This window comes from Pannonibacter sp. XCT-53 (assembly GCF_009915765.1).
Classification (GTDB): domain Bacteria; phylum Pseudomonadota; class Alphaproteobacteria; order Rhizobiales; family Stappiaceae; genus Pannonibacter; species Pannonibacter tanglangensis.
This window is the reverse complement of sequence record NZ_JAABLQ010000001.1, coordinates 842,177-955,417: the sequence shown is the minus strand read 5'-3', so window position 1 is coordinate 955,417 and position 113,241 is coordinate 842,177. Positions and strand designations below refer to the sequence as shown.

Sequence of the window (113,241 nt, the reverse complement as noted above, 5' to 3'; positions counted from 1 at the left end):
GAGAATGGGGTCGCTTAACATATGAAAAAATGGACATTTTGAAAAAGAAATTGTATTTTTGATCAGATTTTGCCCACATACCCTCGTAACAACCCGTAGGTGCCCCCGGAGACAGCCCCCTGGCGCCCGGACGCCCCTCCCCGAGACACGGGACCAAGCCGTGAGCCTCACCGACAGCCTTGTCCGCCAACCCGCCGTCGAAAGCTTCCCGCAGCCGATCGAGGTGCTGCCCGACACGGAAGCCACGGTCATCCGCACCGCCCTCTCGCCCATGGGCTGGACGCTGCGCGGCGCGCGCAACCGAGGCTTTGTCCTGGTGTCGGGAACGGGCCAGCTCGACCTGGGTGCTGCCACCATGCCGATGACCGGCCCCTGCGCGCTCTGGCTGCCGGCCGGGAGAAAGGCACGGCTGACGCTGCACCCCGGCTCGCGCGGCGCGGCGCTGACCGTCTCCGAGCTGGCGCTGGGGCGCGCCGTTCCCTCCGGCCCGGTCGGGCGCCAGGTGAAGGAAGCGCTGTTCCACCCGATCATCGGCGTGCGCCTGGTCCCCGCCCAGGCGCTCGACCTCAGCCGCGCCATCGAGCAGGTCGGGGTCGAGCTGAAGAGCAGCCTGCCGGGCGCGCAGGAAGCGGCCCGGCACCATCTCGTGCTGGCGCTGATGAGCTTCTGGCGCATTTCCAGTCCGGTGCCGCAAAAGGTGCAGGCCGCGCCCCGCGCCATCGTCCGCAACTTCCTGCATCTGATGGAGCTGCACCTGCGTGATCACTGGACGGTGGCCGACTATGCGGATTTCCTGTCCGTGTCGCGCGCCCGCCTGACCAGCGCCGTGAAACGCGTGACCGGCCGCACGCCGCTGGCCCTGATGCACGAGCGGCTGGTGATCGAGGCCGAGACGCTGCTGTCGGATTCCAACCTGCAGGTCAGCGAGATCGCCGATACGCTGGGTTTCAAGGACGCAGGCTATTTCAACCGCTTTTTCAAGCGCGAGACCGGCCGGCCACCGGGGCGCGTCCGCCGGGCGGATGTTCGCGATGCAAGGCGTCATCCGAACTTCGCAGAATGGCCATGACGCGAAGACCGGATTTTTTGGAAAGGTTTTGCCACCTGCCTGCACGTCATGCGGGTGATCATGCGTTGCCCGCCGGATGCGGCTGTGAGACAGTCCAGCCAGACTGATGCAACCGGTTTCAATTTCCGGGTCGTGCTCCTCCCGTCCAACGAAAGGATTTGCCATGCGCCGTTTTGCAAAGCTTCCAGCCCTTGCCCTAGCTGCTGCCACCCTGACCAGTGGCCTTGCCTTTGCCACGTCCGCCTCGGCCGAGCCGGTCACCTGGCGCTTCAACAACAATTACGCGCCGACCCGGCCGGAGTCCGAGCACATCCGCAACTTCGCCAAGGACGTCGAGGCGCGGTCGGGCGGCGAGCTGAAGATCAATGTGATCGAAGGCGGCGGCATGAATCTCAAGGACGCCGATGCGCTGCGCTGGATGCAGACCGGCACGCCGGAAATCGCCTTCATCTGGCCGACCTTCATCGGCCGCGACGCGCCGGATCTCGCCAGCCTCTATGTCTATGGCTCCGTCTCCACCGCCGAAGAGCACCTGAAGGCGCTGCCGGCCGTGAAGGGCGCCCTGAAGGAAGGCTTCGAGGAGCGCGGCATTCCGGTCGTCGGCTACATGGCGCTGCCGATCATCGATGCATCGCTGTTCTGCCGCGAGCCGGTGAAGACGCTGGACGAGCTGAAGACCAGGAAGGTGCGCGTGGGCTCGCGCGAGCAGGTGGAGACCTTCACCGCGCTGGGCGTTGCCGCGCAGATCATCCCTCAGAACGAGCTCTACTCCGCCCTGCAGACCGGCGTGGTCGACTGCGCCCTCTATGCCGCGCGCTTTGCCAAGTCCGTGTCGCTGCAGGAAGTCGCCAAGCATGCGGTCTACACCGGCTTCCCCTTCCCGCCGGTCCCCTATGCCATCGTTGCCCACAAGGGCAGCCTCGACAAGCTGACGGATGCCCAGCGCAAGGCGCTGGACGAGGCCGTGGTCGCCCTTGAAACCGCGTCGTCCGACTTCTCCAAGGACGCGGCGGCCGAAAAGACCGCCCGCGCGGCACTGGCCGAAGCCGGCGTCACCTACCACGCCGACTTCAGCGACGCGGACAAGGAAGCGATCCGCGCCGCCGCCGCCAAGACCTGGGAAAAGCTGACAACGGAAGCCGGCGACAAGGCTGTCGCCCACCGCGCCGCCATCAGCGACCTCCTGAAGAAGTGAGCCGACCGGCGTGACGACCGAGCAAGACAAGTCCCCGGGCGCAGCACCTGCGCCCGGGCCCGTGATGGAACACCCCGGACGGATCCTCGCCGGGGTGCTTCTGTTGACGCGGACGCTCGCAGCCATCGGGGCGGCCTGCGTTGCCGTTCTGGCCGTGCTGACGGTGGCCGCCGTGGTGATGCGCTACGGGCTTGGTGCGCCGTTCCGCTTCACCGAGGAACTGGGTGGCCTGCTGCTGGTCACCTCGGTGTTCCTGAGCCTGCCGCATGTGCTGGCCACCCATGCCAACATCCGCGTGACGCTGCTGAGCGACAAGGTGACCGGGGCGCCAGGACGCGGCGTCTGGATCGTCGGCCAGCTGATCCTCGTCGCCTTCGCGGCCATCTTCCTGCGCGATGCGCTCGGCGAGGCGCAGTTCACGCAGAAACTGAACCTCAAGAGCGAAGTGGCGCGCATTCCGCTCAGCCCCTTCGTCTGGCTGATGGTGGCCGGCATGGGGCTCGTAGCCTTCCTCGGCGCATTCCAGGCGCTTGGACCCAGGCCAGGCAAAACGCCTTCCTCCGCACCGGAACCCCATCCATGATCTGGACCCTTCTTGGCGGCATGACGCTGGCGACGGTGATGACCGGCGCGGTGCTGGGCGCCGCCCTCGGCCTGACCGGCTTTGCCATCCTCTATTTCTTTTCCGGCGGAGCCACGAACCTCGGCGTCCAGGCGGTCTGGAACACGTTCAACAGCTACACGCTGACGGCGATCCCGCTGTTCATCCTGCTGGGCGAGATCCTGGTGGCAAGCGGCCTTGCCCGCAACGTCTACCGGGCGATGTCGCCCCTGTTCGCGCGCCTGCCCGGCGGGCTGCTGCACACCAACATCGCCGTCTGCACCCTGTTCGGCGCGGTCAGCGGCTCGTCCATGGCGGTGGCGGCCGCAGTCGGCTCGGTTGCCTATCCCGAGCTGACCCGGCGCGGTTATGACCGCAACTCGGTGGTGGGTTCCCTTGCCGGCGGCGGCACGCTTGGTCTCCTGATCCCGCCAAGCCTCAGCCTGCTGATCTATGGCGCCTTCACCGAGACCTCGATCGGCAAGCTGTTCCTCGCTGGCATCGTGCCGGGGCTGATCGCGGCCGCCGGCTTCATGGTCTGGATCACGATCCACAGCCTGCGCCGGCCCGAGCTTGCGCCGCGCAATCTTGAGCCGGCTGTCGGTCTCGGTCAGGCGCTGAAGGGACTTGTCGAGATCTGGCCGCTGCTGGCGCTGATCGGTGCCGTCCTCGGCAGCCTCTTTGCCGGACTGGCGACCCCGACCGAATCCGCCGGCATGGGCGTGGCCGCAGCCATCATTTTGGGCTTTGCGGTGGGCGACCTGACGCTTGCCGGCATTGGCCGGGCGCTGATGTCGACGGTGACGACCTTTGCCGTCATCGCCATGGTGTTCATGGGCGCGGTGATCCTGGCCCAGTCGATCAGCGTCCTTGGCCTGCCACAGCAGCTGCTCGGCCAGATGGCGGAGCTTGGACTGTCGCCGCTGATGGTGCTGCTGGCGATCATCGTGATCTACATCCTGCTCGGCATGGTGTTCGACGGGCTGTCGATGATGATCATGACCCTGCCCATCGTCTTCCCGCTGCTGACCGGGCTTGGCTACGATCCGATCTGGCTCGGCGTGCTGATCACGCTGCTGATCGAGATCGGCATGCTGACGCCGCCGGTCGGCATGAACCTCTTTGTCCTCGTCGGCATGAGCAACAACCAGGTGACGCTGGGCGACGCGGCCAGGGCCGCCCTGCCCTACTGGCTCGTCCTGCTCGGCGTCATTGCCCTGATGACGCTCGTCCCCACCCTTGCCACGGGGCTGCCCTCCCTCGTCAAGCTGTAACGGAGCGCCCCGATGCCGGCCCTCGACCGTACCCGCGCAGAACGGCTGATGGCTGCCGAAGGCCTTGAGGCCCTCGTGCTGCTGTCGCCGGAAAGCTTCCGCCATGCGACCGGTGCCCCCGCTGGCGTCGGCACGATGTGGCGCCGGGCTGGCGCCGTCGCCGTGCTGATCCCCTGTGACGCGAGCCTGCCGGAAATGGCGGTGGCGAGCGACCTCTTCGCCCCGGCCTTTCGCAAGGCGAGCCCGATCCGCGACCTGAGGACCACGCCGCTCTGGGTCGAGACGACCGATCTCGCCGACACCGACCCTGCCGGCGCCGCCGGGCCGGGATCACCTGCCGAGGGCGAAGACCTTGCCGGGCGGATCGCCGCAGCCAATCGCCGCGACGGACGGCCGGCCGGCTTCACCCGCCCCACCACCTTCCGCGCGGACCTTTGCTATGCGCATCTGGGTGAGGCCCTGCGTGAACGCGGACTTGGACCGGGCAGCCGCATCGGGGTCGAACTCGCGGCCGTCTCCGGCGCCGACATGGCAGAGCTGCTGCAGGGGCTGGCCGGCTTCGACATCCGTGACGGCAGCGCCATCGCCGCCCGTCTGAAGATGGTGAAGACGGCCGAGGAGATCGGCTGGCTGCGCGAGGCGGTCACCCTGGCGGAGCTTGGCATCGCGGCGCTCAGGGATCAGGCAAGGGTGGGCATGAGCCGGCGCGACATCGCGCGGCTCTGGGTCGACGCCGTGACGGCCGCAAGCCCTGGTCCCCGGCTCACCGGCACCTGGGACTATGTCTCGGTCGGCCCCGATCCCTGGGGCGGCGAGGCCACCGCTGCTCCGGGCGACATCGTCAAGGTCGATGTCGGCTGCCTGATCCATGGCTACACGTCCGACACCGGGCGGACTTTCGTCTTCGGACAAGCCAGCCCGGATGCCGGGCGCATCCATGCAGCCCTGGCGTCCGGCTTTGCCGCCGGCGAGCGTCTGCTGGCCCCGGGCACGCCCCTGTCGGAGATCCACCGTGCCGCCACGGCGGCGATCCGTGCCGCCGGCTTCCCCGAGTTCAGCCGCGGCCACTTCGGTCATGGCCTCGGCTCCAGTCTCGGCAGCGAGGAATGGCCCTTCATCGCCGCCGACAGCGATGTCATCGCGGAACCGGGCATGGTTCTGGCCTTTGAATGCCCCTGGTATCTGACCGGTCTCGGCGGCTTCATCCTGGAAAACCAGTATCTCATCACCGACAGCGGCGCCGAATGCATGAACCGGCTGCCGACGGATCTCGTTCGCCTCTAGGACGTGCCGCCGGTGCCAGCATGTGGAACCGGTGTTGAAGGCCCCGTCGCCGCAGCCCCGGCAAACCGGTAGCCCGCAGCGTCGCGAAGCAGATAAGCTGCGACCAGGACACGGGCGCGGCGGCCGGTCAGCCTGACATGCCAGGCCAACCGCAGGAGCTGCGCCCGTCCAGAGCACCGGTGCCTTGATGATCGACAAGCTGGAAATGTTCATTGCGCTCGCCAACGAGAAGCATTTCGGCCGCGCGGCCGAGGTGATCGGCGTCACGCAGCCCACCCTGTCCTCGGCCATGAAGCAGCTCGAGGAACATCTCGGCGTGCAGCTCATTCATCGCGGTTCGCGCTATCAGGGCCTGACGCCGGAAGGCGAGCGCGCGCTCGACTGGGCGCTGCGCATCGTGGCCGACGCCCGCGCGCTCAAGGCCGAGATGCGCCGGGCCCGCTCCGGCCTGTCCGGCAACCTCAGGCTCGGCGTCATTCCCACCGCGCTGCCGATGGTGGTGGATCTTGTCGCGCCCTTCACCGACAAGCATCCGCAGGTGCGGGTGTCGATCCTGTCGCGCACCTCGGCGGAAATCCTGGAACAGATCGACCGGCTGGAACTGGACGCAGGCATCACCTATCTCGATCCGGCCCCGGCCCGGCGCGTCGAGGTGAGGCCTTTGTACCTCGAGACCTACTGCCTCCTGATGCGGGCCGACGCGCCGCTGGCCCAGCTGCCCGCCCTGACCTGGGGCGAGGTCGGCCGGCAGGCCCTCTGCCTCCTGTCGAGCGACATGCAGAACCGCCGCATCATCGACCGGCATCTCGCCGCCGCCGGCGTCCCCTCGTCCCCGATGGTGGAATCGAATTCCATCGTCGTGCTGGTCTCGCATGTGCTGACCGGGCGCTGGATGTCGGTGGTCCCCGCCAAGTTCGCAGGCCATGTCGTCACGCGCGGCGAACTTGTCGCCGTGCCGGTCGTCGCCGACGTGCCCGAGGCCGGACAGCAGGTGGGCCTGGTCGTCGCCCAGCGGGATCCGCACACGCCGATGCTGCAGGCCCTCATCGACGTCGCCGAGGCCAGCTCCCGCCGCCGCCCCGGCCAGACCGGGCAAGCCTGAGCGGACGGACACGCGAGGTCTTGATAGATCAAGCCAATCACCCAACGATTTCAGGAAATTGAACCGGCGCGAACAACCGCTAAGAGTGGATCCTGGAGAGGAGACGCTCATGTCGGTACCGTTTTCAGCCGATGCGGTTCGTGCGACCACGCATGACATCGTGACGGCCCATGCATCCCTCGAAGGCCCGCTGCTTCCGATCCTGCACGCCGTGCAGGAGGCCTTCGGTTTCGTCCCGCAGGACGCCCTTCCCGTGATCGCGCAAGGCCTCAACCTGTCGCGGGCCGAAGTGCACGGGGTGATGAGCTTCTATCACGACTTCCGGACCGAACCGGCCGGCCGGCACGTGCTCAAGGTCTGCCGCGCCGAGGCCTGCCAGGCCATGGGAACGAACGCGCTGGCCGACAAGCTGAAGCGCCGGCTCGGGATCGACTGGCACGGCACCACCAGCGATGGCGCGGTGACGCTGGAGCCTGTCTACTGCCTCGGCCTTTGCGCCCAGTCGCCGGCCGCCATGCTGGACGGCGAGCTGTTCGCCCGGCTGGATGACGACGGCGTCGACGAGATGCTGGGAGGGATCGGCAAATGAGCGTGACCGTCTTCGTTCCCCGCGACGCGGCAGCCCTGGCCGTCGGCGCGGACAAGGTGGCGGCGGCCATCGAGCGCGAGGCAGCCGCCCGCAATCTCGATGTGACCATCATCCGCAACGGCTCGCGCGGCATGCTCTGGCTGGAAACGCTGGTCGAGGTGCGCACCGACAAGGGCCGCGTCGCCTATGGCCCGGTGAAGGCCTCCGACGTGCCGTCCCTGTTCGACGCAGGCTTCCTGAGCGGCGGTGACCACAGGCTCGCCCACGGCGTGACCGCCGAGATCCCCTTCCTGAAGGGCCAGACCCGGCTGACCTTTGCCCGTTGCGGCGTCACCGATCCGCTGTCGCTCGAGGACTACCGCTACTACAAGGGCCTGAAGGGCCTGGAAGCTGCCGTCGCCATGGCCCCGGCCGAGATCGTGAAACAGGTCACCGACAGCGGCCTGCGTGGCCGCGGCGGTGCAGGCTTCCCGACCGGCATCAAGTGGAAGACCGTGGCGGACGCCAGGGCCGACCAGAAATACATCGTCTGCAACGCCGACGAAGGCGACAGCGGCACCTTCGCCGACCGGATGATCATGGAAGGCGATCCCTTCGTGCTGATCGAGGGCATGGCGATTGCCGCCATCGCGGTCGGCGCGACCAGGGGCTACATCTACACCCGCTCCGAATATCCGCATGCCATCGCCATCATGCAGGAGGCGATCGCCATCGCCCGGCGCGCGGGCATCCTGGGCGCGTCCGTGCTGGGCTCCTCCCATGCCTTCGACATGGAAGTCCGCGTCGGCGCGGGCGCCTATGTCTGCGGTGAGGAAACCTCGCTGCTCAACAGCCTGGAAGGCAAGCGCGGCATCGTCCGCGCCAAGCCGCCGCTGCCTGCGCTGGAGGGCCTGTTCGGCAAGCCGACGGTCGTCAACAACGTCATGTCGCTGGCCTCCGTCCCGGTCATCCTGGACCGGGGCGCGCAGTTCTACCGCGACTTCGGCGTTGGCCGCTCGCATGGCACGATCCCGATCCAGCTGGCCGGCAACCTGAAGCACGGCGGCCTTTACGAGACCGCCTTCGGCCTGACGCTGGGCGAACTCGTCAACGACATTGGCGGCGGCACGCTCTCCGGCCGCCCGGTGAAGGCGGTGCAGGTCGGCGGGCCGCTCGGGGCCTATTTCCCCCCGGCCCTCTTCGACACGGTCTTCGACTACGAGGCCTTTGCCGCCGCCGGCGGTCTCATCGGCCATGCGGGCGTTGTCGTCTTCGATGACACGGTGGACATGCTGGCCCAGGCCCGCTTCGCCATGGAGTTCTGCGCCATCGAATCCTGCGGCAAGTGCACGCCTTGCCGCATCGGCGCCGTGCGCGGCGTGGAGACGGTGGACCGGATCGCCCGCGGTGACGCCGCTGCCATCCCGCTGCTCGAAAGCCTCTGCGACACCATGAAATCCGGCTCGCTCTGTGCGCTGGGGGGCTTCACGCCCTACCCCGTCATGAGCGCCCTCACCCACTTCCCCGCTGACTTTGACAGGATGAAGGAGGCCGCGGAATGAAGGACTCCCGTTTGCTTGACCGCGACTTCGGCACCCCGGCCGCCCGGTCCGAAAAGATGATCACCCTGACCGTCGACGGCTTCGAGGTCAGCGTGCCGGAAGGCACCTCGGTGATGCGCGCGGCCGCAGAGGCCGGCATCTCGGTGCCCAAGCTCTGCGCCACCGACATGCTGGATGCCTTCGGCTCCTGCCGCCTCTGCCTTGTCGAGATCGAGGGCCGCGCGGGCACGCCCGCCTCCTGCACCACGCCGGTCGCCCCCGGCATGGTCGTCCACACCCAGACCGGTCGTCTGAAGGACCTGCGCAAGGGCGTGATGGAGCTCTACATCTCCGATCACCCGCTCGACTGCCTGACCTGCGCGGCCAATGGCGACTGCGAGCTGCAGGATATGGCCGGGGCCGTCGGCCTGCGCGAGGTGCGCTATGAGGCCGTGGACACCCATTTCCGCGCCCGCAATGCCGGCGGCGACGTCAATCCGCAGTGGCTGGCCAAGGACGAGAGCAACCCGTATTTCACCTATGACCCGTCGAAATGCATCGTCTGCTCGCGCTGCGTGCGCGCCTGTGAGGAAGTCCAGGGCACCTTCGCCCTGACCATCGAGGGCCGCGGCTTCGACAGCCGGGTTTCGGCCGGCATGATGGGCGACACGTTCCTCTCTTCCGACTGCGTGTCCTGCGGCGCCTGCGTGCAGGCCTGCCCGACGGCGACGCTGCAGGAAAAGAGCGTGATCGAGATCGGCACGCCGGAGCGGGCCGTGGTCACCACCTGCGCCTATTGCGGCGTCGGCTGCTCGTTCAAGGCGGAAATGCGCGGCGACGAGCTGGTGCGCATGGTGCCCTACAAGGACGGCAAGGCCAATCGCGGCCACAGCTGCGTCAAGGGCCGCTTCGCCTGGGGCTATGCCCAGCACAAGGACCGGATCCTGATGCCGATGATCCGCGAGGCGATCACCGATCCCTGGCGCGAGGTCTCCTGGGACGAGGCACTGAGCTTTGCCGCCGGCCGGATGAAGGCGATCCAGGCCAGACATGGCCGCCAGTCGGTCGGCGTCATCACCTCCTCCCGTTGCACCAACGAGGAAACCTACCTCGTCCAGAAGCTGACGCGCGCGGTCTTCCGCAACAACAACACGGACACCTGCGCCCGCGTCTGCCATTCGCCGACCGGCTATGGCCTCGGCCAGACCTTCGGCACCTCGGCCGGCACGCAGGACTTCGACAGCGTCGAGCACACCGACGTGGTCATCGTCATGGGCGCCAACCCGACGGATGGGCACCCGGTGTTCGCCAGCCGCCTGAAGAAGCGTCTGCGCAAGGGGGCCAAGCTGATCGTCATCGATCCGCGCCGGATCGACCTGGTGCAGTCGCCGCATGTCAAGGCCGCGCATCACCTGCAGCTGAAGCCGGGCACCAATGTCGCGGTCATCTCGGCGATGGCGCACACGATCGTCACCGAGGGCCTCTTCGACGAGGCCTTCATCCGCGAGCGCTGCGACTGGGACGAGTTCCAGGACTATGCCGAGTTCATCACCGACCCGCGCCACAGCCCGGAAGCCACGGCCGACCTTACCGGCGTGCCGGCCGAGGAGCTGCGGGCAGCCGCAAGGCTCTATGCCCGTGGCGGCAACGGGGCGATCTATTACGGCCTTGGCGTCACCGAGCATTCGCAAGGGTCCACCACGGTCATCGGCATTGCCAACCTTGCCATGATGACCGGCAACATCGGCCGCAAGGGTGTCGGCGTGAACCCGCTGCGCGGCCAGAACAACGTGCAGGGCTCCTGCGACATGGGCTCGTTCCCGCACGAGCTGCCCGGCTACCGCCATGTGAAGCATGATCATGTGCGCGCGGTCTTCGAGAGCCTGTGGGGCGTGGAGCTGGACAAGGAGCCGGGCCTGCGCATCCCCAACATGCTGGATGCGGCCGTCGAGGGCACATTCAAGGGCCTCTACTGCCAGGGCGAGGACATTCTCCAGTCCGATCCCGACACCAGGCACGTTGCCGCAGGTCTTGCCGCCATGGACTGCGTCATCGTGCATGACCTGTTCCTGAACGAGACCGCCAACTACGCCCATGTATTCCTGCCCGGCTCGACCTTCCTGGAAAAGGACGGCACCTTCACCAACGCCGAACGCCGCATCAACCGCGTGCGCAAGGTGATGGCGCCGAAGAACGGCTATGCCGACTGGGAGATCACCCAGATGCTGGCCAATGCCATGGGGGCCAACTGGACCTATCGGCATCCCTCGGAGATCATGGCGGAAATCTCGCTGACGACCCCGTCCTTCGCCGGCGTCACCTACGAGAGGCTGGACGAGCTGGGCTCTGTCCAGTGGCCCTGCAACGCGGACGCTCCCGAAGGCACGCCGCTGATGCATGTCGACGGGTTCATGCGGGGCAAGGGCAAGTTCATCCGCACGGAATACGTGGCAACGGACGAGCGCACCGGCCCGCGCTTCCCGCTGTTGCTCACCACCGGCCGCATTCTCAGCCAGTACAATGTGGGGGCGCAGACGCGGCGCACGGCCAACACCGTCTGGCACGAGGAAGACGTGCTGGAGATCCACCCGCATGACGCGGAAAACCGGGGTCTCAAGGACGGCGACTGGGTGCGGCTGGCCAGCCGCTCCGGCGAGACGACCTTGCGCGCGAAGATAACGGACCGGGTGTCGCCGGGCGTGGTCTACACCACCTTCCACCACCCCACGACCCAGGCCAACGTCATCACCACCGACTTCTCGGACTGGGCGACCAACTGCCCCGAGTACAAGGTGACGGCCGTGCAGGTGTCTCCGTCCAACGGCCCGAGCATCTGGCAGCAGGACTATGCCGCGCAGGCCGAACTGTCCCGCCGCATCCTGCCGGCCGCAGAGTGAGCGGCCTGCGCGCATGGACCAGGACCGGGCCATGATCCAGCGGACGGCAGCGCCCCGCATGCGCTTGCGCGTGCGGGCCGGAACAGCCCGGCAGGAGGACGCCCTCCTGCCGGCGGAAGTGCCCGTGGCCCTCAGCTACAACGGCACGACGCAGGCCGTGATGATGGCAACGCCCGCCAACCTCACCGATTTCGCCCTCGGCTTCTCGCTGAGCGAAGGCATCGCCCGCCCCGACGACATCCGCGACATCGAGGCGGTGACCGGCGAGGACGGGATTGACCTCAGGATCTGGCTGAAGGACGAGGCCGGAAACCGTCTGCTGGCGCGCCGCCGCACGATGACCGGGCCCGTCGGCTGCGGCCTCTGCGGGCTCGACAGCCTCGCCGAGGCCCGGCGGCCGCTGGCCCCTGTGCCCGCCAGCCCGCTGCGTCTGGGCCACCACGACATTGCCGGGGCGATGGCGGCGCTGACACAACACCAGCCGCTGCATGACGCAACCCGCGCGGTGCATGCGGCCGGCTTCTGGCAGCAGGGCAAGGGGCTCATCTGCGTGCGCGAGGATGTCGGACGCCACAACGCGCTCGACAAGCTCATTGGCGCGCTGGTCGGGGCCGGGACCGTGACGCCTGGCGCGCCGGTCACGGGCGCGGTCGTCCTCACCTCGCGGATCTCGCTCGACATGGTGCAGAAATGCGCGGCCCTTGGGGCGCCCGCCATCCTGGCCGTTTCGGCGCCGACGCTGGCAGCCGTCGAGGCGGCGGAGGCTGCAGACATCACGCTCGTTGCCCTTGCCCGCAGCGAGGGCTTCGATCTTTACACCCACCCCGGGCGGATCAGCATCGACGCCGCCCTTCCCCCCGATGCAGAGGCATCCGATGTCCGCTGACAAGCTCGTCTACATGGCCAACCAGATCGCCCGCTTCATGGCCTCCAAGCCCCACGCCGAGGGCGTTGCGGGCGTCGCGGCCCATATCAACGACTACTGGGAACCGCGCATGCGCCGGCAGCTGTTCGAGATCCTCGACGGCGGCAGCGAGGGCCTGCATCCGCTGGTCGTGGAAGCCGCGCCCCAGATCCGCCGGCCGGTCGAGGCCTGAGCGCCTCGCTCCGATGATGAAAAAAGCCCCGGAAGCCTGGGCTCCCGGGGCAGCTGTGAACGGAGAATGGCCTCTTGAGGGTGGGCAGAGGCCGGCCGCGCACAGAAATCCGGCGCCGGCAGACCGCCTCAGACGAAGCTGCGGATGGTCTGGAGCGCGCCGTCGAGCGCCTTGCCTTCCTCGTCCTTCAGCGCTGCCTCGCGCAGACGCCGCGTCCAGTCGGCCGCGTCCGGCCGGCCCTCGACCATCCGGGCCCCGTCCAGCACCTTGTCGAACTTGCTGAGACCGCGCGCGTGCGTGTCGGAGTAGCCCTTCACCAGCCGGCGGCAGCGGATCACCTCCACGGCAAGGTCATAGTCGCGCGGGGTAAGCGCCAGGGCCCGGTCAAGCCAGGCCGCCAGATGCGCCATCTCCTGCGCATGGCGCAGGGTGCGCCGGCGCCAGCCTTTAAGGCCGCCGAGGATGTAGAGCTGCAGGAAGGCGGTGAGACTGTCGGAGCGGAGCCGCTTGCCCTTGTCGAACAGCCGGCCGAGCAGCGCCATCCGGTCGGGATTGGCGGCCCAGCGGGCGCCCAGGCGCGCGGGAAACAGCGAGACGATCTCCTCCGCGCGCGGATGCAGGAACTCGGTCACCTGCAGCAGGTTGCCGGCCTTGGCCCCCATCTCCCTCGCGATACGGTCATGACGTCCGGCCTTGGTCTTGGCATCCGCAACGCGGATGATGTCGTCATAGGCCATGGCATTGGCGACGTATTTCGCAGCCTCCCGGGTGAGGTCATGCGGCGGCCGGTCAACCGCAGCAACGCGGTCGAGCCGGTCGAGATATTCGGCCCCGTAGGCGATGTCCTGGAAATCGACGACCTTGCGCAGGCCAGCTTCGGCCATCTCCCGGGCAGCCTCGGGCAGGCGACGGACACGGTCGAGCAGCGCCTGATAGGCCTCGACCTGACGCTTCGGGCCGCGGAGGCCGGGTGCGGCTGCGGGAGGGGGAACCACCTCGTCGGGCAAGGTGCCCTGTGCTGCGGCAAAGCCGGCGTTGAAGGCGCGAAGCGAGCCCTCGACGCCCTTGCCGCTGCGCCGGATCGCGTCCTCAAAGGCCTCGCGCGGGAACGGCAGCGCGCCGCTGCCGGCCAGCGCCCCGAACAGGCTCGCCGAGATGACCGATCCGTTCTTGACCGCGAGCGCGTCGAAGTCCGCATGGATGAAACGCTGCGCCGCGATATCGGCCGCCGCCATCACCTCCTCGCTGGAGGCGATGCCGTCACCCGGCACCATCTTCTCGCTGACGGCCAGCGCGCGGTGGGTGGAGGCAATGAGGGTGGTGCGGTCCGGCGTGACGAAGCCGCGCTGGATCGACCGGCCGGCCTCCATCATCTCGGCCGCGATCATGATGTCGACATCACCCGCCGCCGGCATGAGCGAGAAGACCGGCGTGCCCTCGCCGCGCGGCGCCATCTCGACATAATAGACCGTGGCGCCGGTGCGCTGCGCCACGCCGGCAACACTGGTCGCCTGCGCGTCATAGCCGTTCGAGCGGGCGACATCCTCGATCCAGCTGGTGAGCACGCCACCGCCCTGCCCGCCGACGGCAAGCGCCGCCAGCTTGATGATGCCGCCGAGGCGCGGATCGGCCGCGCGCCGTTCGAGAAGACCGGCCATGGTCATGATTGCACCCCTCCAAAATCAAGCCGCCGCGCCGTGCGCCGACGGATCAGCCAGCCGATGACGGCCGAGCGGACGCCGGCCCACCAGGCCTCGAAGCCACCCGGGTTGTGCACCACGTCGGCGCGGTAGAAGCTCGGACAGAGAATGGCGGCATCCGCCACCTCGCCGCAGTTGCCGCAGCCGACACAGCTCTGGTCGATCGAGGCCACCGGATCATCGCGCAAGGGATCGTCCAGCCGCTTCAAGGACAGCGACGGACAGCCCGACAGACGGATGCAGGCGTGATCGCCGGTGCAGACCTCCTCGTCGACACCGAACTTCGGGGCCTCGACACGCCGGCCGGCCTTGATCGCCTTGGCGACCAGCGGCTTCTCGCGCCTCTGCCGGTTCAGCATGCATTCCGACGAGGCGACGATGACCTTCGGCCCCGTCTCCGGCGTGGTCAGGGCCTCGCGGATCGTGTCGCGCATGCGCGCCACGTCATAGGTCCGGTCGATCTCGCGCACCCAGCTGATGCCGATGCCCTTCAGGGCGCGGGAGATCGGGTTTTTCGTCGACTTGGTGTCGTTGTCGGCGCGCGAGGACATGATGTCCTGCCCGCCGGTGGCCGCCGAATAGAAATTGTCGACAACGATGGCAACGCCATCCGACTTGTTGAAGGCCATGTTGGTGAAGGACGAGGACAGGCCATTGTGCCAGAAGCCGCCGTCGCCGATGATCGCTACGGGGCGCTTGGCCCCCCCACCATCAAAGGCGCCGTTGGCCGCAGGTCCAAGGCCATAGCCCATGGTCGCGCCACCGATCTCGAAGGGCGGCAGCGAGGCGAACAGATGGCAGCCGATGTCGGCGGCGATCTGGTGCTTGCCGAGCTCCTTCTCCACAAGCTTCATCGCGGCAAAGATCGGCCGCTCCGGGCAGCCGGTGCAGAAGCCGGGCGGGCGGATCGGCACGGTCTTCGACAGGTCCGGGATCTCGGGGCGTTCCTGGTTGGGCGCGCGCACGGCCGCCGGCAGGGTCTGCGGCGCAACCTTGCGCAGGAAGGCCTCGATGGCGTCAAGCATGACGGTGCCGTTGTATTCCCCCGCCAGCGGAAACAGCCCCTTGCCATGCAGCGTCACCGATGCGCCGGCCCGGTAGAGATAGGATCCGAGCTGCGTCTCGATGAACTCCGGCTGGCCCTCCTCCACGACAAGGACGTGATCCTTGCCGGCGCAGAACTCCAGGAACTCGCCGGAGAGCAGCGGATAGGTAACGTTGAGCACATAGATCGGGATGTCCGAATGGCCGTAGATGTCGGCCAGTCCAAGCCGCTGCAACGCGCGAATGACGCCGTTGAACATGCCGCCCTGCACGACGATGCCGAGGCGCGGGCCATCCTGCCCCGGTGCCGGGCCGAAGAACTCGTTCAGCTTGCGCTCGCGGATGAAGCGCTCGGCCGCCGGCCAGCGGTTCTTCACCTTGTCCTGCTCATGGGCAAAGGACATTGGCGGAAGCACGACGCGGGCGAAGTCGGAGCGCGGACTGGCCACCGCGTCCTTGACCGTGAAGGCCGGCGGGCGATTGTCACGGCAGGTGAAGCTGCCGGTCACATGGCACGAGCGGATGCGCACCATGAGCATGACGGGCGTGTTGGATGCTTCTGATAAATCAAAGCCATCCGATACCATCTTTACAATTGAAGTGAGGTTCGGACGCGGATCCAGCAGCCAGAACTGCGACTTCATGGCAAAGGCGTGGCTGCGCTCCTGCATGATGCTGGAGCCCTCGCCATAGTCCTCGCCGACGATGATCATCGCCCCGCCGGTGACGCCGGACGAGGCGAGGTTCGCCAGGGCGTCCGAGGCGACGTTGACACCGACGGAGCCCTTGAAGGTCACGGCTCCCCGGATCGGGTAATGCACCGAGGCAGCCAGCATCGCCCCGGCGGCGGCCTCGTTGGCATTGGCCTCGAAGCGCACGCCGAGCTCCGAGAGCAGCTCCTCCGCGTCAGCCAGCACGTCCATCAGATGCGAGATCGGCGCTCCCTGGTAGCCGCCGACATAGCCGACGCCGGACTCCAGCAGGGCCTTGGTGATGGCCAGGATGCCCTCCCCGGTAAAGACCTCGCCCTCGCCCAGGCGCAGATGCTCGACTTCGGCCTTGAAACTGCGTTCGGCCATGGTTCTTCTCCCTCCTCGCGGTCCCCCCGATCCGGACAGCCCTGACGAAAGACAAAGGGTCTCCCGTTCCCGCAAGACAGGGTCTGCGGGCCAAGGCCACGGCCGGGGCATGAGCCGGTCTAGATCTCGTGTTTCCGGATGTTGGTCAGCATCTTCTGCAAGGTCGCCACGAAGGCGCGCTGCTCCTCCTCCGGTATTCCCTGAAACAGCCGGGCCGCCGAAGCGGCCATGTGCGGCCACAGTGTCTCGAAGGCCGCGCGTCCGGTCTCCGTCAGGAACACCCGCACCGCACGGCTGTCATTCATGTCCGCCTCGCGCCGGATCAGTCCCTCGCCATGCAGCTGGTCGAGCGCCCGGCTGAGCGTGGACTGTTCGACCACCGTGTAGACGGCAAGCTCGCGGATCAGCGGTCCCTCCACCACGGACAGCACGGCCAGCGCACGCATTTTCGGGGTGGTCAGGCCCAGGTCCGCCATTTCCTCGCGGATCATGGCGTTGTATCGGCCCATGATGCGGTTCATCAGATAGGGCGCGAAATTGGTCAGGCCGATCTCGCCGAGCCGGGCGTAGGTCTGGGTCGTTTCTGTCATGCACCGAGCCTTCTTGCCGCATTGAAGCCGGACCCTCCGCCAAGTCCCGGCCCCGGATGTGTCGATGCACCGATATGGATGAGACCTTTCACGCTGCCAAGACCATTGGTGGAATGAGGCAGCGGCCGCCAGATGAAAAACTGGTCAAGGCCGCAGTGCCCGCCGTAGGGATCCCCGCCGACGAGGTTGATGTTCATCGCCTCGAGATCGCGCGGCGAGTAGGCCCGCCGCGCCAGCCTGATCGCCGCGAAATCGCGGATGTGGCGGGCCAGGATCGCCTCGATCCGGTCGGCGAAGGCCTCGCGCGTGGCCTCGTCCCAGGTCCGGCCGGTGATCTCGCCCGCCGCATCGCCCTTGATCAGCCGCGGCGCATCCGGGACCTGCAGCCACAGGACCGCCTTGCCTTCGGGCGCCCGGGTCGGGTCAAGCGCCGACGGCTGGCCGACGCAGATTGTCGGTTCCGCCGGAAAGAGCCCGCGCTCGGCCTCGCTGGCCGACCGGGACACCGCGTCGATCCCGTCCGTCAGATGGATCAGGGCCACATCCGCCAGACCGTCGGCGATCCACTCGGGCCGCCGGTCCAGCGCATAGTGAAGCTGGAAGTTGCCGCGGCCATGGCGGAAACTGCGCGCGGCCTCCGCATCCCGGGCCGGAGCATCCCGACCGAGAAGCCGGTCGTAAAGCTGGCCGGGCGCAACGCTGGCCAGCACGGACGGCGCCGCAATTTCCTCACCGCCTGCCAGCCGCACACCGGTGACACGGCCGTCGCGGACCAGGATCCGCTCCACGTCCGCGCCGGTGCGCAGCACCCCGCCGCGCGCCTCGATCAGTCGACGGAAGGCATGGACCGCAGCCCCTGCCCCGCCCCGCACCACAGGCGCCCCTGCAGCCTCGAGCGCAAAGGCAATCACCTGCCCCATCTTCGCCGAATAGGCGCTCTCCGGTGTCAGGCCACAGTGCAGCACCCAGGGCGCCCACAGCGCCTGCACCAGCGGGCTCCGGTAGCGGGTTTCAAGCCAGCCACGCGCCGGGGCCAGCGCCTCGCCCATCCAGGCGGCAAGCCCGCGCAGGCCCCGCCGGCGAACCTGACCGAACAGCAGGCGGGCGGTGGCAAAGGACCACAGGTCGCCCCCCAGCAGCGCGAACAGGAACGGCGCCTCGGCACCAATCCCGCCGACGTCGCGGCCATGCTGATCGCCGTCACCGGCGGCCAGGGCGTTGAAGGCGGCGATGTTGCGGGCCTGATCGGTGGACAGCACCAGGGACGAGCCATCCGGCCGCAGCACGGCGGTCGGATGCGGCGTGTGGCAATAGTCCATGCCATGGCGGGCAAGCTCCGGCCCCAGCAGGGACCCGGCCGGGGATGTCATGAACAGCACGAAAGTGGCCGCCATCACATCATGGGTGAAGCCCGGGAGGGTCACCTCGGCCGTGCGCATGCAGCCGCCTGGCTCCGCCTCGCGCTCGAGAACGAGCACGCGGCGGCCCCGTGCGGACAGCATCGCGGCGGCGACCAGGCCATTGATGCCCGAACCGATGATGATGTGGTCGACGGCCGCCATCACACTGTCACCCCCGCGCGACAAGCGCCAGGGCGCGGATCGGGGAGCCGGTGCCGTTCTTGATCTTCAGAGGGGCGGCGATCAGGATCGCGCCCTTCGACGGCAGCTTGTCGAGGTTGGCAAGGCTCGCCAGACCGTAGCGGTTGTGCTTGTGCAGGAGATTGTGCGCCGGGAACGGGGGCGTCATGCCGCCGGCCTGACCGGCATCCGTGCCGATGCACTGGCTGCCCCAGCCGACGATGCCCTTGCCGATCAGATACTCGATGGCCTCGGCAGTGGGTCCGGGCGTGTGCGGGCCGGTGGCATCGGCGTTGAGGAACAGCGCCTCGTCATGCGCCCGTGCGTCCCAGTCGGACCGCAGCACCACCCATTCCCCGGCGCCGATGGCCCCGTGGCGGGCTTCCCAGGCCTTGATGTGGTCGACCGTCAGCAGGAAATCCGGATCAGCCCGGCATTCGGCGGAGAAGTCCAGCACGTTGACGGGAGCGACGACCTTCTGCACCGGCAGCGTGTCGGTGTAGCCGTCGGAATAGTCCTTGCCGGTGATCCAGTGATGCGGCGCGTCGAAATGCGTGCCCGAATGCTCGCCCAGCTCCAGCCAGTTCCAGGCCCAGAACGGACCGTCCTTGTCATATTCGCTGATGCGGTGGATGCGCACCGGCGGCGTGTCCTTGGCAAGCTCCGGCGGCAGCTTGATCAGCGGCGTCTCCGGTCCCAGCACGCCCGTGCAGTCAACGACCTCAACCCCTCCCGAGGCGAGCAAATTCCCAAGCTCCGCAAGCACAGCCGCTGCAGTCATGTCTCTCTCCCTTAACTGGAGGTGTCCCCTCACCTCCGAAATCAGCCTAGACAGATTTAAATGCAAATGCAAATATAGAACTGTCATGGGGAGGTGACATTATGGCTGAAAGTTTCGACGCCGTCGTGATCGGTGCAGGACACAATGCACTGGCTGCGGCGCTGCACCTGACGCGGCGCGGCTGGCGCGTCGGCGTCTTCGAGCAGGCCCCGGTGGCCGGTGGCGCCGTCAAGACGCTGGAGCTGACCCTTCCGGGCTTCCGCCATGACTGGGCGGCCATGAATCTCTCGCTTTTCGCGGGCAGCCCGTTTTTCAAGCGCTACGGCGCGGAGCTTGCGGCCCATGGCGCGGCCTTCGTGCCGGTCAACCGCCCCTTTGCCTCGGCCTTCCCGGATGGACGCTGGTGCGGCGTCTCGACTGACCCAGCGGAAACAACGGCCAACATCGCCCGGTTCTCCGAGGCCGATGCAGAAACCTGGACACGACTGAGCCAGGGCTTCGGCGCCGAGGCCCCGCACCTGTTCGGTCTGCTGGGCAGCCCGATGCAATTGCGTGCATTTGCATCTTTTTCGATCAAGACGATTCGGGCCAAGGGCATTGGTGGCACCCTTGATCTCGCCCGCTTCCTGGCCCAGACGCCCCGCGCCTTCCTGACCGAGACCTTCGAGACGGAAGAGGTCCGCGCCATGCTCGGCGCCTGGGGCATGCATCTGGACTTCGCACCGGACATCGCCGGCGGCGCGCTGTTTCCCTATCTGGAGGGCATGGCCGGCCAGGCCTTCGGAATGGCACTGGGTCAGGGCGGGGCCGACACGATCATCAGGGCCCTGTGCAAGGCGATCGTCGCCGGCGGCGGACAGGTGGAGACCGGTGTCGGCGTCAGCGCGATCCTGCGCGACGGGGACCGGGCGACCGGCATCGCGCTTGCGGACGGGCGGCGGATCAGCGCGCGCCAGGTGATTGCGGGTGTCGCCCCGGCCGCCCTCGGCCGCCTCGCCGGCCCGCTCACGCCGGCCTTCGACGGTGCCATGGCCCGTTTCGGCCATGCGCCCGGCACGATGATGATCCATCTGGCGACGGACGGCCTGCCGGACTGGGCCGCAGGTGCTGCGCTGAAGTCCTATGCCTATGTGCATCTGGCACCAAGCCTCGACCAGATGGCCCGGACCTATCAGGAAGCCCAGGCGGGGCTGCTGCCGGCCGAGCCCGTCCTCGTCGTCGGCCAGCCCACGGCCTTCGACCCGTCACGGGCACCGGACGGCAAGCATGTGATCTGGCTGCAGGTGCGCATGGCACCCGGCACGATCCGGGGCGATGCGGCCGGCACGATTGCCGCAACGGACTGGGCGGAGGCGGCCGAGCCCTTCGCCGAGCGCGCCCTGGCGATCCTGGAGCGCTATGCGCCGGGGTTCCGCGCCCGCATTCTCGCCCGCCACGTGGTCAGCCCGGCCGCGCTGGAGCGCGACAATCCGAACCTTGTCGGCGGCGACCAGATCTGCGGGTCGCACCACATGGCCCAGCACTTCCTCTTTCGTCCCGCCCGCGGTCACGCGGACGGGTCGACACCAATCAAGAACCTCCACCTGACTGGGGCAGCCGTCTGGCCCGGCGCAGGAACGGGGGCCGGGTCCGGCTTCCTGCTGGCCCAGAAACTCGCTGGAAAATAAAGATAATTCAGAGGGAACAGGAACATGGAACTGACACGCCGTACTCTCCTGCAAGGGGCCGCCGCCGGCGCGTTCCTTGCCGCTTCCGGCCTGCCCGTGCGGGCCGCGATCGACGAACTCGTCATTGCCTACAACGTCAACCTGCCGAGCTGGGACCCGACCGTCGGCCCCTCGGCCGTCAACCCGACCATCCAGGGCCTGTACCAGTCGGTGTTCGACCAGTTCATCCTGCAGCAGCCCGACCTGAAGCCGGCGCCGGGCCTGCTGACAGACTGGGGCTGGAACGAGGACAAGACCCAGGTCTGGATGATGGTGCGCGAGGGCGTCACCTGGCATGACGGCTCGCCGCTCACCGCCGAGGATGTGGCCTGGTCGCTGGCCCGCGCGGCCAATCCGGACACCGGCAACCCGATCAACTTCATCTGGAGCACGCTGACCAACCACCGGACGGAGGGCAACATCGTCACGGCCGACGTGAAGCAGTTCGACCCGACGATCTTCAAGTGGATGTACTTCCTCACCGGCTACGTCCTGCCGAAGGCCTATTTCGAGAAGGTCGGCGCGGCCGGCTTCGAGGCTGCTCCCATCGGCAGCGGCCCCTACATGGTCGAGAAGTTCGAGCGCAACGCCTTCGTCCGGCTGAAGGCCTATCCGGGCTACTGGGGCGCCAAGCCCGAGTTCGAGACCGTGACCGTCAAGTTCGTCACCGATGCGGCTGCGCGCGTGGCCGAGGTCGAATCCGGCTCGTCCCATGTCACGCTGGAAGTGCCCTACGAGGAGTACGACCGCCTCAAGGCGAAGCTGAACGGCGTGGCCGCGCCCGTGTCGGACATCGGCATGATCTTCCTCAACGACATCGACGTGATGAAGGATCCGAACGTCCGCAAGGCAGCCGCCCATGCCATCGACAAGCAGACGATCATCGACCGGCTGCTGTCGGGCTACGGCGTCAGGATCGACACGCTGCAGACGCCGCAATACGACGCCTTCGATCCGTCGATCACGGTGGAGTACAGCCCGGAAAAGGCCATCGAGCTGCTCGCTGCCTCCGGCTATTCCAAGGACAAGCCGGTCCGGTTCAAGATCCAGACGACCAAGGGCTTCAAGCCCAAGGACTACGAGGTCATCCAGGCCATCGTCGGCCTCTGGCGCCGCGTCGGCATCGAGGCCGAGATCGAGGTCTACGAGATCGCCAAGCATTTCGAGCTGCGTGCGGCCGATGCGCTCGCTCCGGCCGCCTTCTACAACTGGGGCAACTCGGTCGGCGATCCGACCACCTCGACCGGTTTCGCCATGTTCGGGCCCTCGCCCCATTCGGTCTGGGACGGCGAGGACCTCACCGGAATGATCGCCCCGCTCTGGGGCGAGCAGGACGAGGCCAAGCGTATCCTCGGCTGGCAGGCCGTTGACCGCTACATCGCCGACAATGCCCTCGTCATCCCGCTGCTGCAGTACGTCCAGCCGATCCTGTCGGCTCAGGGCGTGACGGTGACCCCGCATGCCTCGGGGGCCTTGCTGCCGCATCTGATGAAGCGCGCCTGACACGCCGGCGGAGGGGCCACCCCTCCGCCCTTCCCCCCGCGTCGCGGGCCAGACCCGCCGCGTTGCAGTCCGGGCAGCGCCCGGACGCCTGACCGGCAGGATCCTCGCGTCCGGCTGCGGATCGTCCGCGGCCGCGCGACGTCCTGCGGTGAGCCTGCAGGGATTGGAAAAGCGCATGCAGATCTTAAGGACGCTCCTGCTCCGTCTGGCCACCACGGCCGTGACGCTGGCCGGGGCCGCGATCATCGTCTTCGTTGTCATCCGCGTCGTGCCGGGCAATCCGATTGCCATGATGCTGCCGCCGGGCGCGACCGAGGAGGACATTCGCCGCCTGACCGCCCTCTACGGGCTCGACCGGTCGATCCCCGAACAGTTCCTCATCTGGGTCGGCGGCGTGCTCCAGGGCGACTTCGGCACCTCCATCACCGCCCGCCAGCCGGTGCTGGAGCTGGTGCTCGGCCGGCTGCCGGCGACGCTGGAACTGGCCCTGATGGCGCTTGTCCTCGCGGTGCTGATCGGCGGGGCGACGGCGCTCGCCGGAACCCGGGAACGCGGCACACGGGTCGAGGCCGCCGTCGATGTCTCCAACGGCATGGCGCTGTCGATCCCCGATTTCCTCTGGGGACTGATCCTTGTGCTCCTGTTCGGGGTGCTCTGGCCGGTGTTCCACATTTCCGGCCGCATCACGCCGTCGCTGGACCTGCCCTTCACCACCGACTTCTACCTCATCGAGAGCGTGCTGCGGCTGCGCTTCGACCTGTGGCTCGATCTGGTCAGCCACATGCTGCTGCCCGCGCTGGCGCTGGCGATCCCGCTGGCGGCGATCATCAGCCAGCTGCTCAAGCAGAGCCTCAAGGAAACCATGCATCTGGACTACGTCACCCTGGCCCGGACGAAGGGCTATGGGGAAACGCGCGTGATCACGCGCGAGGCCCTGCCCAATGCCATCCTGCCGACCCTGACGCTGGTCGGCGTCCAGTTCACCTTCCTCATCGGCGGGACCGTGATCATCGAGCGCCTGTTCTCCTATGAAGGGCTCGGCAACATGGCCATCGACGCGGTGATCAACCGCGACCTGCCGCTGATCCAGGGCATCGTGCTGCTGTTCGCCCTGATCTTCACGGCGGTCAATCTGGCCGTCGATCTCCTCTACGCCGTTCTGAACCCGAGGCTTCGCCATGCTTGACGGTCGCTCTGCAGTCAAACGCCGCGCCGGCCTGCGTCTCTGGCTCCCCGGTCTCTGGCTCGGAGGCCTGTTCCTTGCCGCGATGGCAGCCCCGCTCATCGCCCCGCACGACCCGCTGGCGCAGGACCTCTTTCTCGGCCGCATGCCGCCGTTCTGGATGGCAGGCGCCGAGCCCGGCTACTATCTCGGCACGGACAGCCTCGGCCGCTGCGTGCTCTCGCGCATTCTCCACGGCGCCCGCGTCGCCTTTCTCGTTGCCCTCGTTGCCGGCTCGCTGACCTGCCTGATCGGCGCGACCCTCGGGCTTGCGGCCGGCTTCCTGCGCGGCTGGGTCGATCTCGTCGTCTCCCGGCTCATCGACATCTGGATGGCCTTCCCGCCGGTGCTCTTCTCGATCCTGCTGATTGCGGTTCTCGGCCCCGGGCTTGTCTCGATCATTCTCGCCATCGTCGTCATCGACTGGACCCGCTTTGCCCGCGTCGTGCGCGCCGAGGCCATGGCCCAGGGTGCCATGGACTACGTGGCCTCGGCCGAGGTCGCCGGCCGCAGCCGCCTGTCGACGATGGTGGTCGAGATCCTGCCCAACGTGCTGCCGACCATTGTCGTGCTGCTGACGCTGGAAATGGGCATCGCGGTCATCATCGAGGCGATCCTGTCCTTCGTGAACCTCTCGGTCTCCACTGACGACCCGACCTGGGGCGGCATGATCGCCGAGGGCCGCACGTCGATCCACCAGGCCTGGTGGGTCATTGTCTTTCCCCTGATCACCCTGTTTCTCACCGTCCTGTCCTTCTCCCAGCTGGGAGAAGGCCTCAAGGACCGTTTCGATCCGGTGCTGCGATGAGCTACCTCCAGATTTCCGGCCTGACCGCCTGCCTCAAGGGCACGCCCCACAGGCTGCTGCGCAGCGTGTCGCTGTCCGTGGGGGCGGGGGAAGTCCGCGGCCTCGTCGGCGAGAGCGGGGCCGGCAAGTCGATGATCGGCAAGGCGATCCTCGGCATCCTGCCGCGCTCTGTCGAGATCGTTGCCGGCTCGATCGTGCTGGAGGGGGTGGACCTTCAGGCGCTCTCCCCGCGCGACCGGCGCAGGCTGATCGGCGCAAGCTGCGCGCTGATCCCGCAGGACCCGCTGACAGCGCTCAATCCCTCGCGCCGGATCGCGCCGCAGATCACGGACCGGCTGGTCGACATTCTCGGCTGGGAGCGCCGGCGCGCCGAGGACCGGGCGCTGGAGTTGCTCGGCGAGGTGCACATCACCGATCCGGAGCGGGTCCTGCGCTGCTATCCGCACGAGCTTTCCGGCGGCATGCGCCAGCGCATCCTCATCGCCTCCGCCTTTGCCGCGGAGCCGCGGCTCATCATCGCCGACGAGCCGACCACCGCCCTCGATGTGACCGTGCAGAAACAGATCCTGCGGCTCATCCGCGAGATGCAGCAGCGCCACAACACGGCCCTCGTCTTCGTCACCCATGACCTCGGGGTCGTGTCCAAGGTCTGCCAGACCCTGACCGTGCTCTATGGCGGCCTCGTGATCGAGGACACGGACGTGCGCTCGTTCTTTGCCCGTCCCGCCCACCCCTACTCGCAGGCGCTTCTTGCCGCCACGCCCAGGTACACCGATCCGGACGGCAGCCTGACCCCTGTTCCCGACGCGGTGATCCGGGCAGTCCAGGCCGAAGTCGAAACCGCAGACAGGACGCTCGCCCATGGCTGACCTCTACCAGATCCGGGACCTGCGCCTGTCCTTGCCCGACATGACCCGGAAGCCCCTCCTGGGGCCGGCGCCACGCAACGAGATCCTGAAGGGCCTGAGCTTCAGCATTGGCCGGGGCGAGATCCTCGGCATCGTCGGCGGGTCGGGGTCCGGCAAGTCGACGCTCGGGCGCTGCCTCGTGCGCCTGCTGGAGCCGACGGGCGGGACGGTCCTGTTCGACGGGACCGACATCACGCATCTCGAGGCGGCGCGGCTGCGCCCGCTGCGGCGGCGCTTCCAGATGATCTTCCAGGATCCGATGTCGTCGCTGAACCCGCGCCACCGCGTCGGCCAGCTCATCGCAGCACCGCTGCAGCTCCAGGGGATCGAGAACGCCCCTGCGGCGGCACGGCACGCACTGGAGCAGGTCGGACTGCCCGCGGGCTTTGCCGCCCGCTACCCGCATGAACTGTCGGGCGGGCAGCGCCAGCGGGTGGGCATCGCGCGGGCCATCGCGCTCAAGCCGGATTTCATTCTCGCCGACGAGATCGTGTCGGGGCTGGACGTATCGTCACAGGCCCAGGTGCTCAATCTGCTGGAGGGTCTGGTGCGGGATCTCGGCCTGACACTCGCCTTCATCAGCCACGATCTCTCGGTGATCCGGCGCCTGTGCAGCCGGATCCTCGTCCTCTACAAGGGGGAAATCGTGGAGAACGCGGACACGGCAGAGCTGTTTCGGAACCCGCAGGCGGCCTATACCCGCGAGCTGCTCGACGCCATCCCGCTGCCGGACCCCGATCAGGCCTGGGCCTGATCGGGCACGTCGGCGGGCGGACCGCTGGCAGACCCGCCGCGGGCCACGGCCTCGCTGCGCCGGTTGGCTGCCGCGATCTCGCGCTGCCATTCGCGCCACATGGCAACGACCAGCGCCATCAGCACCGGGCCAACGAACAGACCGACGATCCCCATCGTCTTGACGCCACCGATCAGACCGAAGAACGTCGGCAGGAACGGCAGCTTGACCGGTCCGCCGACGAGCAGCGGGCGGATGGTCTTGTCGACGATGAAGAGCTCGATCGAGCCCCACAGGAACAGCGCCACGCCGGCAAAGGCCGAGCCGCTCGCCACAAGATAGATCGACACCAGCGTGAAGCAGAGCGGCGCGCCGCCGGGGATCAGCGCCATGAAGCCGGTGATCACGCCGAGGGTGACCGGTGACGGCACGCCGGCGATGGCATAGGCGACCCCGAGGATGATGCCCTCGCCGATGGCGATCAGGGTCATGCCGGTCACGGTCGAGCTGATCGTGGTCGGCACCACGCGCGACAGCCGGTCCCAGCGTTCCGGCAGGATGCGCTGGCCGACCCGGTCGATCTGCGCCGCAATCTTCTCGCCATCGCGGTAGAAGATGAAGAGGGCGATCAGCATGAAGACCAGCGTCAGCGCCAGATGGAACACCAGCGTGCCGGCCGTGAGGATGCCGCGATAGATCGACCCGAAGTTCGCGCCGGAGATGATCTGCACCAGCTCGCCGATCGCGCCCGGATGACCGATATGCTGGTCCCACTGCTGCGTCAGCCAGTCGCCGATCCGGGGCAGTCCGGCAATCCAGGCCGGCACCGGCTCGCCGTTCTGGTTCGTGGCGAAGGCCCAGTCGATCCAGATCTGCAGCTCGGCAAAGGCATAGAGCAGCGCATACATGATCGGCAGCACGATGAAGCCGACGATCAGCGCGACCATGAGCGAGGCAACGCCGATGCGGCCGATCGGCAGGATGCGCTCGATTCGCACCAGCAGCGGCCAGCTGGCGAAGGCGATGATCGTGGCCGCAAGCACCGGAACGATGAAGCCGTGGAAGAACCAGACCGAGGCGGCCAGAATGATCAGAAGCAGCCAGCGCGCCGCGGCATGATCGGTGATCAGCGGGCGTCTCGGGCGGGTTGCGGTGAGTTCGATCTCAGACTGGCGTTCCGTTACCTTCTGTTCCATCCATTGCCCCTGACGCTGGCAAACCGGCGCTGACTCGCGGTCTCCTCCGGTCCGACCTTAACAGACTGCGGCGGACATTGCCTCGGGGTGGTGTCTGAATCATGACGGCAAAAGCAGAAAAAACGCCGCAATCTGAATGATCTGTCACCCGCGTCGGGCACCGGCCGGGGCCCGCCTCCCCTCCAGCATGTGGACCCGCTCGCTTTTGTCGGGCAAGAGCCGAAAAAGCGGCTAATCTCACCTCGCCTGCGCGAGGCCAGGCCCCGACCGCACAGCGGTTCGCAGGATGGCCCCGCCCGCCCGACCACTGGACCTGACGATGACCGATTACTACGCCCCCCTCGGCGGCCTTCCGCCGCAGACCGCCCTCCACACCGGCCGCGCCGTGTTCACGGAAAGCTACGCCGTCATCCCGCGCGGCGTGTTCTCCGACATCGTCACCTCGCTCCTGCCGGGCTGGGCCGGCATGCGCTGCTGGATCATTGCCCGCCCGATGACCGGCTTTTCCGAAACCTTCAGCCAGTATGTCGTCGAGCTCAGGGCCGGCGGCGGATCGGAACAGCCGGAGACGGATCCGGAGGCCCAGGCGGTCCTCTTCGTGACCCATGGCAGCCTCACCCTTGTCGTCGACGGCGCCAGGCACAGCCTGACCTCCGGCGGTTATGCCTATCTCCCGCCCTCGAGCGACTGGAAGCTCTACAACGAGGGCGAGGAGACGGCCCGCTTCCATTGGGTGCGCAAGCGCTACGAGCCGGCGCCCGGCGTCGAACGCCCCGCAGCCTTCGTGACCAACGAGCGCGACATCCCGCCGACGCCGATGCCGGACACGGGCGGCGCCTGGGCGACGACCCGCTTCGTCGATCCGTCCGACCTCAGACACGACATGCATGTCAACATCGTCACCTTCCAGCCGGGCGGCCTCATTCCCTTCGAGGAAACCCATGTGATGGAGCACGGGCTCTACGTGCTGGAGGGCAAGGCCGTCTACCGGCTCAACCGCGACTGGGTCGAGGTGGAAGCAGGCGACTTCATGTGGCTGCGGGCCTATTGCCCGCAGGCCTGCTATGCGGGCGGACCAGGCCGGTTCCGCTATCTGCTTTACAAGGATGTCAACCGGCACGCCCGCCTCGGCGGCGTCTTCGGGCGCTGACCATGCGCAGGATCACGATCGAACCGCTGACGGCCGAGGCATTCGCGCCCTTCGGTGACGTGCTGGCGACCGACGGCGCCCCGGACCGGATCATCAACCAGGGGCTCTGCGGACGCTACCACGACCGCGCCCGTCTCGACTTCGGGCCGCAGGGCCGCGCAGGCCTGTCGCTGTTCAAGGCAGAACCCCGCGCCCTGCCCTATCGCCTCGACATGGTCGAGCGCCACCCGGACGGCAGCCAGGCCTTCATCCCGATGAGCCTGACGTCCTTTCTGGTCATTGTCGCGGCCGATGACGGCGGCGTGCCGGCGCCCCCCCGCGCCTTCCTGACCGCCGCGGGTCAGGCCATCAACCTGCACCGGAACACCTGGCACGGCGTGCTGACACCGCTGGAAGCGCCGGGCCTCTTTGCCGTGGTGGACCGGATCGGCACCACGCCCAACCTGCAGGAACACTGGTTCGACGCGCCCTGGACCGTTGTCAGCTCCACCTGACCGCCCTGTCTGATGGCCCTGCCTGATTTTGCGGCCGCGCCGTGATGCAGGCGGCCGGCGCTCGCGGCGACCGGACCTCACGCGGCATGCGTTGAAAACATGGTTACGGTTGTCTTTCCGCCAGCACGAACAGTTGAAGCATCTCCCCTTGAAGCAAAAGCCGTTTCACCGACGTCTTGCTTACCGAAACATCAACTTCACGAGGCTTTAAACTCTTGTTTGAATTGCATTAAGTTAAAGTTTTAACGGGCTTTTCAACCGACGGGGCGAGTATTTCCCTCAGGAAGCGCGGCATATCAGAAGGAAAGGCGCTTCGGGGATGCAGATCCGGGGGGATCTGCAAGTCAAATGGGGAGAGCACCGATGGCTCGCTTTGAAATGCATTCGGCCGACATGGCCATCATGGGGGAAACCCCCGCAACTGCCGACATCCTGTTCCAGATGGGTCTGGACAGCGCCTCCGGCCGCTCCGGCAAGGCGGATCTGGTCGCCGCCCACATGTGGTTCAACCTGGCCGCCATGAAGGGCAACGCCGAAGCCGCCCGCTACCGCAAGGAAATCTCCGGCGAAATGTCCTCCGCCGACATCGCCGAGGCCCAGCGCTCCGCCCGCGAATGGCTGAAGCTGCATTGATTGCCGCCGTGGACCGCGTCCAGGACGCTGATCTTCGCGCAATCCATCCTCCCTGCTGCCGGCGCTGACCCCGTTCCGGGTTGCCGGCAGCTCAGGTTCCTCCGGTCCCGGCCGCTCCGCTGCGCCTCCTCAGGTGCGCGCAACCCGCCAGTCTGACCCGCCAGTCTGACCCGCCGACCGACACCGCCAGTGGCCTGCTTGCCCAGACACTTGCTTGGCCAGACACGCGCTTGGCAAGACACCTGCCCGGCCAGCCGCCTGATCGCAGGATCGCATAACGGCACGAGCCGCTTGTGCCCCTTGCGCCACCGCCCGTGCCAGGTCGCAGGGCGCGCCGCCTCGGCAAGACCAGAGGTCTCGGGCCGCCTGCACCGGTCTCCAGCGCATCTCCGCCACATCGCCCGCACCCGTGTCCCGGACACGCTGAGGCACCAGCGCCTCAGACGCTGCGGCTGCCGCAAGGCCATCTGCCGCCCGTTTTTCTGCCCCGCGCGAGACACGAACGCCCAGACCTCTCCCTTACCAAGGGAGTTTACAAGGGCCGTTTGCCTGACCCGCGCGCGAGACGCGCGAGCAATCCGGGGGTATGGCCATGCGCCCGCACGAAATGGCGGGTGAAATGGGCCTGATCGGCAAAGCCGGCCGCGGCGGCCGCCTCGCTGAGCGGCAGGCCGGCCAGCACCATCCGTCGCGCGGCCTGCAACCGCTTCTGGATGCGGAAGGCATGCGGCGGCAAGCCTGTGGCCGCGCGAAAGGCGCGCAGGAAGTGGAAGCGGCTGAGCCCGCACATGCGCGCAAGCTCCGCCAGGTCGCGGTCGGCCGCCGGATCATCCTCGATCGCCTGCCGCGCCGGCCAGACCGGATCTGCCGGCCCGATCCGCAAGGGCTCGTCGCGGTCCAGCAGATGGGCGACAGCCTCGACGAGGAGGCCGTCGATCGCCAGCGTGTCGGGGACCGGCTCCAGCAAGGCCTGCTGCAGGGACAGGACGGTGTGCCGCGCCAGGGGGCGGGGCAGGACCGGAAAGGCGAGCTCGGTGCCGGCCGACACCCCGTTGCCGGCAAAGGCCTGCGCCAGGGCCTCGGGATCAAGGAAGATCATCCGCCAGTGACGCGGGCCGTCGCCGAGCGGGGCGCCGTCATGCACCTCACCCGGATTGAGCGAGATGACATGCCCGGCCTCGGCCCGCACCAGACCGCGACCGCTGGCTGACTCCTGTGCCCCGCCAAGGACAACACCGATGCCGAACACATCGTGCGTGTGGCGGGAGAAACTGCGGCGCGAGCAGGCATCAACGAGGATCGCGCCGCGCAAGGCCGTGGCCCGGGCCTCGACACGGTCGCTGGCGCGCCATCGCAGCGCCTCGTCCGTCATGCCGACCTCCTTCCCTGCCGGCGCTCGTACAAGAGACCGTCCCCTTGCGGGAGCAACGTCCTGTCGGCCCGTCTTGCCAGCATACCTGGCCAGCGTGTCTTGCCAGCGTGGTTGGCCGGCGTGTCTGGCCGGCGTGGTTGGTCGGCCTGTCTTCTCGGCGGGTCTGGCAAGACTTGACCGCCCCCGCCGCCCCGGCCGCGTCTTTCGCAATTTCGTTCAAGACCGTCCCCGGCGCAAGCGGCAAGCTGGGTCGGACACCAGCCGGTCCGACCGCGGACGACCGGCGTCACGCGCCCCCGGCGCTTCCCGAAAGACAAGAGCCAAGGCCCTGCCATGCAGCACTTTTCACACGACCCTGCCCTGCTGGACCGGTTTCCCGATCTTCGCGTCGGGGCCAGGATCCTGACGCTGACATCAGCTCTTTTCCCCGAGGCGCTGGACCCGACCCCGCACCTCGACCGGGCGCGGGCGCGGCTGGACCGGGCCCCGGAAAGCGAGTTCACCTCGATCCGCGCCTGGCGCGCCGCCTATGCCGCCATGGGCTTCAAGCCGACCCAGTACCGGTCCGCTGCCGAAGCGCTGCTTCGCCGGCTGCGGATCGACGGTGCTCTGCCGAACCTGCATCCTGTGATCGACTTCGGCAATGCCGTGTCCGCCGCCCACGGCATTCCGCTGGCAATCTTCGATCTCGGCAGAATCACCGGAAACCTCACCGTGACCTTTGCCCGGGGCGACGAGGCCTTCGAGAGCTTTGGCGGCGCACAGGAGCCGCCGGAGGCCGGCGAGGTGATCTACCGCGATGACACCGGCGAGGCCCACGCGCGGCGCTGGGTGCATCGCCAGGGGCAGCGTTCCGCCTTCAGTCCCGCAACGCGGCAGGCGCTGCTGGTGGCCGAGGCCCTTCACCCGGGCGCAGACGCTGACGTCGACGCGATGATGTCCGAGCTGGAGCGCGCCTTCACGGCCGCCGGCGCCAGCTTGCGTCAGGAGCTCCGCTGGGACGGGACATGCCCTGCGCCCTGATCCGCCTCGTCCGCTTCGCCCGAGAACCGAGCGCTGCCTCCTTGCTTCTGGCCCGGCATCTGGGACAGCCCAGGCAACAAGTGTCCGCAGCCGGTCGCCGCAGCGGTCGTGCGCGTCGCGGCGCTACCTGTGCGATGCTGCCTGTACGATGCTGCGGGCACGCTCGTCGAACGGGCGCCGCCCCCAGGGCCATGGCAGGTCGAGGATGCGGACGGGTTTCGCCCATTGGGCAGGATCCCAAGCCGATGGCTGTCCCACTGTCGCGGCGTTTGACCGCTAACGCGGCCACAATCGCCTCAGGCGGGCACCGCCAGCGCAGAGACGAGCCGGTCGTTTGGGCCTGCCCAGCCGACTTCGGCACGCGCGATCCGGTTGTCGAACACCTGCGGAACCGAAAGGGCTGGCCCCAGGAATCCCCAGCGGTCCATCGCCTCGGCCGGGTCCACCGCCTTCGTCGGCAGCCCGAGCGCCGCACCCAGGAGGGTCGCAATTTCGGCCATCGACCGGTCAGGCCCGCCGGCCACATAGGCCCGCCCGCCGGCCGGCACCTTCGCGACCGCCGCGACGATCAGGTCTGCCCAGTCCTCCACATGCACCGTGCTCCATCGGGCGGCGCCATCGCCCGGGTAGAGGGACGCTCCTGCCAGACGCGCTGCGTCGGTCAGGGCTGCCGGAAGGGCCGCGCCAACCCCGCCATACACGAAGGAAGCGTGAATGACAGCCGTTCGCAGGTCACGCCGGGCACCTGCCTCGCGCACCATACGATCCGTTGCCGCCCGGCTCTCAAGCCCGGGCGGCGGAGCATAGGCGCCGGACCCGTCGAGCCCGGGCGCAGCATTCGGCGTCGGGCCGAAGACAAGGCTGCCGGCATGGCAGACGAACGCAGCGCCAGGCCGCAGGGCCTCCAGCATGGCCGCAACAACGGCTGCATTCACCGGCTGGAAGGACGGCGCATCGCTTGCGGCGCAATGCACCACGCCGTCTGCCCTTGCAGCTTCGCTCGCAAGCCGGTCAAGATCGGTAAGATCGGCATGCACCGGCCGAGCGCCGAGCTGCGCCGCACGGTCAAGATCAGCGGCCTTGCGCACCAGGACGCTGAGCCTGTGCCCGGCACGTGCGAGGCCGGTGCTGACATGTCGCCCCACGAAACCATTGATCCCCGTGACGAGCAGATCGGCCATTGCATGTCTCCCGCAGGTTCGAGCCGGCACGAGACCCGTCGGATGTCCAGGCCGGGGAGACGTGCGCCATCGGGAAAGACTAACGACCGCCACCCGGGCACGTCTATCGGGGGACAGCCCCTCCTGTCGAAAGCCTGCGGCGCAGCCCCGCAGTTCCGAATGCGGGAGGCCACCAGCGCGACACAGCTCCGGCGCCGGGCCGCGCGGATCTCGACATCGACGCACGACCTGCGAAAGACCGTCGGCCATTTCGGCGCGATGCTCGGCCTCGTCAGTGTCCCGTCTGAACCGGAGAGGTCTCGATGCCCACCGCCGTAGCTGCCCCTGGCCAGTCCCTGCTGTCGCCGGGCGACCATACGCTTGTCCTGATCGATCATCAGTCGCAGATGGCCTTTGCCACCAAGTCGATCGATGCGATCGAACTGCGCAACAATGCCGGCCTCGTTGCCTCGGCGGCGGCCGCCTTCCACGTCCCGACGGTCCTCACGACCGTTGCGGAGAAGAGCTTCTCCGGCCCCATGTTCGAGGAGATTACCGCCGCATTTCCGGGGCAGGCCGCGATTGACCGCACCACCATGAACACCTGGGAAGATCCGCGCATTGCGGTGGAGATCAACCGCATCGGACGCGGCCGGATCGTTCTGGCGGGGCTCTGGACGAGCGTGTGCATTGTCGGCCCGGCCCTGTCGGCGCTCGCCCAGGGCTTCGAGGTCTATGTCATCGCGGATGCCTGCGGCGACGTCTCGGCCGAGGCGCATGGTCGCGCGATGGAGCGGATGCAGCAGGCCGGAGCGCGGCCGATGACTGCCCTGCAGTACCTGCTTGAACTGCAGCGGGACTGGGCCCGTGGCGACACCTACGACACGACGGTCTCGATCGCGAAACGCTACGGCGGCGCCTACGGCATCGGGCTGGTCTACGCCAAGACCATGCTCGGCGAGCACGCCTCGGAAGCCGGTTAGGCCGGGATGCCTGCCGTCCCCCCGGCAGGTCCTCTCGCCTGCGGCGCGCGCCGTTCCCCCCGCCGACTTGCCCGATCTGCGGGCAGGCGCGCGCCGCCTTTTTTGCCCGACCAGGCCAGGAGAGCCCGATGAATGCCTATCTCGTCACCCTCGGCCTCGGTCTGGTGGTCGGGGTCATCTACGGACTGTCCGGGGTCCGGTCGCCGGCGCCGCCGGTGATCGCGCTCATCGGCCTGTTCGGCATTCTGGCCGGGGAGCAGGCCGTTTCGGCCGGCAAGCGCTATCTCGCCGGCCATGCCTTTACGGCAGACTGGTTGCGCCAGCATGCGGCTCCGCATGTGATGGGCCATCTGCCGCCGCAACCCGACCCCCATGCAGCGCCCGAGCCGAAGGACAGACGCGCATGACCTCCTCCCTTCTCCTCCTCGGCGGCCGCATCGCCACCATGGATCCCGCCCGCCCAGATGCGGAGGCCGTGCTGATCCGAGACGGGCTGTTTGCTGCGGTCGGACCCACGAGGGATCTCGTGCAGCAGCATCCCGATGCGCCACGCATCGACCTGCAGGGCGCAACCGTGGTCCCCGGGCTGATCGACAGCCACACGCACATCATCCGTCAGGGCAACAACTTTGCGATGGAGCTGCGCTGGGACGAGGTGCCCTCGCTCGCCGACGGGCTCCGGCTGTTGCGGGAACAGGCCCGGCGCACGCCGCCCGGCGCCTGGGTCCGTGTCGTCGGCGGCTGGTCGGCGGACCAGTTTGCAGAGCGCCGCCTGCCGACGCTTGCCGAAATCAACGCGGTGTCCCCAGACGTCCCCGTGTATGTGCTCCACCTCTACGACAGAGCCTGGATGAACGCTGCTGCACTGCGCGCACTCGGCATCGACGAGCATTTCTACGAGCCCTTCGTGTCAGGGCGCCTGGAGCGGGATGACAGCGGACGCCCGACGGGCCTGGCGCTCGCCCGCCCCAATGCGCAACCGCTCTATGCCCTGCTGGACCGGGCGCCGAAACTGTCCTTCGACGAGCAGATCACCTCGACACGGCATTACTTCCGGGCGCTGAACGGGCTGGGACTGACTTCCGCGCTGGACTGCGCCGGCGGTTTCCTGAACTATCCCGATGACTACGGCGTCATCAGCGAGCTGCATCGCCGCGGACAGCAGACCGTGCGTATCGGCTATCACCTGTTTGCGCAGAAGCCCGGCCGCGAGCTGGCAGATTTCCAGCGCTGGCTGGAAATGGTCGCTCCGGATCAGGGCGATGACATGCTGCGCTGCCTCGGCGCGGGCGAAATGCTCGTCGCTTCTGCCTATGATTTCGAGGATTTCAGCTTTCCGAGGCCCACGCTCGCGCCGCAGATGGAAGCAGAGCTCGAACCGGTGCTGGACCTGCTGCTGGCCCACCGCTGGCCGTTTCGCTTCCACTGCACCTACGAGGAAAGCGCCGCGCGCATCCTCGATGTGGTCGAACGGGTGGGTGGCCGGCATGGGCTCGAGGGACTGAACTGGATCTTCGACCACGGCGAGACGATCTCACCCCGCACGATGGACAGGATCGCCAGTCTCGGCGGCGGTATCAGCTACCAGAACCGGATCGCCTTCCAGGTGCGGGAGTACCAGCGCCGCTATGGCGAGGCGGCCTTGCGCGCGGTGATGCCGGTGCGCCGAATGGTTCAGTCCGGTGTCCCCCTTGCCGCCGGCACGGACGCCACGCGCGTCTCGTCCTACAATCCCTGGCTTGCCATCCATTGGGCTGTGTCCGGTCGGGGGCGTGGGGGCGACGAGATCTGGACGGAAGCAGATCGCCTCGACCGCACGGCGGCGCTGCGTCACTGGACGGCGAATGCCGCCTGGTTCAGCCGCGAGACGGGCCGGAAGGGCCAGATCGCGGAGGGCCAGCTGGCGGATCTCGCGGTTCTCGACCGCGACTATTTCACCTGCCCGGAAGCTGAAATCGCGGCAATCAGCTCCGACCTGACGCTGGTCGGCGGTCATGTGGTTCATGCCGGTGGCCGCTTCGGGCATCTGGCACCGGACGCCCTGCCGCCGCTGCCGGACTGGTCCCCAGTGCCGCTGTTCGGGGCGCCCGGACATGGCGGCAGGCCCCTCGTCCGGCCTGTCCCATGACCACCGGATCCCGGGCTGCCGGTTCTCAGCCCGCAGAGGAACCGACCTCGACCCCGACCGGGTCTCCCGGCGATCCCCTGCCCCCCTCGCCCTGGAGCCCGTTCCGGTCGACGGCCTTCGCTGTCATCTGGACGGCCGTACTCGTCTCCAACGCCGGGCTCTGGATGCGCGACGTCGCCTCAGGCTGGCTGATGACCGGACTTGCGGCCTCGCCTCTGATGGTCGCGCTGGTCCAGGCGGCCCTGCTGGTGCCCGTCTTCCTGTTCGCGTTGCCCGCCGGTGCCCTCGCCGACCTCGTAGACCGCCGGCGCCTGCTGATTGCGGTTCAGTCCGGGCTGGCGGTGCTCTCGCTGATCATGGCAGGCCTCGTCGCAGCCGAGATGATGACGCCGGCCCTGCTGCTCGCCTGCACGTTCGCCGCCGGCACGGGAGCAGCGCTGGCGGCGCCGGCCTTCCAGTCGATCGTTCCTGCACTCGTGCCAAAACGGGATCTCAGGGCAGCCCTGGCGCTCAACTCGATGGGGATCAACATTGCGCGGGCGCTCGGTCCAGCCCTTGGCGGCCTGGTCCTGGCAACGGCGGGCGTTGCCCTCGCCTATGCCCTCGACGCGCTGTCGACCCTGGTTGCCGTGGCGGCCTTCCTGTGGTGGCGGCCGCCGCCACCGACCTCGACGCGGCAGCCCGAGCGCTTCGTTCCGGCCATGATTGCGGGGCTCGGCTATGTCCTGCGGGCCCCGGCGATGCACCGTGTGGTCCTGCGTGCCGCTGCCTTCTTCTTCTGCGCTTCGGCCTACTGGGCTCTGCTTCCTTTGCTGGCGCGAGATGTCCTGCAGGTCGAGGCGGCCATTTACGGCCTCATGCTCGCCGCCGTCGGTGCGGGGGCCGTCGCCGGCGCAGTACTGTTGCCGCGCCTTGCCCGACAGCTGTCGGCCTCTCACCTGGTCCTCGCTGGAAGCCTGCTGACAGCGGTCGCCATGGCCGGTCTCACGCTGGTGCCGCATCCTGGCCTCGCCCTGGCCTGGCTCGCACTTGCGGGCCTCGCCTGGATCACGGTGCTGACACAGCTCAATGTCGCTGCCCAGACGAGCCTTGCCGACTGGGTGCGCGCCCGAGGACTTGCGGTCTATCTGATGGTGTTTTACGGCGCGATGGCCGGCGGATCGGCGGTCTGGGGGCAGATTGCCGGGGTGGCCGGCGTCGATGCTGCTCTCCTTTCGGCGGCTGGTCTCCTCGCACTCTCGGCGCTGGTAGTCGCCCGCGTCCTGTTGCCCGATGGCTCCGCCGACCTGACACCGTCGCGCCATTGGCCGCAGCCGGTCACAGCCGGCACACCAGATCCCGCAGCCGGACCCGTCCTTGTCACGCTGACCTGGCAGGTCGCGGCCGACAAGCGGGACGAGTTCCTCGCTGCCGCGCACGCCTTCGCGCAGCGCCGACGCCGCGACGGGGCATTCGGCTGGCAGATCTGGGAGGACGTTGCCCGGCCTGGCCAGCATGTCGAGGCATTCCTTGCAAGCACCTGGGCCGATCACCTGCGCCAGCACGAGCGCATGACGCAAGAGGACGCAGCAGCACAGGCCAATCTCGTCGCACTTGCCGAAGCGCCACCTGAGGTCCGGCATCACCTCGCATCGCGGCAACAGACAGAAGCCGGGACCGCTTGTGGCTGATCCGTGCCGAGGGCCATTCAGCCCGTCCGCCGCCGGTCGCGCGTGCTTCATCCAACGGACAGGATCATGTCGGATTATTGCTCTGGCGCACGGTAAGCGTCTGTCGCACCAGTGACTGCATGTTAGAATTGCCAAGTGGTTTGGGGCTCCGGTCGGGTGAGCATCACGCGTTCGGCAGGAGGAAAGGATGGGGGGCAGCTACCGGCTCGGCTCTGGTCTGGCCACGCTGGACACAGCCGGATACTCGGCCCCGACGGTTCCGCCGGAGCACGTGCGGCTGCTTGGCCACGGCCTGGGCCTCGCCATCATCCCGCCCCAGCCCGAAGCGGAGGTCGTGTCGGCCGAGGGTGTTGCCGCAGATGTTGTGGTCTATCTGCTGTCGCCAATCGTCGGATTGACTCGGCAGCCGGCAGACGACTTGCCGCTCCCTACCGGTGCCGGGATGCGTCCCGGAACAGGCCCGGGATCTGGCCCAGGATCTGGACACTTGTCCGGTTGGCGCCGCGGCGCCAGCATCCGCGCCCGGACCTTCATCACCATCCCCCGCGGCATGGGGACCGAATGGCATCTGCCCACGGGACAGCCGCGCGTGCTGCACCTCCACATCGGGACGGAACTGCAGGACATGCTGGCCGAGGACTGCGGCAGGGGCCGCGCGGGATCGACCCTGACGCCGCGCATCGGCTGGGAGATTGCAAGAACCGCCGCCCTGTTCGACCGTCTGGCGATTCTCGCCAGCCGCACCGACGAGATCGACCGCCTCGAGTTGCAAGGTCTCGGACTGGTGGCAGCCGCCCACGTCCTGAAGGCTTCCAGCACGCTCGGCCCGGGGAGTCCCGGCCAGACCATGACCCCGGCGCGCATGCGTCGCGTGCGCGCCTATGTCGAGGAAAATCTCGGTCGCGGTATCTGCCTTGAAGACATGGCCGGCTGCATCGGCCTGTCGCCCAGCCACTTCAGCCGCTCCTTCCGCCTGGAAACCGGACTGAGCCCCTATGCCTGGGTCCTGCAAGCCCGGATCACGCGGGTGAAGGATCTGTTGTTGCGTGGCCGCCTGACCCTTGCTGAAATCGCAATCGAATGCGGCTTTGCCACGCAGAGCCACATGACGGAGGCCTTCCGTCGGGCAACAGGTGTTCCGCCGGCCCGCTGGCTGCGCGAACAGGGGTCGGACAGGGGGGAGGCATTGCGATGAGACATCACGGACCGATCAAGCGAGAGGCGCTGGCGGTGCTGCCCCATGTCGGCGTGCGCGAGCTGTTTCCCGGCCTGTCCGTCGCCACGATGCCGCGGGCATCCGGCGTGCAGGAAGTTGTCGTCGAACCGCAGGATTTCTCGCTCGCCATGTATGCCCGCCGCGGCCGTGACCTTATGGAGCCCGTCGCGCCGGGACAGACCGACTGCCGCGTCCAGTCGCGCTCGGTGAGCCTTCTCCCGGCCGGGATCCGCACGCGCTGGCTCTATGCCACCCCATTGCACGACACGAGCCCGAGGCTGCAGACGTTGCACCTGCGCCTGACGGATGACTTCGCAGCAGTACTGGAGCGCGCACGGCTGCCGCAGACACTTCAGCTCGGTCTAAACGTCCAGGTGCCCGGCCTGATGCAGCGGATGGAGCGGGCCCTCGCGGCCTTTGAATCGCCCGACGCCTTTAGGGCCCTCGCCGTTCAGAGCGCGGCGCTATCGGCCGCATCGCTCCTGCTCGATCCGCAGGCAGCCCTGACCGCCGCCCGCGCCTCCTGCCTGACCCTGCGTCGCCGCAGGGCGCTCGCCGCCTATGTCGAGGCGCATCTGACGGGCGACCTGACGGTCAACGGCATGGCCGAATCCGTCGGCCTGTCTCCCTATCACTTCATCCGTGTCTTCAAGGCCGCAACCGGCATCACGCCCTATGCCTGGGTCGTCGGCAAGCGCCTCGAGCGCATCAAGGCCGCCCTCATCGACACCGAAGGAACACTCGCCGACATCGCCCGCCGCTGCGGCTTTGCCACGCAGAGCCACATGACCGAGGTGTTCCGCCGCGCGGTCGGGACGACGCCCGGGCGTTGGCGACAGGAGCACCGGGGCTCGGTCACCGCTCCGGAGCTTGACGAGGACCTGATCCCGGAACTTGAAACCGGTCGATAAGGGGCATTCGGCCGCCTGTCGCTTCTTTCCAGACCGAAGCGGCGCTTCCCTGCCGCGTCTTGGCAGGGAGCACCTGTCGGCCCGACGGCGCGGCCGGTGACGCGGAGCTGGCCCCGTGTCGGGTTTCGATCCTCTTGTCAGCCTCCTGCTGCCATCTGCGCAGGCGTCATTGTCCTGCAGGGCAGCCCGCCCAATGTCGATCTGCATTGAGCCCTCCATGGAGACGACGATGACCCCCTTCACCCCCGCAGACACTGCCTTTGTCCTCATCGACCACCAGGTCGGCACCATGCAGCTGATCCGCAACATCGACATGGCCCACGCCGGCCGCATGGCCCTGGCGCTGGCCAAGGCCGCCCGGATCATGAACCTGCCCGTCGTGTTGACCTCCAGCCAGGAAGACCGGATCCAGGGACCGCTTATGCCGGTGCTCGCCGAAATCCTGCCTGAGGCCTTTGCCGGACGCGTGCGGCGCGAGGGCATCGTCAACGCCTGGAAGGATGAAGCCTTCCGCGCCGCCGTGCTGGCGACCGGGCGCCGCAATCTGGTCATGGCCGGCGTCACGACGGACGTCTGTCTTGTCTTCCCCTCCATCGATGCCGTCGAGGAAGGCTTCCGGGTCCAGGCGGTGATGGACGCGTCCGGTTCCCCCTTCGAGCTGTCGGAGGACATGTCACGGCGCCGGATGCAGGACGCGGGCGTCGTCCTGACCGCCACCAACACGATCATCGCCGAAATGGCGCAGAACTGGTCGACGGCGAACGGTTCGGAGCTGATCCGGTTGCTCTTCACCGACGTCCTGCCGCCCGTGACGCCGCACGCTGCCTGACCTGCCCGCACGGCGTGAATGCCGGTGCCGATCCTCTTGCCCCTGAACGGAGACCATCTCCATGTCCGAGCAGACACGCCCCGATGCGCAGACGCCCGCTCCCGTCCCGCTGATTTCCCACCTCCACGAGCGACCGGCCTGGTGGGTGGTGGGCGACCGCTACACCTCGCTTTTGGCGGCCGAGGAGACAGGCGGCAGCTTCAGCCTCTTTGAATTCATCGTTCCCGCCGGACGCGGCTCACCGCCCCACATCCATCACGCCGAGCACGAGACTTTCGTGATCATCAGCGGCGAGGTGGAGTTCACCGTCGCCGGCACGGCCAGCCGCGTGGGACCCGGCGGCGTCGTGTTCGGAGCCCGCGGCGTGGCGCACAATTTCCGCAACGTCGGCGAGTCGGAAGCCCGGATGATCGTCATCTGCACGCCCGGCGGCCTGGAGCGCTTCTTTGCCGCCGCCGGCGTGCCAACGACCGACCGCACCGCAACGCCGCCTGCCCCGACCCAGGATGACAAGGCACGGATGATCGCGCACGCCCCCGCCTTCCAAGTCGAGCTGCTGCTGCCCGGGTCGCACTGAACGGTCCCACACGCCAGCCCTGAAGCCCGCGCTGCCAGCCCCAATCCGGCAGGGCGGCCAGCCCCTCGACGGACCAGACCGGTCCGCCCGAGCATCGGCGCGCAGCTGTGCCGATGAACACTTCCCCCTTGCCCGAAGGACATCGCCATGGCCCTGCCCTCTTCCGAGCTGACGCCCGACAACTGCGTCTTCCTCATGATCGACCATCAGGTCGGTCTCATGCAGTTTCTCACCTCGATCGACCCGATGCAGCTCAAGCACAACATCCTGGGACATGCGAAGACGGCCAAGGCCTTCTCAATCCCGGTCATCATGGGCACGAGCTGGCCTCAGGGTCCGAACGGCCCGACCATGCCGGAGCTGAAGGCGCTCTTCCCGGACGTTCAGGTCATTGATCGGCCCTATGTCAACTTCTGGAACGATCCGGCGTCCCGCGCGGCGGTCGAGGCGACGGGACGGCGAAAGCTCGTGATCTCGGGACTGGCAACCGAGGTCTGCGCTGCGTTTCCTGCACTGTCGGCCCTGCGCGAAGGCTATGAGGTCTACGTCGTTGTCGACGCCTGCTCCGACTTCAATCCTCTGATCACCGACGTGACGGTCCGCCGGCTCGCGGCCGCCGGCGTCATCGTGACCACCTGGGTCTCGGTACTGGCAGAGCTTTCTGCAAACACACAGGTCAATGGCCGTCACATCGGCACGCTGCTGGCCGAGCACATGGGACAGTACTACGCCGCCATGAACGCCTGGCTGGGCTCCGCCGGCAATGCCGACGAGGTGAAGGGACAGCTGGGGCTCACCGGACATCCTCCGATCCCCCAGGCCGGCCTCTGACAGCCTGCCCCGCGTCCCCCTGCAGCCAGGCCGCAGTCAGGCTGCCGTCACGATGCCGACACGATGCCGCCAAGCTGCCGTCAGGCGGCGCGGCTGGCAAAACTATCCGTCGCTGTCTCCCCCGGCGGCGACGGACCGCAGCACCGGCGAGGTGCGACGCGGACGCGAGCTGACCCAAAGCTCGACGGAATCACGGTCACCGAGCACCCGGGAATAGTGCAGCGTCCGGGTGTCGTGATGGATGCTGTCCCCGGGGCCCATGAGGAAGACCTGATCGCCGAGGTGATACTCCAGCTGCCCCTCCAGCAGGTACAGGAAGGCCTCTCCCTCATGCGACATCCTTTCCGAGACATGCCCCGGAACGCGGTGAATGATGCTCGGATAGTTCAGCGCTCCCTGGAAGCCCGGCCCAAGTTTCTCGTAGAGCTTGCCGGCCTCGCCGAGACGATAGGTCGACCGGCCCTCGCGGGGGGAAAACACCGAAAAGGGCTCGGGCAGGCTCAGAAGCTCTTCCATGGTCGTCTGGAGCGCTGCCGCGATCCGCATGAAGGATGACAGCGACGGGCTGCTGACCCCCCGCTCGACCTGCGACAGGAAGCCGATCGTCAACTGGGTTTCCTGGGCGACCGCCTCCAGCGTCTTCCCCAGAGCCTTTCGGCGCTTGCGGATGGCCTTGCCGAAGGCAGGCCCTGCCCCCGGCTGCGGCGCGGTCTGGTCGGGATGCTGAGGGGGCCGTTTCATCATGTCCTCTTGAGCAATCAGGCAAGGGTCGTGCAGCTGCTGACCGATATAGGCGGATCAGCCGGGCACCGCAAACCGCGCCGTCCTGCACCCGGAGCGAAAGCCGTCCGGAACGCAGGCTTCAAGGCCGCAGTCCGCGGGGGCCGGGGCCGTGGCCAGGGCGAGACCGGACGACATAATTTTGTAGTCTGACTAAAATTTTTACTTCAATTTTGAACGGGCGTCACCTATGGTCACGCTGTCTCGAACGAGACGCTCTGGGAGGAGACTTCATGAAAAAGACCTTTTTGGCGGCTGCCTTTGCCGCAACGGTTGCGCTTGCCCTGTCCGGGCCTGCAGCCGCGCAGGATCGTGGCGGAACGCTGAAGTTCGCGCGCTACGACGGCTCGAAGCTGATTGATCCGATCTATGCCGAGCGCAATCCGGACATCTGGATGGTCGGCAGCCTGTTCAGCACGCTGCTCGAGCGCAAGGGAGAGGGCGCCGCCCTGACGGGCGCGCTGGCCTCGACCTACACGCAATCCGCCGACGGCAAGACGATCGAGCTGACGCTGCGCGACGGGATCCGGTTCTCCGATGGCAGCCCCCTGACGGCGCAGGATGTGGTGTTCTCGCTGGACCGGGCGCGCAACAAGGATCTCTCGCCCTGGGCCGGTCTCCTGGCGTCGATTGCCACGGTCACCGGCGAGGGCGCGAAGGTCACCATCACCCTGTCGCGGCCGGATCCGACCATCCTGTCGATGCTGGCCACCTTCAACACCGCCATCGTCTCGCGCGCGGCCTTTGAAAAGGCACCGGGCGCGACCGATCAGGAGAAGTCGGCCGCCCTGTTTGCAGCCGGCGGACCGGGCGCCGGAACCGGGCCCTTCTACCTCAGCGGCTTCGAGCAGGGCGCCTCGATGTCGTTCAAGGCCAATCCCTACTACTGGAAGTCCGGTGCGGACGGAAAGCCGCTGCCCTACCTTGATGGCGTCGAGTTCCAGATCATCCCGGATGACGCCACCCGCATCCTCAAGCTTCAGGCCGGTGAAGTGGACATCGCGGAGTTCATCCCCTTCGCCCGCATTGCCGAGCTTGGCACCGATCCCGACCTGAAGATGGAGCTGTTCCCCTCCACCCGCATCATCTACGCACCGATCAACACCCGGGCCACGCGGGCTGACGGGACGCCCAATCCGCTGGCCGACAAGCGGGTACGGCAGGCACTCAACTACGCCACCAACAAGGAAGCGCTGGTCAGTCTCGTCCTGCATGGCGCAGGCGCGCCGATGACGTCGCCGCTGATGTCCTCCTCAACCCCCATGGCCGTCAGGACCGACCCGCTCTACGGCTATGACCCGGTCAAGGCGATGGAGCTGATGCAGGCGGCCGGCTTTGCCGCCGGCACCAAGATCAAGCTCACCACGCTGGCCGGCTCGGCGGATGATGCCACCGTGTTCGCCGCCCTGCAGCAGATGTGGACCGCCGTTGGCGTCGAGCTTGTTGCCGAACAGGTCGACAGCCCGACGCGTGGTGCAAAGAACCGCTCCGGCGAGTTCGACATCCACACCTACGGCTGGGTGGATGACATCGCCGACCCGAGCCAGGTCGTTGGCTGGCTTGGCCATACGCCCACGGCAAAGGCGGTCGGCACGGGCTGGGAAAACAAGGAGTTCAACGAACTCTATGACACGGCGGCCGCCGAGATGGATCCCGAACGCCGCGCCGCCCAGTTCCGCCGCATGCAGGAAATCTATGCGGAAGAGGCACCGCTCCTGTTCATGTACGAGACGCCCTTTGCCGTCGCCCTGTCGGCGAAAGTGACCGGCTACGTGCAGACGCCGCTCGGGGCCAATGTCTTCGAGGAAGCATCCCTGCAGCGCTGAGGGTCCGGCTTGCCCCCGGCCGGTCCCGGTCCGCCGGTCCCGGCCGGGGGCTCCTCGTCCGACCCCATCCATGGAACGTCAATGGCTCCCCTTCGATATCTCCTGAACCGGCTTCTGCTGCTGGTGCCGACCTTCCTTCTGGTCATGGTCATCATTTTCCTGCTGGTCCGGCTCTTGCCGGGCGATCCGGCGATTGCCCTGCTTGGCGACAAGGCTTCCGATGCCGAGCTTGCCGCTTTCCGGGAACGGCTCGGCCTCAACGCGCCGCTGGCCACCCAGTTCATGCTGTTCGTGCGATCCATCCTCGGCGGGGATCTCGGGACATCGGTGATGCTGCGGGCGCCGGTCTGGGACGTGATCCTGTCGCGCCTTCCGGCAACGATCTTTCTCACGGTCTATTCCGTCTCCCTGGCCATCCTGATTGCCGGACCGCTCGCCTTCGTCGCCGCCCTCAATCGCGGCCGCTGGCCAGACACCGTCATTCGCGCCGTGTTCCAGGTCGGCCTGTCGATGCCGGTGTTCTACATCGGCCTGTTGCTGCTGACGTTTCTGGCCGCGCAACTGCGGCTCTTTCCGGTCGGTGGCTATGGCAAGGGGCTGGCCGACAACCTCTATCACCTGTTCCTGCCAGCCATGACCGTGGCGCTCTACACCTCCGCCATCCTGATGCGGAACCTGCGCGCCGCCATCATCGAGGTGCTCGATGCGGAATACGTGCAGTTCGCTCGTGCCAAGGGCCTGCCGCTGCGTCTTGTCCTCGGGCGTCACGTGCTGCGCAACGCCCTCATCTCCACGATCACGCTGCTGGGCCTGTCCATCGGCAACCTGATGAGCGGAACGCTAGTCACGGAGACCGTCTTCGGCGTCCCGGGCGTCGGGCGGCTGATGCTCGATGCCATCTTTGGCCGCGACTATGCCCTGATCCAGGGCCTCACCCTCACCTTCGCCGTGCTGGTCACACTGGTCTTCCTGATGACCGACCTGATCCAGAGCTGGCTTGATCCGAGACTGCGCCTGTCATGACACCGGCTTCCCCTGTTTCCGCTCCCCTCCCGCCGACACGGACAGGCCGCAGCCGCGAGCTTCTGCGCGCTGCCCTCGCCAAGCCCGGGCTGATGGTCGGCGTCGGCATCATTGCCCTGTCGACGCTGCTGGCCCTCTTCCCCGGCTTCTTTGCCCCGCATGATCCCAACGCGATCAATGTGGCGGCCATGCGCCAGCCGCCGAGCCTCGCGCATCCCTTCGGCACCGACATGCTCGGCCGTGATGCCTTCTCGCGCGTCATCTGGGCCTATTCGGTCAACATGCAGATGGCGGTGCTCGCCACCGTCTTTGCCCTCGTCATCGGCGTCGTGGTCGGGGCGCTGGTCGGCTATTACCGCGGCCTGGCCGACATCATTTTCGGCCGGTTCGTCGATGCGATCATCACCTTCCCGTTCCTCGTCCTTGTCATTGCCGTGGTCGCGGTGCTCGGGCCCGGCCTCGTCAACATGTACATCGCCATCACGCTGGTCGGCTGGGTCTACTATGCCCGGCTGATGCGGGCCGAGATCATCTCGCAGAAGGCCAGCGACTACGCCGCAGCCGGCATCGTCATGGGCTATTCCGACCTGCGCATCATCTTCCGCCACCTCCTGCCCAACGCGATCACCCCTGTCATCGTCTACTGGATGACCGACATGGCGCTTGCCATCCTGCTTGGCAGCTCTCTCGGCTATCTCGGGCTTGGCGCCCAGCCGCCGCAGGCGGAATGGGGCGTGCTGATTGCCGAGGGGCGCAACTTCGTCACCACCGCCTGGTGGCTCAGCCTGATGCCGGGCATTGCCATCGTGCTGACGGGCCTGGGCTTTTCGCTCATCGGCGATGGCCTTGCCGATCTCCTGCGGCCGAGAGGATGATCATGTCCGGCACCACCTCCCCTCATCTCGAGGTCAGCAACCTCTCCGTCACCTTCCCCGTTGGCGCCGCCGCGCTGCCGGCCGTGCGCGATGTCAGCTTCACCCTCGCCCCCGGCGAGGTGCTCGGGCTGGTCGGCGAAAGCGGCTCGGGCAAGAGCGTGACGCTGCGCTCGATCCTCGGTCTCACCCGTCGCTATGGCCGGATCGACGGTGCGGTCCGCTGGAAGGGACAGGATCTCCTGGCGCTCAATGAGCCGGCCCTGCGCCAGATCCGTGGCAAGGACATTGCCATGATCTTCCAGGAGCCGATGACCGCGCTCAACCCGCTGCTGCCGGTCGGCCTGCAGATCACGGAGAGCCTCAAGGCCCACACGTCCCTGTCGCGCAGCGAGCGCAAGGCGCGGGCCATCGAGATGCTCGATATGGTCGGCATCCCGGCCGCCGCCTCCCGGCTGGACAGCTATCCGCATCAGTTTTCCGGCGGCATGCGGCAGCGGGTGATGATCGCGATTGCGCTGGCCGTGCGGCCCCGCCTGCTGCTCGCCGACGAGCCGACGACCGCGCTTGATGTGACCATTCAGGCCCAGATCCTCGACCTGATCCTGGCACTCGCCCGCGACTTCGACATGGGCGTCATCCTCGTCACCCATGATCTCGGCGTGGTGGCGCAGACCTGCGACCGGGTCGCGGTCATGTATGCCGGCCGGGTGGTGGAGGAAGGCAATGTCCGTGATGTGCTGCGGGCGCCGCTCCATCCCTACACCATCGGCCTGATGCGCTCGGTGCCGCAGGACGTCGCGCCGCGCAGCCCGCTCTACACGATCCCGGGAACCCCGCCCGGTCTGACACATCTGCCGCCGGGCTGTGCCTATCAACCACGTTGTCCCGTCAGCGATCCGGCCTGCACCACGGCCCGCCCCGCCCTCGCCCCCGCCGCCGACGGCCGCAAGGCCGCCTGCTTCCGCTGCGACCTCCAGCCTGCCGAGGGACCGGTTGCCCCATGAGTGACCCCGTGCTTGAAATCCGCGACCTGCGCCTGTCCTTTCCGGTCGGCCGCAGCCTGCCTGACCTGATCCGGCGCGCGCCCGTCCGGCAGGTCAACGCCCTCAACGGCGTCACGCTGACCCTGCAGCGCGGGGAAACGCTTGGCGTCGTGGGCGAATCCGGCTGTGGCAAGTCGACACTCGCCCGCTGCATCGTCCGGCTCAATACGCCCACCGGCGGCTCGATCCATTTTCACGGCAAGGACATCTTCGCCCCGGACCAGCGCCGCGACCGCAGCTTCAACCGCCGCGTCCAGATGATGTTCCAGGACCCGTATTCGTCCCTGAACCCGCGCATGACCACGGGCGAGATCCTGGCCGAAGCGCTCAGGGTGCACCGGATCTGCCCGGCAGGCGATGTCCCCGCCCGCGTGGCCGAGCTTCTCGATCTCGTCCGCCTGCCGCAGGATGCCGCCCACAAGCTGCCGCATGCGTTTTCCGGCGGCCAGCGCCAGCGGATCGCCATTGCCCGCGCCCTTGCCGTCGAACCCGAGATCCTGATCGCCGACGAACTCGTCTCGGCGCTGGATGTCTCGGTCCAGGCGCAGATCGTCAACCTGCTTCTGGACCTGCAGGCGCGGCTCGATCTGACGATCCTGTTCGTGGCGCATGACCTGCGTCTGGTGCGCCACATCTCGCACCGGGTGGCGGTGATCTATCTCGGCCGGATCGTCGAGATCGGCGACAGCGAGACGCTGTTCAGGGATCCGGTGCATCCCTATTCCCGCGCGCTGCTGTCGGCGGCCCCGTCGCTCGATCCGGCCGAGCGCGGCAACCGCACCCACCTGGAAGGCGAGCTTCCCTCGCCCCTGGACGTGCCCGGTGGTTGCGCCTTCCACGTCCGCTGCCCGCACCGCTCGCCCCGCTGTTCGGCCGAAGTGCCGGCGCTGCGGCCGCTCGCCACCGGCGGCGCGGCCGCCTGTCATCACATCGAAGAGATTGCCCATGAACGCCTTTGACCTGCCTGCCGTTGCCGCCCGCCTTGCCGCCCTGCGCCGGGAAATGGCCCGCGACGGGCTCGAGGCCCTGGTCGTGCCGCGCTTCGACGCGCACCAGGGCGAATACATCGCCCCGCATGACGAGCGGCTCGCTTACCTGACCGGCTTTACCGGATCGGCCGGCGTTGCCATCGTGACGCATGACCGGACCGCCCTCTTTGTCGATGGCCGCTACACCGTGCAGGCAGAGCGGCAATGTGGCGGCCACGGCATCGAGCGCCTGCACCTGCACACGGAGCCGCCGGAACACTGGCTGGCCGACGTCGCATCGCCCGGCTGGCGCGTGGGCTATGACGCCATGCTGCTGCCGCCCGCCTGGCTGACCCGCTATGAAACCGCGCTGACGCCCGTCGCCGTCCGGATGGTCGGGACCGAGGGCAATCTCGTCGACCGGATCTGGACCCGTCAGCCGGCACCGCCGCAGGGCCGCATTTCCGCCTTCCCGCTGCAGTTCGCCGGCCGCTCGACCCTGGAAAAGCGCGACTGGCTGCGCGCCGACATGGCCCGGATCGGCGCCAGTCATCACGTTGAGACCCAGCCGGACAACATCGCCTGGTTCCTCAACGTGCGCGGCGACGATGTCCGCTTCAATCCCATGCCGCAGTCCTTCCTGCTTGTTGCCAGGGACGGCAAGGCGGACTGGTTCGTGGACCGGGACAAGTTCGAGGCCGGACTGGCCGACGGTCTGCCCGGCTGGGTCCGCGTTCATCCGATGCCGGCCTTCCTGCCTCACCTGCGGGACAGCCTGACGGCAGCGGACCGGGTTGCCGTCGACCCCGATTTCTCACCGGCCGCCGTCACGCTCCTGATCCGGGACCTCGGGGCGGAGGTGATCCCGAGGCTCAGCGCCCTGACGCTGGAGAAGGCGGTGAAGAACCGGACCGAACTGGAGGGTCTGCGCGATTGCCATGTGGCCGACGGGGCCGCCTGGGTGGAATTCGGAGCCTGGCTGGCCCGGATGGTGCCGGAGCGCGCGCGCGCCGCCGATCCCCTGAGCGAGCTGGAGGCGGAGGCCGCCATCCTGGAGTTCCGGCGGCGCCAACCGGGATTTCTCAGCGAGAGCTTCCGCTCAATCTCCGCTGCCGCCGGCAACGCAGCCATGTGCCATTACGCCGCCGATCCGGCCAGCCAGGGCCACATCATGCCGGATCAGACCTATCTCCTCGACAGCGGCGGCCAGTATCTGACCGGAACCACCGACGCCACCCGCAGCTATGCCTTCGGTCCGGTCTCGCCTCAGTACCGCCGTGCCTATACCGCCGTGTTCCGGGCGTTTCATGCGCTTGCCACGGCCCGCTTTCCCAAGGGCACGCAGGGGCATCACCTCGACGCGATCTGCCGCCGGCCGCTCTGGGACCTCGGTCTCGACTATGACCACGGCACCGGCCACGGCATCGGCCACCGCCTGTCCGTGCATGAACAGCCGCAGCGCATCGGCCGGCCCTTCAACCCGATCGACCTGCAGCCCGGCATGGTCCTGTCCATCGAACCGGGCCACTACGTGGCAGGCGACTACGGCATCCGCATCGAGAACCTGTTCGAGATCCGCGAGGCCGAGGACGGCTTCCTCGAGTTCCACACCCTGACCCTCGCGCCGATCCAGACCGACATGCTCGATGCGGCTGCTCTCAGCCAGGCCGAGACCGACTGGCTCGATACCTATCACGCGCGGGTCCGGTCGACGCTGCAGGATCGCGTCAGCCCCGCTGCGGCCTCCTGGCTGCAGCAGAGCTGTGCCGCGCTTGGGGCTGCGGTTGGGACCGCGCCCGGGACACCCCCCGCCGGCTGACCGGCATCGGCGGCCATCCGGAGCGTGCACCCAACGCGCCAGCACACGCGGGCGTGAAGTGGACGGGGCTGGAAACGGAAGCCGGTGCTGCCCATGTCTGCGGGACGGTGCCGGACGGCAGGCCCCGGCGGGATCCTCCCCGCCACGGGTGCCAGCCGGGCGCACCGCCGAGAGGACTGCCGACAGCACCGCCGAGGAGAGGCCAGCCGCATGACTGATGAGAGCAAGGTGACCGGACGCCGCCGGTTTCTGCAATATGCCGCCATGGTGCCCGCCAGCCTCGGCCTGTCGGTCACCTGGGCCGAGGCGGAAGAGGCAATGGTCCCGACGGCCCGCGACATGGAAGGGCCGTTCTACATCAGCAACACGCCGGTCGTGACCAACCTGAACCGGTTCGGCAAGACCGGCGAGCCGATGCGGATCGCCGGCCGGGTGATGAATGCGGCTTCGCCCGAGACCCCGGTGCCGGGCGCCCGGCTGGAACTGTGGCAGACCGACGGCCGCGGCCGCTACCATCCCCAGGACAAGGGCGACTACCGCGATTTCCGCGACGACCAGATCGACATGCGCGGCACCGTGATCGCCGACAGCGAGGGACGCTTCGAGGTCATGTCCCTGTTTCCGGCCGAATACTGGCCCCGTCCATCGCACATCCACTACTGGGTGCGCGCCGAGGGCTTCCGCCCGCTGGTCACCCAGCACTATCTCGACACCCGCCCCGGCAACCGCCCGCACCGCACGGCACGGGTGATCCGCACGCAAAAGCCCGCCCTCTATCCCGCGCCCACGATCTATCTCGAACCGGCCTGACCGCGACGCCAGCCGGCTTCGGGTCCGGCCATCCGGGGGCTTGCGCGCCGGGCCTAGAGGAGCTGGATGCGCTCGCCCTTCATCGCGGACTGCAGGATGCTGGCGAGCGTGACGCGCTTCAGGCGCGTTTCCACGACGAGATCGAGATCGGTGTAGAGGTCATGGACCACCCGGTCGATGGCACGCCCCTCGTCGCAGTTCGATTCGGGCATGCCATGCCGCTTCAGGAAAGGCCCGGAGCCCTGGATGGCGTAATAGATGTCCCAGAGCGTCACCACCTCGGCGGGCCGGGCGAGACGATATCCGCCCCGCGCCCCCAGCACCGCCTCCGCCAGACCGGCCTTCACCATCGCGCCGATGATCCGCTTCACGATCAGCGGATTGACCGAGATGTTCTCGCCGACGAACACGGCACTCGACAAGTGAGGCGAGCGGAAGGAGAGGACACACATTGCGTGTACTGCCACGGAAAACCGCTGATCAACCCCTCTGGCCAGAGCGTCGTTTGCAACCATAGGGTAGGATCCTTCCCGAATACGCATATGCCTTGGCAGGGACGTTACCAGCTGGACCTCAGATCTGATAGCAGTGGTATTTTTATCAGGGTTTGACGCTTTCGCCTGTCTCTGCAACCCCTGATTTCACCACCTTGCCCCGGCCTGTCGACCAGCAATAGTTCTGCCGGGTCACAGGCTCGGCCCTGTCGTTTGCTGCCTGTTTCAGCGGTTTTGTCACGGGTCCCGACCGATGCGACAGCTTTCCCCGCTCGCCCGCGTTCCCCAAAAAAGATTTTACGCCAGACGGTCTGACTGACCTGCGATCCGACACCTGCCGGAACGACGGCGTACTTGCCGGTTGCTTTGGCTTTGCACCGTGATTTCGGACAGGCGTGCGCGGAAAATCTGGCGACACACTTTGCCGGAGACAACCGGGCGCGCGCACCCCTTGACGCATTAACGTTACGGAAATAGGAATAGATAGTGTAACCATTATTTTTGATGTCCGAGGCATTGATGACCACCTATTCCCGCGCAGGCATTTTCAACTACAAGTCGAACTCATTCGTGTGGGGCTTCGGTGGAACCTATGACACCGCGACCACCCTGAATTTCCTTGGCAGCATGACGATTGATGCCCCGGCCGCCCTGGCGGTTGCCGCGGTCTCCCTGGACAGCGCAACCGTCACTGTCACCGGCACGATCAGCAGCACCGCCCGCAGCGGCGCGATCGTCACCCTCCCCGTTCCGGTGCCCCCCGGCGAGCCCCAGCCCGCCGGACCGGTCGACGAGCTGATTGCCGCCGGCGCGATCCTGGGCGATGCCCGCGTCACGTTCGCCGGCTCCGTGCGGTCCCAGATCGAGGGTGGTGGGACCATCGGGGCTTTCTCGGCGCTGGCGGACGCCTATGTCACCGCGACCGGCGTGATGATCTCCGAACGCGGATTTGCCCTGCGCACCCAGGCCGCAGCCGGCGATGCCCATTCGGTGACTGGCGGCGTGATCGAGGCTCGGGCCGGCGAATGTGCGATCATGGTCGAGGGCCGTGAAAACAGTTTCGTCACCAACCGGGCAGCCGTGCTGACGGGCGGTGACCATGTCGACGGGATACTCGCAACCGCCCGCGTCGATCTCACCTTCTCCGGCGACCGGGTCGCCGCGCTTGCCAATTCCAATGTCACCGTCACCAACAGCGGCGCGCTGTGCACGACCGGCGACGGCATCCGCGCCGAAGCCCAGGGCTCCATCGAGATCCGCAACACCGGACGCATCGACGCCGATGGCATCGGCATCCATGTCCGTGACATCGACGGCACCGACGGGACGGGCCGGGCGAATGTCCACCAGACCGGCGTGCTCGAGGGCGGCGCCGGCGGGATCGTCGTCTCGGGCGACTTCGCCACCAGCGTCATTCAGGTCGCCGGCATCCTCAAGGGCGGCAGCGGCGCTGCCATCCTCACGGGAGCAAGTGCCGACACGATCCTGATCGGCGCAGGTGCCCGCGTGCAGGGAGACATCCTGACGGGTGCCGGCAATGACGAGATCCGGCTGGACAGGAGCGCCAGGGTCTCCGGCCTCGTCGATGCCGGCAGCGGCAACGACAGCGTGGTTCTCGGCAATGCCGGCTATGTGGTCGACGGCGGAGCCGGCAATGACCTGTTTCAGGCCGGCAGCGGGCGGGATGTGTTTCTTTACGCGGCCGGAGATGCAGGCAACGACCAGCTCGCCGGTTTCGACCTGCGCCGGGACAAGCTCGCCTTCGATGTCGGCCCACTGGACGTCCGGGTTGTTGGCCGTGACACGCTGATCACCTGGTCGGAGGGCAGCCTGCGCCTTGTCGGCGTTGCCAGTCCCGACCTCGACCTGTCCGCCAACTGGATCGCCTGAGATGGCCGCCGGTCTCACCGCCGAGCGCAAGGCGGCCCTGTCGCGCGGCGAGATTGCCGCGTCCAACCTGGGCGAGATCCTGGCGATCGACTTTGCGGACCTGATGGAGACGCTCGCCCCCGGCGCCGGACTGCCGGCCTTTCAGAAGGAAGGCATCTCGCGGCGGATGGCCCTGTGTGGCGAGGCGCTGCTGGCCCATTTCGGCGCGGATGTCCTCGCCACCTGGACCGGCCATGCCAGCGACACCGTCCGTGGCCTCGCCCTGTTTGGCCTCGCCCGTCACAGGGACGATGCGGCGGTGGGGGATGTGCTGACCATGGTCCGGCCATTTGCGGCGGACGGGCATTTCGGCGTCCGCGAATGGGCGTGGCTGGCGGTTCGGCCGCGGCTGGTGCGCGATCTCGACCTGTCGATTGCCGCGCTCGCCGGCTGGACGGGCGACGCGGACGTCAACATCCGGCGCTTTGCCGTGGAGGCGCTGCGGCCACGTGGCGTGTGGTGCAAGCATATCCCGGCCCTGCGCGAGGACCCGGCCCGGGGCTTGCCCCTGCTGGAGCCGATGCGACGCGAGGGCGAGAAATACGCGCAGGACTCCGTCGCCAACTGGCTGAACGACGCGGCCAAGGACCGGCCCGACTGGGTCAGGAGCCTGTGTCAGCGCTGGCTGCGTGAAACAGACGATTGCCCGCCAACCCGGCGGATCACCACTCGGGCCCTGCGCTCGCTGACTTAGTGGTTGGAGACAAGCCATGAAAGACCGGCTCGGCCGCTTCAAGAATGCTCACTTCGCATTGCTGCCGCCACAACTTATGCGTTCATTCGCCATGCGACGCATCCGTGCCAGCGACATCTCCTTTCCGGACGTGACCTTCAAGATCGTCTCCACGGAAGAGGAAATGGCAGGCGCCTTCGCGCTGCTGGAGGACAGCTACGTGCGCCGCGGCATCGTCGCCGAAGGTCAGATGCGGCTGCAGGTCATCAGCCTCCTGCCGTCGACAACCACTTTCATAGCCAAGAAAGGCGACCAGATCCTCGCCACCGTATCGCTCATCGAGGACAGCGACCTGGGCCTGCCCATGGAGAAGGTTCACGGTCCCGAGGTCGCCGGCGTGCGCCAGCTGTTCCGAAAGGTCGCGGAAGTGGGAGCGCTTGCGGTGCGTCCGGACCTGCGGCGCACCGGCCTTTCCATCATGCTTTACAACATGATGTACCGCTGGGCCCGCTACTGGCGGCATGTCGATGACCTGCTGATCGCGGTGCATCCTTCGGCGCGGTTCTTCTATTCCAACCTGCTCCTGTTCCGCCCGCTTGGCCGGGTCCAGAACTATGCCGGCCTGCGCGGAGCGGCCTCGCTGCCGATGCGCCTCGACATCCCGGGCGTGCAGATGCGCTTCCACCGCATCTACCGGGGCCGGATCGTCGACCGGGGCTCGGGGCTCGACTTCTACGATTTCTTCTGCGCCCCGTCGGACCGCTTCGACTTTTCCGCCCACCCCGAGTTCCGGCGTCAGGCCGCCATCGCAGGCCCGCTCGAAGACCGCGCGGTCAGCGGTCTCCTGCGCCGGTTCGCCTTGCGTCCGGAAGCCATGGAGGACCAGGAGGCCGCTGCCCTGCGCCGCCATTTCCCTGCCCTCTCCCTCTCGATGGACGGTGCCGCATGACACTCGACCTTCCCCGCGCCGTGTTCCACGAGATGACGGCGCGCCAGCAGTTGCCGCGGACGCCGGAGACCGAGCTGGTCATGAACGGCGTGCAGACGGTGGAGGACTATTCCAGCTGTGGCGAGGAAGGCGGCGCGTTGTTCGGGCCTTACCTTTACAACGCGTTGCAAGTCTCTGCCCGCGTTGCACCGGGCAATCAGGTGATCGATCTGGGATGCGGCTCCGGGCGCCTTCTGAACCTCATTGCCAGCTGGAATCCGGAGGTGTCCTTCGTTGGCACGGACCTCGCGCCCGTGATGCTCGAGACTGCGCGTCGGCAGGCCGAGCTGCTTGGATTGCGCAATGTCACCTATCTTGAGGCCGACTTCTCGCGTCTCGACGATTTCGGGCTGCATGAGGCGGACGCCATCATGTCCTCGATGGCACTGCACCATCTGCCGGACCGGGTCAGCCTGTCGCGCTGCTTTTCCTCAATCGTCCGGGTGCTGAAGCCGTCTGGTCAGCTTTACCTGATGGACTTCGGGCGCCTGCGCTCCCGCCAGGCGGTCGAGATCTTTGTCGGCAAGGTCGCCCGGACGGAAACACCCGCGCTCAGTCAGGACTATCGCGCCAGCCTTTATGCCGCCTTCACCCCGGACGACTTTGACCAGGAGATCCTGCGTCTCGGCCGCATGGACGTTGCCCTGCACCGCAGCGTGATCGCGCCGCTCCTGATGGTGGCCTGCACCCCGGCCCCCGGTCCGGCGGGCCAGCGCGCGGTCAATGCCTTCCTGCGCGCCCAGCGCCAGCTGTCGGCGCACCGCCGGGCTGAGCTGGCGCAGATGCGGCTGTTCCTGCGGCTGGGTGGTCTGGGGTTTCCGCTGTGACAGCCCCCACCCCCTTCCCCGATTCGGCTCTGGGCCGGTTCCGCGAGGCGGTCCGGACCAGCGGCACGGCAGGTCGCCTTGCCGGCCCCGAAAGGTCTGCCGCGCGCGGTCACGACACGCTGGACTGGCCGCACCCTGCCGCCGCGCCACTCGTGCTGCTGCTTGAGAGCGAGGACGAGATCCGCGCGGCCCTCGATCTGGCCCGCCGCGAGAAGCTGAGCATTCACCCCGTCTCGAGCGGGCACAACTGGGGCTATGGCACCGCGCGTCCGGCCAGCGCGGACACCCGCGTGCTCTTCGACCTCAGCCCCATGAAGCGCATTCTGGCCTTCGATCCCGACCTCGGCGTGATCACCGTGGAGCCCGGCGTCACCCAGGGCCAGCTGGAGGCCTATCTGGCCGGGCGGGGCGCAGAGTTCATGGTGCCGACCACCGGCGCGGGACCGGACTGCAGCCTCGTCGGCAACGCGCTGGAACGCGGCTACGGCATGACACCGGTCGCAGACCATTTTCAGGCCGTGCTGGGCCTGACCGCCGTTCTTGCCGACGGGTCGCTCTATCGCTCGCCCTTCCCTGGCGCCTCGCCGGACCAGACCGGGCCAGCCGGATACCGATGGGGCAGCGGACCCTATCTCGACGGACTGTTCAGCCAGAATGGCGGCGCGGTGGTGACCAGCCTCACGTTGCAGCTGATGCCGCGCCCGGCAGCCGTCGAGATGTTCGTGTTCTGGCTCAAGGATGACGCGGATCTGGAACGCACCATCGCTGCCATGCGCGGGCTCCTCACCCGCAGCGGTCTCAGCATCGGCGGCATCAATCTCATGAATGCGGCAAGAGTCGGCGCGCTGGCCGGCGAGGCGGCGCTGAAGGGCGCGCCCTGGATCGGAACCGGCGTCGTCTACGGCGACACGGGCGTCGTCCGGGCCGGCCGCAAGGTGTTGCGCCGGGCGCTGAAGCCCGTTGCCGCGCGGCTCGCCTTCGTCAACAGCCAGCGCCTGCGTCTGGCCGAAACGCTCGCCCGTCTGCCCTTTATCGGGCGATCGCTGTCGCCGGTCGTCGCCCCTGTCAGGTCCGCCTATCGCATGCTGGCCGGCCACCCGGGCGAGTTTGCCCTGGCACTTGCCTATGGTGCTGCGCCACGGGCGATGCCGCACAGCCGGCGGGATCCGGCGCGCGACGGCTGCGGTCTGCTCTGGTATGCCCCGATCGTGCCCATGGAGGGCCGTGCGGCCCGGCGCTACATCGACATGGTCGCAAGGATCTGCGCCGCGCATGGCTTTGCCGCGCCGATCACCTTCTCCACCCTGTCCGTTTCGGCCTTCGACAGCACGGTGCCGCTCTTGTTCCCGCGCGACCGGGAGAACAGCGACAGGGCGCTGGCGTGCCTGCGCGCGCTCATAGCCGAAGGTCGACGTCTCGGCTTTCCCCCCTACCGGTTCCACAGCGGCCTCATGGACGAGGCCACGGCCGGCAACGACGCCTACTGGCAGTTGGCCGGCAGGGTGCAGAGCGCCCTCGATCCCGATGGCCTCATCTCGCCCGGACGTTACCGCCGCCGCCCCCCGGCCGATGCCCTTGCCCCCCTTCTGCAGGAGACCCTCGCATGACCCGTATCGCGATCATCGGCCGTGGCCTCGCCGGCAAGATGGCAGCCCTCTACCTCGCGCGCGACATGGCCGACGCCTCGATCACCATGATCGACCCGGAGGCCGAGGGGCTGCCGGTTGTGGGCGAATCCACCGTCGAGGTGACGGCCCAGTTCATGAAGGCGCTTGGCCTCGGGGAACATCTCGAGGAAGACCACCTGCACAAGTATGGCCTCACCTATTACTTCCGCCTGCCCCCCGGCGAGGGGCCGGATGCACCGGACTACATCCAGCACGAGGCCCCCGGCATCATCCGCCTGCCCTCCTACAATCTCAACCGCCACAGCTTCGATGCCGAACTCGATGCCCGGATCGACCCGCTGGTGACCCGTGTCACCGGCCGCGTCACCGGTGTCGATCTGTCGGACCAGCCCGGCGCGCCGCAGCAGGTCAACGTGCAGCTTGCGGATGGCTCTAGCCGGCAGATCGACGCCGATCATGTCATCGACTGCTCGGGACGCATGCGCGTCCTCACCAAGCAGTTCGGCCTGCACCAGGACCCGCCCTATCAGCGCTGCAGCTACTGGTTCCGCCTGCAGGGCTTCGACCGGCGCCTTCTCGACGGCTTGCGGCTGGCCAAGCTGAAACAGCACTGCTTCGAGTCCTATTACGTGACCCATCACTTCTACGGCGAGGGCTACTGGATCTGGATCATCCCGATGCGCAGCGACACCGGCGAGGACATGGTGAGCTTCGGCATCACCTACCGGCCGGAGGTCATGGGCGAGAAACGCATGGGCTTCGAGCGCCTCTGCGAGGTGCTGGAGCGCGACCATCCGCAGCTGAAGGCGCTGATCCTGAGCGGCCGCAAGCTCGATGACAGCCGCTACTTCAACTACATGTACGAAGCCAGCAGCTACTACGACCGCAAGGGACGCTGGTTCCTGCTGGGCGACGCCGGCTTCACCTTCGACCCGGCCAACAGCGCCGGCATTGCCTATCTGGCGCACCAGATCCCGCAGATCACCGGCATGATCCGCAAGGCGCGGGGCGGGACGCTGACCCCCTGCTATGTCGAGGCGCTGGAAGGCCACCTGCGGGCCCAGCTCGCCCTGCAGGACCAGTGGAGCAACTGGTACGGGGTCATGAATGACCCGGTGAAGATGGCCTGGACGCTGATCGTCGCCAACATGGGCTACTTCCACCTCGTGGTGCCGAACTACATGAGCGGCGCCTTCCTCAATGCCGGTGTCGCCAGGCAGGTCGCGATGCTGCTGCCCCGCTACAGGCGCGGCCTGCAGCCTCCGGTCTATCCGTTTCCGAAGCTGCTCGACGCCCTCGCCATGACGAAGGACCCGCAGGAGCTGATCCGCCGGACGCCGGCGCTCTACGAGACAACGGTGCCTTTCAGCTACTACAGGCCGGATGACATTCCCCGTGGCCGCCTCATCAGCCGCTATTTCCGCAAGCGCGCGCACCTGCGGATGAAGGCGCTCGCGCTGCTGGACCCGCTCGGCAAGCCGCGGCACTGGCCGCTCGCGATCGGACAGACGCTGCTTGCCGGCGGCGACCTGCTGCGATCGAGCCTGATCGGCCTCGTCCCCTGGACCTATGAGCGGGCTGCTTCCCGCAAGCCTGCCGACCAGAGCCCGTTCTCGCCGGCCCACGCCTTTCTCTTTGCGCCGAACAAGCACATCGGCATGGCCCAGTCGCGGCTCGTCCAGCGCCGGCAGGCCGCTGAGCGGGCCCGGCAGCTGCCCCCTGTGATGACGGCGGACGACGCCGGTCCGGTACAGTCCCCGGCACACACCCCTGCCCATGCCCCGGACCTGATGCGCAAGCCCACGGCGGACGCCGCGGCATGACCGTTTCCGGTCAGTCCGCCCCGGTTCTGTCTTCCACGACCCGGTGGGGGGCGGCCGCACCGCTTGCGGTCGCCGTCGCCCTGCAGGAAAAGCTGGCCCGCGATCTGGCGGAACAGTCCTTGCAGCGCCTGGCAGACGCGGGATCGCGGTTCGCCGCGCTGGCCGGCCTTCTGCCGGACCAGGCGCGCCGCGCGGCCCGCATCGCCGATGACACCGCCCGGACCCATGGCCCGGAAGCGCTGGTCAGCCAGCCCCTGCTGGGGCTGCCGGTCACGGTCAAGGAAGGCCTGAGGGTGGCCGGCGCGCCCTGGATGATGGGCGCCTACCGTCACCGTGAGCGGATTGCCGACGCGGACGGGACGGTCGTCCAGCGGCTTCGGTCAGCAGGCGCTGTGATCGCCGGTGTCGGAAGCATGGCCGAAATGGCGCTCTGGCCCGAAACGGTGAACCGCATCACCGGCCGGGCCCGTCACCCCCTGGACCCGTCCCGGACGCCCGGCGGCAGCTCGGGCGGTGATGCCGCGCTGGTGGCCGCAGGCGCGGTGACCGTTGCCGTCGGCACGGATGGCGGCGGCTCGGTGCGCATCCCGGCCGCCTATTGCGGCCTCTACGCGCACAAGCCGACGGCCGGACTGGTTCCGCTCACGGGGCATGTCCCGCTGGACCGGGGCCCTGATACGGCTGCCGCGCCCCTGGCCCGCTTCTTTGCCCCCGGACCAATGTGCCGCGAGGCGGCAGACCTCTGGCCGCTGCTGTCGGTGATGGCAGGTCCGGACGGGATCCATCCGCGCCTGGAGGCTCCCCTTCCCTCCGACTTGCCACGGCCCACCCCGGCCCAGCTGCAAGGATGCACCGTCTTTGTGTTGCCCGCGCCCTCCATAACCGGCAGCGAGCAGACGGACCCGGCGCAGATTGCAGCAGTCGAGCGGGCCGCAAGTCACCTGCAATCGGCGGGCGCGCGTTTGCAGACTGTGCGAACGGATCTGCTCAATGGCGCCTTCTGGATCTGGATGGGCACGCTGCGCTGTGCCGCTGACGTCACCATGGAACAGCTGGTTGGCGACGGTTGCCGCCTGCCGCTGCTCCGCCAGACCCTGCGGCATCTGACGGGCCGCGGCGCGCATACCACCGCCGCGCTGCTGCTCGCCTGGAGCGCAAGGCTCGATCCGACCGGCCCGCGGCTCTGGCGGCGCTGGCGCGACCGGGGCCTCGACCTGTCGGCCGAGCTGGGCGACATGCTGGCGGGCCCGGCGCTGCTGCTGTGCCCGCCCGTGCCGGGGCCTGCGCCGCACCATGGCCACGCCTTCCGCCATCCCTTCAACATCGGCGCAACCGCCGTGTTCAACGTACTCGGCAACCCCGCCACCATCGCCCCGGTTCTCCTCGGGCCGGAGGGCTTGCCGCGTGCCGTCCAGATCGTCGCGAGCCCGGGTGCCGACCACCTTGCCGTGTCTGCCGCCCTTGCCCTCGCGCGGACGGAAATCTTCCCCCAAGACAGGACAGTTCGATGAAGAAGACTTTGCTCTCCCTGAGCTTTTCACCCCGCGTCGAGTCAACCAGCGCCGCCCTTGCCGACGGGTTTATTGCCGACTGGCACAAGGCAAATCCGGACGCCGACCTGCGCCAGCGTGCCCTGGGCCGGGACGTGATCGCAGGGCCGGACGAGGCCTGGATCGCCGCCAACATGACGCCGGAGGCTGAGCGCACGCCCGAACAGGCCGAGCGCCTTGCCGCCTCGGATCAGGCCATTGCCGACCTGCATGCGGCGAGCCACATCGTCATCGCCACCCCGATGTTCAATTTCGGCCTGCCCTGGACGCTGAAGTCCTACGTCGATCTCATCCTGCGCGTCGGCAAGACCTTCTCCTTCGACCCGGCCACCGGCTTCGGACCGCTCCTGTCGGCCGACAAGAAGCTGATGATCGTCTGGTCCAGCGCGGGTGAGTACCAGCCCGGCACCCCGACTGCGCCGTTCGATCACCTGACCCCCTATTTGCGCCAGATCTTCGGCTTCATGGGCGTCACCCAGTCGGAGGCGGTCTCGGCCGGCAACATGTGGGGCGGCCCGGAGGCGGTCGAGACCTCCCTGTCGGCAGCCCGCACCCGCTTGGCGGCCCTCAGCCCGAGCTGGTGATCGGCCGCAACAGCGGCCTTCTCCCGATCCCCCCTTGCAGGCCCATGCGCCAGGCCCCTGCGCCCGGCCGGGCCTGCCTGTCCGCTGCGGAGCCACGCATGCACATCACGACAACCGAACTGTTCCTGATCGCCCTGCTGGTGATCTTCACCCTCCCCTATCTGGTCTGGCGCCTGCTCGGGCAGCGCAGCTGGGCGCCGCTGGTCGTGGTGCAGATCGTCGGCGGCATCCTGCTGGGGCCCGGCGTTCTGGGCGCGGCACTGCCGGAGGTCTACACGCTGGTCTTCACGGACAAGGTCATCACCGCCCTCAACGGCATCGCCTGGTGGGCCGTGATGATGTTCGTCTGGATAGCCGGTATCGAACTCGACTTGCACGAAGCCTGGGCAAAGCGGAGGGAAACAGGCACGGTCGCCTTGCTCGCCCTCATCGTTCCGCTGGGGCTCGGGGCGGGCGCTGCCGCCGTGCTGCTCGCAACGGACGGCTGGATCGGCCCCGGCGGCGCCTACTGGCAGGTGCTGCTCGGCATCGGCATGGCCTGTGCCGTAACGGCGCTGCCGATCCTGATCCTGTTCATGGAGAACATGGACATCCTGCGCTCGAACCTCGGCCAGCGCATCCTGCGGTATGCCAGCCTTGATGACGTCGCCATCTGGGCGGTGCTCGCCCTGATCCTGCTCGACTGGGAGCGGGTAACGCGGCAAGTCGGCTTCCTGCTCGTCTTCATCCCCGCCGCCCTGCTGGCCCGCCGGGTCATCGCTGCCGCCGGCGAGCGGGATCGCTGGATCCTCGGGCTGATCTGGCTGATTGCCTGCGGCCTTGCGGCCGACTGGGCCGGGCTGCATTACATGGTCGGCGCCTTCCTCTCCGGCGCCGTGCTGGACAGCCGCTGGTACAAGCTGGAGCACATGGACGCCTTCCGAGGGACGGTCCTGATGACCGTGATGCCGGTGTTCTTCCTCTCGACCGGCCTGCGCACGAGCTGGGACATGGGCGGCTTCGGCGTGCTTGCCGCCGCCGGGCTCCTGCTCGTTGCCTCCGTCTCCGGCAAGCTGATCGGCGTACAGATCGCCGGCCGGCTGCTGCGCTGGGAGCCGGGCGAGGCCACGATCATCGGCTGGCTGCTGCAGACCAAGGCGCTGATCATGATCATCTTCGCCAACATCCTGCTCGACAAGCAGATCATCACCTCGACGACCTTCACCGCCCTGCTGCTGATGGCCGTCGGCTCGACCATGCTGACCATGCCGGTCGTTGCCCCCCTGCTCTCCCGCTACCGCAACATCCGTAGCAAGACCGCAGAGACGGCCGGGGTCCCGGCGGAAGCGTCCGCCCCCGCGGCCCGACCCGTCGGGGCGGCGCAAGGCGGCGGCTGATCGGCCCGCCCCGGCCGGCCATGGGTTACCCGGCAGCGGTCTCCCGCTGCCGGATCGCCACATCGACGGCGACGGCCTGCTGCGGGCTGACGAGGCTGCGGGTCTGAAGCCACCGCTCGCCCCGGCGTTCGCCCTGCGCGGAAAGCCTTGCCGCGCGAGCGGGCCAAGCCCGTGCCGGACGAGACCGTACCGAACGAGACCGGGCTGGACGAGACCGGGCCGGACAAGCGCACCAGAGGACGTGCCGAAACCCGTCGGTTCACCACAGGACCTGCCCGTCGCCAGAGCGGCCGCACGACCGCGCTGCGGCGTTGTAAGATCGGGCCCGACCGTCGGGGAAGGCCTCCCCGTCGTCCCGGCACCGGCCGGCAGAGATCAATGAAACCGCGCCTGAAACGATGTGGCGGTCAGCGAGACATGCGCGTCCAGCGGCGGATGCAGCTCGAAGGCTTTCGGCTCGCGTGCGAAATTCCAGAGCCGGAACAAGGACCATTCCGTGCGCCGCTCCTCGGCCACGGCCAGCTCGTTGCGGCTGATATGAAACGGCGTGCGCTCCCAGCCATTCGTCGTCTTGACCTCGATCAGGCGCGGGCGACCGTCCGGGGCGAAGCTGGCGATGTCGTAGCCGGCACCATCGCCATCTTCCTCCGACACCCAGCGCACCTTGCGCGCAAGGTCGTCGCGGCCAGCGGATCTGAGGGCGGCCCGTTCGTGCGCGAGGACACGCTCCTCCCCGGCACGGCCGAGGGCGCGGTTTTGCTCGTCTCTTGCCGCGACATCGAACTTGCGGGCAATGGACAGCATCTGCTCCAGCTCCTGCGGAGGCGGCCGGTTCGACGCGGTGGGCGGCGGCCCGACCCAGATCGAAGGAGCCTCCGCCAGACCGGTCGGCGCTGCCACACCCGGAAGCCGGGACAGCCATGCCGGATTGCGCGCCAGCCAGCGCGCGACGGCGTCCACCAGTGCCATCTGGAAATTGAAGGCTGGCTTGTAGCCCCGGATCCAGTCCTCGCCGAGCCCCTTCAGCACGGCACTGATGTTCTGGTGCTTGAACTCGACCGATCCCTCGGAGCGATCGTTCAACAGGGGCAGCAGCCCGCGCCGGTGCTCGGCCTTGTTGTAGGGGCGGCCAGAGACGTCGTCTGCCAGCATCGCGAAGTAATCCGCGACGATCAGGTCGTTCTCTCGATCTGTCCAGGCACCGTTTGACATCGCGCCAGGCTACGGGCGAAAACCGTGTTTGTCATCAGACACTTCGCGCAAAATTGCCAAGACATGCCAACGCTCGCGCCGCCCGTGTCGCGTCTCCGCCTGCCTTGAGACAAGCCGGAACCGGCGAAAGGCGGGCGCCGCGCGAGCCCGTCAGTCCATTGAAAAAAATGGGGATTTTTAAACCACCTCCCTGAGAGCGAGGGGGCTGGTCGAAAGAGACGGTGGACGTTTGGGGACCGATCCCGCGCGGGTGGCCCATCTCCGAAGGGCGGATGGCCCCTGCAAACCCCTTTGGTACATAAAGAAAAAGGCCCCGCGAGGGACCTGTTTTCCGGCTTGCAATGTGCAAGTGGCGGAGAGGATGGGATTCGAACCCACGAGACGCTTTTGACGTCTACTCCCTTAGCAGGGGAGCGCCTTCGACCACTCGGCCACCTCTCCGGATGCGTCCCTGATACTGGAACTGACGGCGATTGCAAGCGATTTGCTCGGCTTGCCTGTGGATCATGGCGCTTTTCACAAGGCAGCACGGTCCCCGGCAGCACCGTCGCCTGGTGGCTGCCGGGCCTGTGCGCCGCGGCCATGCCGGCCGGCGCGGGTCTGCAGGACCTCCCGCGGGGGCTGAGGGTCGCTTGCCACCGCGCGCGGACCCCGGCCGGGCAGGATCAGGCCCGGTCCGGAATCGGGACCGGGGGTGGGCTGGAAGGGCAAGGTCCGGACTCAGGCCCCGGGGGGATCTGGCGCAGGGCTTTGCGCAGGCTTTGGCGCGGGCCTTGGCGCGGGTCTGGGGCTGGCTTGGGGCGGGCTTTGCGCGAGGGCGTGTCGCTGCCGATCTTTCGCCGACAGCAATTGCGTTCAAGACAGGGGGACATCTCCGCCGGCAGTCTGCACACCAGCCCGGAGGCCGCAGGTCGCGGCCTCGGGGTCGATGCAGGAGCACGGCATGTCCCTTGATTTTCTTCTGACCACGCTGATCATCGTCGCCTCTCCCGGGACCGGGGTCCTGGTCACGCTGGCGGCCGGCCTGTCGGCCGGCCCGCGCGGTGCCATCGCCGCCGCGTTCGGCTGCACGCTCGGCATCCTGCCGCATCTGGCGGCCGCCATCACCGGTCTGGCCACGCTGCTGCACGCAAGCCCCCTCGCCTTCCAGATGCTGAAGGCGGCCGGCGTCGCCTATCTCCTGTGGATGGCGGTGCGCAGCCTCAGGGCCGACGGGCCGCTTGCTGCCGTTGACGGGAGTTCGGAGAGGTCAAGCGGCCACATTGTCGTCAATGCGGTGGCGCTCAACCTGCTCAACCCGAAACTGCCGCTGTTCTTCGTCGCCTTCCTGCCGCAGTTCCTGGACCCGGCAAGCCCGCAGCCGATCGCAGACATGGTGCGGCTCTCGGGCGTGTTCATGGCACTGACCTTCGCGGTCTTTGCCGTCTACGGCCTGTGTGCGGCCCGGCTGAGGCGCCAGGTGCTGACGCGGCCAGGGCTGGTGCGCTGGCTGCAGCGGCTGTTTGCGGCCGGATTTCTGGCGCTCGGCGTCAAGCTGGCGGCCACCAGCCTGCGCTAGGCCGGGCCGCGGCCGCAGGGACCGTCGCAGGATGGGCAGTAGCAGGATGGGCCGCAGCAGGATGGGCCACAGCCGGACGGGCTCACGCCGGCGACAGCACCAGCTCGGCGACGGAGGGCGCAAACAGGGCCTCCACCGCCGCCGCCGACGCCCCGAGCGCCACCGCACGAGCACCGGCCGTGCCGACATGGATCCGCTGCTCTCCGGGGGCGGACGGCGCCAGCCGTGGCAGGAAAGGCTCGGCGCGGCGCAACAGCGCCTCGATGAAATCCGGACGGATGATCCCGCCCAGGATGATGGCATCCGGGTCGAGCATCATCTCGATGAGATTGATCGCCTGGCGCATGTAGGGCGCCACCTCGTCCATCCACGTGAGGATCTCCGGATCGCCGGCCTCGAAGCGCTGCTCGATGCTGGCGATGGAGGCGCGTGCGGTCGGGTCGAGGCCGAGGCGCTCGCACAGCGCATGCAGCGAGAGGTAGCGCTCCAGACATCCCCGGCTGCCGCAGGAACAGGACCGGCCGCCGTGCTGCACCTGGACATGACCGATCTCGCCCGCGTTCTTGGTGGATCCGGGATAGATCGCGCCGTTGAGCACGAAGCCGGCGCCGAGGCCCATGCCGAACTGCAGGAAGGCAAAACTGCCGAAGCTGCGACCGATGCCGTAGACATGTTCCCCGAGAGCCGCCGCCGAGGCGTCGTTCTGCAGCACCACGGGCAGTTTCAGCTGTCCGGACAGGTCCGTCAGATTGTCGGGCAGGCCGAACTCGGTGAAGGTCGTGGCATCGGCGGTCGAGGTCAGGTGCTGAAGCTCCTCCGCATCGGCGGCGAAGGGCCCGGGGGCGGCCAGACCGATCCCGAACAGGCGGTCGGCCATGTCCGGCCGGGCGGCGCGGAACTGGGCGACAAGGTCACGCACCAGCGCATTGGCCGAGGCAGTCGAGGGCGCCGCAAGATGACCAGCGCCCGACCAGATCACGTCTCCGAGCAGATTGCAGGCAAGCGCCGTCACCGCCAGACGGTCGACGTGGAAACCCAGGCTGCAGGCATGGTCGGCCCGCACCTGCACCCGCATGCCCGGGTGGCCGCGTCCCGAAGCCTTGCCGGCATGCATCTCGACAATGCCCTCGGCATCGAGTTCGGCCACGATGTTCTGCACGGTCTGCCGCGACAGGGAGGTGATCTCGGCGATTTCCGACCGGCCGATCGGCCCCCGGGTGCGGATGATTTCCAGCACGACACGATGATTGTGTGTCTTGGCCCGGGTGAGATTGGTTCCACTCGTCCGGAATGATTTCGGCATGCGTCGTACCTGCTGTCTGTCGCCATTCCTGGATGCCCCCTGTTTAGCCCCCTCTCCCGGGCAGCACCAGACCGATTCCATCATGATATGTGGATGAAATGGAATTTTATTACCGTTTCAGCATCAACCCTTGCGCAACTAGCGCGCGAAGATCGCATTTATTTTTTCCAGCAATTTGACAAAAAAATTCTGACGCGTAGGATGCGGGTCGCTTGATTGCCAAGAAACACCGGAGGGCAACAGAAAATGAAAAGACTGCTTTGTCTCGCGACCGCCGCAGCAACGCTCGGGTTGGCCGGCCCCGCCTGGGCCGAAGTCACGCTCAATGCACTGTTCATGAGCCAGGCCGCCTACAGCGAGGCCGACATCAAGGCGATGACCGCCGACTTTGAAAAGGCAAACCCGGGCATCAAGGTGGCGCTGGAATTCGTCCCCTACGAAGCCCTGCATGACAAGATCGTCGCCGCCGCCGGCGCCGGCGCCGATGGCTATGATGTGGTCCTGTTCGACGTGATCTGGCCAGCCGAGTTTGCCACCCGCGGCTTCCTGCAAGACGTCACGGCGCGGATCCCGGCCGATGCAACCGACAAGATCTTCGAGGGTGCCTGGACCACCGTCGAGTATTCCGGCAAGCGCTATGGCATGCCGTGGATCCTCGACACCAAGTATCTGTTCTACAACGAGGACATGCTGAAGCAGGCCGGCTTTGCCAATCCGCCCAAGACCTGGGCCGAGCTTGCCACCCAGGCCAGGGCGATCAAGGACAAGGGAATCGTCCAGTATCCGCTGGTCTGGAGCTGGTCGCAGGCCGAAGCCATGATCTGCGACTTCACCACCCTGACGGCCGCCCATGACGGCAAGTTCTTCGTCGAGGGCAAGCCTGCCTTTACCGCAGGTGGCGCCAGGGATGCGCTCGCCTACATGAAGCAGACGCTGGAGGATGGCCTGACCAACCCCGCCTCGCGCGAGTATCTGGAAGAAGACGTCCGCCGTGTCTTCTCCAACGGCGAAGCAGCCTTTGCCCTGAACTGGACCTACATGAACGCCCTCGCCAACAACCCGGCCGAGAGCAAGGTCGCGGGCAAGGTGAAGGTCACCTCCGCGCCGGGTGTCGAAGGCAAGTCGGGTGCCGCCGGCGTCAATGGCTCGATGGGCCTCGGCATTCCGGCCAACAGCCCGCATGCGGACGAGGCCTGGACCTACATCGCGCACCTGACCAACCAGTCGGTGCAGGAGAGCTACTCCAGGCTCAGCCTGCCGATCTGGAAGGCCTCCTACGACAATCCGAAGGTTGCCGAGGGTCAGGAAGGCCTGATCGCCGCTGCCAGGCAGTCGATTGCCGTGATGTACCCGCGCCCGCTCGTGCCGGCCTACACGGAAGTCTCCGACATCCTGCAGAAGAACCTGCACAAGGCCCTTCTGGGCGAGACGGGCGTGGATGACGCCCTCGCCGCCGCAGCCCAGCGCGTCGAGCGCATCCGCTGAGTGTGCCGTAGACCAGGGGAAGACTGACCGATGTTTGGCCGGCGCCAGATACGTGAAAAATGGATGTTGCTGGTGCCGGCCATGGCGGTGCTCGGGGTGATTACCCTGGCGCCGCTGGTCAACACGCTCTGGCTCAGTTTCACCGATGCAAAGATCACGGCGATCGCAACGCCGGTGAACCTGATCGGACTGGAAAACTACATCTACGCCCTGACGGACCCGGACTTTCAGGACGCGCTGTGGCGCACCCTGTATTTTACCGGGGTCTCCGTCGGGCTGGAGGTGGCGCTCGGCATTGCCATCGCGCTGCTCCTGAACCAGGAGTTCCGCGGCCGCACGCTGCTGCGGGCCCTGATCATCCTGCCCTGGGCCGTGCCGACGATCGTCAATGCGGTCGCCTGGCGGCTGATCTACCACCCCGAATATGGCGCGCTGAACTCGCTCCTGTTCCAGCTCGGCTTCATCTCGAGCTACCAGAGCTGGATCGGCAGCCCGGCCCTTGCCCTCAACATGGTCATCCTCGCCGACGTCTGGAAGAATTTCCCGCTGGTGGTCTATGTGGCGCTCGCCGCCTTGCAGACCGTGCCGGGGGATCTCCTGAAGGCTGCGGCCATCGAGGGGGCCGGACCCTGGAAGCGGTTCTGCGCGATCACCCTGCCCTGGATTGCCGGACCGCTGCTGGTGGTGGTCGTGCTGCGCACCATCGAGGCCTTCCGCGTCTTTGACATCGTCTATGCGATGACGGGCGGCGGACCTGCCGACAGCACCAAGACCGCGAGCTTCTACGTCTACCAGGAATACTTCAACTACCTGCGCAGCGGCAGCGGCGCCTCCTATGCCGTGCTCATTGCCGGCATCAGCGCGGTGCTCATCCTTGCCTATTACGCCGCCGCCCGCCGTCAGGACCAGGGAGGACGGGCATGAGACGCAAGCCCCTGCACTCCGTGCTTCTTTATCTCGCAGCCCTTGCGGTCGCCCTGTTCACCACCGCTCCGCTCATCTGGCTTGCCCACATGAGCATCAGCGCCCCCGCGGACCTGACCGAAGTGCCCTTGCGCTGGATCCCGTCCGAGGTCGACTTCAGCCGCTATCAGGCCCTGTTCGACCTGGAAAGCGGCGCGGGCGAACGCTTCCTCAGCGCCTTGCGCAACTCGGTCCTCGTCGCTGGAGCTGCAACCGCGCTGGCCCTGCTGCTGGCCGTACCGGCAGCCTATTCCTTCTCGCGCCGCCGCGCGCCGATGGTGCTGCTCTTTGCGTTCCTGGCGACGATCATGATGCCGCCGATCACCTATGTCCTGCCGCTCTACACCGCCTTTTCGGGGCTCGGGCTGCTGAACAGCAAGGTGACGCTGGTGATCGTCTACACGGCCATGCTGCTGCCCTTCGCCATCTGGCTGATGAAGGCCAACATCGACGTGTTGCCGGTGGAGGTGGAACAGGCCGCCTTCATGGAGGGGGCATCCACCAGCTTCACCCTGCGCGTGGTGGTGCTGCCGCTCGCGCTGCCGGCCATCGCGGCGACGGCCATGCTGTCCTTCCTGGTCGCCTGGGACGAGTTCTTCTACGCCCTCATCTTCACCAACGACCTGACGGCAAAGACCTTGCCGGTGGCCATCGCCGACTTCGCGGCCGGCCGCGTCACCGACTATGGCGTCATTGCCTCGGTCGGGGTCATGGCCACGCTGCCCCCTGCCCTCCTCGCCATCTGCTTCCAGAAATTCATCGTCTCGGGACTTGTCGCCGGCTCCGTCAAGGGCTGAGCGACACGCGCTTCGCGCACCGGGGCTCCGGATCGAAAGGTCAAACACTGCCATGTCGGCACATTCCATCCTGTCCGTCGAACGGCTCGAAAAGCGCTACGGCGACGTGCATGTCCTCAAGGACATCAATGTCGCCATGCAGCCGGGCGATTTCCTCGTGCTTGTCGGCCCGTCGGGCTGCGGCAAGTCCACCCTGCTCGGCTGCATCGCCGGCCTGTCGGACGTCACCTCTGGCTCCATCCGCATCGCCGGCGAGGACCGCACCCACGCGGAACCGGCCAGCCGCGACATCGCCATGGTGTTCCAGTCCTACGCCCTGTTCCCCAACATGACGGTCGGCCGCAACATCGGCTTCGGCCTCGAGGTGCGCAAGGTCTCCGACAGCGAGCGCGACGCCAGGGTGCGCGAGGTGGCCGAGATGCTGAAGATCGGCCATCTCCTCGACCGCAAGCCGGCCGAACTCTCCGGCGGCCAGCGCCAGCGTGTCGCCATGGGACGCGCGCTGGTGCGCGAGCCGAAGCTGTTCCTGTTCGACGAGCCGCTGTCCAATCTCGATGCCAAGCTGCGTGTCACCATGCGCACCGAGATCAAGCGCATGCACCAGGCCACCGGTGCCTCGATCATCTATGTCACGCATGACCAGATCGAGGCGATGACGCTCGCCACCCGCATCGTCGTCATGAAGGACGGCGTGGTGCAGCAGATCGGCACGCCCAGGGAAATCTACGACACGCCGGTCAATACCTTCGTCGCCGACTTCATGGGCGCACCGGCCATGAACCTGATGCCGGCCAAGGTCAGCCGGCAGGACGGCGCGATCCGCATCGAGATCGCAACGGCCGGTGGCCAGCCGCTGGTGCTCACCGATTACGGCAATGCACCAACGCTGCTGCCCGAAAGCCCTGCGGACCTGATTGTGGGCCTGCGCCCCGAGGCCATCACCGACAACGACCAGGCGGATGGCCGACTGATCCAGCGCGCCGCCTGTCTGCTCGACGTGGTCGAGCCCGCCGGTGCCGATACCTACGCGGTCATCACGCTGGGCGGCACGGAGGCAATCGCGCGCCTGTCGGGCGATGCCACGGTCACCGCCGGCGAGATCGTGCCCCTTTCCTTCAATCTCTCGAAGATCTCCTACTTCGACCCGCACTCTGGAAAACGCCTATGAGCCTCGCCCTCGGACTGGCCGCCGACATCGGCGGCACCAACACCCGTCTCGCGCTGGTCGAAAACGGCCGCGTGCGCGAGGACACGATCGTGCGCTACCGCAACGCCGACTACGAGACGCCGGAAGCCGCCATCGGCGCCTATCTGTCGGAGACCGGAAAGCCGCGCTGCGGCTCGGCGGTGCTGGCGATTGCCGCGCCGATTTCCGGCACCCGCATCGAGATGACCAACCACGACTGGATCCTCGAGGCAGGCTCCCTCTCGCGTCTGCTCGGTGATGCCCGCGTGGAGTTCCTCAACGATTTCGAGGCGCTCGCCCATTCGCTGGAAAACCTCAACGAGGGCCGGCTCGTGCCGGTGCAGATCCCGGCCCAGCGCCCCCCGGCCAACGGCACCCGCGTGGTGGTGGGCGCGGGAACGGGGTTCAATGCCGCCGCCCTCTATCCGCCGCGCAACGGTGGCCAGGGCACGGTCGGAACGGGGGAATGCGGGCACATGACCCTGCCGGTCGAAACGGCCCGGCACCTGTCGCTGCGCGACTACCTTGCCCGTGGCCGCGGCCGGGCGTCGGTGGAACGTGCGCTGTCCGGTTCGGGTCTGCGGGAAGTCTACGAATGGCATTGCCTTGAGGCCGGACAGGTGCCGGGCCCGCTGGCGCCGGCCGAGATCGCTGCGGCCGCGCGGGCCGGAACCGACCCGCTCTCGGTTGCCACCGCGAGGGCCTGGATGGACATCCTCGGCCGCGTCGCTGGCGACATCGCCCTCGTGTTCATGGCCCTGGGCGGCGTCTATCTGACGGGCGGCGTTGCCCGCAGCCTGCAGCCGTTCCTGTCGGAGCCGGAATTCCTCGCCGCCTTCCGCGCCAAGGGCCGGCAGACCGGTCTTGTGTCCGCCATCCCGGTCTATCTGCTCGACGACGACTTCGCCGCCCTCGCCGGCTGCGCCGCACGCATGTGAGCGCGGCGCACTGGTCGGTCGGAGCTGGCTGGCCTGATCTGGCCGGCCGGAGCTGGCCGGCCGGAGCTGGCAGGTCAGAGCGGGCCGGTCAGAGCTTGAGGACGGACACCGCGTCCTCGCTGGCGTGGATGAACTCCTGCGCCGTCGGCTGGCGCTGGACAAGCAGCAGGAACAAAAGGTCCGTGAGCATCAGCTGCGCATCGCGCGAGGTGATGGCCGACGACCGGACCCGCTCCTCGTCGGCGATGGTGTTGAGGCGAATGTCGGCAAGCTCCGCCAGCGGGTTGGGCTGCAAGCCGGTCAGCGTGATCACCGTTGCCCCACGCTGACGGGCAAGGCGGGCGATCTTCAGCGTCTCGTGACTGGTGCCCGAGTAGGACAGCGCAAACAGCACGTCCCGGGCATCGAGGGTCGACACGTTGGCGATCTGGACATGGCTGTCGCTGTCGTGGATCACCACGCGCCCGATCTTCAGGAGCTTGTAGGAGAAGTCCCGCGCCACCAGCGACGAGGCGCCAACGCCGGCCATGAAGATGCGACGCGCCCCATCAAGCGCCTCCAGCGCCCGGCCGATGGTCGGCTCCTCGTTGGCGGCCACGGTCTGCTGCATCGACATGACCTTGCTGGAAATCAGCTTCTGCAGGATGGCGAGATAGCTGTCGCCGACCTCGATCGTGGCATGGATCATGCCGGGCGGCACCTGCCATTCCTGTGCCTTGGCCTTGCTGACAGCGAGCTTCAGCTCCTGATAGCCGGCATAGCCCAGCTTCTGGCTGAACTTGACAACGCTGGACTGGCTGCGCCCGGTCGCCTCCGCCAGGGCGGCCGAGGACATGGTCAGCATTTCGTCCGGCCGGTCGACGATGAACTGGCCGATCTGCCGGTCGGCCGAGGTCATGGACCCGAGCTTGGCACTGATGATCTTGAGCACGGACATGCGCGCGACACCTTCCAGGACTGACACACGGGACCAGTCCCGCGCCACGACGCAAGCGGCCCGGGGAGCCGGTCGCCAGCAAGACGCGCAAGCACCGCCGGCAACGGCCGCGCCGGCAACCGCGCGCCCCTTGACGGTCAGGCCCCTGCCTGCGTCCGGAATTTATTATTCCAAATTCCTTACAACAATGGAATGATGGAAAGGAACCAGACGGCCAGTGCTGCGCGCCGTGCCGGTCCCTCCCCGCGCCCTCCTGTGGCCGTGGCCCGCTTGCCGGTCGCCATGCCCAGCCCGGATCTTGAACACGACATGACCACGACGCCCCAGTTCTACCTCGGTGTGGATGGCGGTGGCACCGGCTGCCGCGCCCGGATCACCGATGCCGCAGGGCGGACCCTTGGTGAGGGCTCGGCAGGTCCCGCAACGACCCGCATCGGCATTGCCGCCGCCTGGCAGTCGATCCAGACGGCGGTCGCCGGCGCGGCGGCCATGGCTGCCCTGCCCGCCAGCGCCCTCGCCACGATGGATGCCGGCATCGGTCTGGCGGGGCTCAGCCGGCGCGGCGCGCTGGAGGCCCTCAACGCCCTGCCCAATCCCTTCCGCAGCCGCCGCTTCATCAGCGACGCCGCCGCCGCCTGCCTCGGGGCCCACTCCGGCCAGGATGGTGCCATCGTCATCGTCGGCACCGGCTCCATCGGCGTGGGCTTCCTTGCCGGCCGGCATGTCCGCGTCGGTGGCTACGGCTTTCCGGTGTCCGACGAGGGCAGCGGCGCCGATCTCGGCCTGAAGGCGCTGCAGCAGGCGCTCCGGGCCCACGATGGCCGCATCGCGGAAACGCCGCTGCTGGCGGCGCTGCTCGACCGGTTCAACCGCGATCCGATGGAGATCATCGGCTGGATGGACCGGGCCACCGCAACCGACTACGCCACCCTTGCGCCGGAGGTGCTCTCCCATGCCGATCAGGGAGATGACGCCGCCCGGACCCTCATCCGGCAGGCTGCCGGGGCCATCGACGGACTGGCTCGCGCCCTGCTTGCCTGCGGTGCCGAGCGGCTGACGTTGCTGGGCGGCCTGGCTGCTCCGCTCGAGCCCTGGGTTGCCCCGGAGGTCCGGTGCCGGCTGAAGCCCGCCGACGGTGACGCCGTCGCCGGGGCGCTGCATCTGGCCCGCTCTCCGGCCACTGCAGGGGGCTGACGCGGCCTGCCACCAGCACTGGCCCGCACCCGCATTGGCCCGCACCAGAACTGGCCAGGCGCGCCCGAGCTGCGCCTCGCCGTCAGGGCGGACTTGACCAGGACCGTCGGTCGGAATTTTAAATTCCACCATTTATTGACGTTAAGAATTTTTTATTCTATCACCGTCGCATCGTTGAAAATCCCGAGAGACGCGGATGGAACAGGTGCTGATGTCCGAACTTGCAGGTCTGGTGTCGGAAGCGCGCAACCCGCGCACCACCGAGATCGACCTCATGTCCACAGCGGAGCTTCTGGCCGCCATCAATGCCGAGGACCGGGGCGTGCCGGAGGCCGTTGCCCGCGAGCTGCCCGCCATCACCCGCGCCGTCGACCGCATCGTCGCGGCGTTCCAGGCAGGCGGGCGCCTGATCTACATCGGCGCCGGGACCAGCGGCCGGCTTGGCGTGCTTGACGCCTCCGAATGCCCGCCCACCTTCTCGGTGCCCGAAGGCATGGTCGTCGGCCTGATTGCCGGCGGCGACCATGCCCTCAGGCATCCGGTCGAGGGCGCGGAAGATGACCCGGCAGCCGGCCGCGCCATGCTGCAATCGGTTGGAGCTTCGGCCAGGGACGTGATCGTCGGCATCGCGGTCAGCGGCCGCACCCCGTTCGTGATCGGCGCGCTGGACCATGCAGGAGCGCTTGGCGCGACCACCGTCGCGCTCACCTGCAATCCCAATTCCACCATCGCCGCCATGGCCGACATCGCCATCTCGCCCGTCGTCGGCCCGGAGATCCTGACCGGCTCGACCCGCATGAAGTCCGGCACCGCGCAGAAGCTGGTGCTCAACATGCTGACCACCGCCAGCATGATCCGCATCGGCAAGAGCTACCAGAACCTGATGGTCGACCTGACTGTCAGCAACCGGAAGCTCGAGGCCCGCGCCGCGCGCATCGTCATGGAAGCAACCGGCTGCACACCCGCGGAGGCCCGCGCCCATCTCGATGCAACGGAAAACGACGTGAAACTGGCAATCCTGATTGCGTTGACAGGATTGAGCCCCGACGATGCCCGCACGGCGCTGACACGCGCCGGCGGGGTCCTCAGACGCGCCATCACCGAGACGGGTGCCAAACCCGCCGCCTGAACCGGATCCGGCCCCGGGATCGGCCCCGATCCCGCCCCCGGACACACTTGCCGCACGACCAGGGAGGTCCACCGTGAAACTGAAGACTGCAGGGAAGTTCATGTCCACGATCGCGCTCGCCGCGATGCTGGGCACCACCGCCTTTGCCACCGCCGCCAGCGCGCAGACCCTGCGCATGGCCTGGTCGCAGGATGCCACGGGCCTTGACCCGCACAAGCAGACGGCCTTTTCCTCGATCCGCCTGCTCGAGCTCATCTATGAGCCGCTGGTCCGCCTCGACGACAAGCTGGAGATCGTGCCGGCGCTGGCCGACAGCTGGGCCTTTACCGACAACGGCACCAGGCTCACCTTCAAGCTGAACCCCAATGCGAAGTTCCACAACGGCGCCAGGGTCACCCCGGCCGACGTGAAGGCCTCGTTCGAACGCCTCCTGGACGAGAAGACCGGTGCGGCGGCCCGCGCCAACTTCCTGTCGATCGCCAGCATCGACACGCCGGACGACGCGACTGTCGTCTTCAACCTGTCGCAGCCGGACGTGCCGCTGCTGGCCGCGATGGCCGGCATCAACGCCGCCGTCGTCCCCGCAAGCGAGATTGTCGCCGGCTCCATCGGCACCACCGCCATCGGCTCGGGCCCGTTCAAGCTCGACACGTGGGAACCCAACGCCCGGGAAGTCCTGTCCACCAACAAGGACTGGGCGGGCGGCAAGGTCGCCTATGACGGCATCGACATTTCCGTGCTGCCGGACGAGACCGCCATCCTCGCCTCGCTGCGCGCCAGGCAGATCGACTTTGCCCTGATCAACGACCCGCTCGTGGCCACCCTCGTGCCCAACGAGCCGAGCCTGACGCTGAACCGCACGCCGGTGCTGGCCTATCACGTGCTGCAGCTCAACCCGTCGCGCGCGCCGATGACCGAGCTGAAGGTGCGCCAGGCCATTTCCTGCGCCGTCAACCGCCAGGACGTGCTCGACACCGCCCTGCTCGGCGAAGGCCGCATTACCGGTCCGCTGACCATGCCGGCCTACCAGTCTGATCCCGCATCGCTGTTCTGCTACAGCCAGGATGTCGCCAGGGCCAAGGCCCTGATGGCGGAAGCCGGCCACGCCGACGGCTTCTCGGCCACCGTGATCGTCGCCACCGGCGAGCCGCCCACCGCCGCCTCCGAGGCGCAGGTTCTGCAGGCGCAGCTGAAGGAAATCGGCATCAATCTCGACATCAAGATGATGGAGCTGAATGTCTATGTCGACACCTGGCTGAAGGGTGACTTCGACATGGCCGTGGCCCTGAACGGTGGCCGGTCCGACCCCTACACCATGTACAACCGCTACTGGACCAAGGCCGGAAACCTGCAGAAGGTCGCCAACTACATCGATGACCGGCTCGACAGCCTGATGCAGCAGGGCCGCGTCGAGACCGATCTAGCCAAGCGCAAGGTGATCTTCGCCGAGTTCGAGAAGCACCTGACCGAAATGGCGCCCTGGATCTGGCTCTACACCGGCTACACCTACACCGCCCAGCAGAAGACGGTCGACGGCTTCGTCTCCTCGCCCACGGGCTCCCTGTTCGGCCTGACCTCGGTCACGCTGAAGCCGTAAGCCGTAAGCCGCACGACGATCAAGACGAGGACGGACGGCTCAATGACCTACCTGACCCGACGGCTCCTGACCTTTCCCCTGGTGATGTTCGGGGTCTCCGTCCTCGTCTTCGTCGCCATCCGTCTTGTGCCGGGCGATGCCATCACGGCCATGCTCGGCACCGAAGCCGGCCTGCTCACGCCCGAACAGAAGGCGGCCCTTGCCAGCTATTTCGGCCTCGACCAGGGCTGGTTCACCCAATACGCCCGCTGGATCGCCGGGGTTCTCTCCGGCGATCTCGGCCTCTCGGTCACCTACGGCAAGCCGGTCCTGGAGGTCATCCTCGACCGGTTCCCCCTGACACTGCAGCTGGCCCTGATGGCCATGGTCATTGCCCTTGGCACCGGTCTGCCGCTCGGCGTCTTTGCCGCCACCCGGAACGGCAAGGCCTCCGACCTCGGCGTCCGCGTTCTCGCGATGATCGGCCAGTCGACCCCCAGTTTCGTTGTCGGACTGCTGCTGATCTATGTCCTCTCGGTCGGCTTTGGCGTGTTGCCCGCCATGGGCGAATTCGTGCCGCTGTGGCAGGACCCGCTGGCCAATCTCGGCCAGATGATCCTTCCGGCCATCACCCTCGGCTTTGCCTTCACCGCCTCCGTCACGCGCATCTCGCGCTCGGCCATGCTGGATGTTCTGTCGGACGACTATGTCCGCACCGCGCGGGCCAAGGGCGCCCCGGCGCGCCGTGTCATCTGGCGTCATGCCCTGCCCAATGCCCTGATCCCGGTCGTGACCCTGAGCGGCGTCGAGTTCGGCTACCTGCTCGGCGGCGCGGTGCTGGTGGAACAGATCTACGCCCTGCCCGGCCTTGGCCGGCTGGTGCTGGAAGCGATCCTGCAGCGTGACTATGCGCTGGTCCAGGGCACGGTCCTGTTCATCGCCTTCAACTTCCTTCTCGTCAATCTGCTCGTCGATCTCGCCTATGTGGCGCTCGACCCGCGCATCCGCCTCGGGGGCAATTGATGTCACTCGTCCGGGCGCTGCTGCGCCACCCCAGCGGCCGCATCGGTGGCTGCATCATCCTCCTGTTCCTGCTGGCAGCCCTGCTCGGCCAGCTTGGCCTGACCCCGCATGACCCGCTGAAGCAGATGCGGCTCGACCGCCTCAAGCCGCCGAGCCTCACCTATCTGATGGGCACGGACCTGTTCGGCCGCGATGTCGCCAGCCGCGTCATGCTGGCCATCGGCCAGTCCTTCATCGTCGGCTTCCTCGCGGTCGGCATCGCCGCGACGCTGGGCACCGTGCTGGGTCTCACCGCCGCCTGGTTTGGCCGCCTGTGGGATGGCGTGGTGATGCGCGCGATGGACGTGCTCCTCGCCTTCCCGGCGATCCTGCTCGCGCTTCTCATCATCGCCGTCGCCGGCCCCGGCACCTGGACCAGCGTCACCGCCATCGCCATCGTCTACACGCCGATCTTCACCCGCGTGGTGCGTGGTCCCGCGCTCTCCATCAAGACGCGCGAATTCGTCGACGCCGCCCGCACCTTCGGCTCCAGCCGCCGCTACATCCTGACCCGCCACCTGATGCTGAACCTGGTCGCGCCCCTGACCGTGCAGGTCACGCTGGCACTGGCCTGGTCGCTGCTGACCGAAGCGGGCCTCAGCTTCCTTGGCCTCGGCACCCAGCCGCCAGCCGCGTCGCTCGGGCTGATGCTGGCCGATGCCCGCAACCTCATGGAAATGGCGCCCTGGCTGCTCATCTTCCCGGGCCTCACCATCATGATCGGCATTCTCGGCTTCAATCTCACCGGCGACGCCCTGCGCGACATTCTCGATCCCAAGACCCGGAGGGCCATGGCATGACCTCGCTTCTCCGCGTCTCGAACCTGCGCGTGGCCTTTGGCAAGCTGCCGGTGCAGAAGGAAATCGTCCACGGGGTCAGCTTCGACATCCCGGCCGGCCAGACCCTGGCCATCGTCGGAGAAAGCGGCTCGGGCAAGTCCGTCACCGCGCTCTCCGTCAACCGGCTCGTTGATTACGGCGGCGGGCGCATCACGTCCGGCGAAATCCTCTACACCCGCGCCGACGGGTCGGTGCTTGATCTGGTGACCGCACCGGAGACCGCGCTGGAAAAGATCCGCGGCGCCGAGATCAGCATGATCTTCCAGGAGCCGATGACCTCGCTCAACCCGGTCCTGACCATCGGCACGCAGGTGGAAGAGGCCTTCCGCCTGCACCGGGGCCTAACGGGGGCGCAGGCCCGCAAGGCGGCGAAGGACGCCCTTGACCGGGTGCGGATTTCGGACGCCGAGCGGCGGCTGTCCTACTGCCCGCACCAGTTCTCCGGCGGCATGCTGCAACGGGTGATGATCGCGATGGCGCTCGCCTGCAATCCGCGCCTGCTCATCGCCGACGAACCGACCACGGCACTCGACGTTACGGTCCAGGCCCAGATCATGGCGCTCTTGGCCGAGCTGAAGCGCGAGACCGGGATGGGCATGATCTTCATCACCCATGACCTTGGTCTTGTTGCCGGAATTGCCGATCAGGTGCTGGTCATGCAGGGCGGCGAAGCGGTCGAACAGGGGCCGCTCGACGCCGTTCTCGACAAACCGCAGCATCCCTACACCCGCCATCTGCTCAGCGCCGTGCCGCATTTCACCTCCGGCAGATCGGTCCGCACGGATCACGATCGCAGCGCGTCGGCTGTGAAGCCGGTTCCTGCGCTGAATGTTCAGGATCTCGTGGTGCGCTTCCCGATGCGCGGCGGCTTCCTGAAGCCCTCCCCCGGCGCAGTCCACGCCGTCGACGGTGTCGATTTCGACCTGATGCCCGGCGAGACGCTGGCGGTGGTCGGCGAAAGCGGGTGCGGCAAGTCCACGACCGCCCGCGCGATCCTCGGTCTGGTGCAGCCGACCCGGGGCACGCTGGCGGTCCACGGCAAGGCCGGCACCGCTGGCCATGTGGTGCAGATGGTGTTCCAGAACCCCTACGCCTCGCTCAACCCGCGCCTCAGCATCGAGAGCATTCTGGCCGAACCCGTGACCGCAGCCGGTCACCGGGTCGATGCGGCCGTGCGCCAGCGCATGGTCCTGCTGCTCGACCGGGTCGGCCTGCCGCAGGACAGTCTCAAGCGCTACCCGCATGAATTCTCCGGCGGCCAGCGCCAGCGCCTGTGCATCGCCCGGGCCCTGATGCTGAACCCTTCCGTCGTCGTCCTTGACGAAGCCGTCTCGGCGCTGGATGTCTCTGTTCAGGCCAAGGTGCTGGAATTGCTTATTGATCTGCAGCGCGAGTTCAGCCTCTCCTATCTCTTCGTTTCCCATGACATGGCCGTGGTCGAGCGCATCGCGCACCGGGTGGCCGTGCTCTATGCGGGACAGGTGGTGGAGATCGGCCGGGCAGCGGACGTGCTGGGCACGCCGCGCCACTCCTACACCCGCCGGCTGATCGACGCGGTGCCGCACATCGACCGGCGCCGGCTGGACTATGCGCTCGACACGCGGCAGGTGCCCTCGCTGGTCCGGCCACGCGGCTTCGAGCCCTCGCCCGCCGCCTGGGTCAGCCATGGCCCGGATCATCTGTCCCGAACCGAAGCCTGAGCCACCGGAGGTCGTTTCGCCATGACAAGAACAGTCAGCCTCCCGGACCTGTTTGAAAGCGCGTTCCAGCCCGTTGAAGAGGCCGTCCGGAGTGGCCGCATTCCGGGCGCGGTGCTGGGCGTCGTGGAGGCGGACGGCACCCGGCTGACCCGCGCCATCGGCAAGGCGCAGGTGATCCCGTCAGCCCGGCCGATGACCACCGAGACCTGGTTTGACCTCGCCTCGCTGACCAAGGTGATCTTCACGACGCGGCGCATTCTGGAACTGGCGGAGGCCGGCGAGATCGATCTGGACGCGCCGCTGACCACGCTGCTGCCGGACCTGTGTCAGTACGACATGACCGCTTGGCAGCGGAAAGTGACGTTCCGCCAATGCCTTGGACATCAGACACCGTTTCCGGCCGTCGAACCGGTCTACACCTACGGCTCCGATCCGGCGCGCCTGCGCGCCTTCGTGATGCAGCGGGACTGGCGTGCCGGACCGCCGGTCTATTCCGACATCAACTTCATCCTGCTCGGCATCGTGCTGGAACGGCTGGCGGGCGCGCGGATCCGCGATCTCGACCCGGGACCGGGCTTTGCCTGGTCCGCGCCGGAGGCCGCATCGGCAGCAACCGAATACTGCCACTGGCGCGAGCGTTTCCTCGTCGGCGAGGTGCATGACGAGAACTGCTCCGCCCTGCAAGGGGCTGGCCACGCAGGGCTTTTCGGCACGGTCGATGCGGTGCTCGGCTTTGCCCACGACCGGCTCTCTGGCGACAAGTCCGGGGATCCGGTCACCCGGCTGATGCGTCAGCCCCTGTCGCCCACCCGCACCCACGGCTGGGAGCGGCCCTATCCGGGCTGGTCCGGCGGCGACAGGGCCAACGCCGGCGTCATCGGCCACACGGGCTTCACCGGCACCGGGCTCTGGATCGACTTTCTTGCCGGCCGGGCCATCACCCTGCTCACCAACCGGGTCCATCCCTCTCGCCATTTCGACAGCGGAATCATGGCCTTGCGCCGCGCTGTCGGTGATCGTTTCTTCTGCAACGAGGAGCAGTCCTGATGCTCGACCAACCGCAATGGGCCGTGGGCCTGATGACCGGCACCGTGCTGGATGGCAACATCGACGTGGCGCTGTTGAAGACCAATGGCGAGACCATCGAGGCCTTCGGCGCCTACACGCTGAGCCCCTACCCGGACAGCACCCGCCGGCTTCTTGAACGGACGCTGGACGAGGCGCGGGCGTGGAATTTCGAGGGGCCGGAACCGGCCATCTTCCGCGAGGCGGAGGAGGTCCTGACCCGGGGCCAGTCGGCGGCCGTGCGTGCGCTTGTCGAGGCCAACGGCTTGACCATGCAGGACATTGTCGCTGTCGGCTTCCACGGCCAGACCGTACTGCACCGCGCGCCGCAGGCCGGACGGATCGGCGCGACGCGCCAGCTTGGCGACGGTCACCTGATGGCCGGTCTCCTCGGCACGCGGGTTGTCTATGACTTCCGCAGCGCCGATGTCGCCGCCGGTGGCCAGGGCGCGCCGCTGTCGGCCGGCTACCATGCCGCGCTTCTGAAGGATCTGGGCTCGGACGGGACAACGGCAGTGCTCAATCTGGGCGGCGTTGCCAATGTCACCTGGAGCGACGGCAAGGGCCAGGTGGTGGCCTTCGACACCGGTCCGGCCAATGCGCCGCTCAATGATTTCATCCGCCAGCATGGTCTGGGCGAGATGGACCGGGACGGGCTGATCGCCCGTTCGGGACAGGTCGACGAGGCGCGGCTGGCAAAGCTCCTGACCCACCCCTACATGACCGCGCCCTACCCTAAGTCCCTGGATCGCTTCGACTTTACCGCTGCGATGGCCGACGGGCTGACGATCGAGAACGGCGCGGCAACGCTCGCGGCCTTCACAGCGGCAGCGGTCGGCAAGGCGCTGGATCTCCTGCCGGTGCGCCCGCAAAAACTCATCGTCTGCGGTGGCGGCCGGCGCAATCCGGTGATCATGGAACGCCTTGCCGAACGCGCCGGCGTCACGGCAGTCCCGGCCGAAAGCGTCGGCTGGCGCGGCGATGCCATCGAGGCGGAATGCTTCGCCTTCCTTGCCCTGCGCACCCTGCGCGGCCTGCCGATCAGCTTCCCCACCACCACCGGCGTCCCCGCCCCCCTGCCCGGCGGCCGCATCGCGGAGCCGAAGCCTCTGGCGGCGTGAAGGTCCTGATTTTCAAGGTGAATGTTACCTCTCCCCCCTTGAGGGGGAGATGTCCGCGAAGCGGACAGAGGGGGGTGACGGCCTATCAGCTGGCACAGCGCTTGCCGAACTTCCCATTACCCCCCTCTGCCCCCTGACGGGGGCATCTCCCCCTCAAGGGGGGAGAGGGGCGGGCCGCGTCTGTCGCCTGGGCAGCCCCCGATCACAGCTTTTTCTGCAGGAAGAGACGGCGGCGGCCGGGCGGGAAGTCGGGTAATTCGCCAAAGATCTCATAGCCTTGCCGCCGATATGCTGTTTCGGCGGCCGGGTTGAAGGTGTCGATGAAGGCGCCATGGCAGCCGCGCCGGCGGGCCTCGTCCTCGGCGGCGGTGAGCATTTTCCCCGCCATCTGCTGGCCGCGCAGGTCTGGCGCGACGAACAGCCACTGCACGTAAAGCCAGCCCCAGGCGGTGTAGCCGGACACGCCGGCCTTCAGGGCTCCCGCCTCGTCCCGCACCAGCACCACGACCGGACGGCGGCCGGACGGGCCGACATCGGCGTCGTTGAAGGCGGTGAGTTCACGGCCGATGGCCTCGACATCCGCCGGATCGGCGCTGTCGGTGACGGTCAGGGAAAGGGTCATGTCAGGGCAGTCCGGGAGGGTCTGGCGCCACCGGAACGGCACGCGCCAACTTGCGCCAAAACCATGCCAAAACGCGGCGATTCTGTCGCCCTTTTCAGCCAAGGGGCGACATTTGACGTGATACAGGCTGCGACGGCTGCCGGGCTTGTCGTCGAGCATTTTCTTGAGTAGAAAACTCATAATATTTTTCCGGCCACGCGCCCGTCAAAGGACCTCCCTCCCGATGCTCGACACGCCCACTGCAACTCCGGTCACAACTCCGGCCCCTCCCCCGTCCGGCGACCCGATCCTCGAACGCCACCGCCACGAGCTGCGCCGCCGTGTCCTGACTGTCTCGGCTGTGGAGCGGCTGACACCGAACATGCTGCGCCTGACCCTGACCGGTCCGGACATGGCGGACTTCGTCTCCCTGTCGCCCGGCGACCACGTCAAGATCTTCGTGCCGGACGGCAGCGGCGGCGAGGCCATGCGCGACTACACCCCGCGCCGCTACGACACGGCCCGGCAGGAGCTGGTGCTGGACTTCGCCCTGCATGAGGCAGGCCCGGCGACCGCCTGGGCGCTGTCGGTGAAGGTGGGCGATGAAGCGAAGATCGGCGGGCCGCGCGGCTCGCTGGTCATTTCCGGGCCGATCCGCCACTGGCTGCTGATCGGCGACGAGACCGCCCTGCCCTCGATCGGCCGCCGTATCGAGGAAATGGCCGCCGGCGTCACGGCGACCAGCCTCGTCGCGGTGCCCTCGGCCGCCGACGAGCAGCCGCTGGAGACCGCCGCCGACCACACCGCCCTGTGGATCCACCGCGGCGATCCGACCGACCCGGCCCCGTTCCTGGAGCGGCTGAACGCGATGCACCTGCCGGAGGCGACCTTCGTCTGGATTGCCGCCGAGGCCGGTGTTGCCCGGGCGGTGCGCGACCATTTCCTGATCAGCCGCGCCCACCCCGCCGCCTGGCTCCGCGCCGCCGGCTACTGGGTCGCCGGCGAACCGGACGGACAGGCGAAGGACCTATAAGGAAAGGTGGCCGGAAGGGTAGCTGCTGCTGCGCGGTCCTTCGCGCGGCACACCACGACCGTCACCCCGGGCGAAGGCGCAGTGGAGACCCGGGCCTATTCGTTCGCAGAGCCTTGGTTACACCTATTAGCCAGATCAACGGCATCTGCGCGGCGGCATGGGAACGCATTGCACATTAGCAAGGCTCTGGAAATGAGTAGGCCCCGGCTCTCGCGTTGCTCGGCCGGGGTGACACAGGCGGTGCTTCCAAAAAACAAAACAGCCCGCGCGGGTGGCGCGAGCTGTTTCATGTCGGATGATCAGATCAGAACGGGCTGTCCGGATAGTAGAAACGGGCCGCGTTGTCCCTGGTGATCAGGGTCGAGCCGATGATGAAGCGGCCGTAGACCGGAGCGTCGGAGACGAAGCGCAGGGCCGTCATCTCGATGGCGGAGGAAATCAGCGCCGGCGGATAGGTGACGTTGACCGGGATCTGCTTGTCGCCGTCCATGATGCGCTTGATGATCTCCTTCATGCCGGCACCGCCGACAACCCACATCTCGTCCTGGCGCTTGGCCTGGGCGATGGCTTCGAGCACGCCGATGGCCATGTCGTCATCGGCAGCCCAGACCGCATCGATCTGGCTGTACTTGGACAGGTAGTCCTGCATCACCTGGAAGGCGTCGTCGCGGTTCCAGTTGCCGTGCTGCTTGTCGAGGATCTCGATGCCGGAGCCTTCGAGCGCCGTCTCGAAGGCGGCGACGCGCTCGTTGTCGAGGGTGGTCGGGATGCCGCGCAGGACGACGATCTTGGCACCGCTCTTCAGGTTGGCGCGGAAATACTCGCCCGCCACCTTGCCGAAAGCGGTGTTGTCGCCGGCGACATAGAGATCCTCGATGCCCTCGACCGACAGGCCGCGGTCAACGACGGTGACCCACTTGCCGGCGTCCTTGACGGCCTTGACCGGACCGGTCAGCGGCTCGCTCTCGAAGGGCAGCACGACGAGGCCGTCGATGTTGCGCGTGGCGAGCATGTCCTCCAGATCGTCCACCTGCTTGCCCGCCTCCCCTGCGGTCGCCAGCACGAAGTCGAGCTGCGGATAGGTCTCCTCGAGCCGGTTGATGGTCTGCTGGGCGTGCCAGTTGAGGCCGCCCATGAAGCCATGCGTGGCCGAGGGGATCGACACGCCGATGGTGTAGGTCTTGCCCTCCGCCTGCGCGGCACTGCCGAGACCGAGGGTCATCAGCACGGCCGCGACTCCGGCCAGGATTGTCTTGTGGTTCATGGCAAAGCTCCTCCCTTGCTTTATCACCGCCCTTCGGCGGATCCCTTGCCCCGCTGCAGAACCACAGCGAGGACGATGATGACCCCCTGGATCGCGCCGTTGAGATAGGGCGAGACCAGGTCGGCCAGATTGAGAATGTTGTCGATGAGGCTGAGAATGATGACGCCCACGACCGTGCCCCAGACGCGGCCATAGCCGCCCTTCAGGGCCGTGCCGCCGATGATCACGGCGGCAATCGCCTCCAGCTCCCACAGGAGGCCGGTCGAGCCCGAGGCCGAGCCAAGGCGCGGCACATAGAGAATGGTGGCAAGGCCGACCAGAAGGCCGAGCACCACATAGGTCATCAGCTGCACCTGGGCGACATTGACGGCCGAGTAGCGCGCAACCTTTTCATTGGAACCGATTGCTTCGCAGTAGCGACCGAAGCGCATGTGGCGCATGGCGATTTCGCCGAGGATCGCCACCAGCGCAAAGACCAGGATCGGCCAGGCGATGCCGAAGAGACCGTCGTAATAGACCGGCCGGTAGAACTGGCGGGCGGCGAAGTCGAGGCTGAGCGTGCCGCCATCGGCGATCCAGGTCACCAGCGAGCGGAAGATGCCCATGGTGCCGAGGGTGACGATGAAGGGCTCGATGCCGGCCCGGGTGATCAGGAGGCCATTGCCAAGCCCGGCGAGAAGACCGACGGCGATGGCAACCGCCATGCCGGCCAGCACAAGCGGCACGCCGACGCCGAGCACCGGCACCAGCGCGTTCATGGCGAGGATCATCATGCCGGCGATGAAGGCGGCCATGGAGCCGACCGACAGGTCGAGCCCGCCGGAGGTGATGACGAAGGTCATGCCGACCGCGATCATGCCGATGAAGGCGGACCGGGCGAGCACGTTGGTGATGTTGCCGGCCGACAGGAAATTGTCGTTAAGCAGGGCCCCGGCGATGACGAGGACGATGAGCGCCGCCAGCGGCCCGAGCGCCGACAGGCTGAAGCGGGCAAAACCGGGCGAACGGGCGGCCTGGGGGGCGTGGGTGACGTCAGACATGAACAGTCTCGCTGGCTGGCTCGCTGGAGCGGGAGGCGGATGTGCCCATGATGAGCCGCACCACGGCGGTCTCGTTGATCTCCTCGCCCGCGAGTTCGCCGGCCACGCGGCCCTGCCGCATCACGAGCACCCGGTCGGACAGGCCGAGGATTTCGGGCATGTCGGAGGAAATGACGATGACGCTGCGCCCCTCGCGGGCAAGCCGGTCGATGAAGGCGTAGATCTGGCTCTTGGTGCCGATGTCGATGCCGCGCGTCGGCTCGTCGATCAGGATCACCTCGGGGCCGGGCAGCAGGGTCTTGGCGAGCAGGAGCTTCTGCTGGTTGCCGCCGGAGAGGTTGCCCACCTTCATGTCCCGGCGCGGGGCGCGAATGTCGAAGTCGCGGATGGCCGCATCGAGGGCGACCTCCTCACGGTCCCGCGACACCAGCAGCAACCCGAAGCGCTCGAGCGCGGACAAGGTGAGGTTCTCGCGCAAGCTCTTGCCAAGCAGCAACCCGCGCTCCTTGCGGTCCTCGGTGAGATAGGCAATGCCCTGCGCGGTGGCAGAGCGGGGCGTCGGCAGCGACACGGGCTGCCCGTTGCGCCGGACCGTGCCGAGATGGGAGCGCAGGCCGGCAATGCCTTCAGCAAGCTCGGTGCGGCCGGAGCCGACGAGGCCGGCAATACCAAGCACCTCGCCCCGGCGCAGGCTCAGGCTGACGTCGCTCACCAGCGGCGGCACGCTGAAGCGCTCCAGCTGCAGCACCACATCGCCGAAGGCGCTGCGGCGCGGCGGGAAGATGTCGGACAGGTCCCGGCCGACCATGGCGGTGGCCATGCCATCCTCGGTGAGCTCGCCCCGGACGGCCCGGCGGACGACCGCGCCGTCGCGCAGCACCGTGATGCGGTCGGCGAGATGACTGACCTCGTCAAGACGGTGCGAGGTGTAGAGGATCGCGGTTCCCGCAGCCCTGAGGCGCTCGATCTGGCGGAAAAGCACGGCCACCTCGCGGTGGGTGAGCACGGCCGAGGGCTCGTCCATGATCAGGACGCGGGCCTTGCGCGACAGGGCCTTGGCGATCTCGACCATCTGGCGGTCGCTGACGGGCAGATCCCGGATGCGGGCGTCCGGACTGACCGCGCAGTCAAGGTCGGCCAGCAGGCGGGCGGTGTCGGCGCGCATGGCGGCATGGTCGAGGAAAAAGCCGCCGCGCTCGCGCCCGAGCCAGATGTTTTGGGCAACGGTCAGGTCCGGCGCGAGGTTGAACTCCTGATGGATGACGACAACGCCGCGCGCCTCCGCCTCCGCGCCGCCGGAGAAGATCGTTTCATGTCCATCAAGACAAACGGAACCCGATGACGGCGCGAGATAACCGCCGAGGATCTTCATGACCGTCGACTTGCCGGCGCCGTTCTCGCCGATGAGGGCATGAACCTCGCCGGGGCGAAGGTCGAAGTCGATGCCATGCAGGATCTCGATGGGGCCGAAGCTCTTGCGCACGCCGGACAAGGCCAGAACCGGAGCTGAAGCCGCGGCCGGGGCCGGGGCCGGGGCGACGGGCGCGCTCACAGCGACACCCAGGCGGCGTTGCGCTTCGACGAGGCAACGGCGGCAGCGATGAAGCGCATGCCCTTGAGGCCGTCGTCCAGCGTCGGATAGGTGACGGCCGGGTCGGGCCCAGTCCCAGTCCCAGTCCCAGTTCCTGTTCCAGTCGCGGCCTGGCGGGCGTGGATGGCCCGCGCGGCCTCGAGATAGAGCGTGGCGAAGGCCTCGAGATAGCCTTCCGGGTGGCCGGCCGGCACGCGGGTGACGCGGGCGGCGGGGGCGAGCACGCCCGCCCCGCCCCGGGTGATCAGCCGCTTCTGCTCGCCGAAGGGGGTGAACCAGAGGCGGTTCGGCTCTTCCTGGCTCCACTCCAGTCCGCCGCGGTCGCCATAGACGCGCAGGCGCAGGCCATTCTCGTTGCCCGGTGCCACCTGGCTGGCCCAGAGCATGCCGCGCGCGCCCGAGGCATAGCGCAGCAGGATATGGGCGTTGTCATCGAGCGGACGGCCGGGCACGAAGCTGGAAAGATCCGCCGAGAGGGCCGCAGGATCCTCGCCGGTGACAAAGGCGGCGAGGTTGAAGGCATGGGTGCCGATGTCGCCAAGCGCGCCGCCCTGGCCGGAGCGGGCCGGGTCGGTGCGCCATTCGGCCTGCCGGGAGCCGGTCGCCTCCACCCGCTCGGTGAGCCAGTCCTGGGCATATTCGACCTGGACGAGGCGCAGCTGGCCAATGTCGCCGGCCGCGACCATGGCGCGGGCCTGCCGCACCATCGGATAGCCGGTGTAATTGTGCGTGAGGATGAAGAGCGCGCCGGACTTTTCCGCCGCCCGGGCCAACTGCCTGGCCTCGGCCATGGTCGCGGTCAGCGGCTTATCGCAGATGACGTGGATGCCGCGACGCAGGAAGGCCATCGCGGGTTCAGCGTGGAGGTGATTGGGCGTGACGATCGCCACCGCCTCGATACCGTCCTTGCGCCGGGCCTCGCGTTTCGCCATCTCCTCGAAGCTCGTATAGGTGCGGGCCGGATCGAGGCCAAGCTCGGCGCCAGAGGCGCGGGCCCGGTCCGGCGCCGACGAGAGCGCGCCGGCGACGAGCGTGAAGGCGCCATCAAGGCGCGCGGCCATGCGGTGCACGGCGCCGATGAAGGCCCCCTGCCCGCCACCCACCATACCCAGACGCAGCGGCCGCATCATGCCCCCTCCAGCCCGAGAAGCCGGCGATTGGCCGCCCGGTCGGTGCCGGCGGCGGCGAAATCGTCGAAGGCCCGCTCCGTGACGCGGATAATGTGATCGCGCACGAAGGCTGCCCCCTCGCGGGCGCCGTCCTCGGGATGCTTGAGGCAGCATTCCCACTCGACGACGGCCCAGCCGGGGAAATCCATCGCGGCGAGCTTGGAGAAGATGGCACCAAAGTCGATCTGGCCGTCGCCGAGGCTGCGGAAGCGGCCGGCGCGGTTGACCCAGGACTGGTAGCCGCCATAGACGCCCTTGCGTCCGGTCGGGTTGAACTCTGCATCCTTGACGTGGAACATACGGATGCGCTCGCCGTAGATGTCGAGGTGGTCGAGATAGTCGAGCGCCTGCAACACGTAATGCGACGGATCGTAGAGCATGCAGGCGCGGGCATGGCCGCCGACCCGCTGGAGGAACATCTCGTAGGTGTCGCCGTCGAACAGGTCCTCGCCCGGGTGGATCTCGTAGGCGATGTCGACGCCGCAGTCCTCGGCATGGTCGAGGATCGGCCGCCAGCGGCGGGCGAGCTCGTCAAAGGCTTCCTCGATGAGCCCGGCGGGGCGCTGCGGCCAGGGGTAGACATAGGGCCAGGCGAGCGCGCCGGAGAAGGAGGCCATCGCCGACAGCCCGAGGTGACGCGAGGCGGTGAGCGTCTTCTTCACCTGCTCCACCGCCCATTCGGCGCGCGCCGCCGGCCGGCCGCGCAGCGCCTCCGGCGCAAAGGCGTCGAACAGCGTGTCATAGGCCGGATGCACGGCGACCAGCTGGCCCTGCAGATGGGTGGAGAACTCCGTCACCTCGACGCCGTTGTCGCGCGCCTGACCGGCCCAGTCGTCGCAATAGCCCTTGGAGGCAGCGGCCTTGTCGAGGTCGATCAGCCGGGCATCGAGCGTCGGCACCTGGACGCCGGCATAGCCGCAGTCCGCCGCCCAGCGGGTGATCGCCTCCCATGAATTGAATGGCGCGGCATCGCCCGCGAACTGGGCGAGAAAGAGGCCCGGCCCCTTGAGTGTCCGCATCTGCTCCTCCCTGAGCGAGTGCGTGCTGTGCACTGCACAATGTAATCGTTTGCAAGAACGGTATTATGCAAATGTAATCGGTTGCAAGAACAATTTTGGCGGTGATTTTTGGGATTGAGCCTGCCCCGCAGGCGTCGTAAGACAGGGCCATGAGACCAAACAGGCCGAAAATCAGTGACGTAGCCCGTGTGGCCGGTGTGTCCACCGCCACGGTGAGCCGCGTGCTGAGCAATCCGGATCTCGTCAGCTCGGACACGCGCGAGGCCGTGCAGGAGGCGATCCGCACAACCGGATATCGGCTGAACCTTGCCGCCCGCAACCTGCGGCATCAGCGCACCGGCAGCATCGTGGCGCTGGTGCCGAACCTCGCCAACCCGTTCTTCTCCGAAATCCTGTCCGGCATTGCCGCCGTGCTGGGGGAAGCCGGCTACAATCTGCTGGTTGCCGACACCTGCCGCACCAGCGCACAGGCGCTGATCGACTATGCCGAGCCTGGCCGAGCCGACGGCCTGATCGCGCTGGACGGACGGCTGCCAGCGGAGGAGCTGAAGGGCAAGGTGCCGGTGGTGGTGGCCTGCGAATGGATCCCGGGACTGGCCGCCCCGCGTGTGAAGATCGACAACCGGGCGGCGGCCGGGCTGGCCATCGATCATCTGGTCGCGCTTGGACACAGGCGGATTGGCCATGTCAGCGGGCCACGCGGCAACGTGCTGACCGAGGCGCGTCTGTCAGGAACTGAGGAGGCCTTGACGCGCCATGGCCTCGCCCTGGCGGGGGACGCGCTGCAGATCGGCGATTTCAGCCTCAATTCGGGCCGGGACGCAGCCCGGCGCTGGCTTGACCTGCCGGCCGCAACCCGGCCGACGGCGATGTTCTTCGCCTCTGACCCGATGGCCTGCGGCTTCATCGGCGAGGTGCAGCGGCACGGGCTGAAGGTGCCGGAGGATGTCTCGGTCGTCGGCTTCGACGACATCGAGCTGGTGGCGCATATGTCGCCGCCGCTGACCACGATCCGCCAGCCGCGCCATGACATCGGACGGCTGGCCGCCGAACGGTTGCTCGCCCGGCTGAAGGGCGAGACGGCGATGGACGACACGGTGCTGCCGGTTGACCTGGTGGTGCGCGGCAGCACGGCGGCCCCGCGCCAGCCGGCCTGAGCACCCACACGAACCGGCGCGGGTGCAGCCCCCCGGCCGGTCAGCCCAGCGTGAAGGCGTGGGCGCTGACCATGCCGGCGAGCAGCGCCAGCACCAGCGCGCTGAACCGGTAGCCGATCCGGCCCGACACCCGCCCGGACAGACCCCGCGCCATCGCCGAGCCGGCCAGGATCCACAGCCCCCCGGCACAGAGGATCAGCGCGGCCAGGCTGCCCATCCAGGGCAGCAGCGCCAGCCCGTCCGCCTCGGCCGGGATCAGCGTGAAGGCGAAGATGATCGCCTTGGGATTGAGCAGCGTGGTGACGAAGACGCGGCGGACGCCGATCGGCCCGCCGCCTGCCTCCGCCGTCGCGCCGAACCGCCACAGGCGCAGCGCCAGATAGAGAAGATAGCCGGAGACGGCCAGGCGCAGCGCCGTCTCGAAGGCCGGCACGGCAGCAATGGCCGGGCCGACGCCCTCGCGCAGGATCAGGATTGCCAGCACATAGCCGCCGATCTCGCCCGCCAGCAGCGGCAGCGAGCGCAGGACGCCACGGCCGGCCCCGGAGGTCGCCAGCAGCGTGTTGGTGGGGCCAGGCGTCGCAAGCAGCGCCGTCGCCCCCAGAAGGAAGGTCTCAAGGGTCATGCCGCAGCCATGCCACGATGCCTCGCATCCGTCGTTGATCTGGATCAGACGCCCGACAGCGATCTAGGGCAGACCGGTCCCGGCAGGCAAGTCCGGCGTGCCTTGGAAAAGGGCGCGGCGAACGGGGGCGCGGCCACTGGGCGGGCGCGGCGGAGAAACGCGACGCCCTTCCCTTACGGCACGACTTTTCAGCCCCGGACAAAGCGCGTAGCCTTCCCTTTGCGTTAAGGGAAACATCCCGGGAGGAGATACGCATGACCATGACTGTCCGGGCAGGCCTGAAGGGCCTCGCCTCCGCCTTGCTGTTGACGGCCGCAGCCGCCGTCACCGTGACCTTCACCCTGACCATGACCCCGGCCCCGGCGGCCGCCGCCGAAGCCAAGGGCGAGTGGGCCCGTCCGACGGGCACCTCGCGCATCAAGATCGCCCCTTGCGGCGACGCGCTCTGCGGCACGCTGGTCTGGCTCAAGGATCCGCGCAACGACGACAAGAACCCGGACGAGGCCAAGCGCAGCCGGCCGCTGCTGGGCAGCCAGACGGTGATCGGCATGAAGCCGACGGGCAAGGACGGCCAGTGGAAGGGCAAGGTCTACAATGCCGAGGACGGCGAGACCTACACCGGCTTCATCCAGATGGACGGCAACGACAAGCTGAAGCTGGAAGGCTGCGTGATGGGCGGCCTGCTGTGCAAGGGCGAGACCTGGACGCGCGTGAAATAGCCAGCCGCGACACCCGGTCCGGACCGCCCCCGCCGGCGAGCGAACCGGGAGCGAACCGGGAGCGAACCGGGAGCAAAACGCAAGCAGACCCCAAGCGGAACGCCGGCGGAATGCAGGCGGGACCGCAACCGGCGCAGCCCGCCGACACGGGCAGCGCGGGCCGGCACCGGCTGGCCCGCCTGCCCTGCCCTTCGGCGTCTCGCAACGGCAACGCCCGACGGAGCGTTCGGACGTGCCGTCTCGGCCCCACGCCTGAGGACCCGGATCCCTGTCAGATCTTGCGAGGATCCACAGCCAGATTTCCGCAAGATCTCGCCAGGATCAGCCCCCTGTTCCTGGCCGGGGCCGCAGACAAAAGATCATCGGTGACAGGGACGAAATTCTGCTCGCAATTTGCCATAATTTTCACACGAAAACCGGGGCGCGGCAAAAAACAATCAAAAATAGAATTGCGACCTTGACACAAGACCCCATGATCTTTAAATAAGGGTCATCGATATTTGTCTGCCGAGCTTTTGTCTCTACGCGATTGATACCGCGTTCTGAACCTATCTCCCTTTCAAAATCGCTACCCAAAGTCACGTCAGGGTTCTGACGAAACATCTCTAATCCTATGAAAGGGCTCACCATGACCAATGGTACCGTAAAATGGTTCAACGCCACCAAGGGCTTCGGTTTCATTCAGCCGGATGACGGCGGCCAGGACGCCTTCGTGCACATCTCCGCCGTCGAACGCTCGGGCATGCGCGAAATCGTCGAAGGCCAGAAGGTCGTCTACGACCTCGAGCGCGACGCCAAGTCGGGCAAGATGTCGGTTCGCAGCATTCAGGCTGCGTAACGCGACCACGTGACATGAGGTCGGCTTTCCTTTGACCACGGATGTACTGGCACTGTCGAAAGCGCGACGTCAGCAAAGGTCAGGCTTAACGCCTGGCCTTTTTTGTTGTCCGGAGCCGGGTGCGCCCGGCCCGGACCCCCGCTGTGCCGGACACGCCCGGCCTGTTTCCGGCCGGTTTTCCGGTCGGTTTGCCGGCCGGATGCGTCTGGCCGGACTGATCTGGCCGGACCTGTCCGGCCAGCCTCCCCTCCCGTCTCACCGGAAGGCATGCCCATGACCGAAAAACTGAGCCGCGACCGGCAGAAGGCCGAAGAGGCCTTTGCGCGGACGCAAGGACCCGCCCGACCGCGCAGCCGCGCGGAAGAGGAACTGGACCAGATCGTGCAGGCGCGGGCGGAAAAGACGCAGCGCCTGAAGCAGGCCCGCCTCGACCGCGAGGCGGCCGACCGGGCGGCCGGCCCGACCGCGCCACGCCCTGCCGCATCGGCGGGCGCAAGGCTCGCCCCGATCACGACCGCGCCAGGGGCCGCGCGCAAGGCCCCGCCGCGCAAGCCCGGCAAGGCCTGACCGGCAGAGCTGAACAGAAGACCCGGGCAGCTCGCCGGGCAGCTGGCCGTGCAGACGGTCTGGGGGGGCGGCCCCGGCGGGCTGCGCCGGGCCCGTCACGCCGGTCGCAGCGCGGCACCTTGCGATGATCTGCTGTCTGGTCAGGGCCTGAGACAGGACCCGAAACGGGACTGAACAGGTCCGAAAAAATCTGCACTGGCCTGAACAGGCGCGATCCCGACGCCGGCGCGTCAGCGCACGCGACGCGGCAGCACGGATGGGGACAGCCGGAGTGCCGTCACTGGCCAGTGTCACTGGCCAACGTCACTGGCCGACGTCATTGGCCGGTGTCATTGGCCGCCATCATTGGCCGGAGTCACTGCTCGGGGGCACTGGCCGGCCGGGTCGCCGCACCGCCGGCCGGACCGCGCCCGCGCGCCAGATTGGCCCGTTCCCGGATGACGTCCGGGACAGGCCCCGGATCACATCCCGATCACGTGCGGGACAGGCCCCGGGTCACGTCCAAATCAGGTTCAAGAGGGGGGCCGGCTCGGGTCAGGCTCGGGATCAGGTTCCGGCCGGGTGGCTCGCTGGCGCCTGGCTTGTCCGGACCGCGGGGACCGGGCGCCGGGGCAGCGGGGCCAGGCGGTGCGACCGCCCGCCCCCTGCGCCTTGCGGCGCCCGTCAGGACGGGGGCGATCAGCGGGCGCGCTGGTTGAACAGGACGCTCTGGGCAGCCTTGTTGTCGGCCAGCTGCAGCTTCTCGCGCTCCTCGCGGCCGACGGCCAGTCCGCGCTGCACGGCGGGCCGCGCCTCGAGCCGGGCCTTCCAGGCCTTCACATGCGGGAACTCCTCAAGATCCATGCCCTGCCGCTCCCAGCCCTGCGCCCAGCCGATGATGGCCATGTCGGCAATGGTGTACTGGCCAGCGGCGACATAGTCGCGGCCGTCGAGGCGCTTGTTGAGAACGCCATAGAGGCGGTGCGTCTCGTTGAGATAGCGCGTCATGGCGTACTCGATCTTTTCCGGCGCATAGATGCGGAAATGATGGTTCTGCCCCAGCATCGGGCCAAAGCCGCCCATCTGCCACATCAGCCATTCCTCGACCTCGACCCGGCCCCGCTCGTCCGCCGGGTAGAACTGGCCGAACTTGCGGCCGAGATATTGCAGGATCGCGCCGGATTCAAAGACGGAGATCGGCTGGCCGCCGGGGCCTTCCGGATCGACGATGGCCGGCATCCGGTTGTTCGGCGCAATCGCCAGGAACTCCGGCCGGAACTGGTCGCCCGCCCCGATGTTGACGAGCTTCAGCTCATAGGGAACGCCAAGCTCTTCCAGCAGGATCGAGATCTTCCAGCCATTCGGCGTTGGCCAGTAATGCAGTTCGATGGGCTGGGTCTGGGAAACGGTCATGGCTGGGCTCCTTGCCTCAGGCCCGGACCGCACCGGATCAGGGCCAATTCATCGTAAAGATACGATAGGATAGGCCGCCGGGCGACCGGATTCAAGCCGCGACCACCGCCGGCTTGAGCATCTTCCGGAAGCCGACGTGGCTCGCCTCGAAGCCGAGGCGGACGTAGAAGCGGTGCGCATCGACACGCGCGCTGTTCGACGTGAGCTGGATCAGGCAGCAGCCGGCGGCCCGCGCCCGCGCCTCGGCATGCGCCATCATCTGCGCGCCGATGCCCTGGCTGCGCCGGTCCGCCCGGGTGTGCACGCTTTCCACCATCGCCCGCGGCCGCCCGCCGAAGCCGAGGCCCTTGAGGACCGTGAGCTGGTAGGTGGCGACGACGAGGGCCCCGTCGAGCACCACGAAAAGATCGGTCTCGGGGGCTGCCCGGATCGCCTCGAAGGCGGCAAGAAACGCGGCCGGATCGTCCGGGGCTGTTGCGGGGGCGGCAGCTGGAAGAGCCCCGACGGCGCCCGCCCGCATCAGCTCGAGAATGGCCGGCAGGTGCTCCGCAGTGGCCGGGACGATGGAAACGGACGTGCTGGACATGGTTCCCCGATCAGGTCGCAAGCCCCCGCCATCGGGGGCCTCAGGGCGTGACTGATGCCACAGCTCACTGACACATTGGTGACGACGGCACCAGAAGGGCCACGCCGAAGGTCGTGACCCGGTGCCCCCGCTCAAGCCACAGATGCGGCCAGCCGGCGGCGATGAACCGGGGCTCGGCCGCCAGATCCGCCGCCGCAAGCGCCGGGAAGCGGCGGGTGACATCCTCGGCGGCCGCCAGCTCCGGCCTCCCCTCGCCCGCCTCCCAGACCAGGAGACAGACGGCCCGCGGCGGCGTGTCCGGCCGCCAGGACGGCCCGACGATTCGCGCCTGCGGGAACAGGACGCGCAGGTTGCCGGCGGTGTAGTCGTCATCCCCCACCAGCGTGGCCCCGGCAGCCCCCAGCGCCGACAGCTCCGGTTTCAGCTGGTCATAAGGCTTCATGTGACGGCAGGCGCCGCCGCAGAGCAGACGCTCGGGCGCGACGAGGCCCGGGACACGGGCGGCAAAGGCAACGAGCGCCAGCCCGAGAAGCGACAGGCCGAGCAGCCGGCGGCCGCGCGCCGGCAGCGTCCCGATGCGGGCAAACAGCCAGAGCGGCAGCAGCAGCAGCAGGGCGTGCATGTGCCGCTCCTTCACATAGGTGGCCCCGCTGAGCAGGATGCCGGCCGCCGTCAGCCCGATGGCAAGGGCGACCGTGCGCCCGCAGAGCCGTGCCACCGCAGCCGCCTCGACCGGATCAAGGGCTGAACCGTCCAGAACCGGCCTGTCCGGAGCTGGCCTGTCCGGAGCTGGCCTGTCCTGAGCCGACCTGTCCGCCCCAGGTGCCGATGAGCGTCCGGCCGTGAGCCCCTGGCGAAGCGGTTGCCAGAACAGGAGCAGCACCAGCCCCAGGAACGGCATCAGGAACCCGAACAGGCTCCAGCCGAGCCGGCCGAGACCGGTCACCGCCCGGATCACGTGGCCCTCGACCTCCTCGGTCACCATGACGCTGGCGGTCTCGCCGACCAGCCCGGAGGGCTGCGCCAGCACCCAGGCGAGATAGGGACTGTAGACAAGGGCCGCCGCCGCACCGGCCAGCGCAAGCCCGCCGGGCGACAGGCGGCTGCGCCAGTGGCGGTCGGACAGGACCGCCAGCGCCAGTGCGAGCGCAAAGAGCGCGAAGGAGTGCTTGGCGAGGAGACCGGCACCAAGCGCAAGCCCCACCAGCAGGTAATCGGCGAGGCGGCCGGACGTGAGCGCCCGCACGAGCGCCAGCGCCGTGGCCGCCGAGGCCGCGACCAGCACCACCGTGTGGGTGACCCCCTCGTGCAGGTTCCAGCCGAGCTGATAGAGCGCCGAGAAGGAGAGGAGGCAGAAGGCCGCGGTAAGCGGCGGCATGGCACGCCGCGCCAGCGCCAGAAGACAGGCTGCAGCCCCGAGCAACAGCGCGTATTTCAGCAGCAGGAACGACCAGATGGTGGGACCGACGACCTGCTGCAGCGACCACAGGAGCCACTCGTAGAGCGGCGGCTGGCGCAGGCTGTAGCCCGGTTCCAGCGTCTGGGCGAGGACATTTTCCATCATGTCGTCGGTGCCGATGACCGGCGACAGCAGCCCGCGCAGGAGGAGATGGGCAAGCGCCCAGAGGGCGACAAGGGCAAGCACGGCCGCCGGATGCGCCAGCCCCCGCGCGCCCTCGACCTGACCGGGCAAGGGAGGGAGCGGCGTGTGTGTGCCGGGCAGTCGACCGTCGTTCGGGCGAACGGTGTTCATCAGGTTGCAAACGCTGCCGCCGCAGCGCCCTCTCCCCACCCCAAGGATGACGAGTGCCCGCCTTGCCCCCCGGCGAGCCCTCAAGGCAAGACCGGGCCAGGCGCACGGATTGCGCGCCCGGCCCGGGATTTCAGTCGATGCCGATCTTGGCCTTGAGCAGGTCGTTGACCGCCTGCGGATTGGCCTTGCCCTGGCTTGCCTTCATGACCTGGCCGACGAACCAGCCGAGCAGTGTCGGCTTCTCGCGCGCCTGGGCGACCTTGTCCGGGTTGGCGGCGATGATCTGGTCGACCACGGCCTCGATCGCGCCGAGGTCGGTGACCTGCTTCATGCCGCGCGCCTCGACGATGGCCGCCGGATCGCCGCCCTCGGTCCAGACGATCTCGAACAGGTCCTTGGCGATCTTGCCGGAAATCGTGTCGGACTTGATGAGGTCGATGATGCCGCCGAGCTGGTCGGCCGACACCGGGCTGGTCTCGAGGCTCAGGCCCTCCTTGTTGAGGCGGCCGAACAGCTCGTTGATGACCCAGTTGGCTGCGACCTTGGCGTCACGGCCCTTCGCAACCTGCTCGAAGAAATCGGCCGAAACCTTTTCGGCAACGAGAACATCGGCGTCATAGGCGGTAAGGCCGTAATCGGCAACGAAGCGCGCCTTCTTGTCATCCGGCAGCTCGGGCAGATGCGCGGCCAGCTCGTCGACATAGGCCTGCGTGAACTCGAGCGGCAGGAGGTCCGGATCGGGGAAGTAACGGTAATCATGCGCCTCTTCCTTGGAGCGCATAGAGCGGGTCTCGCCCTTCACCGCGTCATAGAGGCGGGTTTCCTGGTCGATGGCGCCGCCATCTTCAAGGATCGCAATCTGGCGGCGGGCCTCATACTCGATGGCCTGGCCGACGAAGCGGATGGAGTTGACGTTCTTGATCTCGCAGCGCGTGCCGAAGCCCTCGCCCGGACGGCGCACGGAGACGTTGACGTCGGCCCGCATGGAGCCCTGGTCCATGTTGCCGTCGCAGGTGCCGAGATAGCGCAGGATCGTGCGCAGCTTGGTCAGGTAGGCCTTGGCCTCGTCGGCCGAGCGCAGGTCCGGCTTGGAGACGATCTCCATCAGCGCCACGCCCGAGCGGTTGAGGTCGACGAAGGACATGGTCGGATGCTGGTCATGCAGCGACTTGCCCGCATCCTGCTCCAGATGCAGCCGCTCCACGCCCACCTCGACGCGCTCGTCCGGCATGTCGAGGATGATCTTGCCCTCGCCGACGATCGGCTGCTTGAACTGGGAAATCTGGTAGCCCTGCGGCAGGTCCGGGTAGAAGTAGTTCTTCCGGTCGAACACGGACTTGAGATTGATCCGGGCCTTCAGACCCAGACCGGTGCGGATCGCCTGGGCGACGCATTCCGCGTTGATGACCGGCAGCATGCCCGGCATCGCCGCATCGACGAGGCTGACGTTGGAATTGGGATCCTTGCCGAACTCGGTCGAGGCACCGGAGAAGAGCTTGGCGGCGGAGGTGACCTGGGCATGGACTTCCATGCCGATCACGACTTCCCAGTCGCCCGTGGCGCCCCTGATGAATTTTTTCGGATCGGGCTTACGTGCCTCGACAATCGTCATCTGATCTCAAACCCTGTTCACATGCCTGTTGAGCCCGGCCGGCCGCCTGCCGGATGCCAGGCCAGGCGCAGGCCGAAACCCCGGTCTGGAGGAGGACCGGGCCGGCGCGCATCCCCTGTTGCCTAGACGGGAATTGCGCCTCCCGCAAGAGGGGGCGCGCGCGCAACATCCATTTCCGCCGGCAGGCACCGCACCCGATCTTGCGGGACGTCAGGCGGCGCGTCCGGCTGCAGGGGCGAGCCCGCAGGCCGCGCCCCCGGCCCTCCTCCCAGGACTTCCAAGCTGGCTCCCGTCCCCGACAGGAGACGGGCCTATCCCGGGGCGCGGCCGGTGCGCAGGATGAAGCCGATCAGCACCGCGACCGCCTGGTAGAGCTCGGCCGGGATCTCCTCGTCCAGCTCGATGCCGGACAGCGCCTCCGCCAGCATCGCATCGGCCTGGATCGGCACGCCGGCCTCGCGGGCGGCCTGCAGGATGCGCTCGGCGACCGCCCCCCGGCCCTTGGCGGTGACCGTGGGGGCACCGCGGTTGTCGTATTTCAGCGCGATGGCAAGGCGCGGGGGCTTGTCGTCACCGGCCGTCATGAGCGCGTGTCCGCATGCTGGCCGCGCGGCGCGCTGGTCTTCTGGATCTGCAGGCCGGCAAGCTCCAGCCCCTCTTCCGCCAGCAGCGCCTGCAGCGTCCCGGAGAGGGCCTGGAAGGCTGCGACCGTTTCCGGCTGCTCGGCCCGCAACACGACGGCCAGCGCCTTGCCGCGCAGGCTGACGGCCGCCTCCACCGGACCGGTGGCGGGCAGCGCGAGCGCAAAGCGCACGCGCCACTCCGCCGCCCCCTCGCCCGCCTCGCCCGCACCGCCGCCGTCCCGGCCGATGGAGAGGGTGAGAAGCCGGGTCTCGCCACCGACATAAAGCAGCAGGTCAAGGGTGAGGTCAGCCGCCCGGGCGGCGGCCTGCGACGGGGACGAGGCCCCTGCCCCGGCCTCGGTCGCGCCGCTGCCCCGGGCGTGGCTGCGGCGCAGGTCCTGCACCAGCGCCTCGTCGAGGGCGCGGGCGAGACGGGCCAGCGTGCCCTGGACCTGCGCCTCCTGCCCGGTCAGACGGGCAAGAGAGACCGCCTCGCCGGGCGTCAGTCGCGCGCCGACGCTCTGCGGATCCGCCCGGCCCGGCTTCCCCGCCGCAGCCGCGAGGGGCGCTGCCTGGGCGCCGCCGGCACGCGCCGGCGCGGACGCAGCGCCTTCCTGGCTGTCGGCGACGAGACCGGCCAGCGTCAGCAGGAAGCTGCGCAGGCCATCGGCCCTGGCCACCGTCGCCAGGGCGCCGGTGGCCGGCTGGCCCGCCCCGCGCGGCAAGGCCAGGCCGGCGACCAGCTCCACTGCCGCCCGCAAGGCCGCCGGATCCGTCGCCGCCTCGGCCGGCATCCGGAAGCCGCGCAAGGTCGCGGTGAAGGACTGGAGCGCGGCCGGCAGGCTGGCGGTCTCCGGCCCGTCCGCCAGCGCGAGGACGGACGAGAGCGCCTGTTCCAGCGCCGGTTGCGACCCGAGACGCGGCAGCAGGGCCGGATCGGAGGGCATGGCCGGCCCGGGCCGGGTCGCGGCCGGGCCCGCTGCCGGTGAGAGGGCCGCCGGCGCCGGCCCGGCAGCGGCCGGCAACGTGCCAGCTTGTCGGGGGGCGCCAGCTTGTGGGGCGGCGGCAGCTTGTGCCGATGGTGCTGCGGGTGATGTGGCTGCGGGTGATGCGGGTCCGGGTGATGTGGGTCCGGGCGGCGGGGGCGTCCCGGGCGAGGCGACGCCGGCCGCCGGGGATGTCGGGGACGCTGCTGAGGTCCCTGTGGGGGCCAGTGTGAAAACCTGTGCGGGGGGCGCAGATGGCGACGCGGTCGCCGGACTGCCGGCGACAGGACCACCCGGCAGGGGAGCCGCACCTGCCTGGCCACCTGTCTGGCCACCTGTCTGGGAACCTGGGCCGGCAAGCACGGGCGCGGCCGGGGACGTGCCCGGTGCTGCAGGAGCGAGGGGGCCACTTGCGGCCGGCGTCGGGGCAGCCCCCGCCGGCGAACCGCCGGGCGGGAGCGACGCGGCGGCTCCGGCTCCGGCTCCGGCTCCGGCCCCGGCCGCCGGAGCACCCGGTGTGCCGGAGGCGGCTGCCGGCAAGGGGGTGGCCGGAGCACCCGGTGTGCTGCTGGCGGCTTGAGGACCGGCAGCGGGGCCCTGCGCCCCCGCCGGACCCGCAGGGGACAAGGCGCCTGCCGCCGCGCTCCCGGGCGCAAGGCCGGCGCCGGAGGGCAAGGCCGGACGCGCGGGCGCAGTCCCCGACGGGAGACCGGACGCGGGAGCCCCGGGCTCTGCCGGCAGCGGCGCAGCCGGCGCGGCGACGGATGGCGGCGCACCGGGGCCGGGACCGGGCCCGACAGGCTGGGCCAGGGAGGGCTGGGCAGGGGAAGATTGGGCGGAGGTCGGCTGCGCGGGGGCGGGCCGGGGCGAGGCAGACTGGAGGGCCGCGTCGGGTCCCGGGGCCGGCACCTGGCCTGGTACCTGGCCCGTTACCTGGCCCAGTGTGGCGGCGGACAAGAGGCCCGGGGAGCCTGCGGGCGCGCCGGAGACCGGCCCGGTCTGCGGCACCCCGGCAGACGGGGCGACAGGCGTCGACGACGCCGGGAAGGACGGGACAGGCAGCGTCCGGTTTGCCGGGCCAGACCCGGGCGACGGCTGGCTGGCGGCCAGTGCGGCAAGCTGCGTGCCGAGGGACTGGCGCAGGACCTCGGTGGCCGGGCGCGCCGGGGCCGGCAGGTCAGAAGGCGGAGGCATCGGCGTGAGGGACGCGCCCTGCCCCGCAGCCCCGGGCAGCGGCGGCGCCGAGCCTTGCGGCAAGGGCGGCTGCGCCGCGCCCTGCGGACGCTGAAGGGCTTGCAGATCGACGCTCACCTTGAGCCGCAGCACCGGATCGGTGGCCTCGACCTCGACACGCACGGGCGTTCCGGGGGGCAAGGGCGCGTCGCTCGCGACCTCGAGCGTCCCGCCGGGGACGGCCAGTCGCATCCTGTCGGAGGGCCCCTGCACCACCCGGCCCGACAGCACGGTGCCCTCGCTCAGGGCCGGCGCGGCCGACGACGCGCTGCCCGCAAGGGGACTGGCCTGGGTCGGAGGAAGTTCGGCTGCCACGGCATCTCCTTGCCCGCAGGTCGGACGGCGCACCGGACGCCTCCGGACCAGCCCGGACCAAGCTTGGCCCGCAAGGCCCCCCGGACGAGAGGGGCAACGGTGCGGGCGGGACAAAGGCGACGACGGGCCACGCGGACGGCTGATTGTTTGCCGGAGCTTGATCAGCGTCAAGGCAGTCCACATCGGGACAGGCGACACCTGTCGATCTGACGGCCTGCCCTCCCGCAGGCCAGGGGAGATACAGGCATGAGCTGGATGGACCGGTTGAACGAACGGGCCGAACTGATGGGCCGCATGATGCGCACCGTCGGGGCGATGCAGGCCGGTCACTCCGCGACGGGCACCTCCGAGATCCGCCTCGCGGCGTCGCGCTGCATGGGCTGCGATCAGGCAGAGGCGTGCCGCCACTGGCTGGATGCCCACCCCGAGGGTGCGGACAAGGCACCGGATCTCTGTCCAAACCAGGATCTCTTTTCCACCTGGCAATCACGCGGCTGATCGAGATCCGCCCGCCCGACTGGCCAACTGACTGACTGACGCGGACAAGCGGACACCTTTTGTGGTGTCTCCTTGCCAGAGAGCTTTTGCCAGAGAGGTATCGCCGGCGCGCCTTGACCGGAGCCGAGTGGCCCGGCCGGACGTCGGGACCGTCAGCGTCAGGCGCTGCGGCCGAACATCCGCCGGACCGAGAAGACAAGCGCCGCCGCGCAGCCGCCGGCAACGAAGCGGAACGGGAAGGCCGCGAGGGCGCCGACTTCCGGGGTGAACTGGGCGGAGCCGGTCACGCGCAGCGCCGCGTCGACCACCACGGACAGGCAGGCCGCCGCAAAGGCGGCGATGGCGATCTTGACCTTCGCATCGGCATACCAGCCCAGCAGCCCGCCGGTCAGCAGCGCCAGCGGGTTGAGGAGGCCCGAAAGGCCGATCAGGCTCGCCCAGGTGTCTTCGGATCCAAACATGATCTCTCCTTATCGCCTCTGTGATCGCTTGGCGAGCACCGGCTTGGAGTTGCGCCGATTTCACGGAGTTTCAAGGCCTTCCCGCAAAGACAGCACAGAAAAATCACGCCAGGGTCGCCCTCGTGCGGCTCACGCCGGCCGGCGCGGGACGCCGGACACGCCCCGACCCCGACAGGACAAGGGCCCGACCGGGGCCTCTCGTCACGGGGGCCTCTCGTCACAGGAGGCTGACATGAGACGGGCCGGAGCATGGCTCCGGCCCGGACTGAACGGCAGCAAGGCGATGGCCAGGCGACTGTCAGGCGACTGTCAGGCGACTGTCAGGCGACTGTCAGGGGACCATCAGGCGGCGCGCGCGGGCGTCGCCGGCTCGGCCTCGAGTTCTCCCAGTTCGCGCCGCATGCCGAGGATCACCTCTTCGGGGTGGATCTCGTACGGCGTGAGGAAGAAGCCGAGGCTGCGGAAGGCGCGGCCGACGGCCACCGACGAGGTGACGAAGACGATCAGCGGCGCCAGGATCAGCGGCAGCGCAATCGGCATCAGCCAGTATTGCAGGTCGGGCGTGTATTCGACCGCGAAGGCAAGGGCCGCGGCACCGCCGGCGCTCATCCACCACGTCGCCTTGACGCTGGAGGCGAAGGACAGGGAGCCATCGGCCCGGTCCGCCGCCGGCCAGCCGGAATCGCCGCCGAACACGATCTGCATCACCGAACGGCTCTGGAACATCATGTGGATCGGCGCCAGCAGCGAGGTGATGACCAGCTCCAGCACGGCGCTGAGCGTCACCATGACCGGCCCGCCGAAGTACTTCGCATCGCCGCGCAGCAGCGCACGGACCAGCAGGATCGCCTTGGGCAGGATCAGGAGCGCAACCACGCCGAACAGCAGCGCCAGCGCGGTGGTGGTTTCCGGATGCGGGAACACCGGGAACGGCGAGCGGGCGTCGAAATACACCGGCGGCGGCGCGAAATGGGGCGCAGCCAGCGAGGCGACGATGAAGGCGAGCCAGATCGGCGAGGACAGATAGGCAAAGATGCCCTGCACGATCGAGATCCGGCTCCACAGCCGCAGGCGCGGCGCCGCCAGCAGGCGGGCGTGCTGCAGGTTGCCCTGGCACCAGCGCCGGTCCCGCTTGGCATAGGCGACCACATTGGCCGGGGCTTCCTCGAAGGAGCCGCCGAGATCGGGATCGACCCGCACCGTCCAGTCGTCGCGGGCCAGCAGCGCCGCCTCGACGGTGTCATGGCTGAGGATGTGCCCGCCGAAGGGCGGCTTGCCGGAGAGCGAGGCCATGCCGCAGGATTCGGCAAAGGCGCGCACGCGGATGAGGGCGTTGTGGCCCCAGAACGGCCCCTCTGTGCCCTGCAGCGCAGCCACGCCGCGGGTGAAGACCGGCGAGTAGAAGGCGGCGGAGAATTGCAGCACCCGGCCGAACAGGGTGTTGAGGCCGATCACCTGCGGCAGCGACTGCAGCAGGCCCAGCTTCGGGTCGGCCTCCATGCGCCGCACCATCTCGATGATGGTCTCGCCGCGCATCAGGCTGTCGGCATCGAGCACCAGCATGAACTCGTAGGCCCCGCCGGACGTGCGGATGAAGTCGGCGATGTTGCCGGCCTTGCGGCCGATGTTCTGGGTGCGGTTGCGGTAGTAGAGCCGGCCGCCGGCCTTGAGCTGGATCAGCGCGGCGCGATAGGCCTCTTCCTCGGCGGCCACGCTCGCGGGCCTGGTGCTGTCGGACAGCACGTGGAAGTCGAACAGGTCGCCGTAGCCGGCCTCGGTGATGGAGCGGTACATGGCCGCGATGCGCGCGAAGACCGGGCCGGTGTCCTCGTTGTAGACAGGCACGAGGATGGCGGTGCGCAGCGTCGGGCGAGCGGAGATGCTGGCGACCGGGGGCGGATTGAAGAGAACGCCGAGAATGGCCGTGCAGGCACCCCAGGCAAGCCAGAAGGCCGTCAGCACGATGAGGCTGACGCGCAGGATGTCGACCCAGTCGAAGCCGTCGGACTGGACCACGGTGCCAAACATGGAAGCGGCGGCAACCGTCATGGTCGCCGCCAGCACGATGGCTCCGATCCGCCGGACGGCGACCGCGAAGCGGCCCTCCCCGGTTCCGATCATCTCAGCCTCCGACCGACGAGCGCGGTCCGATCAGGCCGCGCAGGAAGGCGCGGAAGCTCGAGGCCGACAGGTCCATGCGGCCCTGCAGGTCATGCTCGGGCATGGCCAGACCGACGCGGGGTTGCGGCAGCGGCGCACAGGAGGCGACCGCCGCGATCAGGTCGAGATCGCCGCCGGACAGCAGCTCCTCGACGGTTCCCGTCACGCCAAGGTGAACCATGGCGGAAGCGAGCGCGCCCATCAGCGTGGCGTCGTCCAGATCCGGGCGGGCGAAGCGGCTGCGCGCATGCGCGAGGCCGTCGGCCAGCGGATCGGCGGACATCGCCAGATACGCGTTATCGTCCATCAGAGAAGCCTCCTGGTCTCTCAGAACAACTGCACTCATACCGTTTGGTTCCATTGGTACATCCAGGTCTCGGTCACTGCCTTGCCGTTCAGTGCCAGAGACAGGGTCATTTCGGAGGGCCGGCCCGCATCCTCGCGAACGAGATCGAAGATGTAGCGCCAGGAGCCGGTTTCAACCTGCTGGAGGATCGGGTTCTGCACGCTGGCATTCTGCACCCACAGGCGCGGCTCCAGCGGCGCATCGGCCCCTACCCCCATCAGCGGACCGCCCTTGAACTCGACGACGAACTTGCGCAGCGCCTCATCGTAGTCGGAGGCGGCGGTGCCACCATGCCCGGTACGTGTATGCAAGACCTGCGCCAGATCGGTGCCCGGCTCCGGTTCGCGGCCCCAGTACATGCGGTAACGGAACCGGTACTCGGAGCCCGCCTCGGCGCGGGTGTCGGGGATCCAGAAGGCGGCGATGTTGTCGTGGATTTCTTTTTGCGACGGAATTTCGGCGAGCATGACATGACCACGCCCCCAGTCGTCAAGGGGCTCGATCCACAGCGACGGGCGGCGCTCGTAATGGGCCTCCATGTCCTGGTAGCTGTCGAAGGCGCGATCCCGCTGCAGCAGGCCGAAGCCCTTGGGGTTCTCGGCGGTGAAGAAGGACAGCGCCAGGTTGACCGGGTTCACCAGCGGCCGCCACATGCGCTCGCCCGACTGCTGCAGGATCAGCAGGCCGTCGCTGTCATGCACCTCCGGCCGGAAGTCGTCGAAGCCGAGGTGGTCGTTCTCGCCGAAGAGATACATCGAGGTGAGCGGGGCAACGCCCAGCCGCTCGACCGCACCGCGCAGGAAGATGCGCGCATCCACCTCGACCTCGGTGTTGATGCCCGGGGTGATGCGGAAGGAATAGGCCCCCGTGACGCGCTCGCTCTCCAGCTCGGCATAGAGCACGACATCGTTCTGCCCCGGCTGCGGCCGCTCGATGAAGAAGCGGGTGAAGCGGGGAAACTCCTCGGGCCGGCCGGCGGCGGTGTCGATGGCCAGGCCACGCGCGGACAGGCCGTAGATCGAGCCCTTGCCGAGGGCGCGGAAATAGCTGGAGCCGAGGAAGGTGATCAGCTCGTCGCGGTAGTCGGGACGGTTGAGCGGGTAATGCAGGCGGAACCCGGCCACGCCCGGCAGGTCGACCGCCTCGTAGTCGGCCGCAACCAGCGGCTCGCGGTACTCGAAATCGGCACCGGTGAAATGCATCTCGCGCAGGACCGGGCCGTCGATCTCGAAGATCTGCACCGGCTTGGTGTAGAGGCCGCCCGGATGGAAGGCATGCAGCTCGTAGGCAAGGTCATCGTTCTTCCAGACCGCGCGATCCATGCGGAAGCGGATGGCGCGATACTGGTCGTAGTCGAGCTGGGCGAACTTGTCCGGCACGCCGACAACGGTCTCGGCAAAGGCCTCGCGCGCCTTCTGGCGCATGCGCTCGGTCATCTCGTCGAAGGAGAAGGCGGGCTGCGGCGCGGCACCGGCGGGAACCGCAGGCGCGACGGGCTGCTGCTGGGCACTGGCCTGACCGGAAAGGAATGGCAGGGCGCCGGCAAAGGCACCGAGGCACACGGAACTGGTCACAAGAAACTTGCGTCGGTCGATCACGTCTGTTGCCCGAAGGAAGGGTTGTCGCAGCGAAGTCGGGGGGTCGTGCCGTTTCGCCAGACGGCAGGACTATGCGGCAATAATATGAGGTACTTAGGCCTTTCGTCCATCAAAATGCTGCAACGCGGCACACCGGCACTCATTATTTTTGTCGCATCGGTCGAGTTGAACCACCAACCCGTTAACAAGCCGCCCCACGGCGACCTGCAGGACATTGTTTAGGCGGCAATTGAGGCGGGATTTCGGGAGCGGGTCGGGTCATGGATTAAACTTCGTTAATCTTGTCGAGGACTTCCCCGGCGATGGCCAGGCAGGACGTCAGGCCGGGCGATTCGAGGCCCATCAGCAGCACCAGTCCGGGATGGCCGTGCCCGGACGCCCCCTCGATCCGGAAGTCGGCCGCCGGATCGCCCGGCCCGCCGAGCTTGGGCCGGATGCCGGCGTAGTCGGGCTGCAGCGCCCCCTCCGGCAGGCCGGGCCAGTAGCAGCGGACCGCCGCCTCGAAGGCAGCCCCGCGCGCCGGATCAACCCGGTAATCCTCGGTCTCGATCCATTCCACATCCGGACCGAAGCGGGCCTGGCCGGCCAGATCGAGCGTCAGGTGGATGCCGAGACCGCCCGGCACGGGCACGGGGTAGATCAGGCGCGAGAAGGGCGCGCGGCCGGCGAGGCGGAAATAGCTGCCCTTGGCGAGGCCGAAGCGCGGCAGCCTGTCGCCGGCAAGGCCGCGCAGCAGCGCCGGCGTGCCAAGCCCCGCCGACAGGACAAGGCGCCGGCAGGTCAGGCGATAGCCCCCCTCCCCGGCGATCTCGACGGCATAGCCACCGGGCACTGCTTCGATGGCGGCAACGCAGGTGTTGAGCACCACCTGCCCGCCGGCGGCCTCCAGATCGCCCTGGAGCGCGAGCATCAGCGCGTGGCTGTCGATGATCCCGGTCGACGGCGACAGGAGCGCGGCGGTGCAGGACAGCTCCGGTTCCAGCGCCCGCGCCGCAGCCGCGTCGAGCCGGACCAGATCCTCGACCCCGTTGGCGGCGGCCGCTGCCGCAATGGCGTCAAGCTGGCCCGCCTGCCCGGCATCGGTGGCAACGATCAGCTTGCCGAGCCGGCGGTGAGCGATGCCGCGCCGGGCGGCATAGGCATAGAGCGCCTTGCGGCCGGCAACGCAGAGCCGGGCCTTGAGGCTGTCGCGGGGATAATAGATCCCGGCGTGAATGACTTCCGAACTGCGGGAGCTGGTTTCCGACCCGATGAGGCCGTGGCGCTCCAGCACCATGACCTCATCGCCGGCAAGCGCCAGCGCCCGCGCGGTTGCAAGCCCCACGACCCCGGCACCGATGACAAGCGTCTGGACGTCGGTCATGGCCGGGGCCCCGGATCCTGGCTGTTACCACCAGCGGCTGGCGGTGAAGCGGCCAGCCGCCTTCTCGATCACCTCGGCGACCTGGAACAGCGTCTCCTCGTCGAAGGGACGCCCGATCAGCTGCAGGCCGAGCGGAAGACCGGAGGCCGACAGGCCGGCGGGAACGGAGAGGCCCGGCAGGCCGGCCATGTTCACCGTCACCGTGAAGATGTCGTTGAGGTACATGGCGACCGGATCGGTGATCTCGCCCGGCGCAAAGGCCGCATCCGGGGTGGCCGGCGTCAGGATCGCATCGACGCCTGCCTCGAAGGCCAGGTCGAAGTCCCGCTTGATCAGGGTCCGGACCTTCTGGGCCTTGAGGTAATAGGCGTCATAGTAGCCGGCCGACAGCACGTAGGTGCCGATCAGGATGCGGCGCTGCACCTCGGCACCGAAGCCGGCGGCGCGGGTGTTCTCGTACATGTCGATGATGTCGTTGCCCGGCACGCGCAGGCCGTAGCGCACGCCGTCATACCGGGCAAGGTTCGACGAGGCTTCCGCCGGAGCGACGATGTAATAGGCAGGCAGTGCATATTTCGTGTGCGGCAGCGAGATGTTGACGATCTCCGCACCGGCGTCCTTCAGCCAGGCGATGCCCTGCTGCCACAGCGCCTCGATTTCCGCCGGCATGCCCTCGACACGGTACTCGGCCGGAATGCCGATGCGCAGGCCCTTCACGGACTTGCCGAGCGCGGCCTCGTAGTCCGGCACCGGCAGGTCGACCGAGGTGGTGTCCTTCGGATCGACGGAGGCCATGGACTTCAGCAGGATGGCGCAGTCCCGCACGGTCTTGGCGATCGGGCCGGCCTGGTCGAGCGACGAGGCGAAGGCGACAACGCCCCAGCGCGAGCAGCGGCCGTAGGTCGGCTTGATGCCGACGGTGCCGGTGAGCGCGGCCGGCTGGCGGATCGAGCCGCCGGTGTCGGTGGCGGTGGCCCCGAGGCAGAGACTGGCGGCAACCGCGGCAGCCGAACCGCCCGAGGAGCCGCCCGGAACCAGCGCCTGGTCGGAGCCGGCCTTGCGCCACGGGTTGACCACGTTGCCGTAATAGGAGGTCTCGTTCGACGAGCCCATGGCGAACTCGTCCATGTTCAGCTTGCCGAGCATGACGGCGCCATCGGCCCAGAGATTGGCGGTGACGGTCGATTCGTACTCCGGCTTGAAGCCGTCGAGGATGTGGCTGCAGGCCTGGGTGTGCACACCCTTGGTGGCGAAGAGGTCCTTGATGCCCAGCGGGAGACCTTCGAGTGCGCCGCCCTCGCCCCGGGCCAGGCGCGCGTCGGAGGCCTTGGCCATGTCGCGGGCCTGGTCGCCGGTCACCGCCACATAGGCGTTGATCTTCGGGTTGGCAGCCTCGATGGCGCCGAGAAAGGCCTCGGTCAGCTCGGTCGAGGAGAAGGACTTGGCCTTGAGGCCGTCGCGGGCCTCGGCCAGCGTGAGGTTGGTCAGATCGGTCATGGTTCGGTCCTCGCCCGCTTACTCGACAACTTTCGGGACAACGAAGAAGTTGTCCTCGGTGACCGGCGCGTTGGCGACGACCTTGTCCGGATAGCCGCCGTCGGTGACGCCATCCGCGCGCTTCTTCATGGTCTGGGCAACGACCGAGGTCAGCGGCTCCACGCCGTCGATGTTGACCTCGTCGAGCTGCTCGACGAAGCCGAGGATCGCATTGAGTTCGCCGGTCATGCGGGCGGCACTCGCCTCGTCGACCTTGATGCGCGCAAGCCGCGCAACCCGCTTCACCGTCTGGATGTCTACGGACATGGGATGATCCTGAAAGTCAGCGCCGCAACCGGACCCGGGGACCGGGACCCGACAGGGCGACCGGGGAGGAAAGGGCCGCAGCGGCAAGCCGCGGCCTGGCCTTGGCGCCCCTTATTCCGTCCGCCGGGCCAAAACTCAAGGGCCCGGAGCCCCTTGCAGCGCGCCGCAGCGCCAATTACGGTCCTGCCCATGACCGAAATTCGCCGGACGCCATCCTCGCCCGGGCAACGCGGCCGTCCGCGCGCCCAAGACCTGACCCGACGCCTCGTGGCCGCCGCCCTTGCCGAACTGGCCGAGCGGGGACCGGACGGGGCGGGGCTCGCCCGGATCGCGGCCCGGGCCGGCACCAGCCAGCAGGCGCTTGCCCGGCGCTGGGGCAGCAAGGACGCCGGGCTTGCCGCCGCCCTGCGACAGGCGCTGGAGGCCAGCACCGCCCCGGCCCCGCTGCGCAGCGCCGGCCCGGGCGCCACGACGGAGGCGCTGGCCGCCTTTCTGGACGCCACGCTCGGCCCCCTGCAGGCAACGGCACTCGGACGGGCCTATGCGGCCGCGCTCGCTCCGGGGCACGCGTCCGCCGCCCTGCGCCGGGCAGCCCTGGAGCATGAGGCCGGATGGCGCCTCGCGTTGCGCCAGCTCCTCATTGCAACGCCCTTCGAGGCGGAGATGGACATCCGCATCGACCTTGCCCTCGGCTACCTGCGGCTGATGGCGGCGACGGAGCTGCCGGCCCGCCCGGATGCCGCGCCGGGGCGACGCGTGGCGGAGCTGATCCTGGGCCTCGTTGCCCCCCGCGCGCCGGATGCGCGCGCCCGCCCGGCGACACCGTCCAGCCCCGACGCCCCCCTGCCCGGCCTTTAGGACCGGCCTGCGAAAGCTGCCTGTGAGAGCTGCCTGTCAGAGCGACCTGTGAAAGGGGCCTGCGAGAGCGGGCTTTGCGTCCTGGCGCGGGGCTGACGCGCGCGCCGCTCCGACGAGCCGGGCCCCACGCGAGTTGAACGCACCTCGGTTCCGGTCTAAGAGGGGTCCGCAGGCTCCCCGGGGGCCCCAGACCACCACGACGGATCGGACGCACCGCATGTCGCTTGAAGAGCTTTTCCGCACCTATCGCGCTCCCGCAGAGGCCCTTCGCGCCGAAGACGGCCGGTTCGTCAACTTCCTCGGGGTGTCCACGGCCGCGAGCATCCTGCCGCAGGGACCGGCCCTGTCCGGGCAGGTCTACGCGGACCTGCCGATCCCCGGCGACAGCGTGTTTGCCGGCGCCGCCGAATACGAGGCACTGCTGACGGCGATCGACGCCTGCAAGAGCCAGCCGAGCCTGACGGTGGCCGAATTCGGCGCGGGCTGGGGACCTTG

At 68.1% G+C, this 113,241-nt stretch carries 101 protein-coding genes and 1 tRNA gene (1 of these 102 running past the window's edge); 68 read left to right on the top strand and 34 right to left on the bottom strand.

Going from position 1 to position 113,241, the window contains the following annotated elements; all coding sequences use genetic code 11:
- The first annotated feature begins 160 nt into the window (after positions 1-160).
- The 11 genes from GWI72_RS20370 (at position 161) to GWI72_RS04440 (ending at position 12,628) form a co-directional block, all read left to right on the top strand.
- Complete coding sequence (locus tag GWI72_RS20370) at positions 161-1,069, top strand: helix-turn-helix domain-containing protein (RefSeq protein WP_161675841.1); 909 nt, start codon at positions 161-163, stop codon at positions 1,067-1,069.
- Between the two features lie 163 nt (positions 1,070-1,232).
- The gene (locus tag GWI72_RS04485; protein ID WP_161675840.1) at positions 1,233-2,264 is read left to right on the top strand and encodes a TRAP transporter substrate-binding protein; all 1,032 of its coding nucleotides are present in this window, start codon (positions 1,233-1,235) and stop codon (positions 2,262-2,264) included.
- A gap of 103 nt (positions 2,265-2,367) precedes the next feature.
- Complete coding sequence (locus tag GWI72_RS04480; protein ID WP_161675839.1) at positions 2,368-2,847, top strand: TRAP transporter small permease; 480 nt, start codon at positions 2,368-2,370, stop codon at positions 2,845-2,847.
- Positions 2,844-4,139 (top strand): TRAP transporter large permease, encoded by a 1,296-nt coding sequence (locus tag GWI72_RS04475; RefSeq protein WP_161707965.1) that lies wholly within the window; start codon positions 2,844-2,846, stop codon positions 4,137-4,139. Before GWI72_RS04480 ends, GWI72_RS04475 begins: the two co-directional genes overlap by 4 nt.
- Positions 4,140-4,151: 12 nt before the next feature.
- A complete protein-coding gene (locus tag GWI72_RS04470; protein WP_161707964.1) occupies positions 4,152-5,423 on the top strand; it encodes a M24 family metallopeptidase in 1,272 nt (423 codons plus the stop codon).
- A gap of 187 nt (positions 5,424-5,610) precedes the next feature.
- On the top strand, positions 5,611-6,525 hold the full coding sequence (locus GWI72_RS04465; protein ID WP_161707963.1) for a LysR family transcriptional regulator: 915 nt from the start codon (positions 5,611-5,613) through the stop codon (positions 6,523-6,525).
- Positions 6,526-6,634: 109 nt separating this feature from the next.
- A complete protein-coding gene (locus GWI72_RS04460; protein WP_161675835.1) occupies positions 6,635-7,114 on the top strand; it encodes a formate dehydrogenase subunit gamma in 480 nt (159 codons plus the stop codon).
- Positions 7,111-8,655 (top strand): formate dehydrogenase beta subunit, encoded by a 1,545-nt coding sequence (locus GWI72_RS04455; protein ID WP_161707962.1) that lies wholly within the window; start codon positions 7,111-7,113, stop codon positions 8,653-8,655. Before GWI72_RS04460 ends, GWI72_RS04455 begins: the two co-directional genes overlap by 4 nt.
- Positions 8,652-11,531: a formate dehydrogenase subunit alpha gene (fdhF, locus tag GWI72_RS04450; RefSeq protein ID WP_161707961.1), complete on the top strand. Its 2,880-nt coding sequence runs from the start codon at positions 8,652-8,654 to the stop codon at positions 11,529-11,531. The genes GWI72_RS04455 and fdhF overlap by 4 nt, the downstream gene beginning before the upstream one ends.
- 58 nt (positions 11,532-11,589) lie before the next feature.
- Positions 11,590-12,417 carry a formate dehydrogenase accessory sulfurtransferase FdhD gene (gene fdhD / locus GWI72_RS04445; RefSeq protein ID WP_161709093.1) on the top strand — a complete coding sequence of 276 codons (828 nt, stop codon included), beginning with the start codon at positions 11,590-11,592 and terminating at the stop codon, positions 12,415-12,417.
- Complete coding sequence (locus GWI72_RS04440) at positions 12,407-12,628, top strand: formate dehydrogenase subunit delta (RefSeq protein ID WP_161675832.1); 222 nt, start codon at positions 12,407-12,409, stop codon at positions 12,626-12,628. The genes fdhD and GWI72_RS04440 overlap by 11 nt, the downstream gene beginning before the upstream one ends.
- A 128-nt stretch (positions 12,629-12,756) precedes the next feature.
- On the opposite strand, the gene GWI72_RS04435 is transcribed toward GWI72_RS04440, so the two are convergent.
- The 5 genes from GWI72_RS04435 to GWI72_RS04415 all read right to left on the bottom strand — a co-directional run bounded on the left by GWI72_RS04435 (position 12,757) and on the right by GWI72_RS04415 (position 19,402).
- A complete protein-coding gene (locus GWI72_RS04435; protein WP_244314202.1) occupies positions 12,757-14,292 on the bottom strand; it encodes an indolepyruvate oxidoreductase subunit beta family protein in 1,536 nt (511 codons plus the stop codon).
- On the bottom strand, positions 14,289-16,451 hold the full coding sequence (locus GWI72_RS04430) for a thiamine pyrophosphate-dependent enzyme (protein ID WP_161707960.1): 2,163 nt from the start codon (positions 16,449-16,451) through the stop codon (positions 14,289-14,291). Before GWI72_RS04430 ends, GWI72_RS04435 begins: the two co-directional genes overlap by 4 nt.
- Before the next feature lie 119 nt (positions 16,452-16,570).
- Positions 16,571-17,041 (bottom strand): MarR family winged helix-turn-helix transcriptional regulator, encoded by a 471-nt coding sequence (locus GWI72_RS04425; RefSeq protein ID WP_161675830.1) that lies wholly within the window; start codon positions 17,039-17,041, stop codon positions 16,571-16,573.
- On the bottom strand, positions 17,038-18,603 hold the full coding sequence (locus tag GWI72_RS04420) for a phytoene desaturase family protein (protein WP_161707959.1): 1,566 nt from the start codon (positions 18,601-18,603) through the stop codon (positions 17,038-17,040). Before GWI72_RS04420 ends, GWI72_RS04425 begins: the two co-directional genes overlap by 4 nt.
- A 7-nt stretch (positions 18,604-18,610) precedes the next feature.
- Positions 18,611-19,402: a cyclase family protein gene (locus tag GWI72_RS04415; RefSeq protein ID WP_161707958.1), complete on the bottom strand. Its 792-nt coding sequence runs from the start codon at positions 19,400-19,402 to the stop codon at positions 18,611-18,613.
- 101 nt (positions 19,403-19,503) lie between these two features.
- Here GWI72_RS04415 and GWI72_RS04410 point away from each other — a divergent pair, with 101 nt between their 5' ends.
- From GWI72_RS04410 to GWI72_RS04385, 6 genes are all read left to right on the top strand, one after another.
- Positions 19,504-21,069 (top strand): phytoene desaturase family protein, encoded by a 1,566-nt coding sequence (locus GWI72_RS04410; protein ID WP_161675827.1) that lies wholly within the window; start codon positions 19,504-19,506, stop codon positions 21,067-21,069.
- Between the two features lie 24 nt (positions 21,070-21,093).
- The gene (locus GWI72_RS04405) at positions 21,094-22,611 is read left to right on the top strand and encodes an ABC transporter substrate-binding protein (RefSeq protein ID WP_161675826.1); all 1,518 of its coding nucleotides are present in this window, start codon (positions 21,094-21,096) and stop codon (positions 22,609-22,611) included.
- 175 nt (positions 22,612-22,786) lie between these two features.
- Positions 22,787-23,797 (top strand): ABC transporter permease, encoded by a 1,011-nt coding sequence (locus GWI72_RS04400; RefSeq protein WP_161675825.1) that lies wholly within the window; start codon positions 22,787-22,789, stop codon positions 23,795-23,797.
- Complete coding sequence (locus GWI72_RS04395) at positions 23,790-24,641, top strand: ABC transporter permease (protein ID WP_161707957.1); 852 nt, start codon at positions 23,790-23,792, stop codon at positions 24,639-24,641. Before GWI72_RS04400 ends, GWI72_RS04395 begins: the two co-directional genes overlap by 8 nt.
- Positions 24,638-25,510, top strand: coding sequence for an ABC transporter ATP-binding protein (locus GWI72_RS04390; protein WP_161675823.1), 873 nt, complete (start codon positions 24,638-24,640; stop codon positions 25,508-25,510). Before GWI72_RS04395 ends, GWI72_RS04390 begins: the two co-directional genes overlap by 4 nt.
- Positions 25,503-26,303, top strand: coding sequence for an ATP-binding cassette domain-containing protein (locus GWI72_RS04385; protein WP_161675822.1), 801 nt, complete (start codon positions 25,503-25,505; stop codon positions 26,301-26,303). The genes GWI72_RS04390 and GWI72_RS04385 overlap by 8 nt, the downstream gene beginning before the upstream one ends.
- Here the strand turns inward: GWI72_RS04385 and GWI72_RS04380 are convergent.
- Positions 26,288-27,478, bottom strand: a complete 1,191-nt coding sequence (locus tag GWI72_RS04380; protein WP_161707956.1) for an AI-2E family transporter — start codon at positions 27,476-27,478, stop codon at positions 26,288-26,290. The two genes, GWI72_RS04385 and GWI72_RS04380, sit on opposite strands and share 16 nt — an antisense overlap.
- A 319-nt stretch (positions 27,479-27,797) precedes the next feature.
- On the opposite strand from GWI72_RS04380, the gene GWI72_RS04375 reads away from it, so the two are divergent.
- The 3 genes from GWI72_RS04375 (at position 27,798) to GWI72_RS04365 (ending at position 29,755) form a co-directional block, all read left to right on the top strand.
- Positions 27,798-28,628 carry a bifunctional allantoicase/(S)-ureidoglycine aminohydrolase gene (locus GWI72_RS04375; RefSeq protein ID WP_161675820.1) on the top strand — a complete coding sequence of 277 codons (831 nt, stop codon included), beginning with the start codon at positions 27,798-27,800 and terminating at the stop codon, positions 28,626-28,628.
- Between the two features lie 2 nt (positions 28,629-28,630).
- Complete coding sequence (locus GWI72_RS04370) at positions 28,631-29,122, top strand: ureidoglycolate lyase (protein WP_161707955.1); 492 nt, start codon at positions 28,631-28,633, stop codon at positions 29,120-29,122.
- A 363-nt stretch (positions 29,123-29,485) separates the two neighbouring features.
- Positions 29,486-29,755, top strand: a complete 270-nt coding sequence (locus tag GWI72_RS04365; protein ID WP_179956015.1) for a hypothetical protein — start codon at positions 29,486-29,488, stop codon at positions 29,753-29,755.
- Between the two features lie 532 nt (positions 29,756-30,287).
- Here the strand turns inward: GWI72_RS04365 and GWI72_RS04360 are convergent.
- On the bottom strand, positions 30,288-31,127 hold the full coding sequence (locus GWI72_RS04360) for an AraC family transcriptional regulator (RefSeq protein WP_161707954.1): 840 nt from the start codon (positions 31,125-31,127) through the stop codon (positions 30,288-30,290).
- Between the two features lie 333 nt (positions 31,128-31,460).
- On the opposite strand from GWI72_RS04360, the gene GWI72_RS04355 reads away from it, so the two are divergent.
- Entirely contained in the window at positions 31,461-32,150 is a 690-nt protein-coding gene (locus tag GWI72_RS04355; RefSeq protein ID WP_161707953.1) for a B3/B4 domain-containing protein, read from the top strand.
- Positions 32,151-32,446: 296 nt separating this feature from the next.
- On the opposite strand, the gene GWI72_RS04350 is transcribed toward GWI72_RS04355, so the two are convergent.
- Complete coding sequence (locus GWI72_RS04350; protein WP_161707952.1) at positions 32,447-33,331, bottom strand: NAD-dependent epimerase/dehydratase family protein; 885 nt, start codon at positions 33,329-33,331, stop codon at positions 32,447-32,449.
- Positions 33,332-33,633: 302 nt separating this feature from the next.
- On the opposite strand from GWI72_RS04350, the gene GWI72_RS04345 reads away from it, so the two are divergent.
- From GWI72_RS04345 to GWI72_RS04305, 9 genes are all read left to right on the top strand, one after another.
- Positions 33,634-34,293, top strand: a complete 660-nt coding sequence (locus tag GWI72_RS04345) for a hydrolase (RefSeq protein ID WP_161675815.1) — start codon at positions 33,634-33,636, stop codon at positions 34,291-34,293.
- A 128-nt stretch (positions 34,294-34,421) separates the two neighbouring features.
- Positions 34,422-34,700: a XapX domain-containing protein gene (locus GWI72_RS04340; protein ID WP_161675814.1), complete on the top strand. Its 279-nt coding sequence runs from the start codon at positions 34,422-34,424 to the stop codon at positions 34,698-34,700.
- Positions 34,697-36,421 (top strand): amidohydrolase, encoded by a 1,725-nt coding sequence (locus tag GWI72_RS04335; RefSeq protein ID WP_161707951.1) that lies wholly within the window; start codon positions 34,697-34,699, stop codon positions 36,419-36,421. The genes GWI72_RS04340 and GWI72_RS04335 overlap by 4 nt, the downstream gene beginning before the upstream one ends.
- Positions 36,418-38,091 carry an MFS transporter gene (locus GWI72_RS04330; RefSeq protein WP_161707950.1) on the top strand — a complete coding sequence of 558 codons (1,674 nt, stop codon included), beginning with the start codon at positions 36,418-36,420 and terminating at the stop codon, positions 38,089-38,091. Before GWI72_RS04335 ends, GWI72_RS04330 begins: the two co-directional genes overlap by 4 nt.
- 487 nt (positions 38,092-38,578) lie before the next feature.
- Positions 38,579-39,286, top strand: a complete 708-nt coding sequence (locus tag GWI72_RS04325; RefSeq protein WP_161675811.1) for a helix-turn-helix domain-containing protein — start codon at positions 38,579-38,581, stop codon at positions 39,284-39,286.
- Positions 39,283-40,218 (top strand): helix-turn-helix domain-containing protein, encoded by a 936-nt coding sequence (locus GWI72_RS04320; protein ID WP_161707949.1) that lies wholly within the window; start codon positions 39,283-39,285, stop codon positions 40,216-40,218. Before GWI72_RS04325 ends, GWI72_RS04320 begins: the two co-directional genes overlap by 4 nt.
- A 229-nt stretch (positions 40,219-40,447) precedes the next feature.
- The gene (locus GWI72_RS04315; RefSeq protein WP_161707948.1) at positions 40,448-41,047 is read left to right on the top strand and encodes an isochorismatase family protein; all 600 of its coding nucleotides are present in this window, start codon (positions 40,448-40,450) and stop codon (positions 41,045-41,047) included.
- Between the two features lie 61 nt (positions 41,048-41,108).
- Positions 41,109-41,624: a cupin domain-containing protein gene (locus GWI72_RS04310; protein WP_161707947.1), complete on the top strand. Its 516-nt coding sequence runs from the start codon at positions 41,109-41,111 to the stop codon at positions 41,622-41,624.
- 147 nt (positions 41,625-41,771) lie between these two features.
- A complete protein-coding gene (locus GWI72_RS04305) occupies positions 41,772-42,455 on the top strand; it encodes a hydrolase (RefSeq protein WP_161707946.1) in 684 nt (227 codons plus the stop codon).
- A gap of 102 nt (positions 42,456-42,557) precedes the next feature.
- On the opposite strand, the gene GWI72_RS04300 is transcribed toward GWI72_RS04305, so the two are convergent.
- Positions 42,558-43,196 carry a helix-turn-helix domain-containing protein gene (locus GWI72_RS04300; RefSeq protein WP_209000049.1) on the bottom strand — a complete coding sequence of 213 codons (639 nt, stop codon included), beginning with the start codon at positions 43,194-43,196 and terminating at the stop codon, positions 42,558-42,560.
- A gap of 272 nt (positions 43,197-43,468) precedes the next feature.
- On the opposite strand from GWI72_RS04300, the gene GWI72_RS04295 reads away from it, so the two are divergent.
- The 7 genes from GWI72_RS04295 (at position 43,469) to GWI72_RS04265 (ending at position 51,599) form a co-directional block, all read left to right on the top strand.
- Positions 43,469-45,061: an ABC transporter substrate-binding protein gene (locus GWI72_RS04295; protein ID WP_161675805.1), complete on the top strand. Its 1,593-nt coding sequence runs from the start codon at positions 43,469-43,471 to the stop codon at positions 45,059-45,061.
- Between the two features lie 81 nt (positions 45,062-45,142).
- Positions 45,143-46,084, top strand: a complete 942-nt coding sequence (locus GWI72_RS04290) for an ABC transporter permease (protein WP_161707944.1) — start codon at positions 45,143-45,145, stop codon at positions 46,082-46,084.
- Positions 46,081-46,959, top strand: coding sequence for an ABC transporter permease (locus GWI72_RS04285; protein WP_161707943.1), 879 nt, complete (start codon positions 46,081-46,083; stop codon positions 46,957-46,959). The genes GWI72_RS04290 and GWI72_RS04285 overlap by 4 nt, the downstream gene beginning before the upstream one ends.
- Positions 46,960-46,961: 2 nt before the next feature.
- Positions 46,962-47,963 (top strand): ABC transporter ATP-binding protein, encoded by a 1,002-nt coding sequence (locus GWI72_RS04280; RefSeq protein WP_161675803.1) that lies wholly within the window; start codon positions 46,962-46,964, stop codon positions 47,961-47,963.
- Positions 47,960-48,961, top strand: coding sequence for an ABC transporter ATP-binding protein (locus tag GWI72_RS04275; protein WP_161707942.1), 1,002 nt, complete (start codon positions 47,960-47,962; stop codon positions 48,959-48,961). The genes GWI72_RS04280 and GWI72_RS04275 overlap by 4 nt, the downstream gene beginning before the upstream one ends.
- Positions 48,948-50,789, top strand: coding sequence for an aminopeptidase P family protein (locus tag GWI72_RS04270; RefSeq protein ID WP_161707941.1), 1,842 nt, complete (start codon positions 48,948-48,950; stop codon positions 50,787-50,789). Before GWI72_RS04275 ends, GWI72_RS04270 begins: the two co-directional genes overlap by 14 nt.
- Before the next feature lie 210 nt (positions 50,790-50,999).
- Positions 51,000-51,599: a dioxygenase family protein gene (locus tag GWI72_RS04265; protein ID WP_161675800.1), complete on the top strand. Its 600-nt coding sequence runs from the start codon at positions 51,000-51,002 to the stop codon at positions 51,597-51,599.
- 53 nt (positions 51,600-51,652) lie between these two features.
- Here GWI72_RS04265 and GWI72_RS04260 read toward each other — a convergent pair whose 3' ends face one another.
- Positions 51,653-52,114, bottom strand: coding sequence for an Rrf2 family transcriptional regulator (locus GWI72_RS04260; RefSeq protein WP_280116328.1), 462 nt, complete (start codon positions 52,112-52,114; stop codon positions 51,653-51,655).
- A gap of 498 nt (positions 52,115-52,612) precedes the next feature.
- Between GWI72_RS04260 and GWI72_RS04255 the strand changes: the two genes are divergently transcribed.
- The 9 genes from GWI72_RS04255 (at position 52,613) to GWI72_RS04215 (ending at position 63,471) form a co-directional block, all read left to right on the top strand.
- On the top strand, positions 52,613-53,983 hold the full coding sequence (locus GWI72_RS04255) for a hypothetical protein (protein ID WP_161707940.1): 1,371 nt from the start codon (positions 52,613-52,615) through the stop codon (positions 53,981-53,983).
- A 1-nt stretch (position 53,984) separates the two neighbouring features.
- Complete coding sequence (locus GWI72_RS04250) at positions 53,985-54,716, top strand: DNA alkylation repair protein (protein WP_161707939.1); 732 nt, start codon at positions 53,985-53,987, stop codon at positions 54,714-54,716.
- Positions 54,717-54,807: 91 nt separating this feature from the next.
- Complete coding sequence (locus tag GWI72_RS04245; protein ID WP_161675796.1) at positions 54,808-55,644, top strand: GNAT family N-acetyltransferase; 837 nt, start codon at positions 54,808-54,810, stop codon at positions 55,642-55,644.
- On the top strand, positions 55,641-56,510 hold the full coding sequence (locus GWI72_RS04240) for a class I SAM-dependent methyltransferase (RefSeq protein ID WP_161675795.1): 870 nt from the start codon (positions 55,641-55,643) through the stop codon (positions 56,508-56,510). Before GWI72_RS04245 ends, GWI72_RS04240 begins: the two co-directional genes overlap by 4 nt.
- Positions 56,507-58,117 carry an FAD-binding protein gene (locus GWI72_RS04235; protein ID WP_161707938.1) on the top strand — a complete coding sequence of 537 codons (1,611 nt, stop codon included), beginning with the start codon at positions 56,507-56,509 and terminating at the stop codon, positions 58,115-58,117. The genes GWI72_RS04240 and GWI72_RS04235 overlap by 4 nt, the downstream gene beginning before the upstream one ends.
- On the top strand, positions 58,114-59,961 hold the full coding sequence (locus tag GWI72_RS04230; protein ID WP_161707937.1) for an NAD(P)/FAD-dependent oxidoreductase: 1,848 nt from the start codon (positions 58,114-58,116) through the stop codon (positions 59,959-59,961). Before GWI72_RS04235 ends, GWI72_RS04230 begins: the two co-directional genes overlap by 4 nt.
- On the top strand, positions 59,958-61,472 hold the full coding sequence (locus tag GWI72_RS04225; protein WP_161707936.1) for an amidase: 1,515 nt from the start codon (positions 59,958-59,960) through the stop codon (positions 61,470-61,472). The genes GWI72_RS04230 and GWI72_RS04225 overlap by 4 nt, the downstream gene beginning before the upstream one ends.
- Positions 61,469-62,095, top strand: coding sequence for an FMN-dependent NADH-azoreductase (locus GWI72_RS04220; RefSeq protein WP_161707935.1), 627 nt, complete (start codon positions 61,469-61,471; stop codon positions 62,093-62,095). Before GWI72_RS04225 ends, GWI72_RS04220 begins: the two co-directional genes overlap by 4 nt.
- A gap of 98 nt (positions 62,096-62,193) precedes the next feature.
- Entirely contained in the window at positions 62,194-63,471 is a 1,278-nt protein-coding gene (locus tag GWI72_RS04215; protein ID WP_161707934.1) for a cation:proton antiporter, read from the top strand.
- Between the two features lie 375 nt (positions 63,472-63,846).
- On the opposite strand, the gene GWI72_RS04210 is transcribed toward GWI72_RS04215, so the two are convergent.
- Both GWI72_RS04210 and GWI72_RS04205 read right to left on the bottom strand, forming a co-directional pair.
- Positions 63,847-64,683 (bottom strand): DUF3883 domain-containing protein, encoded by an 837-nt coding sequence (locus GWI72_RS04210; RefSeq protein WP_161707933.1) that lies wholly within the window; start codon positions 64,681-64,683, stop codon positions 63,847-63,849.
- A 350-nt stretch (positions 64,684-65,033) separates the two neighbouring features.
- Positions 65,034-65,124, bottom strand: a tRNA-Ser gene (locus tag GWI72_RS04205).
- 502 nt (positions 65,125-65,626) lie between these two features.
- On the opposite strand from GWI72_RS04205, the gene GWI72_RS04200 reads away from it, so the two are divergent.
- Positions 65,627-66,241: a LysE family translocator gene (locus GWI72_RS04200; RefSeq protein WP_161707932.1), complete on the top strand. Its 615-nt coding sequence runs from the start codon at positions 65,627-65,629 to the stop codon at positions 66,239-66,241.
- Between the two features lie 82 nt (positions 66,242-66,323).
- On the opposite strand, the gene GWI72_RS04195 is transcribed toward GWI72_RS04200, so the two are convergent.
- Positions 66,324-67,544: an ROK family transcriptional regulator gene (locus tag GWI72_RS04195; protein WP_161707931.1), complete on the bottom strand. Its 1,221-nt coding sequence runs from the start codon at positions 67,542-67,544 to the stop codon at positions 66,324-66,326.
- Between the two features lie 246 nt (positions 67,545-67,790).
- Between GWI72_RS04195 and GWI72_RS04190 the strand changes: the two genes are divergently transcribed.
- The 5 genes from GWI72_RS04190 to GWI72_RS04170 are packed head-to-tail and all read left to right on the top strand — an operon-like array spanning position 67,791 to position 72,913.
- Positions 67,791-69,029, top strand: a complete 1,239-nt coding sequence (locus GWI72_RS04190) for an extracellular solute-binding protein (RefSeq protein ID WP_161675778.1) — start codon at positions 67,791-67,793, stop codon at positions 69,027-69,029.
- A 30-nt stretch (positions 69,030-69,059) separates the two neighbouring features.
- Positions 69,060-69,953 carry a carbohydrate ABC transporter permease gene (locus tag GWI72_RS04185; RefSeq protein WP_161707930.1) on the top strand — a complete coding sequence of 298 codons (894 nt, stop codon included), beginning with the start codon at positions 69,060-69,062 and terminating at the stop codon, positions 69,951-69,953.
- Positions 69,950-70,789, top strand: a complete 840-nt coding sequence (locus GWI72_RS04180) for a carbohydrate ABC transporter permease (RefSeq protein WP_161707929.1) — start codon at positions 69,950-69,952, stop codon at positions 70,787-70,789. The genes GWI72_RS04185 and GWI72_RS04180 overlap by 4 nt, the downstream gene beginning before the upstream one ends.
- 52 nt (positions 70,790-70,841) lie before the next feature.
- Positions 70,842-71,957 carry an ABC transporter ATP-binding protein gene (locus GWI72_RS04175; protein ID WP_161707928.1) on the top strand — a complete coding sequence of 372 codons (1,116 nt, stop codon included), beginning with the start codon at positions 70,842-70,844 and terminating at the stop codon, positions 71,955-71,957.
- Positions 71,954-72,913: a glucokinase gene (locus GWI72_RS04170; protein WP_161707927.1), complete on the top strand. Its 960-nt coding sequence runs from the start codon at positions 71,954-71,956 to the stop codon at positions 72,911-72,913. Before GWI72_RS04175 ends, GWI72_RS04170 begins: the two co-directional genes overlap by 4 nt.
- Positions 72,914-73,001: 88 nt before the next feature.
- Here the strand turns inward: GWI72_RS04170 and GWI72_RS04165 are convergent, their stop codons facing one another.
- Positions 73,002-73,850, bottom strand: a complete 849-nt coding sequence (locus tag GWI72_RS04165; RefSeq protein WP_161675773.1) for a MurR/RpiR family transcriptional regulator — start codon at positions 73,848-73,850, stop codon at positions 73,002-73,004.
- A 309-nt stretch (positions 73,851-74,159) separates the two neighbouring features.
- Between GWI72_RS04165 and GWI72_RS04160 the strand changes: the two genes are divergently transcribed.
- The 8 genes from GWI72_RS04160 (at position 74,160) to GWI72_RS04125 (ending at position 83,536) form a co-directional block, all read left to right on the top strand.
- On the top strand, positions 74,160-75,044 hold the full coding sequence (locus GWI72_RS04160) for a BadF/BadG/BcrA/BcrD ATPase family protein (protein WP_161707926.1): 885 nt from the start codon (positions 74,160-74,162) through the stop codon (positions 75,042-75,044).
- A 211-nt stretch (positions 75,045-75,255) separates the two neighbouring features.
- Complete coding sequence (gene murQ / locus GWI72_RS04155) at positions 75,256-76,173, top strand: N-acetylmuramic acid 6-phosphate etherase (RefSeq protein WP_161707925.1); 918 nt, start codon at positions 75,256-75,258, stop codon at positions 76,171-76,173.
- 100 nt (positions 76,174-76,273) lie between these two features.
- Positions 76,274-77,770, top strand: a complete 1,497-nt coding sequence (locus GWI72_RS04150) for an ABC transporter substrate-binding protein (RefSeq protein WP_161676131.1) — start codon at positions 76,274-76,276, stop codon at positions 77,768-77,770.
- A 42-nt stretch (positions 77,771-77,812) separates the two neighbouring features.
- Positions 77,813-78,772, top strand: a complete 960-nt coding sequence (locus GWI72_RS04145; RefSeq protein WP_161707924.1) for an ABC transporter permease — start codon at positions 77,813-77,815, stop codon at positions 78,770-78,772.
- Positions 78,772-79,611, top strand: a complete 840-nt coding sequence (locus tag GWI72_RS04140; RefSeq protein WP_161707923.1) for an ABC transporter permease — start codon at positions 78,772-78,774, stop codon at positions 79,609-79,611. The genes GWI72_RS04145 and GWI72_RS04140 overlap by 1 nt, the downstream gene beginning before the upstream one ends.
- A complete protein-coding gene (locus GWI72_RS04135) occupies positions 79,608-81,350 on the top strand; it encodes an ABC transporter ATP-binding protein (RefSeq protein ID WP_161707922.1) in 1,743 nt (580 codons plus the stop codon). The genes GWI72_RS04140 and GWI72_RS04135 overlap by 4 nt, the downstream gene beginning before the upstream one ends.
- 21 nt (positions 81,351-81,371) lie before the next feature.
- Positions 81,372-82,397: a serine hydrolase domain-containing protein gene (locus tag GWI72_RS04130; protein ID WP_161707921.1), complete on the top strand. Its 1,026-nt coding sequence runs from the start codon at positions 81,372-81,374 to the stop codon at positions 82,395-82,397.
- Complete coding sequence (locus tag GWI72_RS04125; RefSeq protein ID WP_161707920.1) at positions 82,397-83,536, top strand: anhydro-N-acetylmuramic acid kinase; 1,140 nt, start codon at positions 82,397-82,399, stop codon at positions 83,534-83,536. Before GWI72_RS04130 ends, GWI72_RS04125 begins: the two co-directional genes overlap by 1 nt.
- 202 nt (positions 83,537-83,738) lie before the next feature.
- Here the strand turns inward: GWI72_RS04125 and GWI72_RS04120 are convergent, their stop codons facing one another.
- The gene (locus GWI72_RS04120) at positions 83,739-84,158 is read right to left on the bottom strand and encodes a GNAT family N-acetyltransferase (RefSeq protein ID WP_161709091.1); all 420 of its coding nucleotides are present in this window, start codon (positions 84,156-84,158) and stop codon (positions 83,739-83,741) included.
- Between the two features lie 223 nt (positions 84,159-84,381).
- Here GWI72_RS04120 and GWI72_RS04115 point away from each other — a divergent pair, with 223 nt between their 5' ends.
- On the top strand, positions 84,382-85,170 hold the full coding sequence (locus GWI72_RS04115; protein ID WP_161707919.1) for a siderophore-interacting protein: 789 nt from the start codon (positions 84,382-84,384) through the stop codon (positions 85,168-85,170).
- Between the two features lie 304 nt (positions 85,171-85,474).
- On the opposite strand, the gene GWI72_RS04110 is transcribed toward GWI72_RS04115, so the two are convergent.
- The 5 genes from GWI72_RS04110 to GWI72_RS04090 are packed head-to-tail and all read right to left on the bottom strand — an operon-like array spanning position 85,475 to position 91,253.
- Entirely contained in the window at positions 85,475-86,434 is a 960-nt protein-coding gene (locus tag GWI72_RS04110) for an ABC transporter substrate-binding protein (protein ID WP_161707918.1), read from the bottom strand.
- Positions 86,435-86,457: 23 nt separating this feature from the next.
- Positions 86,458-87,474, bottom strand: a complete 1,017-nt coding sequence (locus GWI72_RS04105) for an ABC transporter permease (protein ID WP_161707917.1) — start codon at positions 87,472-87,474, stop codon at positions 86,458-86,460.
- Positions 87,467-89,026 (bottom strand): sugar ABC transporter ATP-binding protein, encoded by a 1,560-nt coding sequence (locus tag GWI72_RS04100; RefSeq protein ID WP_161707916.1) that lies wholly within the window; start codon positions 89,024-89,026, stop codon positions 87,467-87,469. Before GWI72_RS04100 ends, GWI72_RS04105 begins: the two co-directional genes overlap by 8 nt.
- Complete coding sequence (locus GWI72_RS04095) at positions 89,023-90,195, bottom strand: Gfo/Idh/MocA family protein (RefSeq protein ID WP_244314200.1); 1,173 nt, start codon at positions 90,193-90,195, stop codon at positions 89,023-89,025. The genes GWI72_RS04100 and GWI72_RS04095 overlap by 4 nt, the downstream gene beginning before the upstream one ends.
- Entirely contained in the window at positions 90,192-91,253 is a 1,062-nt protein-coding gene (locus GWI72_RS04090) for a sugar phosphate isomerase/epimerase family protein (RefSeq protein WP_161707915.1), read from the bottom strand. The genes GWI72_RS04095 and GWI72_RS04090 overlap by 4 nt, the downstream gene beginning before the upstream one ends.
- A gap of 149 nt (positions 91,254-91,402) precedes the next feature.
- Between GWI72_RS04090 and GWI72_RS04085 the strand changes: the two genes are divergently transcribed.
- Entirely contained in the window at positions 91,403-92,410 is a 1,008-nt protein-coding gene (locus GWI72_RS04085) for a LacI family DNA-binding transcriptional regulator (protein WP_161707914.1), read from the top strand.
- Positions 92,411-92,450: 40 nt separating this feature from the next.
- Here the strand turns inward: GWI72_RS04085 and GWI72_RS04080 are convergent, their stop codons facing one another.
- A complete protein-coding gene (locus GWI72_RS04080) occupies positions 92,451-93,035 on the bottom strand; it encodes a LysE family translocator (protein WP_161675759.1) in 585 nt (194 codons plus the stop codon).
- Positions 93,036-93,289: 254 nt separating this feature from the next.
- On the opposite strand from GWI72_RS04080, the gene GWI72_RS04075 reads away from it, so the two are divergent.
- The 3 genes from GWI72_RS04075 (at position 93,290) to GWI72_RS19905 (ending at position 95,159) form a co-directional block, all read left to right on the top strand.
- Positions 93,290-93,754 carry a DUF2147 domain-containing protein gene (locus GWI72_RS04075; RefSeq protein ID WP_244314199.1) on the top strand — a complete coding sequence of 155 codons (465 nt, stop codon included), beginning with the start codon at positions 93,290-93,292 and terminating at the stop codon, positions 93,752-93,754.
- A 628-nt stretch (positions 93,755-94,382) separates the two neighbouring features.
- Positions 94,383-94,592 carry a cold-shock protein gene (locus tag GWI72_RS04070; RefSeq protein ID WP_161675758.1) on the top strand — a complete coding sequence of 70 codons (210 nt, stop codon included), beginning with the start codon at positions 94,383-94,385 and terminating at the stop codon, positions 94,590-94,592.
- 273 nt (positions 94,593-94,865) lie between these two features.
- A complete protein-coding gene (locus GWI72_RS19905) occupies positions 94,866-95,159 on the top strand; it encodes a hypothetical protein (RefSeq protein WP_179956014.1) in 294 nt (97 codons plus the stop codon).
- Between the two features lie 678 nt (positions 95,160-95,837).
- Here GWI72_RS19905 and GWI72_RS04060 read toward each other — a convergent pair.
- From GWI72_RS04060 to fliK, 6 genes are all read right to left on the bottom strand, one after another.
- The gene (locus GWI72_RS04060; RefSeq protein ID WP_161707913.1) at positions 95,838-96,551 is read right to left on the bottom strand and encodes a glutathione S-transferase N-terminal domain-containing protein; all 714 of its coding nucleotides are present in this window, start codon (positions 96,549-96,551) and stop codon (positions 95,838-95,840) included.
- Between the two features lie 91 nt (positions 96,552-96,642).
- A complete protein-coding gene (locus GWI72_RS04055) occupies positions 96,643-97,137 on the bottom strand; it encodes a GNAT family N-acetyltransferase (protein ID WP_161707912.1) in 495 nt (164 codons plus the stop codon).
- A 64-nt stretch (positions 97,138-97,201) separates the two neighbouring features.
- On the bottom strand, positions 97,202-98,890 hold the full coding sequence (locus GWI72_RS04050) for a glycosyltransferase family 39 protein (RefSeq protein ID WP_161707911.1): 1,689 nt from the start codon (positions 98,888-98,890) through the stop codon (positions 97,202-97,204).
- A gap of 130 nt (positions 98,891-99,020) precedes the next feature.
- Positions 99,021-100,502, bottom strand: coding sequence for an Asp-tRNA(Asn)/Glu-tRNA(Gln) amidotransferase subunit GatB (gatB, locus tag GWI72_RS04045; RefSeq protein ID WP_161675754.1), 1,482 nt, complete (start codon positions 100,500-100,502; stop codon positions 99,021-99,023).
- A gap of 311 nt (positions 100,503-100,813) precedes the next feature.
- Complete coding sequence (locus GWI72_RS04040) at positions 100,814-101,086, bottom strand: EscU/YscU/HrcU family type III secretion system export apparatus switch protein (RefSeq protein WP_161675753.1); 273 nt, start codon at positions 101,084-101,086, stop codon at positions 100,814-100,816.
- Positions 101,083-102,072, bottom strand: coding sequence for a flagellar hook-length control protein FliK (gene fliK, locus GWI72_RS04035; RefSeq protein ID WP_161707910.1), 990 nt, complete (start codon positions 102,070-102,072; stop codon positions 101,083-101,085). The genes GWI72_RS04040 and fliK overlap by 4 nt, the downstream gene beginning before the upstream one ends.
- 1,833 nt (positions 102,073-103,905) lie before the next feature.
- On the opposite strand from fliK, the gene GWI72_RS04030 reads away from it, so the two are divergent.
- Positions 103,906-104,157: a DUF6455 family protein gene (locus GWI72_RS04030; RefSeq protein ID WP_161707909.1), complete on the top strand. Its 252-nt coding sequence runs from the start codon at positions 103,906-103,908 to the stop codon at positions 104,155-104,157.
- A gap of 158 nt (positions 104,158-104,315) precedes the next feature.
- On the opposite strand, the gene GWI72_RS04025 is transcribed toward GWI72_RS04030, so the two are convergent.
- The 7 genes from GWI72_RS04025 to gatC form a co-directional block, all read right to left on the bottom strand.
- Entirely contained in the window at positions 104,316-104,618 is a 303-nt protein-coding gene (locus GWI72_RS04025; RefSeq protein WP_161675750.1) for a phosphatidylglycerophosphatase, read from the bottom strand.
- Between the two features lie 342 nt (positions 104,619-104,960).
- The gene (gene mdoH / locus GWI72_RS04020; protein ID WP_161707908.1) at positions 104,961-106,739 is read right to left on the bottom strand and encodes a glucans biosynthesis glucosyltransferase MdoH; all 1,779 of its coding nucleotides are present in this window, start codon (positions 106,737-106,739) and stop codon (positions 104,961-104,963) included.
- A 1-nt stretch (position 106,740) separates the two neighbouring features.
- Positions 106,741-107,085, bottom strand: a complete 345-nt coding sequence (locus GWI72_RS04015) for a hypothetical protein (protein ID WP_161675748.1) — start codon at positions 107,083-107,085, stop codon at positions 106,741-106,743.
- Positions 107,086-107,120: 35 nt separating this feature from the next.
- Positions 107,121-108,722 carry a glucan biosynthesis protein gene (locus GWI72_RS04010; protein ID WP_348272638.1) on the bottom strand — a complete coding sequence of 534 codons (1,602 nt, stop codon included), beginning with the start codon at positions 108,720-108,722 and terminating at the stop codon, positions 107,121-107,123.
- A gap of 265 nt (positions 108,723-108,987) precedes the next feature.
- Positions 108,988-110,085, bottom strand: coding sequence for an NAD(P)/FAD-dependent oxidoreductase (locus GWI72_RS04005; RefSeq protein WP_161707907.1), 1,098 nt, complete (start codon positions 110,083-110,085; stop codon positions 108,988-108,990).
- A gap of 24 nt (positions 110,086-110,109) precedes the next feature.
- Positions 110,110-111,582, bottom strand: a complete 1,473-nt coding sequence (gatA, locus tag GWI72_RS04000; RefSeq protein ID WP_161707906.1) for an Asp-tRNA(Asn)/Glu-tRNA(Gln) amidotransferase subunit GatA — start codon at positions 111,580-111,582, stop codon at positions 110,110-110,112.
- 18 nt (positions 111,583-111,600) lie between these two features.
- Positions 111,601-111,888: an Asp-tRNA(Asn)/Glu-tRNA(Gln) amidotransferase subunit GatC gene (gene gatC, locus GWI72_RS03995; protein ID WP_106755294.1), complete on the bottom strand. Its 288-nt coding sequence runs from the start codon at positions 111,886-111,888 to the stop codon at positions 111,601-111,603.
- Positions 111,889-112,077: 189 nt separating this feature from the next.
- Here gatC and GWI72_RS03990 point away from each other — a divergent pair, with 189 nt between their 5' ends.
- Positions 112,078-112,746, top strand: a complete 669-nt coding sequence (locus tag GWI72_RS03990; RefSeq protein WP_161707905.1) for a TetR/AcrR family transcriptional regulator — start codon at positions 112,078-112,080, stop codon at positions 112,744-112,746.
- A gap of 217 nt (positions 112,747-112,963) precedes the next feature.
- A protein-coding gene (locus GWI72_RS03985) for an FkbM family methyltransferase (RefSeq protein WP_161707904.1) crosses the window boundary here: on the top strand, positions 112,964-113,241 show its 5' portion. 604 nt of this gene lie beyond the right edge of the window; 278 of the gene's 882 nt are visible here — the first part of the coding sequence; its start codon is at positions 112,964-112,966; the stop codon falls past the right edge of the window.

Excerpts from the sequence above, each read along its gene's own strand:
- GWI72_RS04415 (WP_161707958.1), bottom strand. The coding sequence starts at position 19,402 with ATGACTGCAGCGGCTGTGCTTGCGGAGCTTGGGAATTTGCTCGCCTCG.
- GWI72_RS04215 (WP_161707934.1), top strand. The coding sequence starts at position 62,194 with ATGCACATCACGACAACCGAACTGTTCCTGATCGCCCTGCTGGTGATC.
- GWI72_RS04440 (WP_161675832.1), top strand. The coding sequence starts at position 12,407 with ATGTCCGCTGACAAGCTCGTCTACATGGCCAACCAGATCGCCCGCTTC.
- fdhF (WP_161707961.1), top strand. The coding sequence starts at position 8,652 with ATGAAGGACTCCCGTTTGCTTGACCGCGACTTCGGCACCCCGGCCGCC.
- GWI72_RS04255 (WP_161707940.1), top strand. The coding sequence starts at position 52,613 with ATGACCACCTATTCCCGCGCAGGCATTTTCAACTACAAGTCGAACTCA.
- GWI72_RS04300 (WP_209000049.1), bottom strand. The coding sequence starts at position 43,196 with ATGAAACGGCCCCCTCAGCATCCCGACCAGACCGCGCCGCAGCCGGGG.
- GWI72_RS04340 (WP_161675814.1), top strand. The coding sequence starts at position 34,422 with ATGAATGCCTATCTCGTCACCCTCGGCCTCGGTCTGGTGGTCGGGGTC.
- fliK (WP_161707910.1), bottom strand. The coding sequence starts at position 102,072 with ATGCCCTCCGATCCGGCCCTGCTGCCGCGTCTCGGGTCGCAACCGGCG.
- GWI72_RS04200 (WP_161707932.1), top strand. The coding sequence starts at position 65,627 with ATGTCCCTTGATTTTCTTCTGACCACGCTGATCATCGTCGCCTCTCCC.
- GWI72_RS04395 (WP_161707957.1), top strand. The coding sequence starts at position 23,790 with ATGCTTGACGGTCGCTCTGCAGTCAAACGCCGCGCCGGCCTGCGTCTC.
- GWI72_RS04085 (WP_161707914.1), top strand. The coding sequence starts at position 91,403 with ATGAGACCAAACAGGCCGAAAATCAGTGACGTAGCCCGTGTGGCCGGT.
- GWI72_RS04485 (WP_161675840.1), top strand. The coding sequence starts at position 1,233 with ATGCGCCGTTTTGCAAAGCTTCCAGCCCTTGCCCTAGCTGCTGCCACC.
- GWI72_RS04125 (WP_161707920.1), top strand. The coding sequence starts at position 82,397 with ATGCTCGACCAACCGCAATGGGCCGTGGGCCTGATGACCGGCACCGTG.
- GWI72_RS04230 (WP_161707937.1), top strand. The coding sequence starts at position 58,114 with ATGACCCGTATCGCGATCATCGGCCGTGGCCTCGCCGGCAAGATGGCA.
- GWI72_RS04090 (WP_161707915.1), bottom strand. The coding sequence starts at position 91,253 with ATGCGGACACTCAAGGGGCCGGGCCTCTTTCTCGCCCAGTTCGCGGGC.
- GWI72_RS04130 (WP_161707921.1), top strand. The coding sequence starts at position 81,372 with ATGACAAGAACAGTCAGCCTCCCGGACCTGTTTGAAAGCGCGTTCCAG.
- GWI72_RS04265 (WP_161675800.1), top strand. The coding sequence starts at position 51,000 with ATGACTGATGAGAGCAAGGTGACCGGACGCCGCCGGTTTCTGCAATAT.
- GWI72_RS04335 (WP_161707951.1), top strand. The coding sequence starts at position 34,697 with ATGACCTCCTCCCTTCTCCTCCTCGGCGGCCGCATCGCCACCATGGAT.
- gatB (WP_161675754.1), bottom strand. The coding sequence starts at position 100,502 with ATGACGATTGTCGAGGCACGTAAGCCCGATCCGAAAAAATTCATCAGG.
- GWI72_RS04410 (WP_161675827.1), top strand. The coding sequence starts at position 19,504 with ATGGCTGAAAGTTTCGACGCCGTCGTGATCGGTGCAGGACACAATGCA.
- GWI72_RS04275 (WP_161707942.1), top strand. The coding sequence starts at position 47,960 with ATGAGTGACCCCGTGCTTGAAATCCGCGACCTGCGCCTGTCCTTTCCG.
- GWI72_RS04055 (WP_161707912.1), bottom strand. The coding sequence starts at position 97,137 with ATGTCCAGCACGTCCGTTTCCATCGTCCCGGCCACTGCGGAGCACCTG.
- GWI72_RS04040 (WP_161675753.1), bottom strand. The coding sequence starts at position 101,086 with ATGACGGCCGGTGACGACAAGCCCCCGCGCCTTGCCATCGCGCTGAAA.
- GWI72_RS04375 (WP_161675820.1), top strand. The coding sequence starts at position 27,798 with ATGACCGATTACTACGCCCCCCTCGGCGGCCTTCCGCCGCAGACCGCC.
- GWI72_RS04170 (WP_161707927.1), top strand. The coding sequence starts at position 71,954 with ATGAGCCTCGCCCTCGGACTGGCCGCCGACATCGGCGGCACCAACACC.
- GWI72_RS04400 (WP_161675825.1), top strand. The coding sequence starts at position 22,787 with ATGCAGATCTTAAGGACGCTCCTGCTCCGTCTGGCCACCACGGCCGTG.
- GWI72_RS04385 (WP_161675822.1), top strand. The coding sequence starts at position 25,503 with ATGGCTGACCTCTACCAGATCCGGGACCTGCGCCTGTCCTTGCCCGAC.
- GWI72_RS04180 (WP_161707929.1), top strand. The coding sequence starts at position 69,950 with ATGAGACGCAAGCCCCTGCACTCCGTGCTTCTTTATCTCGCAGCCCTT.
- GWI72_RS04120 (WP_161709091.1), bottom strand. The coding sequence starts at position 84,158 with ATGACCCTTTCCCTGACCGTCACCGACAGCGCCGATCCGGCGGATGTC.
- GWI72_RS04405 (WP_161675826.1), top strand. The coding sequence starts at position 21,094 with ATGGAACTGACACGCCGTACTCTCCTGCAAGGGGCCGCCGCCGGCGCG.
- GWI72_RS04315 (WP_161707948.1), top strand. The coding sequence starts at position 40,448 with ATGACCCCCTTCACCCCCGCAGACACTGCCTTTGTCCTCATCGACCAC.
- gatA (WP_161707906.1), bottom strand. The coding sequence starts at position 111,582 with ATGACCGATCTGACCAACCTCACGCTGGCCGAGGCCCGCGACGGCCTC.
- GWI72_RS04080 (WP_161675759.1), bottom strand. The coding sequence starts at position 93,035 with ATGACCCTTGAGACCTTCCTTCTGGGGGCGACGGCGCTGCTTGCGACG.
- GWI72_RS04455 (WP_161707962.1), top strand. The coding sequence starts at position 7,111 with ATGAGCGTGACCGTCTTCGTTCCCCGCGACGCGGCAGCCCTGGCCGTC.
- GWI72_RS04220 (WP_161707935.1), top strand. The coding sequence starts at position 61,469 with ATGAAGAAGACTTTGCTCTCCCTGAGCTTTTCACCCCGCGTCGAGTCA.
- GWI72_RS04095 (WP_244314200.1), bottom strand. The coding sequence starts at position 90,195 with ATGATGCGGCCGCTGCGTCTGGGTATGGTGGGTGGCGGGCAGGGGGCC.
- GWI72_RS04475 (WP_161707965.1), top strand. The coding sequence starts at position 2,844 with ATGATCTGGACCCTTCTTGGCGGCATGACGCTGGCGACGGTGATGACC.
- GWI72_RS04110 (WP_161707918.1), bottom strand. The coding sequence starts at position 86,434 with ATGAACCACAAGACAATCCTGGCCGGAGTCGCGGCCGTGCTGATGACC.
- GWI72_RS04330 (WP_161707950.1), top strand. The coding sequence starts at position 36,418 with ATGACCACCGGATCCCGGGCTGCCGGTTCTCAGCCCGCAGAGGAACCG.
- GWI72_RS04360 (WP_161707954.1), bottom strand. The coding sequence starts at position 31,127 with ATGACGGACGAGGCGCTGCGATGGCGCGCCAGCGACCGTGTCGAGGCC.
- GWI72_RS04345 (WP_161675815.1), top strand. The coding sequence starts at position 33,634 with ATGCCCACCGCCGTAGCTGCCCCTGGCCAGTCCCTGCTGTCGCCGGGC.
- GWI72_RS04270 (WP_161707941.1), top strand. The coding sequence starts at position 48,948 with ATGAACGCCTTTGACCTGCCTGCCGTTGCCGCCCGCCTTGCCGCCCTG.
- GWI72_RS04225 (WP_161707936.1), top strand. The coding sequence starts at position 59,958 with ATGACCGTTTCCGGTCAGTCCGCCCCGGTTCTGTCTTCCACGACCCGG.
- GWI72_RS04350 (WP_161707952.1), bottom strand. The coding sequence starts at position 33,331 with ATGGCCGATCTGCTCGTCACGGGGATCAATGGTTTCGTGGGGCGACAT.
- GWI72_RS04190 (WP_161675778.1), top strand. The coding sequence starts at position 67,791 with ATGAAAAGACTGCTTTGTCTCGCGACCGCCGCAGCAACGCTCGGGTTG.
- GWI72_RS04005 (WP_161707907.1), bottom strand. The coding sequence starts at position 110,085 with ATGACCGACGTCCAGACGCTTGTCATCGGTGCCGGGGTCGTGGGGCTT.
- GWI72_RS04310 (WP_161707947.1), top strand. The coding sequence starts at position 41,109 with ATGTCCGAGCAGACACGCCCCGATGCGCAGACGCCCGCTCCCGTCCCG.
- GWI72_RS04075 (WP_244314199.1), top strand. The coding sequence starts at position 93,290 with ATGACCATGACTGTCCGGGCAGGCCTGAAGGGCCTCGCCTCCGCCTTG.
- GWI72_RS04305 (WP_161707946.1), top strand. The coding sequence starts at position 41,772 with ATGGCCCTGCCCTCTTCCGAGCTGACGCCCGACAACTGCGTCTTCCTC.
- GWI72_RS04470 (WP_161707964.1), top strand. The coding sequence starts at position 4,152 with ATGCCGGCCCTCGACCGTACCCGCGCAGAACGGCTGATGGCTGCCGAA.
- GWI72_RS04425 (WP_161675830.1), bottom strand. The coding sequence starts at position 17,041 with ATGACAGAAACGACCCAGACCTACGCCCGGCTCGGCGAGATCGGCCTG.
- GWI72_RS04030 (WP_161707909.1), top strand. The coding sequence starts at position 103,906 with ATGAGCTGGATGGACCGGTTGAACGAACGGGCCGAACTGATGGGCCGC.
- GWI72_RS04365 (WP_179956015.1), top strand. The coding sequence starts at position 29,486 with ATGGCTCGCTTTGAAATGCATTCGGCCGACATGGCCATCATGGGGGAA.
- GWI72_RS04285 (WP_161707943.1), top strand. The coding sequence starts at position 46,081 with ATGACACCGGCTTCCCCTGTTTCCGCTCCCCTCCCGCCGACACGGACA.
- GWI72_RS04150 (WP_161676131.1), top strand. The coding sequence starts at position 76,274 with ATGTCCACGATCGCGCTCGCCGCGATGCTGGGCACCACCGCCTTTGCC.
- GWI72_RS04320 (WP_161707949.1), top strand. The coding sequence starts at position 39,283 with ATGAGACATCACGGACCGATCAAGCGAGAGGCGCTGGCGGTGCTGCCC.
- GWI72_RS04355 (WP_161707953.1), top strand. The coding sequence starts at position 31,461 with ATGCAGCACTTTTCACACGACCCTGCCCTGCTGGACCGGTTTCCCGAT.
- GWI72_RS03990 (WP_161707905.1), top strand. The coding sequence starts at position 112,078 with ATGACCGAAATTCGCCGGACGCCATCCTCGCCCGGGCAACGCGGCCGT.
- GWI72_RS04140 (WP_161707923.1), top strand. The coding sequence starts at position 78,772 with ATGTCACTCGTCCGGGCGCTGCTGCGCCACCCCAGCGGCCGCATCGGT.
- mdoH (WP_161707908.1), bottom strand. The coding sequence starts at position 106,739 with ATGATCGGAACCGGGGAGGGCCGCTTCGCGGTCGCCGTCCGGCGGATC.
- GWI72_RS04370 (WP_161707955.1), top strand. The coding sequence starts at position 28,631 with ATGCGCAGGATCACGATCGAACCGCTGACGGCCGAGGCATTCGCGCCC.
- GWI72_RS04290 (WP_161707944.1), top strand. The coding sequence starts at position 45,143 with ATGGCTCCCCTTCGATATCTCCTGAACCGGCTTCTGCTGCTGGTGCCG.
- murQ (WP_161707925.1), top strand. The coding sequence starts at position 75,256 with ATGTCCGAACTTGCAGGTCTGGTGTCGGAAGCGCGCAACCCGCGCACC.
- GWI72_RS04015 (WP_161675748.1), bottom strand. The coding sequence starts at position 107,085 with ATGGACGATAACGCGTATCTGGCGATGTCCGCCGATCCGCTGGCCGAC.
- GWI72_RS04390 (WP_161675823.1), top strand. The coding sequence starts at position 24,638 with ATGAGCTACCTCCAGATTTCCGGCCTGACCGCCTGCCTCAAGGGCACG.
- GWI72_RS04115 (WP_161707919.1), top strand. The coding sequence starts at position 84,382 with ATGCTCGACACGCCCACTGCAACTCCGGTCACAACTCCGGCCCCTCCC.
- GWI72_RS04185 (WP_161707930.1), top strand. The coding sequence starts at position 69,060 with ATGTTTGGCCGGCGCCAGATACGTGAAAAATGGATGTTGCTGGTGCCG.
- GWI72_RS04460 (WP_161675835.1), top strand. The coding sequence starts at position 6,635 with ATGTCGGTACCGTTTTCAGCCGATGCGGTTCGTGCGACCACGCATGAC.
- GWI72_RS04430 (WP_161707960.1), bottom strand. The coding sequence starts at position 16,451 with ATGGCCGAACGCAGTTTCAAGGCCGAAGTCGAGCATCTGCGCCTGGGC.
- GWI72_RS04240 (WP_161675795.1), top strand. The coding sequence starts at position 55,641 with ATGACACTCGACCTTCCCCGCGCCGTGTTCCACGAGATGACGGCGCGC.
- GWI72_RS04250 (WP_161707939.1), top strand. The coding sequence starts at position 53,985 with ATGGCCGCCGGTCTCACCGCCGAGCGCAAGGCGGCCCTGTCGCGCGGC.
- gatC (WP_106755294.1), bottom strand. The coding sequence starts at position 111,888 with ATGTCCGTAGACATCCAGACGGTGAAGCGGGTTGCGCGGCTTGCGCGC.
- GWI72_RS04050 (WP_161707911.1), bottom strand. The coding sequence starts at position 98,890 with ATGAACACCGTTCGCCCGAACGACGGTCGACTGCCCGGCACACACACG.
- GWI72_RS04135 (WP_161707922.1), top strand. The coding sequence starts at position 79,608 with ATGACCTCGCTTCTCCGCGTCTCGAACCTGCGCGTGGCCTTTGGCAAG.
- fdhD (WP_161709093.1), top strand. The coding sequence starts at position 11,590 with ATGCGCTTGCGCGTGCGGGCCGGAACAGCCCGGCAGGAGGACGCCCTC.
- GWI72_RS04295 (WP_161675805.1), top strand. The coding sequence starts at position 43,469 with ATGAAAAAGACCTTTTTGGCGGCTGCCTTTGCCGCAACGGTTGCGCTT.
- GWI72_RS04260 (WP_280116328.1), bottom strand. The coding sequence starts at position 52,114 with ATGGTTGCAAACGACGCTCTGGCCAGAGGGGTTGATCAGCGGTTTTCC.
- GWI72_RS04175 (WP_161707928.1), top strand. The coding sequence starts at position 70,842 with ATGTCGGCACATTCCATCCTGTCCGTCGAACGGCTCGAAAAGCGCTAC.
- GWI72_RS04145 (WP_161707924.1), top strand. The coding sequence starts at position 77,813 with ATGACCTACCTGACCCGACGGCTCCTGACCTTTCCCCTGGTGATGTTC.
- GWI72_RS04195 (WP_161707931.1), bottom strand. The coding sequence starts at position 67,544 with ATGCCGAAATCATTCCGGACGAGTGGAACCAATCTCACCCGGGCCAAG.
- GWI72_RS04105 (WP_161707917.1), bottom strand. The coding sequence starts at position 87,474 with ATGTCTGACGTCACCCACGCCCCCCAGGCCGCCCGTTCGCCCGGTTTT.
- GWI72_RS19905 (WP_179956014.1), top strand. The coding sequence starts at position 94,866 with ATGACCGAAAAACTGAGCCGCGACCGGCAGAAGGCCGAAGAGGCCTTT.
- GWI72_RS04465 (WP_161707963.1), top strand. The coding sequence starts at position 5,611 with ATGATCGACAAGCTGGAAATGTTCATTGCGCTCGCCAACGAGAAGCAT.
- GWI72_RS04435 (WP_244314202.1), bottom strand. The coding sequence starts at position 14,292 with ATGACCATGGCCGGTCTTCTCGAACGGCGCGCGGCCGATCCGCGCCTC.
- GWI72_RS04160 (WP_161707926.1), top strand. The coding sequence starts at position 74,160 with ATGACCACGACGCCCCAGTTCTACCTCGGTGTGGATGGCGGTGGCACC.
- GWI72_RS04060 (WP_161707913.1), bottom strand. The coding sequence starts at position 96,551 with ATGACCGTTTCCCAGACCCAGCCCATCGAACTGCATTACTGGCCAACG.
- GWI72_RS04165 (WP_161675773.1), bottom strand. The coding sequence starts at position 73,850 with ATGTCCGTGCTCAAGATCATCAGTGCCAAGCTCGGGTCCATGACCTCG.
- GWI72_RS04025 (WP_161675750.1), bottom strand. The coding sequence starts at position 104,618 with ATGTTTGGATCCGAAGACACCTGGGCGAGCCTGATCGGCCTTTCGGGC.
- GWI72_RS04280 (WP_161675803.1), top strand. The coding sequence starts at position 46,962 with ATGTCCGGCACCACCTCCCCTCATCTCGAGGTCAGCAACCTCTCCGTC.
- GWI72_RS04245 (WP_161675796.1), top strand. The coding sequence starts at position 54,808 with ATGCGACGCATCCGTGCCAGCGACATCTCCTTTCCGGACGTGACCTTC.
- GWI72_RS04420 (WP_161707959.1), bottom strand. The coding sequence starts at position 18,603 with ATGGCGGCCGTCGACCACATCATCATCGGTTCGGGCATCAATGGCCTG.
- GWI72_RS04070 (WP_161675758.1), top strand. The coding sequence starts at position 94,383 with ATGACCAATGGTACCGTAAAATGGTTCAACGCCACCAAGGGCTTCGGT.
- GWI72_RS04210 (WP_161707933.1), bottom strand. The coding sequence starts at position 64,683 with ATGTCAAACGGTGCCTGGACAGATCGAGAGAACGACCTGATCGTCGCG.
- GWI72_RS04380 (WP_161707956.1), bottom strand. The coding sequence starts at position 27,478 with ATGGAACAGAAGGTAACGGAACGCCAGTCTGAGATCGAACTCACCGCA.